The sequence below is a fragment of the Halomonas sp. DP1Y21-3 genome (genome assembly GCF_019801245.1).
Taxonomy (GTDB): Bacteria; Pseudomonadota; Gammaproteobacteria; order Pseudomonadales; family Halomonadaceae; genus Halomonas; species Halomonas litopenaei.
In genome coordinates, this window is the sequence record NZ_JAHVJM010000002.1 from 690,016 (window position 1) to 804,774 (window position 114,759).

At 65.2% G+C, this 114,759-nt stretch carries 103 protein-coding genes and 1 pseudogene (2 of these 104 cut by a window edge); 41 read left to right on the forward strand and 63 right to left on the reverse strand.

The window, feature by feature from the left end; genetic code table 11:
• The 3 genes from pyrH to rpsB all read right to left on the reverse strand — a co-directional run.
• Positions 1–3 carry the start of a UMP kinase gene (gene pyrH, locus KUV74_RS08185; RefSeq protein ID WP_045991184.1) on the reverse strand. Its footprint begins 765 nt before the window's first position, so only the first 3 of its 768 coding nucleotides appear in the window; its start codon is at positions 1–3; its stop codon lies beyond the left edge, outside the window.
• A 143-nt stretch (positions 4–146) separates the two neighbouring features.
• A complete protein-coding gene (gene tsf, locus KUV74_RS08190) occupies positions 147–1,016 on the reverse strand; it encodes a translation elongation factor Ts (protein ID WP_045991185.1) in 870 nt (289 codons plus the stop codon).
• Positions 1,017–1,166: 150 nt separating this feature from the next.
• Positions 1,167–1,913, reverse strand: coding sequence for a 30S ribosomal protein S2 (gene rpsB, locus KUV74_RS08195; RefSeq protein ID WP_045991186.1), 747 nt, complete (start codon positions 1,911–1,913; stop codon positions 1,167–1,169).
• Positions 1,914–2,308: 395 nt separating this feature from the next.
• On the opposite strand from rpsB, the gene map reads away from it, so the two are divergent.
• The 7 genes from map to KUV74_RS08230 all read left to right on the forward strand — a co-directional run bounded on the left by map (position 2,309) and on the right by KUV74_RS08230 (position 10,229).
• Complete coding sequence (map, locus tag KUV74_RS08200) at positions 2,309–3,100, forward strand: type I methionyl aminopeptidase (protein ID WP_045991187.1); 792 nt, start codon at positions 2,309–2,311, stop codon at positions 3,098–3,100.
• 6 nt (positions 3,101–3,106) lie between these two features.
• On the forward strand, positions 3,107–5,782 hold the full coding sequence (locus KUV74_RS08205; protein ID WP_108132282.1) for a [protein-PII] uridylyltransferase: 2,676 nt from the start codon (positions 3,107–3,109) through the stop codon (positions 5,780–5,782).
• A 156-nt stretch (positions 5,783–5,938) separates the two neighbouring features.
• Positions 5,939–7,135: a succinyldiaminopimelate transaminase gene (dapC, locus tag KUV74_RS08210; RefSeq protein WP_124803484.1), complete on the forward strand. Its 1,197-nt coding sequence runs from the start codon at positions 5,939–5,941 to the stop codon at positions 7,133–7,135.
• A gap of 43 nt (positions 7,136–7,178) precedes the next feature.
• On the forward strand, positions 7,179–7,517 hold the full coding sequence (locus KUV74_RS08215) for an arsenate reductase (RefSeq protein WP_108132280.1): 339 nt from the start codon (positions 7,179–7,181) through the stop codon (positions 7,515–7,517).
• 50 nt (positions 7,518–7,567) lie between these two features.
• The gene (dapD, locus tag KUV74_RS08220; protein ID WP_108132279.1) at positions 7,568–8,593 is read left to right on the forward strand and encodes a 2,3,4,5-tetrahydropyridine-2,6-dicarboxylate N-succinyltransferase; all 1,026 of its coding nucleotides are present in this window, start codon (positions 7,568–7,570) and stop codon (positions 8,591–8,593) included.
• Between the two features lie 45 nt (positions 8,594–8,638).
• On the forward strand, positions 8,639–9,835 hold the full coding sequence (gene dapE / locus KUV74_RS08225) for a succinyl-diaminopimelate desuccinylase (RefSeq protein WP_222516074.1): 1,197 nt from the start codon (positions 8,639–8,641) through the stop codon (positions 9,833–9,835).
• Positions 9,836–9,839: 4 nt separating this feature from the next.
• Positions 9,840–10,229: a hypothetical protein gene (locus KUV74_RS08230; protein WP_045991193.1), complete on the forward strand. Its 390-nt coding sequence runs from the start codon at positions 9,840–9,842 to the stop codon at positions 10,227–10,229.
• Positions 10,230–10,353: 124 nt separating this feature from the next.
• Here the strand turns inward: KUV74_RS08230 and KUV74_RS20970 are convergent, their stop codons facing one another.
• On the reverse strand, positions 10,354–10,818 hold the full coding sequence (locus KUV74_RS20970) for a cold-shock protein (protein WP_045991194.1): 465 nt from the start codon (positions 10,816–10,818) through the stop codon (positions 10,354–10,356).
• A 132-nt stretch (positions 10,819–10,950) separates the two neighbouring features.
• Between KUV74_RS20970 and KUV74_RS08240 the strand changes: the two genes are divergently transcribed.
• The gene (locus tag KUV74_RS08240; protein ID WP_181248591.1) at positions 10,951–11,229 is read left to right on the forward strand and encodes a SlyX family protein; all 279 of its coding nucleotides are present in this window, start codon (positions 10,951–10,953) and stop codon (positions 11,227–11,229) included.
• Positions 11,230–11,321: 92 nt separating this feature from the next.
• Here the strand turns inward: KUV74_RS08240 and trxB are convergent, their stop codons facing one another.
• The 3 genes from trxB to KUV74_RS08255 all read right to left on the reverse strand — a co-directional run bounded on the left by trxB (position 11,322) and on the right by KUV74_RS08255 (position 13,613).
• Entirely contained in the window at positions 11,322–12,275 is a 954-nt protein-coding gene (trxB, locus tag KUV74_RS08245; RefSeq protein ID WP_045991195.1) for a thioredoxin-disulfide reductase, read from the reverse strand.
• A 283-nt stretch (positions 12,276–12,558) separates the two neighbouring features.
• On the reverse strand, positions 12,559–13,161 hold the full coding sequence (locus tag KUV74_RS08250) for a peroxiredoxin (RefSeq protein WP_045991196.1): 603 nt from the start codon (positions 13,159–13,161) through the stop codon (positions 12,559–12,561).
• 242 nt (positions 13,162–13,403) lie between these two features.
• A complete protein-coding gene (locus tag KUV74_RS08255) occupies positions 13,404–13,613 on the reverse strand; it encodes a CPXCG motif-containing cysteine-rich protein (RefSeq protein WP_108449737.1) in 210 nt (69 codons plus the stop codon).
• 220 nt (positions 13,614–13,833) lie between these two features.
• Between KUV74_RS08255 and acnA the strand changes: the two genes are divergently transcribed.
• Positions 13,834–16,578: an aconitate hydratase AcnA gene (acnA, locus tag KUV74_RS08260; protein WP_045991198.1), complete on the forward strand. Its 2,745-nt coding sequence runs from the start codon at positions 13,834–13,836 to the stop codon at positions 16,576–16,578.
• Between the two features lie 256 nt (positions 16,579–16,834).
• Here acnA and KUV74_RS08265 read toward each other — a convergent pair whose 3' ends face one another.
• The 16 genes from KUV74_RS08265 to radC all read right to left on the reverse strand — a co-directional run bounded on the left by KUV74_RS08265 (position 16,835) and on the right by radC (position 32,953).
• Positions 16,835–18,514 (reverse strand): NAD-dependent malic enzyme, encoded by a 1,680-nt coding sequence (locus KUV74_RS08265; RefSeq protein ID WP_045991199.1) that lies wholly within the window; start codon positions 18,512–18,514, stop codon positions 16,835–16,837.
• Between the two features lie 270 nt (positions 18,515–18,784).
• Positions 18,785–19,819, reverse strand: coding sequence for a tryptophan--tRNA ligase (gene trpS, locus KUV74_RS08270; protein WP_045991200.1), 1,035 nt, complete (start codon positions 19,817–19,819; stop codon positions 18,785–18,787).
• Between the two features lie 104 nt (positions 19,820–19,923).
• Complete coding sequence (gene ald / locus KUV74_RS08275) at positions 19,924–21,039, reverse strand: alanine dehydrogenase (RefSeq protein WP_222516075.1); 1,116 nt, start codon at positions 21,037–21,039, stop codon at positions 19,924–19,926.
• Between the two features lie 213 nt (positions 21,040–21,252).
• Entirely contained in the window at positions 21,253–21,933 is a 681-nt protein-coding gene (locus KUV74_RS08280; protein ID WP_222516076.1) for a response regulator transcription factor, read from the reverse strand.
• Entirely contained in the window at positions 21,930–23,489 is a 1,560-nt protein-coding gene (locus KUV74_RS08285; protein WP_222516077.1) for a sensor histidine kinase, read from the reverse strand. Before KUV74_RS08285 ends, KUV74_RS08280 begins: the two co-directional genes overlap by 4 nt.
• Positions 23,486–25,096: a hypothetical protein gene (locus KUV74_RS08290; protein ID WP_222516078.1), complete on the reverse strand. Its 1,611-nt coding sequence runs from the start codon at positions 25,094–25,096 to the stop codon at positions 23,486–23,488. Before KUV74_RS08290 ends, KUV74_RS08285 begins: the two co-directional genes overlap by 4 nt.
• On the reverse strand, positions 25,093–26,202 hold the full coding sequence (locus KUV74_RS08295) for a hypothetical protein (RefSeq protein WP_222516079.1): 1,110 nt from the start codon (positions 26,200–26,202) through the stop codon (positions 25,093–25,095). The genes KUV74_RS08290 and KUV74_RS08295 overlap by 4 nt, the downstream gene beginning before the upstream one ends.
• A gap of 278 nt (positions 26,203–26,480) precedes the next feature.
• Entirely contained in the window at positions 26,481–27,041 is a 561-nt protein-coding gene (locus tag KUV74_RS08300) for a carbonate dehydratase (protein ID WP_124803500.1), read from the reverse strand.
• Positions 27,042–27,255: 214 nt separating this feature from the next.
• Entirely contained in the window at positions 27,256–27,678 is a 423-nt protein-coding gene (locus tag KUV74_RS08305) for a TraR/DksA family transcriptional regulator (RefSeq protein WP_222516080.1), read from the reverse strand.
• Positions 27,679–28,096: 418 nt separating this feature from the next.
• Positions 28,097–28,555 carry an acyl-CoA thioesterase gene (locus KUV74_RS08310; RefSeq protein ID WP_222516081.1) on the reverse strand — a complete coding sequence of 153 codons (459 nt, stop codon included), beginning with the start codon at positions 28,553–28,555 and terminating at the stop codon, positions 28,097–28,099.
• Positions 28,545–28,880 carry a DUF2007 domain-containing protein gene (locus KUV74_RS08315; RefSeq protein WP_108132274.1) on the reverse strand — a complete coding sequence of 112 codons (336 nt, stop codon included), beginning with the start codon at positions 28,878–28,880 and terminating at the stop codon, positions 28,545–28,547. Before KUV74_RS08315 ends, KUV74_RS08310 begins: the two co-directional genes overlap by 11 nt.
• A 164-nt stretch (positions 28,881–29,044) precedes the next feature.
• On the reverse strand, positions 29,045–30,235 hold the full coding sequence (locus KUV74_RS08320; protein WP_045991285.1) for a class I SAM-dependent rRNA methyltransferase: 1,191 nt from the start codon (positions 30,233–30,235) through the stop codon (positions 29,045–29,047).
• 64 nt (positions 30,236–30,299) lie between these two features.
• Positions 30,300–31,220 carry a bifunctional DNA-formamidopyrimidine glycosylase/DNA-(apurinic or apyrimidinic site) lyase gene (mutM, locus tag KUV74_RS08325; RefSeq protein WP_222516082.1) on the reverse strand — a complete coding sequence of 307 codons (921 nt, stop codon included), beginning with the start codon at positions 31,218–31,220 and terminating at the stop codon, positions 30,300–30,302.
• Positions 31,221–31,375: 155 nt separating this feature from the next.
• Positions 31,376–31,531: a 50S ribosomal protein L33 gene (rpmG, locus tag KUV74_RS08330; RefSeq protein WP_016856547.1), complete on the reverse strand. Its 156-nt coding sequence runs from the start codon at positions 31,529–31,531 to the stop codon at positions 31,376–31,378.
• 112 nt (positions 31,532–31,643) lie between these two features.
• On the reverse strand, positions 31,644–31,880 hold the full coding sequence (rpmB, locus tag KUV74_RS08335; protein ID WP_045991211.1) for a 50S ribosomal protein L28: 237 nt from the start codon (positions 31,878–31,880) through the stop codon (positions 31,644–31,646).
• Between the two features lie 398 nt (positions 31,881–32,278).
• Positions 32,279–32,953: a RadC family protein gene (gene radC, locus KUV74_RS08340; RefSeq protein WP_124803508.1), complete on the reverse strand. Its 675-nt coding sequence runs from the start codon at positions 32,951–32,953 to the stop codon at positions 32,279–32,281.
• A 280-nt stretch (positions 32,954–33,233) separates the two neighbouring features.
• Here radC and coaBC point away from each other — a divergent pair, with 280 nt between their 5' ends.
• From coaBC to slmA, 5 genes are all read left to right on the forward strand, one after another.
• The gene (coaBC, locus tag KUV74_RS08345) at positions 33,234–34,580 is read left to right on the forward strand and encodes a bifunctional phosphopantothenoylcysteine decarboxylase/phosphopantothenate--cysteine ligase CoaBC (protein WP_108132271.1); all 1,347 of its coding nucleotides are present in this window, start codon (positions 33,234–33,236) and stop codon (positions 34,578–34,580) included.
• Between the two features lie 60 nt (positions 34,581–34,640).
• Positions 34,641–35,108, forward strand: coding sequence for a dUTP diphosphatase (dut, locus tag KUV74_RS08350; protein WP_045991213.1), 468 nt, complete (start codon positions 34,641–34,643; stop codon positions 35,106–35,108).
• 59 nt (positions 35,109–35,167) lie between these two features.
• Positions 35,168–36,550: a phosphomannomutase/phosphoglucomutase gene (locus KUV74_RS08355; RefSeq protein ID WP_222516083.1), complete on the forward strand. Its 1,383-nt coding sequence runs from the start codon at positions 35,168–35,170 to the stop codon at positions 36,548–36,550.
• 21 nt (positions 36,551–36,571) lie between these two features.
• Positions 36,572–37,477, forward strand: coding sequence for an acetylglutamate kinase (argB, locus tag KUV74_RS08360; protein ID WP_045991215.1), 906 nt, complete (start codon positions 36,572–36,574; stop codon positions 37,475–37,477).
• Between the two features lie 147 nt (positions 37,478–37,624).
• On the forward strand, positions 37,625–38,233 hold the full coding sequence (gene slmA, locus KUV74_RS08365; RefSeq protein WP_222516084.1) for a nucleoid occlusion factor SlmA: 609 nt from the start codon (positions 37,625–37,627) through the stop codon (positions 38,231–38,233).
• A 132-nt stretch (positions 38,234–38,365) separates the two neighbouring features.
• On the opposite strand, the gene KUV74_RS08370 is transcribed toward slmA, so the two are convergent.
• Positions 38,366–38,806 carry a VOC family protein gene (locus tag KUV74_RS08370; RefSeq protein WP_124803516.1) on the reverse strand — a complete coding sequence of 147 codons (441 nt, stop codon included), beginning with the start codon at positions 38,804–38,806 and terminating at the stop codon, positions 38,366–38,368.
• Positions 38,807–38,850: 44 nt separating this feature from the next.
• Positions 38,851–39,303 (reverse strand): DUF411 domain-containing protein, encoded by a 453-nt coding sequence (locus KUV74_RS08375; protein WP_222516085.1) that lies wholly within the window; start codon positions 39,301–39,303, stop codon positions 38,851–38,853.
• Between the two features lie 151 nt (positions 39,304–39,454).
• Here KUV74_RS08375 and KUV74_RS08380 point away from each other — a divergent pair, with 151 nt between their 5' ends.
• Together KUV74_RS08380 and KUV74_RS08385 are read left to right on the forward strand one after the other, a co-directional pair.
• Entirely contained in the window at positions 39,455–39,988 is a 534-nt protein-coding gene (locus KUV74_RS08380) for a DNA-3-methyladenine glycosylase I (protein ID WP_222516086.1), read from the forward strand.
• Positions 39,976–41,136: a metal-dependent hydrolase gene (locus tag KUV74_RS08385; protein ID WP_222516087.1), complete on the forward strand. Its 1,161-nt coding sequence runs from the start codon at positions 39,976–39,978 to the stop codon at positions 41,134–41,136. Before KUV74_RS08380 ends, KUV74_RS08385 begins: the two co-directional genes overlap by 13 nt.
• Positions 41,137–41,246: 110 nt before the next feature.
• Here KUV74_RS08385 and KUV74_RS08390 read toward each other — a convergent pair whose 3' ends face one another.
• The 3 genes from KUV74_RS08390 to metE form a co-directional block, all read right to left on the reverse strand.
• Positions 41,247–41,852 (reverse strand): FMN-dependent NADH-azoreductase, encoded by a 606-nt coding sequence (locus tag KUV74_RS08390; protein ID WP_108132267.1) that lies wholly within the window; start codon positions 41,850–41,852, stop codon positions 41,247–41,249.
• Positions 41,853–42,043: 191 nt separating this feature from the next.
• Complete coding sequence (locus tag KUV74_RS08395) at positions 42,044–42,799, reverse strand: COG3650 family protein (protein ID WP_108132266.1); 756 nt, start codon at positions 42,797–42,799, stop codon at positions 42,044–42,046.
• A 208-nt stretch (positions 42,800–43,007) separates the two neighbouring features.
• A complete protein-coding gene (gene metE, locus KUV74_RS08400; RefSeq protein WP_222516088.1) occupies positions 43,008–45,308 on the reverse strand; it encodes a 5-methyltetrahydropteroyltriglutamate--homocysteine S-methyltransferase in 2,301 nt (766 codons plus the stop codon).
• A 104-nt stretch (positions 45,309–45,412) separates the two neighbouring features.
• On the opposite strand from metE, the gene KUV74_RS08405 reads away from it, so the two are divergent.
• Positions 45,413–46,327, forward strand: a complete 915-nt coding sequence (locus tag KUV74_RS08405) for a LysR family transcriptional regulator (RefSeq protein ID WP_045991224.1) — start codon at positions 45,413–45,415, stop codon at positions 46,325–46,327.
• A gap of 176 nt (positions 46,328–46,503) precedes the next feature.
• Here the strand turns inward: KUV74_RS08405 and KUV74_RS08410 are convergent, their stop codons facing one another.
• Together KUV74_RS08410 and KUV74_RS08415 are read right to left on the reverse strand one after the other, a co-directional pair.
• The gene (locus KUV74_RS08410; RefSeq protein ID WP_222516089.1) at positions 46,504–48,108 is read right to left on the reverse strand and encodes an ATP-binding protein; all 1,605 of its coding nucleotides are present in this window, start codon (positions 48,106–48,108) and stop codon (positions 46,504–46,506) included.
• A gap of 4 nt (positions 48,109–48,112) precedes the next feature.
• Entirely contained in the window at positions 48,113–48,826 is a 714-nt protein-coding gene (locus KUV74_RS08415) for a winged helix-turn-helix domain-containing protein (RefSeq protein ID WP_083970186.1), read from the reverse strand.
• A 380-nt stretch (positions 48,827–49,206) separates the two neighbouring features.
• On the opposite strand from KUV74_RS08415, the gene KUV74_RS08420 reads away from it, so the two are divergent.
• The 3 genes from KUV74_RS08420 to KUV74_RS08430 all read left to right on the forward strand — a co-directional run bounded on the left by KUV74_RS08420 (position 49,207) and on the right by KUV74_RS08430 (position 53,896).
• On the forward strand, positions 49,207–52,095 hold the full coding sequence (locus KUV74_RS08420; RefSeq protein WP_108132263.1) for a ribonucleoside-diphosphate reductase subunit alpha: 2,889 nt from the start codon (positions 49,207–49,209) through the stop codon (positions 52,093–52,095).
• Between the two features lie 132 nt (positions 52,096–52,227).
• Entirely contained in the window at positions 52,228–53,472 is a 1,245-nt protein-coding gene (locus tag KUV74_RS08425) for a ribonucleotide-diphosphate reductase subunit beta (protein WP_124803534.1), read from the forward strand.
• Positions 53,473–53,587: 115 nt separating this feature from the next.
• Positions 53,588–53,896 carry a hypothetical protein gene (locus tag KUV74_RS08430; protein ID WP_045991229.1) on the forward strand — a complete coding sequence of 103 codons (309 nt, stop codon included), beginning with the start codon at positions 53,588–53,590 and terminating at the stop codon, positions 53,894–53,896.
• A 96-nt stretch (positions 53,897–53,992) separates the two neighbouring features.
• On the opposite strand, the gene KUV74_RS08435 is transcribed toward KUV74_RS08430, so the two are convergent.
• The 5 genes from KUV74_RS08435 to KUV74_RS08455 form a co-directional block, all read right to left on the reverse strand.
• Complete coding sequence (locus tag KUV74_RS08435) at positions 53,993–54,229, reverse strand: hypothetical protein (RefSeq protein ID WP_045991287.1); 237 nt, start codon at positions 54,227–54,229, stop codon at positions 53,993–53,995.
• A 109-nt stretch (positions 54,230–54,338) separates the two neighbouring features.
• Positions 54,339–55,292, reverse strand: a complete 954-nt coding sequence (locus KUV74_RS08440) for a DMT family transporter (protein ID WP_222516090.1) — start codon at positions 55,290–55,292, stop codon at positions 54,339–54,341.
• 48 nt (positions 55,293–55,340) lie between these two features.
• Complete coding sequence (locus KUV74_RS08445) at positions 55,341–56,126, reverse strand: helix-turn-helix transcriptional regulator (protein ID WP_213228579.1); 786 nt, start codon at positions 56,124–56,126, stop codon at positions 55,341–55,343.
• A gap of 315 nt (positions 56,127–56,441) precedes the next feature.
• Positions 56,442–56,687 carry a hypothetical protein gene (locus tag KUV74_RS08450; RefSeq protein ID WP_261395200.1) on the reverse strand — a complete coding sequence of 82 codons (246 nt, stop codon included), beginning with the start codon at positions 56,685–56,687 and terminating at the stop codon, positions 56,442–56,444.
• Positions 56,688–56,776: 89 nt separating this feature from the next.
• Positions 56,777–59,251 (reverse strand): PQQ-binding-like beta-propeller repeat protein, encoded by a 2,475-nt coding sequence (locus KUV74_RS08455; protein ID WP_222516091.1) that lies wholly within the window; start codon positions 59,249–59,251, stop codon positions 56,777–56,779.
• 270 nt (positions 59,252–59,521) lie between these two features.
• On the opposite strand from KUV74_RS08455, the gene KUV74_RS08460 reads away from it, so the two are divergent.
• Together KUV74_RS08460 and KUV74_RS08465 are read left to right on the forward strand one after the other, a co-directional pair.
• The gene (locus KUV74_RS08460; protein WP_108132258.1) at positions 59,522–60,139 is read left to right on the forward strand and encodes a glutathione S-transferase family protein; all 618 of its coding nucleotides are present in this window, start codon (positions 59,522–59,524) and stop codon (positions 60,137–60,139) included.
• A 242-nt stretch (positions 60,140–60,381) separates the two neighbouring features.
• Complete coding sequence (locus tag KUV74_RS08465) at positions 60,382–62,238, forward strand: monovalent cation:proton antiporter-2 (CPA2) family protein (RefSeq protein WP_222516092.1); 1,857 nt, start codon at positions 60,382–60,384, stop codon at positions 62,236–62,238.
• A gap of 143 nt (positions 62,239–62,381) precedes the next feature.
• On the opposite strand, the gene KUV74_RS08470 is transcribed toward KUV74_RS08465, so the two are convergent.
• Entirely contained in the window at positions 62,382–64,718 is a 2,337-nt protein-coding gene (locus KUV74_RS08470; protein ID WP_222516093.1) for an ATP-dependent DNA helicase, read from the reverse strand.
• Positions 64,711–66,405, reverse strand: coding sequence for a VRR-NUC domain-containing protein (locus KUV74_RS08475; protein ID WP_222516094.1), 1,695 nt, complete (start codon positions 66,403–66,405; stop codon positions 64,711–64,713). Before KUV74_RS08475 ends, KUV74_RS08470 begins: the two co-directional genes overlap by 8 nt.
• Positions 66,406–66,808: 403 nt before the next feature.
• Between KUV74_RS08475 and KUV74_RS08480 the strand changes: the two genes are divergently transcribed.
• The 4 genes from KUV74_RS08480 to KUV74_RS08495 all read left to right on the forward strand — a co-directional run bounded on the left by KUV74_RS08480 (position 66,809) and on the right by KUV74_RS08495 (position 69,827).
• Entirely contained in the window at positions 66,809–67,588 is a 780-nt protein-coding gene (locus KUV74_RS08480; RefSeq protein ID WP_045991236.1) for a 3-hydroxybutyrate dehydrogenase, read from the forward strand.
• Positions 67,589–67,709: 121 nt separating this feature from the next.
• Positions 67,710–68,738: a patatin-like phospholipase family protein gene (locus tag KUV74_RS08485; RefSeq protein ID WP_045991237.1), complete on the forward strand. Its 1,029-nt coding sequence runs from the start codon at positions 67,710–67,712 to the stop codon at positions 68,736–68,738.
• Between the two features lie 258 nt (positions 68,739–68,996).
• The gene (locus tag KUV74_RS08490) at positions 68,997–69,377 is read left to right on the forward strand and encodes a carboxymuconolactone decarboxylase family protein (RefSeq protein ID WP_052704215.1); all 381 of its coding nucleotides are present in this window, start codon (positions 68,997–68,999) and stop codon (positions 69,375–69,377) included.
• 60 nt (positions 69,378–69,437) lie between these two features.
• Positions 69,438–69,827, forward strand: coding sequence for a cupin domain-containing protein (locus KUV74_RS08495; protein WP_052704216.1), 390 nt, complete (start codon positions 69,438–69,440; stop codon positions 69,825–69,827).
• 391 nt (positions 69,828–70,218) lie between these two features.
• On the opposite strand, the gene KUV74_RS08500 is transcribed toward KUV74_RS08495, so the two are convergent.
• Both KUV74_RS08500 and KUV74_RS08505 read right to left on the reverse strand, forming a co-directional pair.
• The gene (locus KUV74_RS08500; protein WP_222516095.1) at positions 70,219–71,256 is read right to left on the reverse strand and encodes an NAD(P)H-dependent flavin oxidoreductase; all 1,038 of its coding nucleotides are present in this window, start codon (positions 71,254–71,256) and stop codon (positions 70,219–70,221) included.
• Positions 71,253–71,813 carry a TIGR02281 family clan AA aspartic protease gene (locus KUV74_RS08505; RefSeq protein ID WP_108132253.1) on the reverse strand — a complete coding sequence of 187 codons (561 nt, stop codon included), beginning with the start codon at positions 71,811–71,813 and terminating at the stop codon, positions 71,253–71,255. The genes KUV74_RS08500 and KUV74_RS08505 overlap by 4 nt, the downstream gene beginning before the upstream one ends.
• A gap of 134 nt (positions 71,814–71,947) precedes the next feature.
• Here KUV74_RS08505 and KUV74_RS20830 point away from each other — a divergent pair, with 134 nt between their 5' ends.
• The 3 genes and pseudogenes from KUV74_RS20830 to KUV74_RS08515 all read left to right on the forward strand — a co-directional run bounded on the left by KUV74_RS20830 (position 71,948) and on the right by KUV74_RS08515 (position 74,039).
• A complete protein-coding gene (locus tag KUV74_RS20830) occupies positions 71,948–72,184 on the forward strand; it encodes a hypothetical protein (RefSeq protein ID WP_261395201.1) in 237 nt (78 codons plus the stop codon).
• A gap of 12 nt (positions 72,185–72,196) precedes the next feature.
• A pseudogene (locus tag KUV74_RS08510) lies at positions 72,197–73,213 on the forward strand (homoserine O-acetyltransferase); the annotation flags it as partial.
• Between the two features lie 187 nt (positions 73,214–73,400).
• Complete coding sequence (locus tag KUV74_RS08515) at positions 73,401–74,039, forward strand: flavin reductase family protein (protein ID WP_108449722.1); 639 nt, start codon at positions 73,401–73,403, stop codon at positions 74,037–74,039.
• An 89-nt stretch (positions 74,040–74,128) separates the two neighbouring features.
• Here the strand turns inward: KUV74_RS08515 and KUV74_RS08520 are convergent, their stop codons facing one another.
• Positions 74,129–74,887 (reverse strand): sulfite exporter TauE/SafE family protein, encoded by a 759-nt coding sequence (locus KUV74_RS08520; protein ID WP_222516096.1) that lies wholly within the window; start codon positions 74,885–74,887, stop codon positions 74,129–74,131.
• 65 nt (positions 74,888–74,952) lie between these two features.
• On the reverse strand, positions 74,953–76,302 hold the full coding sequence (locus KUV74_RS08525) for an MFS transporter (RefSeq protein WP_231498595.1): 1,350 nt from the start codon (positions 76,300–76,302) through the stop codon (positions 74,953–74,955).
• Between the two features lie 164 nt (positions 76,303–76,466).
• Here KUV74_RS08525 and KUV74_RS08530 point away from each other — a divergent pair, with 164 nt between their 5' ends.
• A complete protein-coding gene (locus KUV74_RS08530) occupies positions 76,467–77,291 on the forward strand; it encodes a helix-turn-helix transcriptional regulator (protein ID WP_108132251.1) in 825 nt (274 codons plus the stop codon).
• 9 nt (positions 77,292–77,300) lie between these two features.
• On the opposite strand, the gene KUV74_RS20975 is transcribed toward KUV74_RS08530, so the two are convergent.
• A complete protein-coding gene (locus KUV74_RS20975; protein WP_222516097.1) occupies positions 77,301–79,670 on the reverse strand; it encodes an autotransporter outer membrane beta-barrel domain-containing protein in 2,370 nt (789 codons plus the stop codon).
• 274 nt (positions 79,671–79,944) lie between these two features.
• Here KUV74_RS20975 and KUV74_RS08540 point away from each other — a divergent pair, with 274 nt between their 5' ends.
• The 5 genes from KUV74_RS08540 (at position 79,945) to KUV74_RS08560 (ending at position 84,968) form a co-directional block, all read left to right on the forward strand.
• Positions 79,945–81,408: an aminotransferase gene (locus tag KUV74_RS08540; protein WP_222516098.1), complete on the forward strand. Its 1,464-nt coding sequence runs from the start codon at positions 79,945–79,947 to the stop codon at positions 81,406–81,408.
• Positions 81,409–81,529: 121 nt separating this feature from the next.
• Positions 81,530–82,774 carry a Na+/H+ antiporter NhaC family protein gene (locus tag KUV74_RS08545; RefSeq protein ID WP_261395203.1) on the forward strand — a complete coding sequence of 415 codons (1,245 nt, stop codon included), beginning with the start codon at positions 81,530–81,532 and terminating at the stop codon, positions 82,772–82,774.
• 113 nt (positions 82,775–82,887) lie between these two features.
• Positions 82,888–84,048, forward strand: coding sequence for an agmatine deiminase (aguA, locus tag KUV74_RS08550; RefSeq protein WP_222516099.1), 1,161 nt, complete (start codon positions 82,888–82,890; stop codon positions 84,046–84,048).
• Positions 84,049–84,190: 142 nt separating this feature from the next.
• On the forward strand, positions 84,191–84,439 hold the full coding sequence (locus KUV74_RS08555) for a hypothetical protein (RefSeq protein ID WP_045991247.1): 249 nt from the start codon (positions 84,191–84,193) through the stop codon (positions 84,437–84,439).
• A gap of 286 nt (positions 84,440–84,725) precedes the next feature.
• Positions 84,726–84,968 carry a hypothetical protein gene (locus KUV74_RS08560; RefSeq protein ID WP_045991248.1) on the forward strand — a complete coding sequence of 81 codons (243 nt, stop codon included), beginning with the start codon at positions 84,726–84,728 and terminating at the stop codon, positions 84,966–84,968.
• Positions 84,969–85,031: 63 nt separating this feature from the next.
• Here the strand turns inward: KUV74_RS08560 and KUV74_RS08565 are convergent, their stop codons facing one another.
• From KUV74_RS08565 to KUV74_RS08580, 4 genes are all read right to left on the reverse strand, one after another.
• The gene (locus tag KUV74_RS08565) at positions 85,032–85,709 is read right to left on the reverse strand and encodes an extensin family protein (protein WP_222516100.1); all 678 of its coding nucleotides are present in this window, start codon (positions 85,707–85,709) and stop codon (positions 85,032–85,034) included.
• A gap of 80 nt (positions 85,710–85,789) precedes the next feature.
• The gene (locus KUV74_RS08570) at positions 85,790–85,969 is read right to left on the reverse strand and encodes a hypothetical protein (protein WP_108132245.1); all 180 of its coding nucleotides are present in this window, start codon (positions 85,967–85,969) and stop codon (positions 85,790–85,792) included.
• 147 nt (positions 85,970–86,116) lie between these two features.
• Positions 86,117–87,766, reverse strand: a complete 1,650-nt coding sequence (locus KUV74_RS08575) for a BCCT family transporter (RefSeq protein ID WP_045991251.1) — start codon at positions 87,764–87,766, stop codon at positions 86,117–86,119.
• Positions 87,767–88,063: 297 nt separating this feature from the next.
• On the reverse strand, positions 88,064–89,731 hold the full coding sequence (locus tag KUV74_RS08580) for a BCCT family transporter (RefSeq protein WP_083970190.1): 1,668 nt from the start codon (positions 89,729–89,731) through the stop codon (positions 88,064–88,066).
• Positions 89,732–90,175: 444 nt separating this feature from the next.
• Here KUV74_RS08580 and KUV74_RS08585 point away from each other — a divergent pair, with 444 nt between their 5' ends.
• Positions 90,176–91,171 (forward strand): LLM class flavin-dependent oxidoreductase, encoded by a 996-nt coding sequence (locus KUV74_RS08585; protein ID WP_222516101.1) that lies wholly within the window; start codon positions 90,176–90,178, stop codon positions 91,169–91,171.
• Between the two features lie 31 nt (positions 91,172–91,202).
• On the opposite strand, the gene KUV74_RS08590 is transcribed toward KUV74_RS08585, so the two are convergent.
• The 10 genes from KUV74_RS08590 to KUV74_RS08635 all read right to left on the reverse strand — a co-directional run bounded on the left by KUV74_RS08590 (position 91,203) and on the right by KUV74_RS08635 (position 102,680).
• Positions 91,203–92,774 carry an amidase gene (locus tag KUV74_RS08590; protein ID WP_222516102.1) on the reverse strand — a complete coding sequence of 524 codons (1,572 nt, stop codon included), beginning with the start codon at positions 92,772–92,774 and terminating at the stop codon, positions 91,203–91,205.
• A gap of 125 nt (positions 92,775–92,899) precedes the next feature.
• Positions 92,900–94,372, reverse strand: a complete 1,473-nt coding sequence (xylB, locus tag KUV74_RS08595) for a xylulokinase (RefSeq protein WP_222516103.1) — start codon at positions 94,370–94,372, stop codon at positions 92,900–92,902.
• Positions 94,373–94,433: 61 nt separating this feature from the next.
• A complete protein-coding gene (locus tag KUV74_RS08600) occupies positions 94,434–95,906 on the reverse strand; it encodes a mannitol dehydrogenase family protein (protein WP_222516104.1) in 1,473 nt (490 codons plus the stop codon).
• 60 nt (positions 95,907–95,966) lie between these two features.
• Entirely contained in the window at positions 95,967–96,590 is a 624-nt protein-coding gene (locus tag KUV74_RS08605; protein WP_108132238.1) for a nucleoside triphosphate hydrolase, read from the reverse strand.
• A gap of 25 nt (positions 96,591–96,615) precedes the next feature.
• Positions 96,616–97,419, reverse strand: a complete 804-nt coding sequence (locus tag KUV74_RS08610) for an L-iditol 2-dehydrogenase (protein WP_222516105.1) — start codon at positions 97,417–97,419, stop codon at positions 96,616–96,618.
• The gene (locus tag KUV74_RS08615) at positions 97,416–98,096 is read right to left on the reverse strand and encodes an HAD family hydrolase (RefSeq protein ID WP_222516106.1); all 681 of its coding nucleotides are present in this window, start codon (positions 98,094–98,096) and stop codon (positions 97,416–97,418) included. The genes KUV74_RS08610 and KUV74_RS08615 overlap by 4 nt, the downstream gene beginning before the upstream one ends.
• 9 nt (positions 98,097–98,105) lie before the next feature.
• Positions 98,106–99,248, reverse strand: a complete 1,143-nt coding sequence (locus KUV74_RS08620; RefSeq protein WP_045991259.1) for an ABC transporter ATP-binding protein — start codon at positions 99,246–99,248, stop codon at positions 98,106–98,108.
• A gap of 155 nt (positions 99,249–99,403) precedes the next feature.
• Entirely contained in the window at positions 99,404–100,294 is an 891-nt protein-coding gene (locus KUV74_RS08625) for a carbohydrate ABC transporter permease (protein ID WP_045991260.1), read from the reverse strand.
• 56 nt (positions 100,295–100,350) lie between these two features.
• Positions 100,351–101,241, reverse strand: a complete 891-nt coding sequence (locus KUV74_RS08630) for a carbohydrate ABC transporter permease (protein ID WP_045991261.1) — start codon at positions 101,239–101,241, stop codon at positions 100,351–100,353.
• An 89-nt stretch (positions 101,242–101,330) separates the two neighbouring features.
• Entirely contained in the window at positions 101,331–102,680 is a 1,350-nt protein-coding gene (locus KUV74_RS08635) for an ABC transporter substrate-binding protein (protein ID WP_108450158.1), read from the reverse strand.
• Positions 102,681–103,432: 752 nt separating this feature from the next.
• Here KUV74_RS08635 and KUV74_RS08640 point away from each other — a divergent pair.
• Positions 103,433–103,903 carry an MFS transporter gene (locus KUV74_RS08640; protein WP_222516107.1) on the forward strand — a complete coding sequence of 157 codons (471 nt, stop codon included), beginning with the start codon at positions 103,433–103,435 and terminating at the stop codon, positions 103,901–103,903.
• Positions 103,840–104,739, forward strand: coding sequence for an MFS transporter (locus tag KUV74_RS08645; protein ID WP_222516108.1), 900 nt, complete (start codon positions 103,840–103,842; stop codon positions 104,737–104,739). The genes KUV74_RS08640 and KUV74_RS08645 overlap by 64 nt, the downstream gene beginning before the upstream one ends.
• Before the next feature lie 150 nt (positions 104,740–104,889).
• On the opposite strand, the gene KUV74_RS08650 is transcribed toward KUV74_RS08645, so the two are convergent.
• The 4 genes from KUV74_RS08650 to KUV74_RS08665 form a co-directional block, all read right to left on the reverse strand.
• Entirely contained in the window at positions 104,890–105,849 is a 960-nt protein-coding gene (locus KUV74_RS08650; protein ID WP_222516109.1) for a sugar-binding transcriptional regulator, read from the reverse strand.
• Between the two features lie 68 nt (positions 105,850–105,917).
• A complete protein-coding gene (locus tag KUV74_RS08655) occupies positions 105,918–107,273 on the reverse strand; it encodes a sensor histidine kinase (RefSeq protein ID WP_222516110.1) in 1,356 nt (451 codons plus the stop codon).
• Positions 107,270–107,947 (reverse strand): response regulator transcription factor, encoded by a 678-nt coding sequence (locus KUV74_RS08660; protein WP_222516111.1) that lies wholly within the window; start codon positions 107,945–107,947, stop codon positions 107,270–107,272. The genes KUV74_RS08655 and KUV74_RS08660 overlap by 4 nt, the downstream gene beginning before the upstream one ends.
• Positions 107,948–107,995: 48 nt before the next feature.
• Positions 107,996–108,385: a PepSY domain-containing protein gene (locus KUV74_RS08665; RefSeq protein ID WP_261395205.1), complete on the reverse strand. Its 390-nt coding sequence runs from the start codon at positions 108,383–108,385 to the stop codon at positions 107,996–107,998.
• A 167-nt stretch (positions 108,386–108,552) separates the two neighbouring features.
• On the opposite strand from KUV74_RS08665, the gene KUV74_RS08670 reads away from it, so the two are divergent.
• Together KUV74_RS08670 and KUV74_RS08675 are read left to right on the forward strand one after the other, a co-directional pair.
• Positions 108,553–109,032: a PepSY domain-containing protein gene (locus KUV74_RS08670; protein ID WP_222516112.1), complete on the forward strand. Its 480-nt coding sequence runs from the start codon at positions 108,553–108,555 to the stop codon at positions 109,030–109,032.
• A complete protein-coding gene (locus KUV74_RS08675) occupies positions 109,022–109,375 on the forward strand; it encodes an exosortase/archaeosortase family protein (RefSeq protein ID WP_222516113.1) in 354 nt (117 codons plus the stop codon). The genes KUV74_RS08670 and KUV74_RS08675 overlap by 11 nt, the downstream gene beginning before the upstream one ends.
• A gap of 34 nt (positions 109,376–109,409) precedes the next feature.
• Here the strand turns inward: KUV74_RS08675 and KUV74_RS08680 are convergent, their stop codons facing one another.
• Positions 109,410–110,255, reverse strand: a complete 846-nt coding sequence (locus KUV74_RS08680; protein WP_315900736.1) for an ion transporter — start codon at positions 110,253–110,255, stop codon at positions 109,410–109,412.
• 221 nt (positions 110,256–110,476) lie between these two features.
• Positions 110,477–111,700 carry a 4-hydroxybenzoate 3-monooxygenase gene (gene pobA / locus KUV74_RS08685; RefSeq protein WP_222516115.1) on the reverse strand — a complete coding sequence of 408 codons (1,224 nt, stop codon included), beginning with the start codon at positions 111,698–111,700 and terminating at the stop codon, positions 110,477–110,479.
• Between the two features lie 172 nt (positions 111,701–111,872).
• Here pobA and KUV74_RS08690 point away from each other — a divergent pair, with 172 nt between their 5' ends.
• Positions 111,873–112,805 carry a helix-turn-helix domain-containing protein gene (locus tag KUV74_RS08690; protein ID WP_222516116.1) on the forward strand — a complete coding sequence of 311 codons (933 nt, stop codon included), beginning with the start codon at positions 111,873–111,875 and terminating at the stop codon, positions 112,803–112,805.
• Positions 112,806–112,960: 155 nt separating this feature from the next.
• Here KUV74_RS08690 and KUV74_RS08695 read toward each other — a convergent pair whose 3' ends face one another.
• Positions 112,961–114,759, reverse strand: the 3' portion of a protein-coding gene (locus tag KUV74_RS08695; protein ID WP_222516117.1) for a CocE/NonD family hydrolase. The gene runs 241 nt beyond the window's last position; the window shows 1,799 of its 2,040 coding nt (coding positions 242–2,040); the start codon falls outside the window, past its right edge; it ends in the stop codon at positions 112,961–112,963.

Here is a 114,759-nt window from a genome sequence, read left to right on the forward strand (position 1 = left end):
CATGGCATTTCTCCGCTTTGGGCTTGACTGGGTCGGGTGGCGGTCGGTCAGGCCGCGAGACACCCACCGCTGACGCATACACGAAGGCGTGCGCTTTCGCGCACGCCATCATTACACTGTGCAGGCACAGTTTGGAACCTTGGACCTTAGCTACGCTTGGCCTGTTCCATGACTTCCTTGGCGAAGTCGACCTCTTCCTTCTCGATGCCCTCGCCCACTTCAAAGCGAGTGAAGCCGACCACTTCACCACCGGCGGCCTTGACGAACTCGGCCACGCTCTGGTTCGGGTCCTTGACGAAGGGCTGCTCGGTCAGGCTGTTCTCGGCCAGGTACTTCTTCAGACGGCCCTGGACCATCTTCTCGGCGATCTGCTCAGGCTTGCCGGCCATGTCCGGCTGAGCCAGGATGATGGCCTTTTCCTCGTCGAGGGCAGACTGGGGCATGTCCTCGGGACGGGCCACGGTCGGGTTGATCGCGGCAACGTGCATGGACACGTCCTTGGCGGCTTCCTGGGTGCCGCCCTTGAGCTCGGTCAGCACGCCGATGCGGCCACCGTGCACATAGGCACCCACCAGGTTGCCTTCAGCGGCGTCGACGACGACGGCACGGCGCACGCCGATGTTCTCGCCGATCTTCTGCACCAGCTGCTCGCGGGCGGTTTCCAGCTCGCCTTCGGTCACTGCGGCCACGTCGTCGCTCTTGGCGGCGAAGAAGGCGTCGGCGATCTTGTCGGCGAAGGCCTTGAAGTTGTCGTCACGGGCAACGAAGTCGGTCTCGGAGTTGATCTCGACCATCACACCGTAGGCACCGTCTTCGGCCACACGAGTGACGACGACACCTTCAGCGGCGGTACGACCGGCCTTCTTGGCGGCCTTGAGACCGGAGTTCTTGCGCAGATCCTCGATGGCCTGCTCGATGTCACCGCCGGCTTCGGTGAGTGCCTTCTTGCACTCCATCATGCCGAGCCCGGTACGCTCGCGCAGTTCCTTGACCTGGGAGGCGCTGATAGCTGCCATGGTATTCACCTCTAAATGGTTCGACCTGGGTGTCGGAGAGACCCTCGGTATTACCGCGGGCCTGAAGTAGAGAAAAGGGGGCCACGGCCCCCTTTGCGCCTGTCCGGCGTGGATCGCTTGCGCGATCGGCTGGCCCAGGCGGGCCGAAGCTTACTCGGCAGCGGCAGCGGCGGCGTCGCCTTCGCTGTCGGTCACTTCGACGAACTCATCGGGGCGACCTTCCTTCGCACGGCCACAGGCATCGGCGATGGCCTTGACGTAGATCTGGATGGCGCGGATGGAGTCATCGTTGCCCGGGATCACGTAGTCGACGCCGTCCGGATCGGAGTTGGTGTCGACCACACCGATGACCGGGATGCCCAGCTTGTTCGCCTCGTTGATGGCGATGCGCTCGTGGTCGACGTCGATCACGAACAGTGCGTCCGGCAGGCCGCCCATGTCCTTGATACCGCCGATGGAACGCTCGAGCTTGTCCTGCTCGCGGGTGGCCATCAGGACTTCTTTCTTGGTCAGCTTCTCGAAGGTGCCATCTTCGTGCATGGTTTCGAGTTCGCGCAGACGCTTGATGGACTGACGAATGGTCTTGTAGTTCGTCAGCATGCCGCCGAGCCAGCGGTGGTTGACGAACGGCTGACTCACACGGTTCGCTTCTTCCTTGATGATCTTGCTCGCGCTACGCTTGGTACCGACGAACAGGATCTTGTTGTTGGAAGCGGCCATCTTCTCGACCACATCGATCGCCTCGTTGAGCGCCGGAAGGGTATGCTCGAGGTTGATGATGTGAATCTTGTTACGAGCGCCGAAGATGAACTTGCCCATCTTCGGGTTCCAGTAACGGGTCTGGTGACCGAAGTGTGCGCCTGCCTTGAGCAGGTCACGCATATTGACGTGTGCCATGGATGACTCCTGAAAAATCGGGTTAGGCCTCCACGCACCCCATGGATCCGACCAGAGGTTTCCCTCAGGCACCCGGGACCATGTGTCGGTGCGTGTGTGTTTTCAAGGCGCGAGGCTCCGTCATGGAGACCTCTTCTACTGTTTGTCGCTCGCCAGCGGGCTATCCCGTTGCAGGCAATCGCAAGACCAGGGTCTCGACGAAAACACCAGCAAGGAACGGCGATTGCAGGAAAGCGCGCAGCTTTATACCATGGATGACCTTCGAATTGAAGTCGCCCAACGTCTCGCGCACCTCGACGCGTCCCTCCCCGGAGTCGCCGCGGTCATCGTCGCCGCGAGCCAGCGACTCGGCTCAGCCGCCTGCGCCGGGGCGACACCACCCAGACCGAGATTCCATGAACGTACCCATCAAGACGCCCGAAGAAATCGAGAAGATGCGCGAAGCCGGCCGCCAGGCCGCCAGTGTGCTGGAGATGATCGCCCCCCACGTGGAAGCCGGCGTCAGCACAGGCCACCTGGACAAGCTGTGCCACGACTACATCGTCAACGAGCTCGGTTCCACCCCGGCGCCGCTCAACTATCACGGCTTTCCCAAGTCGATCTGCACCTCGATCAACCACGTGGTCTGCCACGGCATCCCCGACGACAGCAAGAAGCTGAAGAAGGGTGACATCATGAACATGGACATCACCGTAAGGACCGCCGACGGCTACCACGGTGACTCCAGCGTGATGTTCATCATCGGCGAGACCATCCAGGGCGAGCGGCTGTGCCGGGTCACCCAGGAGTGCCTCTACCGCAGCATGGCGCTGGTACGCCCTGGTGCCCGCCTGTCGGAGCTGGCCCGGGCCATCGAGAGCCACGCCAAGGCCAACGGCTATTCGGTGGTGCGTGACTTCTGCGGCCACGGCATCGGCGCCGGCTTCCACGAGGACCCCCAGGTGCTGCACTATGACGGCTACGCCCCCGAGGCGGATATCGAACTGGCCGCCGGCATGTGCTTCACCATCGAACCGATGATCAACGTCGGCGACCATCGCACCAAGGTACTGCGCGATGGCTGGACCGCCGTGACCAAGGACAAGGGGCTGACCGCCCAGTGGGAGCACACCCTGCTGGTGACCGAGACGGGGGTCGAGGTGCTGACCGCCCGTTCCGACGAAGACCTGTCCTTCCTCGAGCGCTGAGAGCCCATGCTGCTGCACCACTATCGCTTCGCACCGGAATTCGAGCTGTTCGACTTCGACGACTTCGCTCGCCAGCTCGAGGGCCAGCGCTCCCCCATCGCGCCCTTCAAGGGCGCGCTCAAGGAGATCCAGTCGCGGCTGGACGAGCGCTTCCTCGGCGGCGCCGACATCCGCGACCTGGTGCGAGGACGGGCCTGGTGCCTGGACCAGCTGCTGGCGCTGGCCTGGGCGCGCCAGCCAGGCCTGGACGATGGTGTAGCGCTACTGGCGGTGGGTGGCTACGGCCGCGGTGAGCTGCACCCTCATTCGGACATCGACCTGATGTTCCTGCTCGAGGACGACGATGACACGCCCTACCGCGAGCCGCTGACCGCCTTCATCACCTTCCTGTGGGACATCGGTCTCGAGATCGGCCACAGCGTGCGCTCGCTCAACGACTGCGAGCGCGAGGCGAAGGCCGACGTCACCGTCATCACCAATCTGCTCGAGTCACGCACCCTGGCCGGCCGCGAGGCCCTGCGCCAGGCCATGCGCGAGCGCCTGTCCGGCGAGCGCATGTGGCCGGCAGACCGCTTCTTCGAGGCCAAGTGGCAGGAACAGATCACCCGCCACTACCGCTTCAACAACTCCGAGTATCACCTCGAGCCGAACATCAAGAGCTCCCCCGGGGGGCTTCGCGATATCCAGATGATCGGCTGGGTGGCCAAGCGCCACTTCGATACCGAGTCCTACGAGGACGTGGTCGCCAAGGGCTTCATGAACGATGCCGAGCACCGCATCCTGAGCCAGGGGCAGGCCTTCCTGTGGCAGGTCCGCTACGCCCTGCACATGCTCACCGGGCGCGCCGAGGATCGGCTGCTGTTCGACCACCAGAACACCATCGCCGAGCTGTTCGGCTACCGCGACAGTCCCGAGCGCCTGGCGGTGGAACAGTTCATGAAGCGCTACTACCGCCATGTCACCGCCCTGGCCGGGCTCAACGACATGCTGCTGCAGCACTTCGACGAACAGATCCTGAGGCCCGACACCCCGATCAGCGTGACCCCGCTGAACGAGCGTTTCGAGATCGCCGGCGGCTACATCCAGGTGCGCTCGCGGACCCTGTTCCGCGACCAGCCGGCGGCGCTGCTCGAGCTGTTCTACCTGATGGCCGAGCACCCCGAGATCGAAGGCGTACGCGCCGACACCATCCGCCTGATCCGCGACCATCGCCACCTGATGGACGACCGCTACCGCAACGACCCGCGTCACCAGGCGCTGTTCATGGCGCTGTTGCGCTCCGGTGGCAATGTCGCCCGCCAGCTGCGCCGGATGAATCGCTACGGGGTGCTGGGCAAGTATCTGCCGGCCTTCGGCCAGGCGGTCGGCCTGATGCAGCACGATCTGTTCCATATCTACACCGTGGACGCCCACACCCTGCGCCTGCTGAAGTGCCTGCACGGCTTCCGCAAGCCCGAGGCGAAGAAGGAGTTCCCGGTGGCGGCGACCCTGATTCACCAGGCGCCGAAGATGGAGATCCTGTGGATCGCCGGGCTGTTCCACGACATCGGCAAGGGCCGCGGCGGCGATCATTCGCTGATCGGCGCCCGCGAGGTCGAGGACTTCGCCGAACGCCACGGGCTCAGCCAGCGTGATACCCGGCTGGTCAGCTGGCTGGTGGAAAACCACCTGCTGATGTCGATGATCGCCCAGAAGCGCGACATCACCGACCCCGAGGTGATTCGCGACTTCGCCGCCAGCGTCGGCGACGAGACCCGCCTGGACTACCTGTACATCCTCACCGTGGCCGACATCACCGCGACCAATCCCACCCTGTGGAATGGCTGGCGCGCCTCGCTGATGCGCCAGCTCCACGCCGAGACCCGGCGGGCACTGCGGCGTGGCCTCGAGAACCCGCTGGAGCGCGCCGACTGGGTCCGCGAGACCCGTGAGGAGGCGCACTCGCTGCTGGCCACGATCGGCGCCGACATGGCGCGGGTCGACGCCCTGTGGGAGTCGCTCGGCGAGGACTTCTTTCTGCAGTACGCCTCCAGCGAGGTGGTGTGGCAGACCCAGGGCATGCTGGCCCACGCCGGCAGCGAGCTGCCGCTGATCCTGATCAACGCGCCCACCGACGACATGGCCGAGGGCGGGACCAAGGTATTTATCCATACCCGTTCGGTGGATGACCTGTTCGCCGCCACCGCCGCCGCCATGGAGCAGCTCGGGCTGTCGATCCACGACGCGCGCATCGCCACCTCGCTCAATGACTGGACGCTGAACACCTTTATCGTGCTCGATGACCACGACAAGCCGATCCGCGACGCCAGCCGCCTCGAGGAGATTCGCCGCCACCTGGTCGAAGAACTCGACGACCCGGACGACTACCCGACCATCGTCACCCGCCACACCCCGCGCCAGCTCAAGCACTTCAAGGTGGCCACCCAGGTGGCCATCGAACAGGACCCGGGTGGCGAGCGCACCCTGCTGGAGCTGACCGCACCGGACCGGCCCGGCCTGCTGGCTCGGGTCGGCAGTATCTTCATGGAGCAGGGCATCACCCTGTCGGCGGCGAAGATCGCGACCCTCGGCGAGCGCGTCGAGGACGTCTTCTACGTCACCGACCGCGAAGGCCGACCGATCACCGACCCCGAGCGCCAGCAGCAGTTGCGCGAACGGCTGATCGACGTCCTCAGTGTCTAGCGGCCCCGCCGAGCTGACCTGAATCACACAGCAGGCAAGGCGCGTCGATTTGAGGCTGGTACGCCCCTTCCCTATAATCGATGCCCGGTCGCGCCCCGCGCCGACGGCACCCACTCCCGTGATGACAACGACGCCCCAAGGGCGCGCCTGGACCCCATGAACCCTGATCTCGACGCCTTGCAACCCTACCCCTTCGAGCGCCTGGCGGCGCTGAAGGCGGACCTGACGCCACCAGCCGACCTCGCCCATCGTCCGCTGACCATCGGCGAGCCACAGCATGCGCCCTACCAGGCGGCACTCGACGCCCTGGTCCGACATCAGCATGACTTCGCCCGCTATCCGGCCATCGCCGGACTGCCCGAGCTGCGTCAGGCCATCGCCGACTGGGCCAGTAGCCGCTTCGGCCTGGACGGGCTCGACGCCGAGCACCAGGTGCTGCCGGTCAACGGTACCCGCGAGGCCATCTTCGCCTTCGTCCAGGCCTGTCTCGATCGCTCACGCCCGGCGCGGGTGGCGGTGCCCAACCCCTTCTACCAGATCTATGAAGGCGCCGCCCTGCTGGCCGGCGGCACCCCGCTGTACCTCGACTGCCGTGCCGACAACGACTTCCGCCCGGATTTCTCGGCCGTCGACGCCGACACCTGGCGCCAGGTGCAGCTGGTGTTCTTGTGTTCGCCGGGCAACCCCACCGGCGCGGTGACCCCGATCGAAGAGTTCCAGCAGTTGATCGCCCTGGCCGACGAGTACGACTTCATCATCGCCTCCGACGAGTGCTACTCGGAGCTGTACCTGGATGAGCAGGCGCCACCACCGGGACTGTTGCAGGCCGCCGCCGCCATGGGGCGCCACGACTATCACCGCTGCCTGGTGTTCCACTCGCTGTCCAAGCGTTCGAACCTGCCGGGGCTACGCTCGGGCTTCGTCGCAGGCGACGCCGAGCTGATCAGCCGCTTTCGTCGCTACCGCACCTACCACGGCTGCGCCATGGCGCTGCCGATCCAGCAGGCCTCGATCGCCGCCTGGTCCGACGAAGCCCACGTGCGCGACAACCGAGACGCCTACCGCGCCAAGTTCGCCGCGGTCACCGAGATCCTCGCACCGGTGATGGACTTTCCCGCCCCCGAGGCTAGCTTTTATCTGTGGCCAGCGGTCCCCGACGGTGACGACGCCGCCTTCACCAGGCGACTCTACGCCGAGGCCCACGTCAGCGTCCTGCCGGGCAGCTACATGGGCAGAACCGGCAGCGACGGCACCAACCCGGGCGCCGGTCGGCTGAGACTGGCACTGGTGGACGAACTGGCCCCCACTCGGGAAGCGGCCGAGCGCATCCGCGACCTGCTCGCACGCGGCTGATCCCGACCGACGCCACGACCAACGAACATTGAGGACGGGCCCCATGCTGACGCTCTACGTGATCAAGAACTGCGATACCTGCCGCAAGGCCCAGAAGGCGCTGGACGGCAGCGGCCACCCCTACCAGGTCCATGACCTGCGCGCCGATGGCGTATCGGCGGCCCTGCTCGAGCACTTCCTCGAGTCGGTGCCGGTGCTGACCCTGCTCAACAAGCGCAGCACCACCTGGCGCCAGCTACCTGACGACGACAAGAACGACGTCGACGCCAACAAGGCCCGCGAATTGATGCTCGCCAACCCGACCCTGATCAAGCGCCCGCTGCTCGACACCGGCGACGACATCCTGGTCGGCTATCGCGACGGCGACTACGACGACCTCTAATTTTTCGCCCCTCTTTGCGAATTCCAGTACCTACGAAAAGGACATACGGCATGCACAGCTTTGCACTCGGCATCGGCACCCAGAACACCCAGGGCGACTGGCTCGAGGTCTACTACCCGGCGCCGCTGCTCGCCCCCGACGCCAGCCTGGTAGAGGCCGCCGCCCGGGTACTCGACGCGCCCCAGGGCACCGCCGCCGTCAGCTTCCTGCCGGAACACTGCCAGGCCCTGGCCGACGCCCTGCGCGACGCCGGCCACCCGGAGCAGGCCGAACTGGCCGCCAGCCTCAGCGCCAGCCAGCGTCCGCTGGTGGCGACCTTCATCAGTGAGGACCTGCCGCCCCAGAGCGCCCCGGAGGTCTACCTCAAGCTGCACCTGCTGTCCCATCGTCTGGTCAAGCCGCACCAGCTCGACCTCACCGGCATGTTCGGTCTGCTGCGCAATATTGCCTGGAGCAGCGAAGGCGCCATCGACATCATCGAGCTGCCGGCACGCCGCCTCAAGGCCCGCCTGGAAGGTCGCACCCTGTCGGTGGACTGTGTCGACAAGTTCCCCAAGATGACCGACTACGTGGTGCCCAATGGCGTGCGCATCGCCGACACCGCACGGGTGCGTCTGGGCGCCTACCTGGGCGAGGGCACCACGGTGATGCACGAGGGCTTCGTCAACTTCAACGCCGGCACCGAAGGCCCGGGCATGATCGAGGGCCGTATCTCGGCCGGCGTGGTGGTCGGCAAGGGCTCCGACCTGGGCGGTGGCTGTTCCACCATGGGTACCCTGTCAGGTGGCGGCAACATCATCATCTCGGTGGGTGAAGGCTGCCTGATCGGCGCCAACGCCGGTATCGGTATCCCGCTGGGCGACCGCTGCACCGTCGAGGCCGGGCTCTACATCACCGCCGGCGCCAAGGTCACCCTGCTCGATGACCAGGGCCAGGAAGTACGCACCCTGGCGGCCCGCGAACTGGCCGGCCAGGACGATCTGCTGCTGCGTCGCAACTCGACCAACGGCCGTATCGAGTGCCTGACCAACAAGAGCGCCATCGCCCTCAACGAAGCGCTGCACGCCCACAATTGATCCCGAGCGCGGCGGCCCTGGCCGCCGCCTTTCTTCGAGACCGCTATGCCGACTACCGACTTGCCTGCACCGACCGACGCCCCCGCGACCACCGAGACACTCTCGCCCACCCTGGAGCTTGCCCTCGAGCTATTGCGGCGTCCTTCGGTAACCCCGGACGACATGGGCTGCCAGGCGCTGATGATCGAACGCCTCGAGCGCCTGGGCTTCAACATCGAGTCGCTGCCCTTCGGCGAAGTGGAAAACTTCTGGGCGGTGCACGGTCACCACGGCCCGGTGCTGGCCTTCGCCGGCCACACCGACGTGGTACCCACCGGACCCGAGCACCAGTGGCAGACCCCGCCCTTTGCCCCGATCATCGATGACGACGGCATGCTGCGCGGTCGCGGCGCCGCCGACATGAAAGGCAGTCTGGCCGCCATGGTCACGGCGGTGGAGCGCTTTGTCAGCGCCCACCCCGATCACCCCGGACGCATCGCCTTTCTGATCACCGCCGACGAGGAAGGCCCGGCGGTGGATGGCACTCGTGCGGTGGTCGAGCACCTGCGCGAGCGCAACGAACGCCTCGACTACTGCATCGTCGGCGAGCCCTCTTCCACCGAGCGCCTGGGCGACGTGATCAAGAACGGCCGGCGCGGCTCGCTGGGCGGCGTGCTCAAGGTCCGCGGCATCCAGGGCCACGTGGCCTATCCTCACCTGGCGCGTAACCCGATTCACCAGATCGCGCCGGCGCTGGACGCCCTCGCCAACGAACACTGGGATGCCGGCAACGACTGCTTTCCTGCCACCAGCTTCCAGATCTCGAACCTGCGCGCCGGCACCGGTGCCACCAATGTGATCCCAGGCGAGGTCGAGGCCACCTTCAACTTCCGTTTCTCCACCGAGACCACTGATGCCGAGTTGCGCGAGCGCACCGAGGCCATCCTGCGTGGCTTCGACCTGGACTTCGAGATCGACTGGACGCTCAACGGCCAGCCCTTCCTGACCCGCGAAGGGGCGCTGGTCGACGCCGCCGTGGCCGGCGTCCGCGACGTCACCGGCACCACCCCGGTGCTGTCCACCTCCGGCGGTACTTCCGACGGTCGCTTCATCGCCACGCTAGGCGCCCAGGTGGTGGAACTTGGCCCGCTCAACGCCACCATCCACAAGGTCGACGAGCGCGTGCGCGCCGTAGACCTGGATGACCTGAGCCGGGTCTACGAAGCCATCCTGACGCGGCTGTTCGCCGACGCAAGGAGCTGAAGTGATGACCGAGCGCTACCCGGATATCGAGATCTATCTTGGCGAGGCCAGCGCCGAGCGCATCGGCGAGTGGCTCGGCGCCACCCTGAATGCCCCGCCGCTGACCCCCTGCGGCAAGCTGAAGTGGCGCACCGAAGGTCACCTCGATGGTGCCGACATTCCCGTGTTGCTGGTCGGCAAGGCCGCCGATGGCTTCGCCAGCCTTTGGCTCGACAGCGGCCAGTCCCCCTGGCCCACCGACGCCGACTTCGCCAGGGCCGCCGCCCTGGCGCTGGACTGCGAGGTGCGCTGCTCGCTGGGCGGCTGGCAGCCCGGCGACGACCCCGACCGCTTCCTGCAGGTGTTACCCGACGGCAGCGAATCGGCCATCGACTGGCCCGACTCGGGACACTGACGAGGCACTCCCAGTTTGGCCCTGAGCCGGGCACTGAAACGGGCGCAGAGGCAGACCCGCGGCGCCACAAACGACAACGCCCCGCACTAGGCGGGGCGTCGTGGCAATGGCGAGAGCATCGCGCTCAGGTGATGACGGTGACGTCGTCGGCCTGCAGGCCGCGCTCGTTCTCGATCACGTAGTAGCGTACTCTCTGGCCTTCGGCCAGGGTGCGATGGCCCCGGCCGCGGATGGCACGGAAGTGAACAAAGACGTCCTCGCCCCCGTCACGGGTGATGAAGCCGTAGCCCTTGTTGACATTGAACCACTTGACCTCGCCGATCTCGCGATCGTCATCCTCGACCTCGGCCAGGTTGACCAGCCTTGGCGTCAGGGCATTGAGGGCCAGGGTGGCTACCAGCAACACGCCAAAGACCGCTCCGGCAGCGGCAAGGTAGCCATGCAGCAGTGCCTCCTCGGCGATGGCGCCGTGCAACTCCTCGACGGACAGCCCGGTCACCAGGCTGACGGCAAGAGCAATCAGCAGCGGTGCAGGCGCGGCCAACAGCAGACTGATCACACAACAACGAACGAATACCCTTTTTTTCATGGACGTGAAAAACTCTCTTCTTATGGTGAAAACAGGTGGAATGACCATGGGATCCGCGGCCATGCACGATACACAGACGAGATCCTTCCGCCACGACTTCTCGAAAAAAGCCCAAGGCAGGCAGTTGACACGATGAACAGTGACACACCGCAACATGAGTCTATCACGGGTATTGACAAGTCGTCCGCCGATCTAGCAAAGCGTGTCGAAGAACTGGAGAGCCGTCTGGCCTACCAGGAACACTGGCTGGACAGCCTGGACGCCACCATCGCCGGCCAGGAGCGCCGAATGATGGAGCTGGAACGCATCAATCGCCTGATGCAGGAAAGGCTACGCGAACTGGCGGCCAGCAACGACCGCGGACTGGGCGATGCCCCCGGCCCCGAGGACGAGTTGCCGCCACACTATTAAGAGCCATCGATAGCCATCGACAAAAAAGCACCGCCAGGCGATCGCCTGGCGGTGTTCTTGTACTTGCCCAATGATCGAGTCTAACTAGCGCCTTAGTCGAGGCTGTCCAGGTAGCGCTCCACGTCCAGCGCCGCCATGCAGCCGCTGCCGGCTGAGGTGATCGCCTGACGATAGACGTGATCCATGACGTCGCCGGCGGCGAACACACCGGGCACGCTGGTGGCGGTGGCGTTGCCCTCGAGGCCTGACTTGACCTTGATATAGCCGCCTGCCATCTCGAGCTGGCCCTCGAAGATGCCGGTGTTGGGGCTATGACCGATGGCGATGAACACGCCGGGTGCGGTGATCTCGCGGGTCGAACCGTCCTCGACCGCCTTGAGCCGCGCACCGGTGACCCCGGTGTTGTCCCCCAGCACCTCGTCCAGAGTGTGGTTCCAGATCAGTTCGACGTTGCCGTTCTCGGCCTTCTCGAACAGCTTGTCCTGCAGAATCTTCTCCGCCCTGAGGCTGTCGCGGCGGTGCACCAGGGTGACCTTGGAGGCGATATTGGACAGGTAAAGCGCCTCTTCCACGGCGGTGTTGCCGCCGCCCACCACGATCACTTCCTGGTTGCGATAGAAGAAGCCGTCGCAGGTGGCGCAGGCCGACACGCCCTGGCCCATGAACTGCTGCTCCGAGGGCAGCCCCAGGTAGCGCGCACTGGCCCCGGTAGCAATGATCAGGGCGTCGCAGGTGTAGGTGCCGTTGTCGCCCTTCAAGGTGAAGGGACGTTCGCGCAGTTCCACCTCGTGGATATGGTCGAACAGCACCTCGGTATCGAATCGCTCGGCGTGACGGCGCATGCGCTCCATCAGCTCCGGCCCCTGGACACCGGCGTCGTCGCCTGGCCAGTTGTCCACGTCGGTGGTGGTGGTCAACTGACCGCCTGTCTGCATGCCGGTGATCAACAGCGGCTTGAGATTGGCCCGCGCAGCGTAGACCGCCGCACTGTAGCCGGCAGGCCCCGAGCCCAGGATGATCAGACGTTCGTGGCGCACTTCGCTCATGGCTACCTCACAAGACTAACTTGACTAAGCCGGGGGCTCCCCTGGGGGGCCGCGACGCTAAAGGAAAATGGATTCGATGATGACGGCGACGCAGCGTCGTCATGAGCCAATCCACCCGGAACTCGGGTCGGCAGGGTGCGGTCTGCCGCGCAAGGGTCTGTCGCGACTGGCCAGCACACCAGCATACCGAGAATATACGCAACGGGGCGGCCAGGCCGCCCCGTCGTGACACTGCTCGGGCTGTCCCGAGTCGGCTCACCTGGCGGTGAGCGCTGGCAGCGTCTTACAGCTCGCTGGAGTGAGTACCCAGGTACTTGGCGACACCTTCAGCGGTATCCTTCATGCCTTCCTGGCCTTCGTCCCAGCCAGCCGGGCAGACTTCGCCGTGCTTCTGGTGGTGCTGCAGGGCCTTGACCATACGCACCATCTCATCGACGTTGCGGCCCAGCGGCAGGTTGTTGACCACCTGATGCTGCACCACGCCATCCTCGTCGATCAGGAAGGAGGCGCGCAGGGCGACACCGGCTTCCGGATGCTCGATGCCGTACGCCTGGGTAATCTCGTGCTTGACGTCGGCCACGATCGGGAAGCCGACCTCACCGATACCACCGGCGTCCGGGCTGGTCTTGCGCCAGGCGTAGTGGGTGAACTGGGAATCGATGGAGACACCGATCACCTCGACACCCAGATCCTTGAACTGCGCCAGACGGTTGTCATGGGCGATGATCTCGGACGGGCACACGAAGGTGAAGTCCAGCGGCCAGAAGAACAGCACGCGCAGCTTGCCGTTGCTGTCGGACAGCTTGAAGTTCTCGACGATTTCGCCGTTGCCGGTGACGGCGGCGGCTTCGAAATCGGGAGCTTGACGTCCTACCAGTACGCTCATGAAAGTCTCCTTGGAGTAGTGAAACGTGAGGGTTCAAGAATCAGGGGCAAATACCGGATGTCACCCTAGGCCAGCGAACCACACCGGGCCAATCGACCTGGGCCATCGACCCGATAGTCGCCGGCTATTGTCACCCGACGGCGATGACGTCGCAATGACGCCGTCATCGACATCCGCCAGGCTCGAATGAGATCGTTACGCGGCCCACAGCGGCGCATGACACTTCCATCACATGAGCCCTGTCACATGACCTCGTCATCGTCGCCGGCGACCACCGAGACGATATCCTCGGTCACCGCATCCACCTCGATACGGTAGTGGATCGGCGCACAGCACTGAGGGCAGTCTTCCCAGGTCTCGTGGCTGCCCTGGGAGGTGTCCACCACCAGCTCGATATGGGCATCGCAGTAGGGGCAATCAAGCCGCCAGCTCGGCAGCGTCTGTTCGTGCACGATGCACCTCCCCTCTGGTCGCGATCGACGTGAACCTTCACCATGGGGGTGACCCGACAGCCTTTCAAGGCGTGATCCGGCATCCGTTTACACGTCAACGGTTGAAGAACACAACTATGATGACCAAGTACCACTACTAGTACCACCAAGGGATCGATATTGGCCCCGCGCCGATCCCAGCGAACCTGGACCGTTCGATTCAATGCCTCAGGAGGACAGCATGAGTAGCGATTCCCTACCGGATACCCGTCGCACGCTAGATGTAGGCGGGACTCAGTACGACTTCTACAGCCTGGCCCAGGCTGCCGAGGACCTTGGCGATATTCAGCGTCTACCGATGACGCTCAAGGTACTGCTGGAAAACCAGCTACGCTTTGCCGACGATGAGAGCGTGTCCAGAGACGACCTTCAGGCGCTGGTGGACTGGCAGAAGGAAGGCCGCTCGGACCGCGAGATCGGCTACCGTCCCGCCCGCGTGCTGATGCAGGACTTCACCGGCGTGCCGGGGGTGGTCGACCTGGCCTCGATGCGTGCCGCGGTGGAGAAACTCGGTGAGCAACCGTCGAAGATCAACCCGCTGTCGCCGGTCGATCTGGTCATCGACCACTCGGTGATGGTCGACAAGTACGGCGACCCGTCCGCCTTCAAGGACAACGTGGCGCTGGAGATGGAGCGCAACCGCGAGCGCTACGAGTTCCTGCGCTGGGGCCAGCAGGCCTTCGACAACTTCCGCGTGGTGCCGCCGGGCACCGGCATCTGCCACCAGGTCAACCTGGAGTACCTGGGCAAGACGGTGTGGACCCGGGAAGAGGACGGCAAGACCCTGGCCTACCCGGATACCCTGGTCGGCACCGACTCCCACACCACCATGATCAACGGCCTCGGCGTACTCGGCTGGGGTGTCGGCGGCATCGAGGCCGAGGCCGCCATGCTCGGCCAGCCGGTGTCGATGCTGATCCCCGAGGTCATCGGCTTCAAGCTGACCGGCAAGCTCAGAGAAGGCATCACCGCCACCGACCTGGTACTCACCGTCACCGAGATGCTGCGCAAGAAAGGCGTGGTCGGGAAGTTCGTCGAGTTCTACGGCGACGGCCTCAAGGACCTGCCCCTGGCCGACCGCGCCACCATCGCCAACATGGCCCCGGAGTACGGCGCCACCTGCGGCTTCTTCCCGGTGGACGACGAGACCTTGAACTACATGCGGCTGTCCGGCCGCGACGACGACCAGATCGCCCTGGTCGAGGCCTACTCCAAGGAGCAGGGCCTGTGGCGCGAACCCGGCCACGAGCCGATCTTCAGCGACACCCTGGGACTCGACATGGGTGACGTCGAGGCCAGCCTCGCCGGTCCCAAGCGGCCCCAGGACCGTGTCGCCCTGAGCCAGCTCGCCACCACCTTCGAAAAACTGATGGAGGACGAGGGCAAGTCGGCCAAGGACAGCCGCGACGACAAGATGGGCTCCGAGGGCGGCCAGACCGCGGTCGGCGTCGAGCGCAGCTATCGTCACGCCGACAGCCAGGACGTCAACTACAAGGGCGAGGACTTCAGCCTGGACCCCGGCGCGGTGGTCATCGCTGCCATCACCTCGTGCACCAACACCTCGAACCCCAGCGTGATGATGGCTGCAGGCCTCTTGGCCCGCAAGGCCAAGGAGAAGGGCCTGGCGACCAAGCCCTGGGTCAAGACCTCGCTGGCTCCCGGCTCCAAGGTGGTCACCGAATACCTGGCCGCCGCCGGCCTGCAGGACGACCTCAACGCCCTGGGCTTCAATCTGGTGGGCTATGGCTGCACCACCTGCATCGGCAACTCGGGCCCGCTGCCCGAGCCGATCGAGGATGCGGTCAAGACCGGCGACCTGACGGTGGCCTCGGTACTGTCCGGCAACCGCAACTTCGAAGGCCGGGTGCACCCGCTGGTGAAGACCAACTGGTTGGCCTCACCGCCCCTGGTGGTGGCCTTCGCCCTGGCCGGCAATGTGCGCTGCGACCTGGACAATGACCCCATCGGTGAAGGTAGCGACGGCGAGCCGGTCTACCTCAAGGACATCTGGCCCACCCAGGCCGAGGTCGCCGAGGCGGTGGAGAAGGTCAACACCGAGATGTTCCGCAAAGAATACGCCGCGGTGTTCGACGGCGACGAGGTGTGGAAGGCCATCAAGGTGCCGGAAAGCGAGGTCTACGAGTGGGACGACAACTCGACCTACATCCAGCACCCGCCCTTCTTCGAGGGCATGGGCAAGGAGCCGTCCAAGGTCGAGGACGTCAAGGACGCCCATGTACTGGCCATGCTCGGCGACAGCGTGACCACCGACCACATCTCGCCGGCCGGCGCGATCAAGCCCGACAGCCCGGCGGGCCGCTACCTGCAGGAGAACGGCGTCAAGCCGGTGGACTTCAACTCCTACGGCTCGCGGCGCGGCAACCACGAGGTGATGATGCGCGGCACCTTCGCCAACGTGCGCATCCAGAACGAGATGCTCGATGGCGTGGTCGGTGGCGAGACTCGCCACGTGCCCAGCGGCGAACAGATGGCGATCTACGACGCCGCCATGAAGTACCAGGAGGAAGGCACCCCCCTGGTGGTGGTGGCCGGCAAGGAGTACGGCACCGGCTCCTCCCGCGACTGGGCAGCCAAGGGCACCCTGCTGCTCGGCGTGCGCGCCGTGCTGGCAGAGTCCTACGAGCGCATCCACCGCTCCAACCTGATCGGCATGGGCGTGGTACCGCTGCAGTTCCCCGAAGGAGAGGATCGCAAGTCACTCGGCATGACCGGCGACGAGACGGTCTCCATCGAGGGCCTCGACAGCCTCGAGCCGGGCGGCAAGGTCAAGGTGACCATCAAGGGCGACAAGGGTGAGAAGACCCTCGACGCCCTGTGTCGCATCGACACCGCCAACGAGCTCGAGTACTACCGCCACGGCGGCATCCTGCACTATGTGCTGCGCAAGATGATCGGCGCCGCCTGATCACCCGGCGGGCCCAGGCCCGCCACACAGACGGCCGGCGCATCGCACTGGCCGTCACACCGAGACCTCGCCCACCGGCGAGGTCTTTTTTTGTGCGAATCTTGTTTTCTACTCCATCTACAGACCCTTCAGCGCAGCGCTTGAGCGACCGCATCTATTGCTACCCGCCTGTGTTGCTACCCGACTGCGCCTCACGCCAGCAAATAAAAACCCCGCCTTGTGGCGGGGTTCCGTGATCGCTTGAGCGCGCAGATGCCTAGAAGGCGCGGCGACGATAGTCGCGATAGTTGGGCATCCAGCAGCTCTTTTCGATGTCGCGGCGCAGCTTGGTACCGTCGCTCTTGAGCGCCACGCCCTCGTGCTGGGCCTGGGCCGCCACGTCGAAGGCGATCGACTTGGAGATATCGCGGATGCGCGACAGCGCCGGCAGCATGGCACCCTCGCCCTCCTTGACGATCGGTGCCTCCCGGGCCAGAGCCCGTGAGGCCGCCATCAGCATCGCATCGGTGACGCGGCGTGCACCGCTTGCCACCACCCCGAGGCCGATCCCCGGGAAGATGTAGGCGTTGTTGCACTGGGCGATGGGAATGCGACGACCATTGATCTCGACCGGCGCGAAGGGACTGCCGGTGGCCACCAGGGCGTCGCCGTTGGTCCACTCGAGCACGTCGGAGGGGATCGCCTCGGCCCGCGAAGTGGGGTTGGACAGCGGCATGATCAGCGGCATCTTGCAGTTGGCGTGCATCGCCTTGACCACCGCCTCGGTGAAGATACCCTTCTGGCCACAGACGCCGAGCAGCACCGTCGGCTGAACCTGCTTGACCACTTCGAGCAGCTCCTGCCCCTCCCAGCCCTCGACCATACCGGCCGGGTGGGCAAGGCGGCGCTGGAAGTCACGCAGCCAGGTCTGGTCGTCCGTCACCAGGCCCTCGCGATCGACCATGTAGACCCGCTCGCGGGCCTGGGACTCGGTCAGGCCTTCGGCCATCATCGCCACCACCACCATCTCGGCGATGCCGCAGCCGGCGGAGCCGGCGCCCACGAACACCACCCGCTGACGGGCCATGCCCTCGCCACGTGCCTGGCAGGCCGCCATCAGGGTGCCGACGCAGACCGCAGCGGTGCCCTGAACGTCATCATTGAAGCAGCATAGCTCGTCGCGATAGCGCTCCAGCAGCGGCATGGCGTTGGCCTGGGCAAAGTCCTCGAACTGCAGCAGTACCTTGGGCCAGCGCCGCTTCACCGCCTGCATGAAGGCATCGATGAACTCGTCGTATTCTTCCTGGCTGATACGCGGGTGGCGCCAGCCCATGTAGCGCGGGTCGTCCAGCAACTGTTGGTTGTTGGTACCGACGTCGAGCATGATCGGCAGAGTATTGGCCGGGCTGATGCCGCCACAGGCGGTGTACAGCGACAGCTTGCCGATGGGGATGCCCATGCCGCCGATGCCCTGGTCACCGAGGCCGAGGATGCGCTCGCCGTCGGTGACCACGATCACCTTGACGTTGTCCTTGGTGGCGCTGCGCAGGATGTCGTCCATGTACTCGCGGTCGGGGTAGGAGATGAACAGCCCCCGGTGGTTGCGATAGATATTGGAGAACTCCTCACAGGCCTTGCCGACCGTGGGGGTGTAGATGATCGGCAGCATCTCCTCGAGATGCTCGGAGACGAGGCGGAAGAACAGCGTCTCGTTGTCGTCCTGGATCGCCCGCAGGTAGATATGGCGGTCCAGGTCATTCTGGCACTGCTGGTACTGGTGGTAGGCACGCTCGACCTGTTCGTCGATGGTCTCGACGTTCTGCGGCAAGAGGCCGATCAGGTTGAACTGCAGGCGCTCCTTCTGGGTGAAGGCGCTGCCCTTGTTGAGCAGCGGCATCTCCAGCAGAGAGGGTCCAGCGTAGGGAATATAGAGGGGACGCTTGGGTTCTGTGCTCATCTCTCGTCTCGTTTGGTGACTCGGTCAAGGGACTCTGGCGAGTCCGGGCACTCTTCTCGGTACCCTTGGGGAAACACTGACGACATCGCCCGTGCGCGATGCACCGGGCTCAGGCGGCGCCTGCCTGACAAGGCGTTATACCATTCTTCCTTTGTGCCCACTCTAGCACGCCGTCGAGAAAGCCCCGCAAAAGCGGGCCCTCAACGCAGGGCCCATGCGCACTTTAGCTCAGACAAGAGCGACTCGACGATGAGACGCGTAGGAAACGGCTCAAACGAAGCGACCAAGCCCCGCGGCGACACGCAGTCGATCCATCAGCGGAGCAGCCTCGGCACGAGCACGCTCGGCCCCTTGAAGCAGCACCGTCTCGATATGGCCCGGATCTTCCATCAGCGCCTGGTAACGCTCACGCGGGGCGCGCAGCTGTTCGTTGAGGTGTTCGAAGACCCGGTTCTTGGCGTCCCCCCAGCCGATGCCCGCGGCGTAGTCATCACGCATGGCCTGGGTTTCCTCGGCGCTGGCGAAGGCCGAATAGATCTGGAACAGGGTGCAGGTGTCGGGATCCTTGGGCTCGCCGGGCTCCAGCGAGTTGGTCTTGATCTTGCGCACCAGCTTGAGCAGCTTCTTTTCCGGCACGAACAGCGGGATGGTGTTGTTGTAGCTCTTGGACATCTTGCGACCGTCGAGGCCACCCAATACCTGGACCCGCTCGTCCACCACCGCCTCGGGCAGGGTGAAGAAGTCACCCTTGTAGAGATGATTGAAGCGCCCGGCCATGTCTCGGGCCATCTCGATATGCTGGATCTGGTCGCGTCCCACCGGCACCTTGTTGGCCTGGAACATCAGGATGTCGGCGGCCATCAGCACCGGATAGCCGAACAGACCCATGGTGACACCCTTGTCCGGATCCTGGTTGCCGGCTTCGTCGTTCTCCGCCACCGCCGCCTTGTAGGCGTGGGCGCGGTTCATCAGGCCCTTGGCACAGACGCAGGACAGCATCCAGGTCAGCTCGGGAATCTCGGGGATATCGGACTGGCGATAGAAGATGGCGTTGTCGGTGTCCAGCCCCAGCGCCATCCAGGTCGCGGCGATCTCGAGGCGCGACTGCTGGACCCGCTGCGGGTCCTGACACTTGATCAGCGCGTGCAGATCGGCGAGGAAGTAGTAGGACTGCACGTTGGGATCGAGGCTGGCCTCGATCGCCGGCTTGATGGCCCCGACGTAGTTGCCCAGATGGGGGGTACCGGTGGTGGTGATACCGGTCAGCACCCGGGTCTTGTCGGAAGCGGTGGTCGTTGCGGACATGGACGGCACTCTAGTATCGGCAAATGCCCGCTATGGTAACGCCAAGGCCTGTGGATGGCGACCGGGGCGACAGCGCCGCCCCGGCCGACCCTTGGCCAATCACATCAGCCGAGCACACTCTCCACGCTGGTCACCGGCAGCGAGAAGGCCTCCCCTACGGCTGCGTAGGTGAGCTGGCCGTCATGGACATTGAGACCGGCGGCGAAGTGACGATCCTCACCGAGCGCCCGACGCCAGCCCTTGTCGGCCAGCGCCACCACGAACGGCTGGGTGGCGTTGGTCAGGGCCTGGGTCGAGGTGCGCGCCACCGCACCCGGCATGTTGGCGACACAATAGTGCACGACGCCGTCCACCACGTAGGTCGGCTCGGCATGGGTGGTGGGCCTGGAGGTCTCGAAGCAGCCGCCCTGATCGATGGCTACGTCCACCAGCACCGCTCCCGGCTTCATTTCCGAGAGCATGGCGCGGTTGATCAGCTTGGGCGCCGCCGCCCCCGGGACCAGCACCGCCCCGATGATCAGGTCCGATTCGCGCACCGCTTCTTCCAGTGCATCGGCGCAGGAAAACACCGTCTTCATGCGCCCCTGGTAGCGATCATCCAGGGTCTCGAGGCGCGGGATCGACTTGTCCAGCACGCTGACATCGGCGCCCAGCCCCAGCGCCATGCGGGCGGCGTTCTCGCCGACCACGCCACCGCCGATCACGGTAACCTTGGCAGGCGGCACCCCAGGCACCCCGGGCAGCAATACACCCGCACCGCCCTGGGCCTTTTCGAGACTGTGGGCACCGGCCTGCACGGCCATGCGTCCGGCCACGGTGCTCATCGGCGCCAACAGGGGTAGTCCACCCTGAGGCGCGGTGATGGTCTCGTAGGCGATGCAGGTCGCGCCGCTGTCCAGAAGCCCCTTGGTCAGGGTTTCTTCGGCGGCCAGATGCAGGTAGGTGAACAGGGTGTGCTGGGGGCGCAGCCGGGCCACCTCTTCGGGCTGGGGCTCCTTGACCTTGAGGATCAACTCGGCGCCATCGAACAGCGCGTCCACGTCGGCCTCGATGGTGGCACCGGCAGCTTGATAGGCCTCGTCGGCAAAACCGGCGCCCTCACCCGCACCGGCCTGCACGACCACCGCGTGGCCACGCTCGGTCAGCTCCCGCGCACCACTAGGGGTCAGGGCGACGCGGTACTCATGGTTCTTGATTTCCTTGGGGACGGCGATCTGCATGGCGACTCTCCCATCGATTCGTACAACAGATTTTTTATCGTCACCCACAGTGAAGCACAGGAATTTTTTGCCAATAAACCCCCGACGAAAAAACGGAAAGATCAGAAAACTTCACCCTCAAAGACCTTTGAACTTTCTTCCCAGGCCCCTAAAAACAGCAAGACACACCAGGGCGTGAAGTTCTGCCCCGGAGGCACCCGATGGCAAAGAGCCTCACACGTCTTGAGCGTCGTAGCGGTATCCGGCGCCGCGGACCGTAGTGATGCGCGAGGCGTGGTCGCCGAGCTTGCGCCGAACCCGCCCCACGTAGACATCGACGGTATTGGTCATGGGGTCCTCGTTGAGCCCCCAGACCGCGTTGAGGATACGTTCACGGCTCATCACCCGCCCGGCATTGCCGAGCAATAGCGCCAGCAGATCGCGCTCCTTGGTCGATAACTCGACGACCTCACCCTCGACCTTCAGGCACAGCGCCTCGCGATCGAACTGCACCGGATCCTCCGCCTGAGCGCCCGGTGTCGCTCCTGCCCGTGCCCGGGCGCGTCGATGCAACGCCTCCATGCGCGCGATCAGCTCGTCGAAAGAAAAGGGCTTGCTCAGATAATCGTCGGCTCCCTTGCGAAGCCCCACGATCTTCTCATCGGTGGCATCCAGGGCCGTCAGCATCAGAATCGGGACCTCGTCGCCCCGTGCCCTGACTCGCGTGCACACCTCATGCCCGGACAGCCCCGGCAGCATGATGTCGAGCAGCACCACATCAAAACCGCCCTCCTTCAAAAGCGACAAGGCGGTTTCGCCATCACCGGCACGGGTGGCGGTCCACCCCTCGCCCTTGAGCCCGCGACACAGAAAGTCCGCGACCCTATCTTCGTCTTCCACTACCAGCACGTTCACGTCGTCGTGGACTCCTCGGCCATCCCTGGCACATCGATGTAGACGATCAGCCCGCCTCCCGGTCGGTCCTCCAGACCGGCATCCCCTCCGTGGGCACGGGCGATGGCACGCACAATGGGCAGTCCCAGACCACTGCCCTCAGTGTAGTTGGTGGAGGCATTGGCACCGCGATAAAAGCGTTCGAACACCACCGCCTTGTCGACCGCCGATACCCCCCTGCCATCGTCCTCCACCGCGATTCGCCAGCCACCACCATGACGCCACAGGCGCACCACCACCCGGGGGCCCCCGTGGACCCGGGCATTCTGAAGAAGCGCCAGCACCGACTGGCGCAGCCGCAGGCGATCCACCTCCACGGGGGCAACGGTCACCTCGGTCTCAAGAGACACCAGCACCGATGACAGACTGATGACATCCTTGAGAAACTCGACCAGTTCGGTGGGTTGCGGTTGCAGGCGCAATTCGCCGCTCTCCTGGCGTGCGATGGTCAGCAGGTCGTCGATCAGAGCAGCAGTATGGCCGGCCGCCTCACGGGCACGACGCAACGCCTCGCGGTAGTCGTCCTCGTCGGGTTGGCGCGCGCGCAGTACCACGTCGCATTCGCCCTGGATGATGGTCAACGGTGTGCGCAGCTCGTGGCTGACATCGGCCAGCAGTCGACGCCGATGCCGTTCGGCCCGACGCGCTTCCTCCAGCAACCTTTCGAGTTCTCCGGTGCGATCCGCCACCGCCTCCTCCAGCGCGCTGTTCTGGCGCTCGAGCGCGCGCCGCTGGGAGTGCACGTCTGCACCCATCTGATTGAGCAGACGGCTGATGCGGCCTAATTCGTCACCGCCGGAGACCTTGATGGCATGACCGAAGGCACCCCCGTGCATACGCTCGACGCCCGCCATCAGCCTCTGAAAGCGCCGCGATACCCGCCAACGGTAGAACACCATGACCGCCACCGTCAGCACCACCGCCAGCAGCGCAAAACCGAGCGCCAGCCAGCGTGTCTGGCGGGCGCCCCGGGCCAGTTCCTCACGGGCTTCGCGCACCTCCTCGATCTCGCCCTCCAGGGCCACGTCCATCAGCTTGCGGAAGCGTTCATCAATGGCTTCATCGAGCAGCGCATAGAAACTCAACCAGCGGCTGACCGGATCGAGCTCCCGCTCCGAGTCGAGCAGCTCAGCGTAGCCGCGGATCACCTCGTCCAGCTGGTCCTCGAGCCTGGCCAGCAGTTCCAGCTCCTCGACTTCCTCGTCGCCTACCAGCTCGATCTCGGCGCCGATGATATCGCGGATCTCGCTGATATCCTGGCGCACCAGCTCCTGTAACCGGCGCTCCCCCTCACCACCGTCCTGATCACCGATCAGCAAGGCATCTGCGTACTGCTTGAACAGCCGATAGCTGTGGGTCGACAGATTCAGGTGTGCTTCGTAGGAGTGATGCGCCAGGTTCATGCGATCGCTCAACCAGGTACTGCGCTCGACGCTCCAGTAGGCCAACACCGCTCCGGTGCAGGCCATCGTCAGCAAGACCAGGGTATAGGCGGTTACCACACTGATGATTTTCATGACCCCAGTTTACTGTTCCCGCAGACGGAAGGCGTTTTCGGATGATCCATGTTCTCCGACAGGCGCAACAACATGCCGGCACCGCCGGTGACCGAATCAGGTAGATTGTGCACCAGGGTCGCCGGGCAGCGTGCGTCAAGCAGCGTGAACAGCTCGACGGCGTCCTTTAGCAGCGGCCACAGGTAACTGTCGACCACCACCAGATCAGGGCGCGACAGCAGCGCCTGGACCAGGGCTAACCGCAGGGACTCACCAGGGGTCAGGTTGTGCCCTGCTTCCTCGATCCGCCCATCCAGACCTCCCAGGCGAGCGATCGCAGGGCCCAGACCACACTCTCGCGCCACCCGGCCGATGTCGTCATCGTCGGGGCGCGCGGCGGCCCCCATGGTCAGCGCGCGGCGCAGGCTGCCCCTGAGCAAGGCGGGGCGATCACCGATACAGGCGATGGCCGGCTCGGTCGGCAAGCCGTCAAACCGCAGTCGCCCCGCCTCGGGTGCACGCCGCCGTGCCAGCACCGCCAGCACCCGCGACGCCAGGTCGGGATCATCGGTGGCGAGACACACCCGCTGGCCCGCGCGAATACGCAGATGCAGGGTGCAGCCACCCACCCGCAGGTGCTCCAGATCCAGCGGCACCGGCCGTCCACGTCGACGCACTCGCGGCAAGGCCTCGGTCCGCGCGAGCAGTGCCCGACACTTGTCGCGGGCGACACACCAGGCGCTGTAGCGATCCCATACGCCGATACATTCGCGCACAGGTACCACCAGGATCGCCAGCACCGACAGTGCCGCGGCGGCGTCCGCCGCCGCCAGACCAAAGCGCGCCGTAGCCCACAGCACCGCCGCTCCACCAAGCCCCAGAGAAGCGTTGGGCAGCGCACGCAGCAGCGATACCCGACGTACGCGACGCACGGCGTCCTCGGCACTGCGACGTCCCTTGCGCTCCAGGCTGGCGATTTCACGGGGCAGGCGATTCATCAACGCCAGCTCGCGGGCGATGGGAATCCGCTCCATCGCGGCAATGGCCACCCCGGCACGCCGCCTTCGCAGATCCCGATGCAGGCGGCCCAGCGCCAGACCCAGCCCGGCGGCCAGCGCCACGGCGACGAAGATGGGTAGCATGCCGGCCAGCGCCAGGACGGGATCGATCAGCCACAGGCACAGCGCCGCCATGGGAAAGACCACCGCCGCAGACACCAGCCGAGTGATGCCCATGCCGACCCAACCCCGGGCCGCCGTCAGGTCACCGACAAAGCGCAGCGACAGCCCTCCGAGGCGACGACCGGCAGGCTCGGCACCGAGGGCAGCGATGGCGCGGAAGACGACGCTGCGAAGCTCCACCGCGTAGCTCTGGCCGATGGCCTCGCCCCGGACCCTGGCCAGTGCCTGGCAGGCAGCGATCACCAGCGCTGCCGCTGCCAGTATCAGCAGCGAGGTCAGCGGCAGCTGGGAGGAGGTCGAGCCGGACGTCGAACGCAGTGCGACGAAGACATCGCGGGTGGCGAAGGCCGTGGCCATCATCAGCCCAGCCTGGATGATCCCCAAGCCCACCACCAGCGCGATATGCCTGCCTCTGCCATGCCCCGAGAGTTCGGGAAGCTCGCTCATGCGGCGGCACCCGTGGCAAGCCGGTTATCCTCTGTCAGGTCCTTGAGCATGGTCTGACCGAGACGCCTTCTGATGATTGGCGCCACCAGCCTCGATACGGCCTCGGGGTCGCACAGCGCCTCACGCTTGACCACCGGCAGCCCGGTTTCGCCGCTGGCTTCACGGCTACCGAGCGCCGACAGACTGACCATCCCCGCCAGGGCAAAGGGCGTTTGACCATGACGTTTGAGCACCGACACACCCCCGACCGCACCCAGCGCATCCGGAGCCGCGAACAGGATACCGTCCAGGCGCTCGATGATGGTGGAATCCGCCAGGATGGCAGCGGTCTCGTCCTGGAACACCCCGTCAGCGATTTCCACCACCACCACCTCGGCACCGCGCGCCGCCGCGCCACCGACCAGCGCCTCGAAGCCACGTTCGATGCGCTCGAGCGGACAGCGGAAGGTCGACGCCATGCCGGCATCGGTAAAGTCACTGACGGCCACCGAGGCGTCGGCGAAGGCGTTGAAGTCACCAAAGGCGCCGGTGCCGGTGGCCTTGACCCCCTCCACCGCAAAGCCCGCACGTTGGAGGCCGTGGGCCAGGCTCACCGCCGCCGTAGTCTTGCCGGCATTCATCGAAGCGCCGAACACCCCAAGCACCACTATGTCATCGGGGATACGCGAATCTGCGATGGCATAGCGGTCAATATTGATCACCTCGCCATGAAGGTCGGCGAGAAAACCCAGCGGACGCAACTGAGTGGGGCGAGCCATCCTGGCATGTGCCGCCTCGACCTTGCCGGCGATGCCGCCACCGGCCAGCAGATCCATACGCACATCCACCTCAGCGCGGCCCATGAATTGATCCGGTGCGTAGCGATCGCCCACACACAGCACCAGCAGATCACCGGGATAGCTCTCGCTGGGACGGCCGCAGGCCAATTGGACCCGCTTGTGCTGCCCGACCTGGAGGACTTCACACAGGATCAGGTCACCGGCGCGCACTGGATGGTCGAGACTGACCAGGGAACGGACGTCATCGCGCCTGGCGCGGCGGGTGGTAAAGGCCCACTTGGCGGTGGCGGGGACGGCGAAGGGAGTCACGGCAGCGGCACAGGTCATGGCGGTAATCCTCTGGGATGAAGGCACATCCCGAGGCTACCGTGGGCCGCTCGTTGCATCCTGTCAGGCGAGTGAGCGCGGCATTAAGCCCACATGAACACAAGCTGACAAGGCGTGAAAAAACGCGTAGCGGATTGGCGACAGCGAACAACCGTCGCCTACAAAGGGTGATAACCCCCTCCTTCGCCTTGCATCAGGCGCACAAGCGCTTGCGGTTGCCAAACCTCCCGTCTCGCCGCCCGGAGGCCATCCGCCTATCCTCGAACCAGGGCGCCGGGCTAGAAAGAGTTCTGGATCTGCCTATACCCTTCCACCAGGCTATTGTTGGTGCGGGCCACGTCTTCGGAAAACGCTGAATCCTGGACCGTTACTCGGGACAGGGTGTCCAGATCGGTCCCGGGGCCAATGCGCTCGGTGGACGGCACATAGAAGTCGTCGGGAAGGTCGCAACCATCTACCACGGCGTTATGGCGCACCACCGCGCCCTTGCCGATAGTGCAGTTGAACAGCACGCTGTTGAAACCGATAAAGGCGCTCTCTCCGACCACGCAGGGACCGTGCACGATGGCGCGATGCGCAATCGACGTGCGTGCACCAATGATCACCGCCGCGCCGGACTTGGAGTGGATGACGACGCCGTCCTGGATATTGGAGTGGGCGCCGATGATCATCGGCTCCATCTTGCCATCGGCATCGACCTCATCGGCACGAATGACCGCGTAGGGGCCGATGAAGACGTTCTCCTCGACGATCACCCGCCCACAGAGAATGGCCGTGGGATCGACAAAGGCGCTGGGGTGGACAACCGGCAAATCACCGTAGGGATTCTTGCGAATCATTCATGCTTCCTTGGTTGTGATTCCTGCGAATCAGATAGTAATCGTCGCCCGGCGTAGTCGGCATGGGCGAATCTTGATGCGACATACGCCACCGCCTTCGCTGAGCCGGTTGGATCATCCGTGGACAAGCCCACCGAGCAGGCACTCGTCCGGACTCAGCATCGCCCTTGGGGCGGCCATCACGGTCACAAGCGGTGGATGCTTACCGGCGCCGCTACTTCCGCGTCCTGGCGAAGTGATGTTCTCTCTGTTCCTGGCGCTGCTTGGCTTCGAGGCACAAGCGCGCCGTGGGCCGGTGCAACAGCCGGGGAAGTCCGATGGGAACGCCGGTCTCCTCGCAGTAGCCGTACTCACCCGTCTCGACGCGCTTCAAGGCGCTGGCAATATTGGCCAGCAAGCGGGTTTCCCTGTCGGCCTGGCGAAGCTGCAGCTGAAGCTCTTCCTCCTGGGCTGCCTGGTCCAGATCGTCGCTCGACCTTTCTCGAGCCGACATGCGCAGGCGAACCTCCTGCAGTCGCTCCTCGACCAGCGCCCGTTCCTGCAGCAATCGGCATCGAAAGAACGCCAGTTGCTCACCGTTGATGTAGTCGTCGTCCGGCATCTCGAGAAGATGCGCTGCGTCATCCATCGTTGGCATCTCACCGCTCCTCCCGCCGCGCCGATTGCACAAGGCGTCTGAGACCATCACACTCGCACAAAATGTTATGTTATAACATATCTGTTAAGTGGCACAACACACCCGCAAATCCTGACTCCCAGGGCCACCTCGCTGAGGCGGTCGTTGACCACGTCGCCGTCCACGGCCACCAGGCTGACCCTCCCGCCTCTACCTCGTGGTCCAAAGTGCTGCAGTTCTTCCATGAACCCAGGGAGTCTTTAGACGCATTCAGGAACAAAGTGCGACCTATCACACCCAGGGTCAGGACAAAAAAGCTGCCAGTATTGAGATTCGCCAACTCGACACCCAGGGTGCCAGAAAATTGCCGGAAGGGGCGGAGGCCAGCTGTGTACGCTCAGGTCTGTGTGGTCAGGTCCCTGTCGTCAGGACGTTATCGTCAGCTTTCCGCGACCAGGGCGCCGCCGTAGGCGCTGACGAATTCGGGAGGAAGACGGCGGGGACGGCCGCTTGAGAGAGCGATGCAGGCGTAGCGGGTACGTGCACGCAGCAGGGTGACACCATCCTGCGGGCGTATCAGTTGAAAGCGGCGGGTCAGGGTCAGGCGCGAGTCGCAGGCGACGATCCAGGTGGCCATGGCCAGGCGTTCGCCCTCGAAACCCGGCGCCAGATAGTCGAGTTCGTGACGGTGCACCGCCATGGCGCGATCCAGCGCCCGGTAGTGTTCCAGGGTCAGACCCAGCTGGCCGGAGTGCTCCCAGCTGGCCTGTTCCACCCAGCGCAGGTACTGGGCGTTGTTGACGTGGCCGTAGTGGTCGATGGCCTCGGGCGCCACCAGGATGTCGATCACGAAGGGCCGGGGCAGATCCCAGTCGAAGGCACCCTGTTCAGCGGTCATGATCGTCCTCCTTGCGGCCACCGCAGTTCCAGCAGGTATCGAAGGCCCCTTCGAGCTCCTCGCCGCAGGCCCGGCAGCGCCAGGCGCTGTCCGGCGCTGGCTCCTCGAGCGCCTGTTTCACCAGCGCTTCGGCTCGCTCACGGTTGTGCTCGGCGACCCACACCTGGGGCTCGCACTCCAGCGGCGGCAGCTCCCCGGCGCCACCGCCGAGGGTCATGTTGCGCAGTTCGCAGGGGATCCCGGCGGCGTCGAGCAGGTTGCGCACGTGGCCCACCAGCAGGGCGTTGCCGTGGGCAAAGATCAGGGTCCAGGGAACCTCGGTCATGGTGTCTTCCTTGGCGCGGGCTTGCCCAGGCACGATGTGACACTTCCATCGCCCGAGGCAAGCCCCTGCGCCTTTTTCGGCCCAGCGTGTTCGGCCCAGCGTGTTCAGCCACGGCGAGTCACGTCGCGCCTATCTAGCTCATGCCTTGTTCAATCGCGCCTTGCTCAGTCGCGAAAGACGCGCACACCGAGCGCCTTGAGGTAGGCGGTTTCGGGAATCGCCGGGTGCACCGGGTGATCAGGTCCCTGGTGGCCCTGGAAAAGGATCTGTCCCTGTCGATCCTGGTGACGTACCGCACCGCGCACCACGTCGACCAGGCGATCCTGTGCCAGGTGCATGGAGCAGGAGGCGGACAGCAGCAGGCCGTCGCGGCCCAGCAGGCGCATGGCGTCGCGATTGAGTCGGGCGTAGGCACGCTCGCCGTTGGCGATATCCTTGCGCCTCTTGATGAAGGCCGGCGGATCGAGCACGATCACGTCGAACTTCTCGCCGTCGGCCTTGAGCGCCGCCAGCGCCTCGAAGGCGTCGCCGTGACCCACAGCGACCCGCTCGTGCTGGCCGTTGAGCGCGGCGTTCTCGGCGACGCGATCCAGCGCCGACTCGCTGGCATCCACGCACAGCACTTCGCTGGCGCCATGGGCCGCCGCCTGCACGCCCCAGCCACCGACGTAGCTGAACAGGTCCAGCACCCGCTTGCCGGCCACCCGCTGATTGAGCCAGGCGCGATTGATGCGGTGGTCGTAGAACCAGCCGGTCTTCTGGCCGTCGAGCACGGGGGCGGCGAACTGCACGCCGTTCTCTTCCAGCAGCACCTGCTCCGGCAGCTCGCCCTTGACCACCTCTACCACCTCGCTGAGGCCTTCCTGACGACGACCACTGGTGTCGTTGCGCAGCACCACACAGGCAGGGGACAGCACCTTGTCGAGTGCGTCGAGCAGCTCGTCCTTCACCGCTTCCATGCCGGCGGTGTTGAGCTGGACTACCAGCACCTCGGCGTAGCGGTCGATGACTAGCCCCGGCAGCAGATCGGCCTCGCCATGGACCAGGCGGTAGAAGGGCTTGTCGAACAGGCTCTGGCGCAGCGCCAGGGCCTGATTCAGGCGATGTACCAGCAGCGAGCGATCCAGCCGCATGCTCGGGTCACGCGAGACGATGCGGGCGCAGATCAGCGAGTTGGGATTGACGTAGGCCAGACCCATGGGCTTGCCATTGGCGGCCTCGACGATGACCTGCTCACCGACTTCGAGCCCCTTGAGCGGCGTCTCGGCGATGTCGATCTCGTTGGAATACAGCCACAGGTGGCCGGACTTGAGGCGACGATCGGCGTTCTTTTTCAGGCGCAGCGGACGAGTCACGGTGATCACTCTCTCTACGGAAACTACATGAATAATTGGGCGAGCCCTTCAAGCATCGACAGGACTAACGTTGGCAACGAGGGCAAAAGACACTGGCACGCTGCCCCAGGGTCACGTGCTTCAGCTCACCGCCACATCGGCGGCAGGGTGCGCCGGCACGCCCATAGACGTTGAGGCGCTGGGCGAAGTAGCCGGGTTCGCCGGTGCCGCTGACGAAGTCGCGCAGGGTGGTGCCGCCCTGGGTGATGGCCGCGGCCAGCACCTCCTTGGCGGCGGCGGCCAGGCGATCGTAGCGCTCGCGTCCGATGCGACCGGCCGCGCGGCGCGGATCGATACCGGCCAGAAACAGCGCTTCGCTGGCGTAGATATTACCCACCCCGACGACCACGGCATTGTCCATCAAGAACGGCTTCACCGCCGCCTGGCGCCCCCGCGACAGGGCGTACAGCCGGGCGCCGTCGAAGGCCTGCGACAACGGCTCGGGGCCTAGCCGCGACAAGCGGGTATCGTGGGCCTCGTCGTCCCGGAGCCAATCGACGAAGCCGAAACGACGCGGGTCGTGATAGCGCAGGATGACGCCGTCCTCGAGCACCAGGTCCACATGGTCGTGCTTCCTGGGCAGCTCACCGAGGCGGGCAATACGCAGGCTACCGGACATGCCCAGGTGCCACAGCAGGGTGCCCTTTTCGCGCACTCCGCCGCCGTCGTCCGACCGGGACGCGGCCGTACAGGTACCCTCGGTGCTGGCGACCGTCTCGCCGTTCTCGACGCTTTCACCGCCCTCGCCCGACAGCACCGGCAGCAGCAGGTACTTGGCGCGACGGCGAATCTCGCCGAGGCGGGCGCCGATCAGACGATCGGCGAGATCCTCAGGCACCGGCACCCGCAGGCGCGACTGGCGCACCAGCACCTCACGGATCTCGCGCCCTTGTACATGGGGGGCGATGCCGCGCCGGGTGGTCTCGACTTCGGGAAGCTCGGGCATGGCACACCTGGGGCCTGAGGTTAGAGCGGCGAGCAGCGAGCGACATCACGCCATCGCCCGGGGCCGCTGACAGGGACATACGCAAGAACCCGACCTCGGGGCCGGGTTCTCGGTGACAGGCGACAACTCGCCTGCGGTGGAAGCGAGATCAAGCCTTACTTGATCTTGGCTTCCTTGTACATCACGTGCTTGCGAACCACCGGATCGAACTTCTTCATTTCCATCTTGTCCGGAGTGTTACGCTTGTTCTTGTCGGTGGTGTAGAAGTGGCCGGTACCGGCGCTGGACACCAGACGAATCTTGTCACGCATGAGACTTCTCCCAGTTTGCCGCCTGGTACGCGTCGTGCACACCAGGCCAGTCATTCAAGTCGGCGGAGGCCGTTCGCTCAGGCGAACCAGTGGGCTCCCGAGGACGTCATCCTTAGATGGCGTCGCCGCGCTTACGGATATCGCTGAGCACCTCTTCGATGCCCTTCTTGTCGATGATGCGCATGCCCTTGGAGGAAACACGCAGGGTCACGAAACGCTTTTCGGACTCGACCCAGAAGCGATGGCTGTGAAGGTTCGGCAAGAAACGACGACGGGTCTTGCGCTGGGAGTGTGAAACGTTGTTACCAGTCACCGGGCGCTTGCCGGTAACCTGACATACTTTGGACATGAGAGCCTCCAACCGCGTGGCGAGTTGTTCAAAACCTGTCGGGCAAACCGGGAAGGGCGAGAACCGAAGGGATGTGTCGCAGACTGGCCGCGCGGTGCCGGCGAAAGTCCGCATTCATCATGCCCTCAGCAACCTCGAGCCCTGTCATGAGCCCCGTGCTTTTGACCCAAGGGAATTCAAAGGGTGCACTTTATACCAGACCCTGCCTCCATGGGCAAGGGATACACCAACGTTCGCCAGGTCGCTCGCTCACGGCCCGTGTCGAGGTGCTCGAAACGGCTCCGCTGCGTCGACGGCGATGACGTGACGTGTTCGGGTAGAGAGTCGCCCGGCCAGGACGCGATAGGATCGAGACGATCCTCGCCCCGCCTGGGCCAGCTCTCTTTGCGCGCGGCGCATTATACCCAACCTCGCTCGGCAAATGACACCACTTCTGCGTCTCCCACCACAAAATGATCCAGTACACGGATATCGAACAGGCCCAGCGCCTCTTTCAGGCGATCGGTGATACGCCGGTCGGCATCACTGGGCTCGGCCACCCCGGAGGGATGGTTGTGGCACAGGATCAAGGCGCCCGCCCCCAGCGCCAGGGCACGTTTGGCCACCTCACGTGGGTACACCGAGGCGCTGTCCAGGGTGCCGCGAAACAGCACCTCGAAGCGGATCACCCGATGCTGGGCGTCGAGAAACAGTGCGGCGAAGGCCTCGTGGTCCAGATGACGAAGCTGAGCGGAAAGAAAGGTCCTGACCCGCGCGGGAGAATTCAGCGCCTGACCCCGCTCCAGATAGCTCGCCAGATGACGGCGCGACATCTCCTGGGCGGCCTGCAGCTGAACGAAGGTGGCAAGCCCCAGGCCACGCTGGGCACAGACCTCCTGCTGATGCGCCTCGAGCAGGGCACGCAGTCCGCCGAAGGCACCCAGTACGTCCCGTGCCAGGTCCACCGCGGAGCGTCCTGCCACCCCGACCCGCAGCACAATCGCCAGCAGCTCGGCGTCGGATAGCGCGGTGGGCCCCAGCGTCAGCAGCTTCTCGCGAGGGCGCTCGCCCTCTGGCCAGTCTCGTATCGACATCCCTGTCTCCTGCTCCGTTGCTCTCGTCACACCCTGTCGTCACATCCTCTCGACACGCTCTGTCATCACACCCTCTTCTCACACGCAGCCGCCACATCCTGTCGTCACACCCTCTTCTCACACACTCTTGTCACATCCTCCCCTCACGCCCTGTCGGCGAGCGCCGACATACCCGTTGAGTCTAGTGCGGTCTGCCTGATCTGGAGCCAGGGTGCGCGGCTACGCATGATCCGGTACCGGTGGTAAGGTAGAGGGCTGACTCTGGCTGCGGACTTTTTTCATGTTGCACGCTCCCTCCTCTTCCGGTTGCGGCCTGACCGGCTCAGGCCCCGGCGGCCTGCGCCCCGGGCAGCGGGTTGTGCTGGGCATCAGCGCCGGTATTGCCGCCTACAAGAGCGCCTCTCTGGCCCGACTGCTGGTGCAGGCGGGCTGCGAGGTGCAGGTAGTGATGACAGAGGGAGCCCAGGCCTTCATCACGCCGCTGACGCTGCAGGCGCTGACCGGACGCGCGGTACGCACCTCGCTGCTGGACCCCGACGCCGAGCTCGGCATGGGGCATATCGAACTCGCCCGCTGGGCCGACCTTATTCTGATCGCCCCCGCCACCGCCGACCTGATGGCGCGCCTGGCCCAGGGCATGGCCGACGATCTGTTGACCACCGCTTGCCTGGCCAGCGACGCCCGGCGGATGCTGGCCCCGGCGATGAACCAGGCCATGTGGCGCCATCCGGCGACCCAGCGCAACGCCGCCCGGCTGGTCGAGGATGGCTGGGCCCTGCTGGGCCCCGACCAGGGCGACCAGGCCTGTGGCGACGTCGGCCCGGGACGCATGATGGAACCGGAGGCCATTCTCGGCGCCCTGCTGGATGCCGGCTCTCCCTCCACGCCCCGGACAGCGACAGGCGTCGTGGGAGAGAAAGGCGAAGCAGTGCCCCCGGACGCAGACCTTCATGTGGTGATCACCGCCGGCCCCACCCGGGAGCCGCTGGATCCGGTGCGCTACCTGTCCAATCACAGCTCCGGCAAGATGGGTTTCGCCCTGGCGGAAGCGGCCCGGGACAGTGGCGCCCGTGTCACCCTGATCGCCGGCCCCGTCAGTCTGCCGACGCCCCCGGGCGTTGCCCGCCACGACATAGAAACCGCGGAAGAACTGCTCGCCGCAGCCGAAGGGCTGATGGATGGCTGCGACATCTTCATCGGCTGCGCGGCGGTGGCGGACTATCGCGCCGAGGCTCCGGCCGAACACAAGATAAAGAAGCGCGATGACGACGACGGTCTTACCCTGAAGCTGGTCAAGAACCCCGACATCATCGCCACCCTGGCTGCCCGCGATCCGCGTCCGCTGATGGTCGGCTTCGCCGCCGAGACCCGCGACGTGGTGCGCTACGCCGAGGGCAAGCTCGCGCGCAAGGGGCTCGACATGATCGTCGCCAACGACGTCTCCCGGGAGGGACTCGGCTTCGGCTCGGACCGCAATGCCGCAACCCTGGTGTGGCGCGACGGCGAGTCTCTCGCCCGCCGCGAAGAGACCGACCAGGACAAGGCCAGCCTGGCCCAGGCCATCATCGCCCAGGCCCGAGCCTGCCTCGAGGCGCGACGTCAGACGGTGCGGCCGAACCCGCGCTGAGCCACGACACCACTTATTTATCAGGAAGCCTGTCTGGCTGCCCAAGACCAAGGACCTTTCATGCACGACACTGCCTCGCGCCCTCGCCTCGCCGTCAAGATCCTCGATGAACGGATCAAGGAGCGCATGCCCCGCTACGCCACCGACGGCTCGGCCGGGATGGACCTTCACGCCCTGCTCGACGCGCCGCTGACGCTGGCCCCCGGGGATTGCGAACTGGTCCGCACCGGGCTCTCGATCCATATCGCCGATCCGGGCCTGGCCGGCATGATCCTGCCCCGCTCGGGGCTTGGCCACAAACACGGCATCGTGCTCGGCAACCTGGTCGGCCTGATCGACTCCGACTACCAGGGCGAACTGATGGTGTCGGTGTGGAACCGATCGACCACCGCCTTCACCCTCGAGCCCTTCGAACGTCTGGCCCAGTACGTGCTGGTGCCGGTGGTCCAGGCCGAGCTGGAAGTGGTCGAGGACTTTTCCGAGAGCCTTCGCGGCGGCGGCGGTTTCGGCAGCTCCGGCCGCCACTGACGCCCCAGGTTCGACTACCCGTTCATTCAAGCGCCACGTCAAAAGGACAGGACCCTCACATGACTCAAGTCCCCTCCACGATCTTTCGTGCCTACGATATTCGAGGCGTCGTCGACGAGACCCTGACCGAAGCCGGGGTCGAGGCGATCGGCCAGGCCATCGGCAGCGAAGCCCAGGCCCGCGGCGAATCCCGTGTGGTGGTGGCCCGCGACGGGCGACTCTCCGGCCCGCGCCTGATCAAGGCCCTGACCCGCGGCCTCACCGCCAGCGGCTGTGACGTGGTCGACATCGGCATGGTGCCGACGCCGGTGCTGTACTTTGCCACCCACACCCTGGAAGGCACCCGCTCCGGGGTCATGCTGACCGGCAGCCACAACCCGCCGGACTACAACGGCCTGAAGATGGTGCTGGGGGGCGAGACGCTCTCTGGCGAGGCGATCACCGCGCTCTACACTCGCCTTCAGAACGGCGATCTGCGCGAAGGCCAGGGCCAGGTGTCCGAGCACGATGTGCGTGACGCCTACCTGAAGCGCATCCTCGACGACGTCTCGCTGTCGGGCTCGATCAAGGCGGTGGTGGACTGCGGCAACGGTGTGGCCGGTGAACTGGGCCCGCGCCTGGTCGAACAGCTCGGTGCCGACACCGTGCCGCTGTTCGAGGACATCGACGGCAACTTCCCCAACCACCACCCGGACCCCGGCAAGCCGGAGAACCTCAAGGACCTGATCCACGCGGTGGCCGAGCACGGCGCCGACATCGGTCTGGCCTTCGACGGTGACGGCGACCGCCTCGGCGTGATCACCCCCAAGGGGCGCCTGATCTACCCCGACCACCTGCTGATGGCGTTCGCCGAGGACATGCTCAGTCGCAATCCGGACGCCCGGGTGATCTTCGACGTCAAGTGCACCGGCAAGCTGATCGAGGTGATCGAGAAGGCCGGCGGCACGCCGGAGATGTGGCGCACCGGCCACTCCCTGATCAAGGCACGGATGAAGGAAACCGGCGCCCTGCTGGCCGGCGAGATGAGCGGCCACATCTTCTTCAAGGAACGCTGGTACGGCTTCGACGACGGCCTTTATGGTGCCGCCCGCCTGCTCGAGATCCTGTCGCGCTTCGACGGCGACGCCGACACCTTCTTCGATCGCTATCCGCAGAACCTGAGCACCCCGGAGATCAACATCGAGGTCACCGACGAGACCAAGTTCGACCTGGTCGCGCGCCTGGCCCGGGAAGGTGACTTCGGTGACGAGGGTGTCAAGACCACCCTGGACGGCATCCGCGTGGACTACCCGGATGGCTGGGGTCTGTGCCGCGCGTCCAATACCACGCCGATGCTGGTGCTGCGCTTCGAGGGTAACGACGCCGCCGCGCTGGAGCGCATTCGCACGCGCTTTGCCGAGGCGCTGGCCGACGTGGACGCCTCGCTCACCCTACCCAACTGACGTGCAGGAGACATGACGCCCATGAGCGAACAGGCACGCGATCCGCGCCTGGTGGTGGAGGTCCTCTCCGAGGCCCTCCCCTATATCCAGAAATTTTCCGGCAAGACCGTGGTGGTCAAGTATGGCGGCAACGCCATGACCGAGGACGCCCTGATCGACTCCTTCGCCCGGGACATGGTGCTGATGAAGGAAGTCGGCATCAATCCGGTGGTGGTCCACGGCGGCGGCCCGCAGATCGGTGATCTGCTGGCCAAGCTCAACATCGAGTCGCGCTTTGTCGGTGGCATGCGTGTCACCGACGCCGAGACCATGGACGTGGTCGAGATGGTGCTCGGCGGACTGGTCAACAAGGATATCGTCAACCAGATCAATCAGTGCGGCGGCAAGGCCATCGGCCTGACCGGCAAGGATGGCGCCCAGATCCGCGCGCGCCAGCTCAAGGTCGAGCACCAGAGCCCGGAAATGACGGCGCCCGAGATCATCGACATCGGCCATGTGGGCGAAGTGGAACACGTCTCCACCGACCTGATCGAGATGCTCGCCGCCCGGGATTTCATTCCCGTGATCGCCCCTATCGGGGTCGACGGCGAGGGTCGCAGCTACAATATCAATGCGGATCTGGTGGCCGGCAAGGTGGCCGAGGCACTCGGCGCCGAGAAGCTGATGCTGCTGACCAACGTGGCCGGGTTGATGAACCGCGACGGTGAGGTGATGACGGGACTTTCCACCGCTCAGGTCGACGAATTGATCGCCGACGGCACCATTCACGGTGGTATGCTGCCGAAGATCCGCTGTGCCCTCGACGCGGTCAAGGACGGGGTCGTCAGCGCCCATATCGTCGATGGCCGGGTGCCCCATGCCACCCTGCTGGAGATCTTTACCAACGCGGGTGTCGGTACCCTGATCACCAACGAATCGCCCAACTGAAGCACCCGTACCAGGGCGATACGAAAGCGACACGATAACGACACGATAGCGACGCAAGGAAGTGCGAACCGGGCACAAGCTCCGGACGCAAGGGAACTCGCCCGCCGGCGCCCCGGCGGGCCATCAACGACAAAAGAATTCGATATCATGACGCAGGAAAAGACCCCAAGTCGGCGGGACCAGATACTGCAGGCGCTGGCCATGATGCTGGAAGAAGACAGCGGCAAGCGCATCACCATCGCCGCCCTGGCGCGCCAGGTCGGCGTCTCGGAGGCAGCGCTCTACCGCCACTTCCCGAGCAAGGCCAGGATGTACGAGGGCCTGATCAGCTTTATCGAGGAGACCCTGTTCGAGCGCATCACGCGCATCCTCGACGAGCAGCAGGAGGCGCTGCCGCGCTGCCATCAGATCATGACCCTGGTGCTGGCCTTCACCGAAAAGAACCCGGGCCTGTCGCGGCTGTTGGGCGGCGACGTACTGACCGGCGAGACGGCGCGACTGAGGCAGCGTATCCACCAGTTGTTCGAGCGGCTGGATACCCAGTTCAAGCAGGTACTACGCGAGGCGGAGCTGCGCGAGGGTCGCCGGCTGGCGATGCCGGCCAGCGCCGGCGCCAACCTGCTGACCGCCCAGATCGAGGGACGCATCGCCCAGTACGTGCGCAGCGACTACCGCCACCGCCCCACCGAGCACTGGGAAGACCAGTGGCCGGCACTGTCGTCACACCTGCTGAGAGACAGCGCCATCCCCGCCTGAGCAAACGACGCCCGCGCGGCGGGTCACGTGGCAAGCTGCAAGACAAGGCGTCGATGGGGGAGTCGGCTCCCCCATCCCTTCGCGCCCCTTCGGCGCCGCTCGCTGGCACGATCGACAGCGGCCCTTCGCTCGCTACCAGCTGCCGGTGTTCTCCATCGAGGCCCAGGGCTCGGCGGGTTCCAGGGCGTCGCCCTTCTGCAGCAATTCCACTGAAATGCCGTCCGGACTCCTGACGAAGGCCATATGGCCGTCGCGGGGGGGCCGGTTGATGGTCACACCGTTGTCCATGAGCTTCTGACACAGGGCGTAGATGTCATCGACGCGATAGGCCAGGTGGCCAAAGTTGCGTCCGCCCTGGTACTCCTCCGGGTCCCAGTTCCAGGTCAGCTCGAGCTCCGGCGCGTTGAGCTGGCTTGAGCGCTCCTCGTCCTCTGGCGCCACCAGGAACACCAGGGTAAAGCGTCCCTTGTCGTTGTCCTTGCGACGCACCTCCTTGAGGCCCAGCAGGTCGCAATAGAAGTGCAGAGAGGCGTCGAGGTCGCTGACACGCACCATGGTGTGTAGAAATTGCATTCGGGTCTCCTCGGGGTTCAGGGGGCCGCGTCTGCTGCGCGGGCTCAGGGGTAACGGGCCACTACCATGGCGCGCGCATCGTCGACTGTAAAGCCAAGCACCGCGTAGTCATCGAGGCGACCGGTCTCCATCCCGGGCGAGCCATGGGGCATGCCCGGCACCGCCAGACCATCGATGTCCGGGGACGTCTCCAGCAACCAGGCCACCTGTTCGGCGGGGACATGGCCCTCGATCAGGTAGCGCCTGCCGTCTTCATTGGTCAGGGTAGCGGTATGACAGGACGCCAACGCCTGGGGAACTCCCAGGCGCTGCTTGACCGCCGCCATGTCGGGGCTATCGTGAAGACGCACCTCGAAGCCGGCCTCACGCATATGCTCGGCCCAGGCGCTGCAGCAGCCGCAGTGGGGATCCTTGTGCATGTCCAGGCCGGCGGCCAGTGCAAGCGGGCTGAAGACACCCATGAGAACGGCACCCAGGGCGCGAGAAAGACGTGTCATCGCGTATGATCTCCTGACGGGAAAAAGAGAAGGACAGGCCTCAGGATCGCAGAATCGCGCCATCAAGGGTATGCCGAGTCGGTACCCTTTTTGTCCCAGCGCAGGTCGGTCCCAGGGGAATCGAGACATCCTACCAACAAGAGCAAGCCGCATGAGCGAGTACTGCGACCTGGCCCCGGGGCATCCGCTGCACGGGCCCTACCATGACAGCGAATACGGGTTCCCGATCCGAGGCGAGTCCGACCTGTTCGAGCGCCTGGCACTCGAGATCAATCAGGCCGGTCTGTCGTGGCTTACGGTGCTGAAGAAGCGCGAGGGCTTCAAGCGCGCCTTCGACGGCTTCGACGTCGATCGGGTCGCCGCCTACGACGACGACGATCGGGCACGTCTGCTGGCCGACGCCGACATCATTCGTCACCGCCTGAAGATCGAGGCGGTGATCCACAACGCCCGGGTGATCCAGGCCATGCGGGAGTCCCACGGCGGCTTTCAGGCCTGGCTCGATGCCCACCACCCCCGTGAGCACGTTGACTGGGTGAAGCTGTTCAAGCGTCACTTTCGCTTTACCGGCCCGGAGATCGTCAAGGAGTTCCTGATGAGCGCGGGCTACCTGGCCGGCGCCCACCGCGACGACTGCCCGGTGCAGGCCCGAGTACTGGCGGCGGCGCCACCATGGACTCGCTGACCCAGGCCGCCCTCGGCGCGGCCCTGGGAGGCGCGGTACTGGGCCGTCACCTGGGCCGCAAGTCATTGCTCGCCGGCGCGGTGGTCGGCAGCCTGCCGGACCTGGACGTGCTGATCGACTACGGCGACGCCGTGGCCAACGTCACCTACCACCGTGGCTTCAGTCATTCGCTCTTCGTATTGACGGGGCTCTCGCTGGTGCTGGCCGGGCTAGCTCAGCGACTGGCCGAGCGACTGGCCGAGCGCCGGGCCAGACGCCCTGCAGAGGGACTGGGCTTGAGCTTAAGCCCGGCACAGGGCCTGGACTTGCAGCGCCTTGGCTTGTTGCGCTGGTGGCTGTTCTTCTGGCTGTGCCTGGTGACCCATCCGCTGCTGGACTCGCTGACCACCTACGGCACCCAGCTGTGGTGGCCACTCGAGGTCACCGCGCCCAGCGCTACCCCGCTGGTGTTCATCATCGACCCGGCCTACACCCTGGCCTTGCTGGTCGCGCTGGTGATCGCACTGTGGCGTGGCCATCGGCCAGCGACCTTGCAACGCGCCGCCAGCTGGGGCCTGGTGATCTCGACGCTGTACCTGCTGCTGGCGCTGGGCGCGCGCGGCTGGGTCGATGCCAGGGCCGACGAGGCGCTCGACCGAGTGGACATGGCCGAGGCACCGCGCCTGATCCAGCCGGCGCCCTTCTCGATCCTGCTGTGGCGGGTCACCGCCGTGGACGGCGATCGCCACGCCGAGACGCTGATCGGCCTGCTCGACGGAGATACCCGCCCGGTCGTCGAACTGTTTCGACGCGGTACCGAACTCGAGGCTGCCGCCCTGGAGCTCGACAGCGGTCGCCGCCTGGCCTGGTTCGCTGGCCCCTTTGTGCGCTACGAGGTGGAGCGCAAGGGAGACGCCGAACGTCTGCTGGCCACCGACCTGCGCCTGGGCTTTCCCGGCTTCCATCCGTTTCGCTTCGCCCTGGCACAGCGCCAGGATGGCAACTGGCGCGCCCTGGAACCGACCCTGCAACTACCGATGAGCGCAAGCCAGCGCCCCATGGGGCAATTGTTCGAGCGCATGCTGTCACCACAGCCCGCGCTGTGTGTCGCTGACTTCGTCGATTCCCGCTGGCAGCTGGGCGCAGGCGACGACTGCGACGCTCGCTGACACCCGGCCGGGTGTCGGCCTCTTCCCTGAGCAACGATCACCATACGCAAGCCGCCGTGGCCAGGGCCACGGCGGCTTGCGAATCAGTGTCTTCAGACGTCGGGCGCGGCTTACAGCCTGGCGATCAGCGCCTCGATCTCGGCGTGGGCAGTGGTGAGGGCCGCTTCCTTGTGCTCATCTCCCATGCTGAGCCCTTCGGCAAACACCGTCTCGACCTCATTGATGCCGATCAGGCCCAGCATATGGCGCAGGTGCGGTGTCTGGGTATCCAGAGCACTACCGGCGTACTGACCGCCGCGAGCGCCCAGCACGATGGCACGCTTGCCCTCGAGCAGCCCCACCGGGCCATTCTCGGTGTAGCGGAAGCTCTTGCCCGCGCGCAGGATACGGTCGAACCAGGCCTTGAGCTGGGAGGGAATGCCCAGGTTATAAAGCGGCACGGCGAGCACCAGCACGTCGTGGGCCTCGAGCTCGGCGAGACGCTCATCGGAGCGCGTCGCCAGCTCGCGCTGTGCCTCGCTCCGCTCTGCGTCCGCCACCTGCCAGCTGGACAGCTCGTCGAGGCCCAGGTGTGGCAGGTCGTCGGCGACCACGTCGCGATGGGTGATCTCGATATCGTCACGCTGGCGCGCCAGGCGCTCGAAGTGGCGTGCCAGCTGGGTGGACTGGCCTTGGTCGGCGAGGATGGATGAGGTGACAAGCAGTACGCGGGTCATGGCGAGCTCCTGTGGAAGATGATGTCTGCGCACAGTTTACCGCCAATAAAATTGTCGAAAAGCGAATAAATCTCGGAATATCTTTCGATAAAAACGAATAAAGCGCCGCTCGGCGCTTTATTCGCGTGTGCTGGCTACACAAGCCAAGGACGCTTTCGTCGGCTTGCCAAGCGCGTCCACGTCGCCCCCCGTCAGGGCGCGATGCCCTGCCCACACCCCTGCAGCTGACGTCCGTTGACGTTCAAGGTGACCTGGGCCGGCCAGGGCGTGCCCGCCATATCATCGAAGCAGGCACCGGCCTCGATGCGCAGCTCGAAGGGCGCATCGGCGCGGCCGCTTTCCAGGATCACTCGACCGGCACCGTTGTCCAGGGTGGTGACGCGATAGGGCAGGCTCACTTCACGCTCGCCGTAGTCCAGACTCATGTCGATGCGCGGCACGTCATTGGCCAGTTCGAGGTGCCAGCCTGGCTCGTTGCCCCGGGCCAGGAACATCACCCCGGGCTTGTCGCTGCGCCGTAGGGAGTCGCGGCGGGTACGGGCCTCGCACTCGAGCCGACCGCGGGAGCTCTTGATCACCGCCCGATCACCAATGATATGGGCGCTGAGTTCCCCTCGCTGGTAACGCTCGCCCTGGTCCACCACCGCCTGGGGCAACTGCTCGGCACCGTGGGTGGTCCACAACCTGAGCGAATCCTCCTGGGTCGCCGAGACCATGTCCTGACTCGGCGAACAGCGCCAGCCAACGAAGGTAGCGCCATCACCGACAAAGTAGGCAGAGGGCAGCAGCGGCGCCTTCTGCTCCACCGGCGCATCGGTAAAGGAACCGCGCCGCTCCGCGCGATCGGTCTGCTCGCTGGCAGGACCGGGAGCGCTGGTAGTGGCGCACCCCACCAGTCCACTCAGCATCACGACAAGGAGGGGTGAGACGACAGCGGGACGACACATGACAGGCTCCTTCGATCACGACATCAGTACGATTCCGTGGCCCCGCCAGGTGCCGTCTGGCGTGTCCCTGTCGGGGCCTACTGGCGAAGCTTACCAGCCACATCGTCAAAAGGCGCGGCTCTGCCACCATGGGATCGCCCCCTCGCACAATCGACGAACGTTCAACCGCGCTTCCCGGCGTCGTGGGCCCTCTAGTGCTGCGCGGTCGTCAGGCGTGGCGTCGACGCAGCTCCTTGGCGGCCTGGACCATATTGGCCAGCGCCGGCGTCACCTCATCCCACTGACGGGTCTTGAGGCCGCAGTCCGGGTTGACCCACAGCCGCTCCAGCGAGATGCGCTCGGCGGCCTTTTCCATCAGCGCCACCATCCAGTCCACCTCGGGCAGGTTCGGTGAATGGATGTCGTAGACCCCCGGTCCGATCTCGTTGGGATAGTCGAAGTCACGGAAGGCGTCGAGCAACTCCATGTCGGAGCGCGAGGTCTCGATGGTGATGACGTCGGCGTCCAGCTCGGCGATGGAGGCGATGATGTCGTTGAACTCGGAGTAGCACATGTGGGTGTGGATCTGGGTCGCATCCGCTACGCCGCTGGCCGACAGGCGGAACGCCTCCACCGCCCAGTCCAGATACTCCTGCCACTCGGCCTTGCGCAGCGGCAGCCCTTCCCGCAGCGCCGGCTCGTCGATCTGGATGGCGCGAATGCCTGCCGCCTCCAGGTCACACACCTCGTCACGCAGTGCCAGGGCGATCTGGCGGCAGGTGGTCGCGCGAGGCTGGTCATCGCGCACGAAGGCCCACTGCAGCATGGTCACCGGGCCGGTCAGCATGCCCTTCATCGGCGCCCCGGTCAGCGACTGGGCGTAGCGGCTCCACTCCACCGTCATCGGTGCTGGACGGCTCACGTCGCCGAACAGGATCGGTGGCTTGACGCAGCGTGACCCATAGCTCTGGACCCAGCCGAAGCGGGTGAAGGCGTAACCGTCGAGCTGCTCACCGAAGTACTCGACCATGTCGTTACGCTCGGCCTCGCCGTGGACCAGCATGTCCAGGCCCAGCTCTTCCTGCAGCCGCACCGCCTGGGCGATCTCCTCGCGCATCCTGGCGTGGTAGTCGTCAGCGGACAGGCGTCCTGCCTTGTGGTCACGACGGGCAGCGCGAATCTCGGCGGTCTGGGGGAAGGAGCCGATGGTGGTGGTCGGAAACAGCGGCAGTCCAAGGGCGCGACGCTGCTGCTCGGCACGCTGCAGATAGGGGCTCGGGCGCTGGCTGTCGGCCTCGCCAAGCGCCGCCAGGCGTGCCCCGACCTCGGGACGATGAATCCGTGGCGACTCACGCCGCGAGGCAATCGCCTGCACGCAAGCCGCCAGCAGCGCCTCGTCTTCGGGTCGCACCCGGCCAGCGAGCAGTCTTGCCAGGGTCACGGTCTCGCCGAGCTTCTGGCGAGCGAAGGCCAGCCAGCTTCTGAACTCGGCGTCGAGCTCGGTCTCGCGCTCCAGGTCCACCGGCACATGCAGCAGCGAGCAGCTGGGGGCGATCCACAGACGCTCGCCCAGACGGCTGGCGGCGTTGGTCCACTGATCGCGCAGGGCAGCCAGGTCGGCGCGCCAGATGTTGCGTCCGTCGATGACGCCCAGCGACAGCACCTTGTGAGGCAGCAGACGGTCGACCACCGTCTCGACCTCCTGTGGGGCACGCACGGCGTCCAGGTGCAGCCCCGCCACCGGCAGATTGACCGCCAGGGTCAGGTTGTCGCCGAGGCCGCCGAAGTAGTTGGCCACCAGCAGCTTGACCCCCGACCCCTGCAGATGATGGTAGGCACGTTCGAAGGCTACCTTCCAGTCGCCGGGCAGGTCCTGGGCCAGGGCCGGCTCGTCGAGCTGCACCCACTCCACACCCAGCTTGGCGAGTCTGGCGAACACCTCGGCGTAGACCGCCAGCACACCATCGAGCAGCGCCAGACGATCGAAGGACGACTCGCCCCGCTCCTTGCCGAGCCACAGCCAGGTCAGCGGCCCGACCAGCGCCACTTTGACCGCGTGCCCCTGCTGCTGCGCCTCGACGACCTCGTCGAACAGCCGCGTGCTGGCCAGGCGGAAGTCCTGCCCCTGGTGCAGTTCCGGTACCAGATAGTGATAGTTGGTATCGAAGTACTTGGTCATCTCGCAGGCGGCGGCGGGCTCGCCGCTGGGCGCGCGGCCCCGGGCCATGCGAAAGGCGGTGTCCAGATCGACTTCACCACGCTCGAGCTCGGCCTTGGCAGCAAAACGCGCCGGCACCGCACCCAGCAGCAGCGACACGTTGAGCACCTGGTCATAGAAGGCGAAGTCGCCCACCGTCACCAGGTCCAGTCCCGCCTCGCGCTGATCCTGCCAGTGACGCTTGCGCAACTCGCGACCGGTCGCCTCCAGGCTGGCCCGATCGGCGTCGCCCTTCCAGTAGGCTTCGGTGGCGCGCTTGAGCTCGCGGTCGGCACCGATGCGGGGATACCCCAGAATATGAGAAAAAGTCATGGTGATTCACCTTGATCATGAATGATACGACGAAGTGTCGCTGGCATCCGAAGGGTGAATCAAACTAAACTTCTTAATCTTTACTATGAAAGAAGCTCACGATAATGCTCGAACTCCGTCATCTGCGCACTCTGATAGCGCTGCGCGACGCCGGCTCCCTGGTGGAGGCCGCCGAACGGGTCCACCTGACCCAGTCGGCGCTGTCCCACCAGCTCAAGGATCTGGAGGAGCGTCTGGGCGGGCCACTGTTCCTGCGCAAGACCCGGCCGGTGGAGTTCACCCGAGCCGGGCTGCGCCTCTTGAACCTGGCCGAACAGATCCTGCCCCAGGTGCGCATGGCCGAGCGTGACCTGGCGCGCCTGGCCGGCAACGAGCAGGGCCGCCTGCACATGGCGATCGAGTGTCATAGCTGCTTTCAGTGGCTGATGCCCACCGTGGATCACTTCCGCGACCATTGGCCGGAGGTCGAGATCGACATCCCCGGCGGCCACCACTTCGATCCGCTGCCGGCGCTGGCCCGCGAGCAGCTCGATCTGGTGATCACCGCCGACCCCCAACCCCTGCCCGGCGTTCACTACGAGCCGCTGTTTCGCTACGAAGGCCTGCTCGCCGTGGCGCGTCAGCATGCCCTGGCCGGGCGCTCCCACGTCTCGCCGCAGGATCTGGCCGACCTGACCCTGATCACCTACCCGGTGGAACGTTCGCGTCTGGATGTGTTCACCCAGTTCCTCGACCCGGCCGGCGTCACCCCCAGGGAGGTGCGCACCGCCGAACTGACGATCATGATGATGCAACTGGTGGCCAGCGGTCGCGGAGTCTGTGCGCTGCCCAACTGGGCACTGACCGAGTACCTGGAGCGGGACTACGTCAAGGCCGTCGCGCTGGGCGAGGATGGTGTCTGGAGCACGCTCTTCGCCGCCATCCGCGAAGACACCCGGGAAGCCCCCTGGATGGTCGACTTTCTGCGCACCGCGCGGGAGACGTCCTTTGCGGTACTGGAAGGGATCAAGCCTGCCTGAAAGACGGGAGCACACTCTCTATTCCAGCAGCGATCCGCGAAGACACCCGGGAAGCCCCGTGGATGGTCGACTTTCTGCGCACCGCGCGGGAGACGTCCTTTGCGGTGCTGGAAGGGATCAAGCCGGCCTGAGGCGAGATCAGCGAGGGCGTGACGCAGTAAGTTCAGGTGGTGGTCTCAGACCCGGCGGGGGATGATCAGCGAGAATCGCGCGCCCTTCAGGCCGGGACTCTCGTCCACGCTGACGGTGCCGCCGTGCCAGGCCATCACCTTCTGCACGATGGACAGCCCCAGCCCGTAGCCGCCGGAGCGGCGGGTTCGGCTGTCGTCCAGGCGGGCGAAGGGCTTGAAGATATCCTGGCGCGCCTCCGGCGGGACCCCTTCCCCATCGTCCTCCACGTCGACCCTCACCTGGTTGGGTTCGTCGAGCAGACTGACCTTGACCCGAGTGCGGGCGTGGCGGCAGGCGTTGGCCACCAGGTTCTGGGTGGCCCGCTGCAGATAGCGGGAATCGGCGTGGACCTCGATCTCCGGCCCCGCAGACAGACGCACGTCAAGATTGCCGTGCAACGGCATCAGGGAGTCGATCACCCGCTCGCAGATGTCACGCAGCTCCACCGGTTCGGGGGAAGCTTCGACACCGTGGATTGTCTCGCTGTCGAGGCGCGCATAGGTGAGGATTTCGTCGATCAGATCGTCGAGTTCATCGATGTCGCTGTCGACCCCCTGCAACTGGCGCCTGACCAGGGCGTCCTCGGACATGTCCTCGACCATCTGCACCGCAAAGCGAATCCTCGCCACCGGCGTCCTGAGTTCGTGGGACACTGCCCGGATCATGTCCTGCTGGGCCCGCAACAGCGACTGCACCTGGGAGGCCATGCCGTTGAAGGCCATGCCGACACGCCCGAGAAAGTCGCCGCTCTCGACCTTGACCCGGGTGTCGAGGCGACCGCTGGCAAGCCGGGTGGCGGCCATCTCGAGTCGCGCCATGCGCGCCTCGATACCCCGCACAATCAGGTAGATGACGATCGCCAGTGCGCCCATCAGCAGCACCAGCATCGACGCCAACAGCGCCGGCGGAAGCGCCTCGTAGCTGGCCATCGGCCCTACCGTGAGCCAGAAGGGGGCTTCGCCAGGCGGCGTCACCTGCATGAACAGCACCACTGACCAGTGCTCGGGCAGTAGCTGCATCATCACCTCGCCACCGGCCAGGCGGTTGCGCTGACGTGGCTCGAGGATATCCGGAGGGGACTGGCTGATCGATACCGGCAGGTCGCCGCGGGTCATGCTGTCGATGCTCGCCTGGCGCGCCCCCGCCGGCAGGCTGGCGAGCCATTCCCCGCTGAGCTGGGTCAGGCCCCGCAACTGGCGCTCCGACATGCCGGACAGCGACACCTGCAGGACCGCGCCACCGGCGGGCATCAGCCGCCAGAAGCGCCACTCATGGGGACTGTCACGCCCGACCAGCACGCCGCCGCGCTGCAGTCGAAGACGGGTGAAGTAGCTCGGCGACAGCGACGACAGGGGCACGATCGACATCGACATGTCCAGCGCCTCGGACTTCTCGGCCATCCACTCACGCCGCTCGCCCCGCGGCATGCTGTCGATCATCGTCGCCAACAGGTGCATGGGCGCCTCGGCCAGCTGTTCGCGATAGTGCTCGATGCGCACCTTGTCGATCAGCGTCATGCCCACCATCGCCACGCCGAGCGCCAGCACCAGGGTCGCCGCCAGCATGACGTAGACCCGCAGGAAGGTACTGTCGGCCAGGGCGCGACGCATGGGTTCAGCTGTCCTTCACGAACAGATAGCCCTTGCTCCTGACCGTCTTGATGCGGTGCGGATGATGGGGGTCATCGCCTATCTTGGGCCGAATCCGCGACACCCGCACGTCGATGGAGCGGTCCTGGCCGTCGTAGCGGATGCCACGCAACTGGGAAAAGATTTCTTCGCGGGTCAGCACCCGACCGGCATGGCTGGCCAGCAGCCACAAAAGGTCGAACTCGGCGCTGGTCAGATCGATACGCTCGCCCTTGAGCCAGGCCTCGCGGGTGGCGTTGTCGATTTCCAGGTCCTGGAACGTCAAGCGGCTTTCGCCACTGACCTCGGCTCCGTCGAGACGACGCAGCAGGGCACGCATGCGTGCCAGCAGTACCCTCGGCTGCACCGGCTTCGGCACATAATCGTCGGCGCCCATCTCGAGCCCCAGGACCTGATCCATGTCGTCAGTCCGCGCGGTCAGCATCAGGATCGGACCACCGTAGTCGCTGCGAACACGACGACAGATCGACAGGCCATCCTCGCCCGGCAGCATCAGATCCAGAATCACCAGATCCGGCTGCAGCGACAGAATACGATCGACGCCGCGACCGCCGTCATCCTCCAGGCTCACCCGGAAGCCGTTGGCTTCGAGGTAGTCCCGCGTCAGACCAGCGAGACGCTCATCATCTTCGATGATAAGTACGTGATCCTGTTCTCGTTGCTCTGAACGTTCTTCCATAGGGGGTCTCATTCCTTTTGGCGAATGCCGGGCATTATCCAACCTGGCCGAATGACTGGTGCTGAGCAATGTCACACGCGATAACACAAGGATACCCGAATTTTGCGCTGTCGCCTGCCCTCGCCCTGATGCGCATCAAGGCCGCCACCACGGCGCCCACGCCGGTTGTGCCCAGTTGCCCCCTTGATGACCACACCTCATCCACAGACTTATCCACTTGATGACGGGCAAGAAGCACACTATCTTGTGTCCGAATATCCAGAGAGACACCACATCATGTGTCTCTAGCAATATCACAGAAGCCTGTCAACTGCCTCTTTCTCGCAGTTGGTCACGCCTGTTTTCACGACTTTTTTTACCTCATAGGGAGCCTCGGCGCCATGGATACCCTCGCTAGCCCGGACCGACCGTCCGTCTCCGTCACCGCCCCCGACACGCTGCGCGTGATCAAGCGCACCGGGGACGTGGTGCCCTTCGACGCCGGCAAGATCGCCGTGGCCATCAGCAAGGCATTCATCGCCGTCGAGGGGGACAATGCCGCCACCTCCAGCCGGGTCCGTGACTTCGTCAAGGAATCCGCCGAGGCCATCGAGCAGACCTTTGCCCGTCGCCTGGCCGACGGCGGCACCGTGCACATCGAGGATATTCAGGACCAGGTCGAGCTGGCGCTGATGCGCAGCGGCGAGCAGAAGGTCGCCCGTGCCTACGTGCTGTACCGCGAGGAACACGCCCGCGCCCGCGAGGAAAGCGGCATCGAGAAGCCGCACCCGACCCTCAACGTCACCGCCGCCGACGGCAGCCGTCGTCCGCTGGACCTGGGGCGTATCGAGACCCTGGTGTTCGACGCCTGCGAAGGCCTCGAGAACGTCGACCCCAACAAGATCGTCCAGGACTCGCTGAAGAACCTGTACGACGGCGTGACCATCGACGGCGTGTCCCAGGCGCTGATGATGACCGCCCGCACCCTGGTCGAGAAGGACCCGAACTACACCTACGTCACCGCTCGTCTGCTGCAGGACAACCTGCGCCGCGAGGCGCTGTCGTTCCTCGACGTGGCCGAGGACGCCACCTACGGCGACATGGCCGAGCTCTACAAGCCGGCCTTCGTGCGCTACGTCGAGCGCGGCATCGAGTTCGAACAGCTCGACCCCGAGCTTGCCAACTTCGACCTGGAACGTCTGGGCGAGGCGCTCGACCACAGCCGCGACAACCAGTTCACCTACCTGGGCCTGCAGACCCTGTACGACCGCTACTTCATCCACCGCGATGACGTGCGCTACGAGCTGCCCCAGGTGATGTTCATGCGCGTGGCCATGGGCCTTGCGCTGAACGAGGACGACCGCGAGACGCGGGCCATCGAGTTCTACGAGCTGCTCTCCAGCTTCGACTACATGGCCTCCACCCCGACCCTGTTCAACGCGGGCACCGTGCGCAGCCAGCTCTCCAGCTGCTACCTGACCACCGTGCCGGATGACCTCGAGAGCATCTACGGCGCGATCCGCGACAACGCCATGCTGTCCAAGTGGGCCGGCGGCCTCGGCAACGACTGGACCCCGGTGCGTGCGCTCGGCTCCTACATCAAGGGCACCAACGGCAAGTCCCAGGGTGTGGTCCCCTTCCTCAAGGTGGTCAACGACACCGCCGTCGCGGTCAACCAGGGCGGCAAGCGCAAGGGTGCCGTCTGCGCCTACCTCGAGACCTGGCACCTGGATGTCGAGGAATTCCTCGAGCTGCGCAAGAACACCGGCGATGACCGTCGTCGTACCCATGACATGAACACCGCCAACTGGGTGCCGGACCTGTTCATGAAGCGGGTGTTCAATGACGAGGAGTGGACCCTGTTCTCGCCGTCCACCTGCCCGGACCTGCATGACCTGTACGGCGTGGCCTTCGAGAAGCGCTATGCCGAGTACGAGGAGATGACCCGCAACGGTCAGCTCAAGCTGTTCAAGCGGGTCAAGGCCAAGGACCTGTGGCGCAAGATGCTGTCGATGCTGTTCGAGACCGGCCATCCCTGGATCACCTTCAAGGATGCCTGCAACATTCGCAGCCCCCAGAGCCATGCCGGCGTGGTCCACAGCTCCAACCTGTGCACCGAGATCACCCTCAACACCTCGCCCGACGAGATCGCGGTGTGCAACCTGGGCTCGATCAACCTGGCGCAGCACGTGGTCGACGGCGAGCTCGACAACGACAAGCTCAAGAAGACCGTGCGCACCGCGGTGCGGATGCTCGACAACGTCATCGACATCAACTATTACGCGGTGCCCCAGGCGCGCAACTCCAACTTCAAGCACCGCCCGGTGGGCCTTGGCCTGATGGGCTTCCAGGACGCGCTGTACGCCCAGGGCATCGCCTACGCCAGCGGCGAGGCGGTGGCCTTTGCCGACCGCTCCATGGAGCTGATCAGCTACCACGCCATCGAGGCCTCCAGCGACCTGGCCGCCGAGCGCGGACGCTACGAGAGCTTCGAGGGCTCGCTGTGGAGCCAGGGCGTGCTGCCGATCGACTCCGTCGACAAGCTCAAGGCCGAGCGTGGCGAGCAGTACATCGAGGTCGACACCAGCCAGACCCAGGACTGGGATCGCATCCGTGACAAGGTGCGCAGCCAGGGCATGCGCAACTCCAACGTGATGGCCATCGCCCCCACCGCGACCATCTCGAACATCTGCGGCGTGACCCAGTCGATCGAGCCGACCTATCAGAACCTGTTCGTGAAATCGAACCTGTCCGGCGAGTTCACCGTGGTCAACTCCTGGATGGTCAACGACCTCAAGGAACGCGGCCTGTGGGACGAGGTCATGATCAACGACCTCAAGTACTACGACGGCAGCGTCCAGCCCATCGACCGCATCCCGGACGACCTCAAGGCCAAGTACGCCACCGCCTTCGAGGTCGAGCCCAAGTGGCTGGTCGAAGCCGCCGCACGGCGCCAGAAGTGGATCGACCAGGCCCAGTCGCTGAACCTCTACATTCAGGGCGTGTCCGGCAAGAAGCTCGACGTGACCTACCGCATGGCATGGTTCCGTGGCCTCAAGACCACCTACTACCTGCGCGCCCTCGGCGCCACCTCGGTGGAGAAGTCCACGGTGGACCGCGGCAAGCTCAACGCCGTCTCCAACGGTACCGCACCCCAGGCGTCTGCACCGGCGGCGGCACCCGCAGCCGAGGAGCCCCGCGGCATCGACGACTTCCTCAAGGGCAAGGGTGGCCAGCGTCCGCCGTCCGCCGGGGAAATCGACGAGCTGGGCTGTGAGGCCTGCCAGTAACACCGGCGACAACGCCATGACGGACGTGCAGGCCAGGCCCGCACACCTCGCCCCGGCACCGCCGGGGCCACCAGACAACCCCACGCCGACGCCAGGCGCGTCGGCCGATCAGATGATCGGGAGAGCGCAACAATGCTGAACTGGGACGAGTTCCACGAGGACGACACCGCCACCGCAGAAGTACCTGAGCCGAAGAAGGCCCCCGAGCCGACCCCGGCCCCGGCTGCCGAGGCAACGGATGAGGTGCGCGAAAGCGCCGGCAACTACCAGGCTGCCGACCAGGACCGCATGGCCCGGGCACGCAAGTCGCTGGAAGAACTCGACGTGGCCGCCGGCCTCGAGGAACTCGAGATGGGCGCCGCCCGGATCGAGGTCGACGACAAGAAGATGATCAACGCCCGTGCGGACCTGAACCAGCTGGTGCCGTTCAAGTACGAGTGGGCCTGGCAGAAGTACCTGGACGGCAGTGCCAACCACTGGATGCCCCAGGAAGTGAACATGAACGCGGACATCGCGCTGTGGAAGAGCAACGACGGCCTGACCGCCGACGAGCGCCGCATCGTCGAACGTTCACTGGGCTACTTCTCCACCGCCGACTCGCTGGTCGCCAACAACCTGGTGCTGGCGCTGTATCGCCTGATCACCAACCCGGAGTGCCGCCAGTACCTGCTGCGCCAGGCCTTCGAGGAAGCGATCCACACCCACGCCTACCAGTACTGCGTGGAGTCGCTGGGCATGGATGAGGGCGAAGTCTTCAACATGTACCGCGAGGTCCCGTCGGTCGCCGCCAAGTCCGCCTGGAGCCTCAAGCACACCCAGTCGCTGGCCCGTCCTGACTTCCAGACCGGCACCGTCGAGACCGACCAGGAGCTGCTGCGTAACCTGATCGCCTTCTACTGTGTCACCGAAGGCATCTTCTTCTACTGCGGTTTCAGCCAGATCCTGTCCATGGGCCGGCGCAACAAGATGACCGGCGTGGCCGAGCAGTTCCAGTACATCCTGCGCGACGAGTCGATGCACCTGAACTTCGGTGTCGACATGATCAACCAGATCAAGATCGAGAACCCGAACCTGTGGACGCCGGAGTTCCAGGACGAGGTCACCCAGATGATCCTCGAGGGTACCGAGCTCGAGATCAGCTACGCCCGCGACACCATGCCCCGCGGCGTGCTGGGCATGAACGCGGCGATCATGGAGGAGTACCTGCACTTCATCTGCAACCGTCGCCTGGCCCAGATCGGCCTGAAGGAGCAGTTCCCGGGTGCCCAGAACCCCTTCCCGTGGATGAGTGAAATCATCGATCTGCGCAAGGAGAAGAACTTCTTCGAGACCCGCGTCACCGAGTATCAGGTCGGCGGCGCGCTGAGCTGGGATTGATCGAGACGACGCCCGGGCCTGACGGCTCGGGCGTCTTTCCTTCACTCCACCGACAACCCCACCAGGGAATGGCGACACCACCAATGTTCTGACGTGATTTCAGGAGGGCAACAGCATGGCTGTTTCCAATGGAAGACCCCAGCAGCATGACACCCGCGCCTGGCAGTCCGCCCTGGACCGGGCTCTGGCCGCCCACGGCGGCGAACGCGCCCTGGCCCGCTACGACCACCTGGCCCACGCCTTTCCTTCCCCCGAGTACGATCCCCGCGACGAGCACCACCCGCACCTCAACCTGGACGCCTTGAAGCGCTGGGCGCTCTATCGCGGCTGGCGGGCGCAGCCCGATACCGACCGCATGAGCACGGCCAGTACCCCACCGATCTGCTTTACCCGCTTGTCGCGCCATCGCGTCAGGAGTCATTGACGACGGCCTCACTGGCATAAAAATGCGCAAGGCCCGTCACCGGGCCTTGCGTGTATCGAGCGCTCTGCCGGCGTCATCGGCGTCTTCAGGCAAACCCTAGCGGCTGACCAGCAACCTCGCCTTGGGCTCCACCCTGATCACATCCTGCAGCGCACTGCGCATGGCCTCGCCGGAGCAGGCCGCCGCGCGGCAGAACTGCAGCGCGATTTCATCATCGTGGGCCCTGCCGACCAGGGCGTCGCGGCAGCCGTCGTCACACAGCCGCTCGGCGAGATCCTCGGGGTTCACCCCTCGGGGCAGTCGAAAACGTAGTTCGAAATCGTGTTCTTTCATGACTGGCGTCCTCCTTGAAGACCGACGTTATTGTCGAACGCCGAGGCCAGTTTGAAAGACGCGCCTGAGGCTCCCTATTGTCCCAAGGATACAGTCGCCCGGCTGGGTATCAGTCCGACGCCCGGGACGACCTTCTACGCCCAATCCAGCCGCTGCCGATCAGCATCCCAAGGGTGATCAGCACCGCCGCCCCGGCAAGCCACAGGGTAGGCGCGGCGAAGCCGGTCACCACCAGCACCAGGGTCGACAGCAGCGGCGTGAAGTAGGCCAGCAGACCCAGCAGCCGCAGGTCCCCCTGCTTGACCCCGATATCCCAGGTAAAGAAGGCGCTGCCCACCGGTCCCAGGCCAAGAGCGATGACACCGAACCAGTCGCTGCCCTGGGGCCAGCGACCGGGTTCGAAGGCCAGATGACACGCTGCCGCCAGTATCGCGGTGACCAGACAGAAGCCCCCTACCGCGGCGGTGGGTACCGTGCGGGTGGCCCGGGACAGCACCGAATAGCCACTCCAGACGAAGGCACAGGCGAAGGCGGCGGCGTAGCCCAGGAGGCTACCGCCGGCGTCGACGTCTCCGCCGATCAACAGCACCGCCCCGCCGAAACCGAGCAGGCTACCGACCACGTGAAACCCGCGCAGGCGCTCACCGGGTAGCAGAGCGACAAACAGCACGATCAACAGCGGCCAGAGATAGCTGATCAGGCCGGCGTTGGCCGGCGGCGCGTTCTGCTGGGCGATAAAGTAGAGGGCGTGGTAGCCGAACAGCCCGCCGACGCCCAGCGCCCAGACCAGTGGCGGCTGGCGCATCGGCGCCAGCACCGCCTCGCCGCGCAGGCACTGATAGACCACAAAGCACACAAAGGCCACGCCGAACGCCAGAGCGGTGAGCAGAAACGGTGGCACGGGCCCCGACAACTGGGTAAAGAGGGCCAGCATGGCCCAATTGAGCACCGTGGTGGCACCGATCCAGGTGGCGCGCCTACGCGAGATGTCGACCGCATCGGAGGATGCCCCCGCCTGGGCAGAGGAAGAAGATGAAGAAGAGGAAGATGAGGAAGAGCGCATAAAGACCTCCAGAGCACCGAGGTCTCGAGTGTGGGCCAGCCGCCCACACTAGGTCTTGTACGATTCTGACCTGTAGTGCGTGGCGGTTGCGGCTTGACGCCGCCAGGCGCCGGGAGAAACGTCATGGGCCTCGCGGAAGACGCGGGAAAAGTGGGCGGCGTCGTGGAACCCGCAGACCAGCGCGACCTCGCTGAGGGCCATGGCCGAGCCGGAACGAGTCCGGGCGACCAGCAACTGTCGCGCCAGGGCCAGCCGCTCACGACGCAGCCAGATCGCTGGCGGCACCCCGAGCAGCTCACGAAACTGACGGGCGAAGACCGCCTCGGACAGGTGGCACAGCGCCGCCATCTCCTTGACGCGCCAGGGGTGGGCCAGCTCGCCGCGTAGCCTTGGCAGCAGCTGGAGCAGACGCAGACGCGGCGCCGGGAGCGGCCTGCCGCGCCCTTCATCCAGCGCGTGCTGCAGGCGGGAAAGCCACCGGGCCAGCGCCTCGACGCCGGCGCCCGGGGCAGGCGCGGCCTCGACCAGGCTCGCCGGCGCGCGATAGCCCCTCGCTCGCTCGTTTTCGAAGATCCCCTCCACCCCCAGGGCCTGGCACCAGGCCACCGGCAGGTCAAGCACCAGAATGTCGTTGGCCCCCGGCGCGAGATAGTGGTGAGTCTCGCCGCTGGGGACCGGGGCCAGTACGCCCGGCCCTACGCGCAGACCACGTCCGCCAACGTCCAGTTCCACCATGCCGCCGCGGCCCAGCAACAGCTGCTGAAAGTCGTGGCGGTCACTCAACACTCGGTCTGGATAGTGTCGATGTTCGATCAGGGGGGCGTGGGTGCTCATCGGTCTAGCCCCGCACTCGCTGCGCAGGCAATGGTCGCTTCCCTTGATGCAGGTCAAATGTGATTTGATGACAAAAGATATATGCTCTCATTTACAACCTCATCAGGCTCTGGTAGTGATGAGGACTATCGGAGGTCCTCTCCATGGAACATGCAGGAGGTCCGTCATGGCGACATCCAAGAGTGTCATCAAGCGAGTCTACGTTCCCACCCACGTCAAGACGCTGCCCAATGGCGAGCGCGTCAAGATCCCCGGCCACTATAAACAAAAGGCGCCCGGCGACTGAACAGAGCGCCAGCCTCTGTCCTGCACCAGTCAGATCGAGGACGGCTCCCCGCACACCCGCCACCAGCCAAGCCCCACGGGTACCCCGTAAAGCAGCGCATGGACCAGCAACTCTTCGCCCAGGGCGTAGCCGTGCGACAGCCCGACGCTCAGGTTCCAGGCGCATATCGCCAGCCAGGCGAGGCTGAATATCCACATGGCGGTGTGCTGTCGCGGCTTGGGACAGCGCCACAGCAACACCAGGACCACGACCACCCCGACGACGACAATCAACATGGTTCTCATAGGTGCCCCCTGCGTAACCTGCAATGTTGTTTTTCAGCATAGCCATGGCCGGGCGCGGCGGGACCGACGCCCGCCCTCGCTCACTTCGCGCCAGCCCCTTGGGGCAAAGCCTCGGGCGCTGCGTACACCACCAGTTCGGCGGCATGGTCTGAAGACGCTGCATCTCGCGGCAGGACAAGCGCCACCACGTTCGCCTCGCTCCTGCCCTGGTGAGTGAGTTGGCTTGCACCCCGCGCCCCCTCGACCATTCGCTGGCGCCACAATGCCCGACCATCATCCTGAGCGAAGGCGTAGAGCGCGACTGACCTTGTCTGGGCCGCGACGACCACCGCTGCGTCGCCGGAACTACCCGCGAGCATCATCGGCGTGGACAGGTTCGCCGTTCCGACAGGCAAAGAAAGCTCGAACGGCAAGCGCAACTCCTGGGGCAGTTCGACGTCGAGGTCACCGACGGTGCGACGCCAGACGATCGCCGAGCTATCGCTACCATCACTACCATCACTGCCGTGCAGAGCGTAAAGCGTGGACAGCTCGACCTTGACCAGCTCCCCCCAGGGAGGCGTACGGCAGGATAGCCAGGGATGACGAGGGTCGGCACCACGGGAGCCGACGCTGGCGTAGAGCGCTTGCCCATCCGGGCCGAGCCTCATTGCCACACGGGGTGACGCCAAGGGTAGCGTCGGTCGGATCAGCCGCTCCAGCGACGCCGGCAAGGTGACTGGCCCAGCGCTGTCCCTGGCCCGCAGACGAATACGGCAAAGCAGTTGATCCATCGGCGAAAGTCCCCACATGTCGCGTTCGCGCAGTGCCTTCGGGTCAGAGGGCGGGGTTCGCCAGGTCTCTGCCGACAGTGGCGGTGGTGGCCTCAGGTCGAGCGACGCCAGGGTCTCCCCGCTGGGCATGTCCAGCATCAACAGCCGGCCCTCGCTCGTCGCCACCACCGCGGCCTGGGGTCTATCGTCCAGGCTGACCATGACAACGTCCTTTGCTGCCGTCGACGCTGTAATCGCCGCATCGACAGGCATCGCCCCCTCGCCGGGCGTGGGGGCAAGATCCAGCGCTCGCGTCCATAGCGGTTCGCCGGTGGTCACCTCCAGCGCCGTCACCCGGCCTCCCGGGCCCTGCTCACTCTCATCTCGGACGTTGTCCGGGCGGCGCTCGGTCCCAGAGGCAGCAGGGGCAGCCGGGGCAGCAGGGACAGCAGGGACAGCAGGGGCAGCCACCATCAGCAGGCCCTGGGTCTCATCGACGGCGACGATCCGAAGGTTGTCGGTGCCTGGCGTCTCGGGCCGCCAGCGCCAGATGCGATCGCCGGTGGCGATGTCCAGCGCCACCACCTCGGGGCCGAACCCCGTCAGCAGTACCAGTCGCGAGGTGACCTGGATGCCGGCGGCTCCCTTCAGCACCTCGGCGGATGTGTCGGCACTCATGCCAGCCACTTCGGCCACGTCAGCCACTTCAGCCAGGTCGACCTGGCCGTCGGTGCCGAAACTCTCGCAGTGTCTGCCGGTGTCGGCATCCAGCGCCAGCAAGCGCCGATCTCGGGTGACAACGAACAGCCGCTGCGGACAGACCAGATCGCTTTCCGCGACCCCCTCTTCCCCGGCACCTTCATGGGTCGTCGACATTTCCAGGGGATCCGGCTCGCCCTCCCCGGGGGTCGGCGCAAAGACGCCCTCGACCATATCCTGCGTTCGCTCAGCGGCATCGTGATAGGCAAGCGTGCGACAGGGCCCCAGCGGCTCGATATTGTCCTCGTTGCCCTTTCCATCGCTGTTCGGGTGCCCGTCGCTGTTCGAGTGCGACCAAAGACGCTCGCCGGTAGCGACCATGCGGGCTTCGATACCGCTCGAGGTGCAGACAATCAATCGGTCGTCGATGATGACCAGAGGGAAGGCGGTGGCCAAGTGGCTCTCTGTCTCTCCCTCTGCCTCTGCCTCTGCCTCTGCCTCCGCCCTATCCTGCTCCAGCTCGAGACGCCATAGCGCATCAAGGCCAGTGGCGGACTCACCCTGGGGGTTTGCCGGGGCCTTGGGCACCGAGGAGCCAGAACTCTCGGGACGCGAAGACAAGGACGGTTCGACAGCAGGGAGAAAGGCCAGTAACAGCAGCAAGGACAAGCAAGAGAGCGTCATCAATCCCAGCGCCTGCCTGCAGCAGGCGTAGGCACCGCGGGCGAACCAGGGCAACAGCAGCACCAGCCCCAGCAATGCCGGCAGGCCCAGACGCGGCAGCAGGCGCCAGGCGTCCAGCCCCACTTCCCACAGTGCCCAGCCAAGGGTTGCTCCAAGCAGTAAAGCGTATAGCCCCGGGGCGAGGCGCCATCGTGCCATCAGGCCGCATCCCGTCAGCGCCAGCCCCCCCGCTGCCAGCACGTAGTACGCCGAGCCCCCCAGCGCCAGCAGGTAGCCCCCGGCGGCCAGTGCAACCAACGCTGTCGCCAGCACCAACAGGCCAAGCAGTCGTGCTGGCCACCTTGCGGCACGCCTGTCATCCATCGCCTTACCTCCGGCATCCTTGACTTCGAGTCGGGCCAGCTCGACGCTCTTGCCCATCCTGCCGCTCTTGCCCTTTTGGCCGCTCTCGACACTATTGCCGCTCTTGCCGCGCTAGCCCTTGTCGCTACTGGGGCGCAGCTCCATGCTACAAGGGGTAGACTACCCTTCGGTACGGGTCGGCCCTGACCGCCTGGAACAGGATAGAAGCTGCCAGATGCCACTGCGACTCCCGCAGCGTCGCTCAGTGCCGAATCGCGCTGTCGACCTTCCCGCCTCCCGCAATAGTGACACCATAGACTCATCATCCATGCACCAGGGGACACCTCCATGAATCTCTACGGCGATACACGCTCGGGAAACTGCTACAAGATCAAGCTGCTGGCATCGCTGCTGGACATTCGCATGGTGTGGATAGGCATCGACATCCTGGCCGGGGACACCCGCGAAGAAGACTTCCTGGGCCGCAACCCCAACGGCAAGATCCCCCTGCTCGAGCTGGATGATGGACGCTTTCTGGCAGAATCCAACGCTATCCTCCACTACCTGGCCAGCGGCAGTGAGTGGCTGCCCGAGGATCGTTACCGCCATGCCAAGGTGCTGCAGTGGCAATACTTCGAACAGTACAGTCATGAGCCCTACATCGCAGTGGCGCGCTTCATCTCGCTTTACCTCGGATTGCCGGAGGACCGGCGGGCCGAATTCGACGCCAAGCAGCAAGGCGGCTACAAGGCGCTCGGCGTCATGGAGCGTCAGCTGGAGGCTACGCCCTTTCTGGTGGGCGAGCACCCCACCATCGCCGACATCTCGCTCTACGCCTACACCCATGTGGCCCACGAAGGCGGCTTCGATCTCGGCGCCTTTCCCGGCATTCGTGCCTGGATCCAGCGTATCCAGGCACTGCCAGGCTATGTCGCCCTCGGTGAGGACAGCCTCTCGTCCGAATGAACAAAAACCCCCGCTGCGGCCCACGGCGCTAAAGGTGCCGTGACGCCGGGGGCTGTCCAGCACCGCGAACCAGCCCCCGGCACCAGCACACCGCAGCAAAGCTCCGCCTCAGAGCCCTGCATCAGAGCCCTGTAACAGAGCCCTCCTGCAACAGAGCCCACGCTGCCATCGGCATAACATGCATGCCGGTGACATCAGGTATGCTATGGGGCCCACCCACGAGCCGCCCTGGAGACCCGACCTTGGCCACCGCGCTGCTTCTCAACGTCTTGATCTTTCTCACTGCGGCGGTGCTGGTGGTCCCGATCATCAAACGCCTTGGCCTGGGGGAAGTGCTCGGCTACCTGATCGCCGGCGTGCTGATCGGTCCCTCGGCCCTCGGCCTGGTACCGGACGCCGAAGGGGTACTGCAGTTTTCGCAGGTCGGTATCGTCTTTCTGCTGTTCGTCATCGGCCTGGAGCTGAAACCGGCGCGGCTCAAGCTGATGCGCAAGGCGGTGTTCGGCTTTGGCAGCCTGCAGGTGGCCATCACAACCCTGGTGCTGGGGCTGACCGCCCTGGCACTGGGCCTTCCGCCGGTGGCGGCGGCGGTGGTGGGCTTCAGTCTGGGGCTTTGCTCTACGCCGCTGGTACTGCACCTGCTGGGCGAGCGCCAGGAACTCAACAGCCGCCACGGACGCCATGCCTTTGCGCTGCTGCTGTTCCAGGACATGGCGGCCATTCCGGTACTGGCGGTGATTCCGATCCTTGCCGCCGACTCGCTGGTCAGCGGCGGCATGACTGCGGTGCTCAAGGAAGTCGCCATCGCCGTCGTCGCGTTCACCGGTCTGATCTTTGGCGGGCGCAAGCTGCTGCCGCCGCTGTTCCGCCTGGCCGCGGCCACCGACAGCCGCGAAGTGTTCGCCGGCATGTCGTTGCTGGTACTGATCGGTGCCGCCCTGCTGATGGAGCTTGCCGGACTGTCCATGGCACTTGGCGCCTTTATCGCCGGTATCCTGCTGGCCGATTCCGAGTATCGCCACAGCATCGAGGCCGACATCGAACCGTTTCGCGGTCTGCTGCTGGGGCTATTCTTCATGGCGGTGGGCATGACCGCCAAGGTCGGCCTGCTGGCACAGTCCCCTGGGCTGGTGCTGGGGCTGACCGCACTGCTGCTGCTGGCCAAGGGCGCCAGCCTGATGATCGCCGCTCGGGTCTACCGCTGCGGCTGGCGCGAGACCACCACCCTCGGCGTGCTGTTGTCACAGGGCGGAGAATTCGCCTTCGTGCTGTTGACCGCCGCGGGTTCAGCCGCCTTGCTGGCGCAGGACCTCGTGCACGTTCTGGTGCTGGTAGTGTCGCTGTCCATGGCCGCCACACCGATCCTGTTTCTGGGCCACGAACGACTGGTTCGGCCATTGTTCAAGAAGCCTCGGCCCAAGCGCGACTTCGATGCCATGAACGATGATTCGCCACGCATCATTCTGGTCGGCTTCGGTCGCTTCGGTCAGATCATGGGGCGTGCGCTTCAAGGGCTCGAGATCCCCTACACCGTCCTCGACATCAATGCCGACCACGTCGACTTCGTGCGTCGCTACGGCAACAAGGTGTACTACGGCGACGCTACCCGACTGGACCTGCTGGATGCCGCCGGCGCGCGTCATGCCCAGGTGCTGGTGGTCGCGGTCGGCGATCCGGATATCTCGATGCGTATCATCCATCGCGCCAGCAAGCGCTTTCCCCACCTCAAGATCTATGCACGTGCCCGAGATCGTCACCATGCCCAGTTGCTGATGCGTGCCAAGGTTGGCTTTATCCTTCGTGAGCTGCTGCCGGCGAGCCTGGAAATGACCCGTGAGGTGCTGATCGGGCTCGGTGTGCCCCGCGACCAGGCCCAGCACACCATCGACACCTTCCGCCCCCACGACGAGGAGACCCTGCGGCGTCAGCTCGAGGTCTTCGGCAACGAGAAGAAGCAGATGCAGACCGTGCGGCAGGCGGCCAAGGAGCTCGAGACCCTGTTCGAGGCCGACGAGGACATCCTGACCCGGGTCGAGGAAATCCCCCGGCGCCAAGCCTCGGATGGCGACGACACCAAGCGCTCGGCCAACGAGTCCTGACCTCCGGCGCTTGTGTCAGAACCTCCAGCCCTTGTGCCAGAAATCGCTTGCCCAGCCATTCGCCGGCCACGTCGACGGCCAGTCTGCCCTGGCAAGGACAGAGAACGGACAAGGGCAGCGACAGGTCAGACACAGGGACGACGTCAGCGCCGGGCCGTTTCCCACCAGCGGGGCAGCCTCGCCTGCACCTCAGGCCTGGCGAAGCGATCGTCCAGCAATACCAGGGTGCCGGTATCCTGGGGCCCGCGAATGACCCGCCCGGCCGCCTGGACCACCTTGATCAGCCCGGGAATACGATAGGCGTAGTCGTCACCGCGACCGAAGCGTTGCTCGAGGCGTGTCTTCAGCGCCTCCTGGCGGGCATCGCTGGGGGGTAGCCCCAGGGTGGCGACAAAGGCACCGATCAAGCGCTCGCCGGGCAGGTCGACGCCTTCGGCGAAGGCACCTCCGAGTACCGCGAAGGCGATCCCCTCGCCCCCTGGCACAAAATCCTCCAGAAAGGCCTCCCGCTCCGCCTCGCTCATGGCGCGTCGCTGGGCGCGCTGAGGAATGTCGGGATGGGCCTCGGCCAGGGCTTCTCGCACCTGCTCCAGGTAGGCGAAGCTCGAGAAGAACGCCAGATAGTGGCCGGGACGTCGACGGTACTGCGCGCTCATGACGTCGAGTATTCCCGGCAGGGATCGCTTCCGATCGCGGTAGCGGGTAGACAGCTGCGCGCACACCCGCACCTCGAGCTGCTCGGCGACAAAAGGCGACGCGACCTCGGACCATACCGTGTCCTCGGCTAGCCCCAGCAGGTCGATCTGATAGCGTGGTGGCGCCAGGGTCGCGGAAAACAGCACGCTTGCGTGAGCCGCGGCGAAACGGGGCCGCAGGAAGTCGGCGGGCACCTGGTTGACGATGGCCAGTCGTGCCCGCCCGCGCCCGTGACGGGTGAGCTCGCACAGCGAATGATCACCGAAACGCTCCGCCAGCCGAACGAAGGCCAACGCCTCGAACAGGCAGTCGGTCAGCGCCGGATGGGTGTCCTCCGGATGCTCGCCCAGGTGATCGCCGATGGCACCACAGAATCCCTGAAGGGAGCCGATCAACTCCGCCGGCAACGCGTCGAGGGCAAACCAGCGTGGCGCTTCGCGACTGCCCGGGTCCTCTCCGCCGTGCTGACGCACCAGTGCCTGCCACTGCTTGATCACCCTGGCCAGAGGCTGGCGCAGCGCCCCCGGCGCCTCCTTTTGCAAACGAGCAAGACGGCGCTGGTCGAGGCTCGCCGAGTACATGCCACGGGCACGCTCGATCAGGTTGTGGGCTTCGTCCACCAGCACACCCAGGCGCCACTGTCGCGCCTGGGCCAAGCCGTGCAACAGCGCGCTCGAGTCGAAATAGTGATTGACGTCGCCGACCACCAGATCGCACCAGCGAGCCATCTCCTGGCCCAGGTAGTAGGGGCAGACGCGATGCTCAAGCGCCACCTGCCTGAGTCCGTCACGATCTAGCCAGCCCTGCTCCACTGCCGCCTGCCTCGCCTCGGGCAGTCGGTCGTAGAAGCCCTCAGCCAGAGGACAGCTATCTCCGTGGCAGGCCAGTTGGGGATGCTCGCAGGCCTTGTCCCGAGCGATCAGCTCCAGCGTGCGCAGCTTGCGCTGTGGGCCAGGGTCGAGCTGCGCCAGTGCCGCCAGCGCCAGCTGTCGGCCGGTGGTCTTCATGGTCAGAAAGGCGGTGCGGTCCAGCGCCTGGCGGGGCATCGCCTTGAGCAGCGGGAACAGGCTCCCCAGCGTCTTGCCGATGCCAGTCGGCGCCTCTATCAGCAGATCCCGGCCAGTGGCGACGGCCTTGTAGGTGGTCTCGGCCATCTCGCGCTGCCCAGGCCTGAACGCAGGGTAGGGAAACGTCAGACGGTCCAGCGCTTCATCTCTCCGCCGGCGATGTGAGGCTTCGGCCAGCGCCCAGGCTCGATAGGCGCGACAGGCCGACTCAAGCTCCTGCCACAGCGTGGCGGCCTCGGCCTCGACGCTCAGGCAAGTCTCGCGACCGCTGACCAGATCCAGATAGACCAGCGCCAGGGTAATCCGCTCGCGCCCCTGCTGGCGGCACCAAAGTGCGCCGTAGGCCCGCACCTGGGCCCAGTGCAACGCGCGCTGATTGTCGGCCATGCGCTCCAGGCGTCCCCGGTGGGTCTTGATCTCTTCGAGTCGCCCACCGTTCTCGGCCACACCGTCGATGCGCCCCTGGACCTTGAGACCCTCGAGGGTGGCGACCACCATCACCTCACTGCGGTAGCCTTCGCCACGTCGGGCCACGACGCGGGCATGCCCCTCTATCCCTTCCCGAGAGCTGGGGGCCGGGGTGAAGCGGTGATCCAGATCACCGCGTCTACCGGTGAACTCGCACAGTTCCCGCACGCCGACGCTGAGAGAGACCGACTCGGCCGTGTCCGAGGTGGCTGTCTCGGCATCGTCAGACGATGAAGATCCCTCAGCCATCGGACCACCTCACGTGGCACACCGACACCGGAATGCCGTGGCACTGGAAGTGCTCAAGCCAACGTCGCTGGTTGTCCTGCAGCCGGTCTCCTGGCGCCTTGACCTCGATCAGACGATAGCGGGGCTGGCCCTTGCCAGCATCGGGAAAGAACTGGATCAGGTCCGGCCAGCCCGATCGGTTGGCCTTGAGATCCTCGAGAAGGCGCTCGAACAGCACCGCCAGGTGTTCAGGCGCAATACAGTGAAGCGCCAGTTCCAGCAAGGCTTCGTCGAGCACTTCCCAGTAGACGAAGGGGTTGGCCAGCCCCTGCTTGTCGCGCCAGCGGGCCCTGATACGCTCGCGGTAGTCGCCGCTCGCCAGCGCCTCCAGGCAGGCATCGAAGCGATCACGCCGCCGCGATACGAAGTCTGGCCGATACAGATCCGCCGGCCCGCGATGGAAGGGATGAAAGAAGGCTCCCGGCAAGGGGGCGAAGATGACGTCCCAGCAGAGCAGCCCGAAGAGCCCGGCGAAGAGGTGATTCTCGACGTAGAAGGCTGGGGCCTCATCCCGGGCCAGGTGATCACGCAGCGCCAGCTCCACCGAGCCACTGGCCGCCAGCGATAGTGGCGGCAAGCTCAGGCTCCAGCTCTGCGGCGGCGCCTGTGCTGCCGGCTTGAGCACCGGCAGACCCAGGCGGCGCTGCAATCGCGGCACCAGCCGGGCAAGCGCCTGGCGCTCGGCGTCGTCCAGCGGTGCCTCGAGCGCCTGGGTCGCCAGCGTCAACGCCTGGTGATGCTCTCCCTCTCGCTCCAGCAGGCGCAGTCGACGCACCCGCGCTTCGCCCGGGCCAGCAAAGGAGAAGATCTCCAGCGCCAGCGCCACCTGCCCCTCTCGCTGGGCCTGCTGGCCCAGACGCAGCAGCAGGCGAGACCGCCGTGCCGCGAGCCAGGGGTTGTCGTCGGGCAGCCTTGGTACTGCCGACCAGATATCAGCCACGGCTTCGCCGTCGTCGAATCGCTCTCGCAGCCGATGCAGGCAGAGATAGGCATCCACCTCCTGACGCTGCTGAAACCCCCGCGACGCGGGATCGAAACTCACCCGTTCATAGCGCATATGGCCAAGCTCGGCCATCACGAAATCGGACCAGCTCTGGCGCAGATTGCCGAAGAACATCAGGCGCAGTCGATCACACACCGACATTACCGAGACCCGCACCAGGGTCTCGTCGGACTCAGGCCACCAGGCGCTCCAGCGCCGCGGCGTGAACTGGCCGTCCAGCGCCTCGCACAGACGTGACTTGGAGACCGAGGTGGGCAGACCGCAAGCGGACACAGTTTCGGCGAAGACCCGTCGAGCCTCGGGCAGGCGCAACTGTGCAAGCAGGTCATCGAGACTCAGCACGGGATCAAGCTCCACCAGCTGCGCCGCCGCCAGTCGGCTCAGCGCCTGCTCGAGATCATCGACCTCGGTGTAGACCAGGCGACTTGTGCGAAACAGCTCACCCTTGCGCGAGACCATGCGGACCAGCAACGCCTGGGCTGCCTCCGGCAGCTCGCCGAAGGCCATGATAAAGCGCTGTTCTGGCTCTGCCAGCAGGTCGGCGTGGCGTGCCATCACCCAGTCGAGCACAAACTGAAAGTGACGCAGATAGTAGAGAGGATCGTCGCGCAGGTCGGCGGGTAGCGTGGGCGACTTGGGATTCATGCAGGCATTTTACCAGTGGTTCGCTGCGCTCCCAAGGAAGTTACCGACGCGCGCCCGGGTATTCGTCAGGCGGCAAACGGCTTTGCTGCTAAGCATTGATGAGCATTATGTGGATAAAGCCATTTCAGCAAAAGCCGAATCTTGCATGCCAGTCTATGCTGGTGACACTGTCGAACAAGGCCATGACCAACGAGCCTGCTGCCGGCCTGCCGCCTGATCGGACTCGGTGAAACACGTCGAGCTCTGTGGAGCTGGTCGATGTCGATGACGGCATCGACAAAGCTCGCCGATACAGCCCGACGATGAAGCGAGGCCAGTGAAGCGACCTATCGGTCAAGCCATGAACACGCTGCAAGTTCCTGCCGGCCAGCGCCGGCGATCTCGTCTCTAGAGGAAGTGATCCATGCCCCAGCAGAAGACCGCCATCATCACCGGCTCCACCAGCGGTATCGGTCTCGGTATCGCCGAAGGCTTCGCCAAGGCGGGCATCAACCTGGTCATCAACGGTATCGAGGCCGCCGCGGACGTGGAGGCCACTCGCGCCAGTCTCGAAAAGCACGGCGTCAAGGTCGTCTATGACAACGCCAACATGATGGACCCCGGCGAGATCAGCGCCATGCACAAGCGGGCCGAGGCAGAATTCGGCAGCGTGGACATCATCGTCAACAACGCCGGTATTCAGCACGTGGCACCGGTGGACGAGTTCCCCGAGGACAAGTGGAACGCGATCATCGCCATCAACATGAATTCCGCTTTTCACCTGACCAAGGCCGCCTTGCCTGGCATGAAGGCACGTGGCTGGGGGCGAGTGATCAACATCGCGTCCGCCCATGCTCTGGTGGCATCGCCTTTCAAGTCGGCCTATGTGGCCGCAAAGCACGGCGTTCTGGGACTGACCAAGACCGTGGCGCTGGAAGTCGCCGAACACGGCATCACCGTCAATGCCATCTGCCCGGGATACGTGCTGACGCCTCTGGTCGAGAAGCAGATTCCCGACACCGCCAAGGCACGCGGTATCTCCGAGGACTCGGTCATTCGCGACGTCTTGCTCGCCAACCAGCCGACCCGCCAATTTGTCACCACCGAACAACTGGCGGCCACGGCGCTGTTCCTGTGTTCGGACGGCGCCGCCTCCATGACGGGAATCGCCCTGCCGGTCGATGGCGGCTGGACAGCACACTGAAGCACCGTTCGACAGGGTAGAGCATGCGGCGAACCTGCCGCCGACGCCGCTGCTGCCGCACTTTTCCCGGCAAGGAAAGACGGCCTCACGGACGACCGCACCAAGATGACAGGAGAGCTTGATGGCCAAGCCACCCAAGAAAATAAGTCTGGCACTTCAGGGTGGAGGCGCTCACGGCGCCTTTACCTGGGGGGTCCTCGACGCCCTGCTCGACGACCCATGCATCGAGATCGAGGCCATTTCCGGCACCTCCGCTGGCGCCATGAACGCTGTCGTTCTGGCCGATGGTCTGGTCCAGGGCGGGCGAGAGGCTGGGCGCGAAAAACTGGAAACGTTCTGGCGTGCCGTGTCCCAGTCGGCGCGCTTCAGCATTCTGCAGCGCACCCCCTGGGATCGTCTTAGCGGAAACTGGAGCCTCGACTACTCGCCGGGCCACGTCTACTTCGACCTGATGACGCGATTCTTCTCGCCGAGCCAGTTCAACCCCATGAAGTACAACCCCCTGCGGGACATCATCGTCGAGCAGGTCGACTTCGACAATGTGTGTGGCTGCGACCAGATGAAGGTCTTCGTGGCCGCGACCAACGCCGAGACCGGGCGCGTCAAGATCTTCGATCGCGCCGAACTCACCCCCGACATGGTGATGGCGTCGGCCTGCCTGCCCTTCCTGTTCGAAGCGGTCGAAGTCGACGGGGTGCCCTACTGGGACGGCGGCTATTCCGGCAATCCTCCGCTGTTTCCCTTCTATCACACCACCGAGTCCCGAGACATCCTGATCGTCCAGGTCAATCCGGTGGAGCGTGAGGGGTCGCCGACCAGCGCCCAGGAGATCCTCAATCGCACCAACGAGATCACCTTCAATGCCAGTCTGCTCAAGGAGTTGAGGGCCCTCGCCTTCGTCAAGCGACTGATCCACGAAGGCCACCTCGACCCCAAGAACTATCGCGACATGCTGGTCCATATCATCGATAGCCAGGACCTGCTGAAACCCCTCGGGGCCTCATCGAAGCTCAACGCCGAGTGGGACTTCCTGTGCCATCTGCGAGATCTCGGCCGAAAACGCGCCCAGGACTGGATCGAGCAACACTACGACGACATCGGCAAGCAGGACAGTGTTGACCTGAGAGCCATGTTCGAGGGCACCCACTGATCGGCAACGGGCCCCGATAGGCGTTATGGCATAGCGGTGCCGGTAAGGTTGCAGGCCCGGCACCGACCAAGCTGAGCAAACGGATCAGTCCGACGCGAAGTGATGACTCAGCAAGATAAAACAGTCGTATGTTTCAAACGACATAGAGATTGGTAGCGGCAAAAAAATGGCTTGTCTTCCTGCTGCCGCCGATTACGGAAAGGCCGACACGGAATGCGATTACCCCGACCACTATCGTCGCCATGAGGATGCTGGAAAATGAGTTCCACCGCCGTTTCACCCAACATGGAGAAGGGACTCGCCTTCTTCCGTAAGCACAATCCCGCCGCCGCACAAGCGTTGGAGGAAAAGCTCGGTGACTTCGCCCCCGACCTGATGCGCCTGGTCGCCGAATTCCCCTTTGGCGAAATGTACGGTCGTGATGGCCTGGACCCCAAGCTACGCCAGAGCGCCACGCTCTCGGCACTGGCCTGTGGAGGCCACGAGAATCAGCTACGCATCCATATCGGCATCGCACGCTCACTGGGCTTCACCCGTGACGAGCTGGTCGAACTGTTCATGCAGCTGGCGCCCTATGCCGGCTTCCCGGTCACCATCAATGCGGTGCTGGCCGTCAAAGACATCTACCCCGATACCTGAAGATCACCACGGTGATACACGCCCCACCAAACCCAACGCTGCGCAAGAAGGAATTACGCCATGTTTGAACATCAGAAAAATCCGCCGATGGAACCCGTTGACGAGGTCGATACCACACTGGCCTACATCGACCTTGCGGACGTCAAGCTGCCGGCAGGCGCTGCACCGCTAGAGCAACGTCACCTGCGCTTCCGCCGCGTCGACGTGGCACCAGGTGGCATCGTGCCCTACCACTCCCACGAGAACCGCCCGGCTATCCTGTTCGTGTTCCAGGGCGAGATCGTCGAGTACAACTCCAAGCATGAGCAGCCGCGCGTTCACAAGGCGCCGTCGATCATCGCCGAGTTCAACGAGATCTGGCACTGGTGGAAGAATGAGACAGACGGTGACGTCATCATCTACGCCGCGGACCTGGCCGAGACCGAGAAGTGCGCCGAAGGCGAGTGCTGATCGACAGACCGAAAGCATGCTCGGCGATGTCGTTCGCCCCGCCACAAGGCGGTAATACATCGGTAAAGCAATAATCAACCGATATCAGCAGAAGCCGCGGCCACTCATCGCCGAGTGCCGCGGCTTTTTTATGCCAGAGCGAAGCTGGATGTTATGTCAGAGCGTAGCTGGATGTTATGCCAGAGCGCCGAGGCCTTGCGTGCCAGAGCGAAGCCGCAGGCTATGCAAAAGCGCCGAGGCCTTGTGTGCCAGAGCGAAGCCGCAGGTTATGCAAACGCGCCGCGTGATTTCCGAAGCGTTAGCGCTGCCTCGCGACCCTGACCTGCCCCAGGAACCGCAATCTACGCTTGTCGCCAGGTTGGCGTTGCGAGCGCACAGGAAGACGTGCTCCTCATTGCTCCTCGAGTTCTCCCGCCAGCCACTGGAGTTGCTCGGCCACCGGTACCTCACGACAGTGGCGTCGATTCTGGCCCGCCCACAGCGGAGAAAAGTCACCGCTGCAACGGGACTCGTGGGCCGCGCGCAGCTCGCACAGGGCGCTGGCAGCCAGCGGAAAGTCGGGTACCTCATCCGACAGCGGACCCAGCTCGCGCATGGCACGATTGACGATCCCGCGGGCGGGCCGACCGGAGAAGACATTGGTGATGTCGGTGGAGGCTTCATCATCCAGCAGCGCCCTGCGGTGGACGGCCCTCACCGAGGCCTCGGGGCAGCACAGCAGTGCGGTACCGATCTGGACCGCCTGGGCGCCCAGATTCAGTGCCTGCCGGACCCCCTGGGGGTCGCCGATCCCTCCGGTCGCCACCACCGGCAACGAGATAGCCTCGACCACCCGGGGCAGCAATGACGCCAGCGGCAACTGAAGACTCAGGTCGTCACTCAAGAAATGTCCCCGGTGACCGCCTGCTTCAAGACCCTGGGCGATCACCACGTCGGCGCCATGGGCTTCCAGCCACCGGGCCTCATCCACCGTGGTGGCGGTAGACAGCACCAGCGCACCGCAGGCCTTCACCCGCTCGACCAGTTGTGCCTCAGGTAGACCGAAATGAAAGCTCACCACGGCGGGACGGTGGCGCTCGACGATGGCACAGGCATCGCTGTCGAACGGCCGTCTGGTAGGCGTGTCACTTGGAGGTGGCGGCGCGATTCCCAACTCTTCATGGTAAGGGGCCAGCAACGCTCGCCACTTCTCCAGTCGACTCGGTTGAGGCTCGGGCGACACATGGCTGAAGAAGTTGACGTTGACCGGGCCTTGTCCTTCTACCGCTGCAAGGGCCTGATCCAGCGCCTCGAGGGCCAGCATGCCGGCAGGCAGGCCTCCCAGACCTCCGGCTGCGGTGACCGCAAGCGCCAGTGTCTCGTCCTGGGCGCCGGCCATGGGAGCCTGGAGGATGGGCCACTTCAGCCGCAATCGAGAGAGCGCGGTCATGGTTGAATCTCCTTGTGTGGAGCGGCGTCGGCTCTCGGTGACGAGGAGCCGCGCGCCTGCAATTCCAGGATATCGCCACGGATGGCAATGTCGAAGCGTCCGAGAAAGCTCATGCCCAGCAGCGCCGTCTCACCTTCCATGCCCGGGCTGATGGAGCCATCGACCCGAGTCGCCGACAGGCCGCCCAGGGTAACGCTGTCCAGGCGTGTCAGGGTGCCTTGTGCACGACCATTGGCGGTATGAAACCAGGCGCTGCCGAGGTCCGGCAACGACAGTCTTGCCGCCAGATCTCCCGGCAGAGCGACACGGGTAGCACCGGTGTCGACAAGGAAGGTCACCGGCGTGCCATTGATGCTGCCGGGCGCGACGAAGTGTCCGCCAGGCCCGCGCTTGAGCCTCAACGGCTCGCCCTCGGCCACCTGATTCAGGTTGGCATTGGGGTTCAGGCGCTGCTCCAGCCAGGACGTCGCCCACCAGCCACCGAGCCCCATGAACAGCACCCAGAACAACAGCATCATGGCGAGCCCGGGGCCACGTGTCCCCTGTCGCTGGGTCATCGGTTTCTCCTCACGGGCGGTTTCGTCCTCCTCGCGCCGGGACGACGAAGGCAGCATGGCGAAGGCGCCAGGTGAACGCTGTACTGGTGTCTGTACGCGGCATCGTCCGCGCCGACCACCACCAGGGAAGGTTCATGATGACAGTTTATGCCTCCGCTCTCCATGACCGGCGCCAGCCTGGCGCCGCCGTCGCCCTTGGCCTCCTCGTCGCTTCGGTCTGGCTTATCGCCTCGCCGGCACTGGCCAGCGCCGACAACGATGACGAGGCGGCCTCCACCGGCCTGGACAATGTCACCAAACAGGTCTTCGAGATGCCAAGCTACACCACCGTCGGCGGTGACACCATCGCCCCGATCAGAGTCGGCTGGTAGGCCTATGGCGAGCTCAACGAGGCAGGCGATAACGCCATCCTGATCACCCACTTCTTCTCCGGCACCAGTCACGCCGCCGGCCGCTATGACGGTGAAGAGCCCCCCGGCTACTGGGATGCCATCATCGGCCCCGGCAAGCCGCTCGACACCGACCGCCATTACGTCGTGTCGTCGGACACCCTGGTCAACCTCAACGCCGGCGACCCCAGAGTCACCACCACCGGTCCTGCCAGTCACAACCCCGACACCGGCGAGCCCTGGGGCACCGACTTCCCGTTGGTGACGATTCGCGACTTCGTCAATGTGCAGAAGGCCTTGCTGGATGATCTCGGTATCCAGCGCTTGCACGCGGTGATGGGTGCCTCCATGGGAGCGCTGCAGGCCTACGAGTGGGCCAGCGCCTATCCCGAGCGGGTCGAACGCCTGATTCCGGTGATCGGTGCCGGGGTGGCCGACCCCTGGTTGATCGCTAGCCTGGACGCCTGGGCCGCTCCCATCACGCTGGACCCCAACTGGCGCGGCGGTGACTACTACGGGCAGACGCCGCCGCTCGACGGTCTACGCGAGTCGTTGAAGCTGATCACCCTGCAGGCCAACCACTGGCGCTGGGCGGACGCCACCTTCGACCGCGACTGGGCCGACGCCGACACCTCGCCAATGAGTTCACTGGATGCTCAGTACGAGGTCGAGGCGACGCTGGACAGCGTCGCCGAACAGCGGGCTGCCACCGCCGACGCCAACCATCTGCTGTACCTGGTCAAGGCCAACCAGGCCTTCATGACCGGCCACGGCGACAGCCTGGAGGCGGGTCTTGCCGCCATCGAGGCCCCGACCCTGATGCTCTACAGCGAAGACGACCTGGTGTTCTCGCCCCAGAAGGTTCGCGAGACCGCCGCACTGATCGAGGCCGACGGCACTCCGGTGACCCTCGAGGCCCTGGAGGGTGACCGAGGCCACATCGACGGCGTGGTGAACATCCAGCAGGCCGAAAAACCGTTGCGTGACTTCCTCGAGGCACCGATTCCCTGAACGCTCGCCGTCGCCGACCAGGCACCGGGGCCTGATTGGCGGCCCCGGCGCCTTTCCAGCACCGGCGCGATGGCCTCGATCACGCATCTTCGCCAAGGCTGGACCTGTCGGGCTCGGCGTGCTGGGATAGCGCCTGGACCGCCCCACGCCAACTGGCACCATCACAACGGGTGCTGTTGCAACGACAATGAACACAAGGAGTTCGACAGTGAGCGACGACGCCACCCTCAAGGTCAGCGAGCTGGACGCCGGCCTGATCTATCGACTGTTCTCCGGAGCCATCGCTCCGCGTCCCATCGCCTGGGTGTCGACCCTGAGCGAGAGCGGTCACGCCAATCTGGCGCCCTTCTCGTTTTTCAATGTGGCCAGCGTCGATCCCCCCGTGCTGGCATTTTCTCCATTGCTCAACGGCGAAGGCGCCACCAAGGACACCATCGCCAACCTCAAGCAGGTCGGCGAGTGCATCGTGCATATCGGTGGTGAGGCGCTGGCCGAGGCGCTCAACGCCACCAGCGCAAGCCTGCCGCCCGAGGGAGACGAGTTCGACCATGCCGGGTTGACCAAGGCCAGCCTGGGAGACCTGCGGGTACCGCGTATTCAGGAGGCACCGGTTGCCTTCGGCTGTCGCCTTCACGATATCCTGCACTTCGGCGACCGTCCGCTGTCAGGCAACCTGGTACTGGCCGAGGTGACCGTCATCCACGCCGATCCCCGGGTGTGGAACGGTCGACACGTCAGCTGCGACGCCCTGGCCCCGATCGGGCGCATGGCCGGCAGCGACTACGCACGCTGCACCGACCTGTTCTCCCTGGAACGTCCGAAGTAACGAACCCTGGGGCGCCCCGGCAACCCCTGACGCCGCCTGCAACGGTCCAATGCAGCTCTCGATGAAGCTCGGGTCGCCCGGGTCGTTGCTCAAGCCGCAAGCAGCGAACGCGTCACCAGGTAGCCGCCCATGGCCAGCAGGCCAAGCAGAAACACCTGGCGAAAGCGCGCCTCGGATAGCCGGCGTCTGAGCCAGGCGCCCCACCACATGCCGAGACTCGCCGGCAGCAGCGCCAGGCTCGACGCCAGCAGCAGGTCGGTGGAGAGCAAGTCCCTCTCGCCGAGTGCCAGCGCCAGGCTCAGGGTCGACAGGCTGAACAACAGCCCCATGGCCTGAACCAGGGCATCCCGTGGCAGACCGATGGCCTGCAGAAAGGGCACCCCGGGGAAGACGCTGGAGCCCGTCAGCCCGGTCAGGACGCCATTCATCGCGCCGACGGCGCCGGCCTGGACCGGGCTTCCCGAGAAGCGCAGCCGTCGCCCGCTCAGATTCATCAGTGCGTAGAGCATCAGCAACAGCCCCAGCAGCAACGACAGCCAGTGAGCCTCGACGCTGGCCAGCACCCATACCCCCGGCCAGACCGCCAGCACCGCCGCCAACAGAAACAACCAGAGCCGACGGCATAGCGTCAGCAGATGCCCTCCCACCAGGGCCTGCCAGACGTTGGTGACCACCGTGGGCACCAGCATCAGCGCCATGGCCAGATGCAGCCCCAGGGTCGCGGTCAACAGCGCCAGCAGTACCGTGGGCATGCCCATGCCGAGCACTCCCTTGACCAGTCCTGCCAGGACGAAGATGGCCGACAGCAGAATCAGGGTATCGGGTGCGAACAGCGCGTCCGGCAGCATTCAAACGTCCTCGGTGCGGGTCTCTGGGCCAAGGTCCTCAATAGCGTTCCCTCGGCCCAGTTGGTTCAGTGCGTATCGTCCAGCCTGGCTTCCCACTCCCCAGCCACCCGCTGGCCGCGGCGCTGATTGACGCCAGCGCAGATCACGATGGCGATGATGAAGAAGGCGGCGCACAACAGGATCGAGGCCTTGAGCCCCACCGCCGCCTGCAGCAGTCCCAGGCCGACGATACCGATGACCCCCGCCAGCTTGTTGGCCAACCCCCAGAACCCGAAGAACTCGGCCGCCTTCTGGCGGGGCGAGAACAGGCCTACCAGGACCCGGCTGGCCGACTGGCTGGAGCCGAGGCTAAGGCCCGCCAGGCAGCCGACCACCAGAAACAGTTGCTCGGCCTGCCAGTCGAGTCCCCAGGTAGCGTTTAGCCAGGCGGTGACCTCGGGGGTGGCCCAGATGGCCAGGATCGCCAGCACCCACAGCACCAGAGTCATCAGATAGGTCACCAGGGTACCGATGCGGTCCTGGATAAAGCCAAATCCGAGTGCCCCTGCCGCGGCGGTGATCTGGACGATGATGAACATCAGGTTACGGGTGCTTTCCTGCCAGCCGATGACCTGGGCGCCATAGATGAAGGCGAAGGCGATGATGATGTAGACACCAGCCATGGAGAACAGCACCGAGGTCAGAAAAAGACCCAGGTCACGGAACCGACGCAGCTCGTGCAAGGTGGTCGATACCCGCTGCCAGGCGATGCGGGCGAAGGGCTGGCGATGGGGCTGTGGTTCGGCGCGCTCCTTGAGCCAGACGAAGGTTGGTATCGCCGCCAACAGGAAGAAGCCCGCGGCAAAGGGCCCGACCCAACGGATCCGCTCGAAGTTATCCGCGGTGGCCTCGCCCAGTATGGCCAGGGTGAAGCCCGCCGCCACCAGTCCGCCGACATAGCCCAGCGCCCAGCCGAAACCGGAGATGGCGCCGAGCTTCTCTGGCGGCCCAAGCCCCGGAAGAAAGGCCGCGATAAAGGACTCGCCCATGGAGTAGGCGTAGTTGGACAGGATGATCAACACAAAGCCCAGCGCCACGTAGCCCGGCTCGACAAAGTACAGCATGGCGGTGGTGGCGATGGTGGCCAGATAGCTGGCAAACAGGAAGCGCTTCTTTTCGGCGCGGTAGTCCATCACCGCACCACACAGCGGGCCGGTCACCACCACCAGCAGAAAGCTCAGCGCCAGCGCCAGGCTCCACAGCAGGTTGGCCAGGCGAAAGTCGTCGCCTCGGTCGCCGACGATCACCGTGGTGAAGAGTTCACCGAACACCACGGTGATGATCAGCAGGGTGTAGGCCTGATTGGCGAAGTCGAACATCGCCCAGCCGAAGATCTCGCGACGGCTCGCCCTGTCGCCGCCCCTTGGAGTCGTCATGCTCACGCTCATGCTGCCGTCCCGTTGGCAAAGGAGTCCAAGATAGCAGCCCGACTCGCCCCAGCGCCACGTCACGCCGAGCCCGGCAGACCCTCGGGACGACCACTGACACCAATAACGAAGTGATACAGTGTGGGCTTCAGACTTTCGACCCAGCGAGCCTCATGACTCCCATCGACTACCTGGCATCCAGCGCGGCCCAGGCCTGGCACCAACGACTGGCTGGCCTGATTCAGGGTGCCGATCGCAGCGACCTTCCGCGACAGCTGGAGCAGGCACTCGCCGAGCTGGTGCCCATGGACACCCTGATCCTGCATGCCTACCAGGGCCGAGGCCGTCCGCGAGTGGTCCATGACAACTATCCCCCCGAACGCCGCCAGCGCGACATCGACCCTTATCTGAGTCGCGTCTACCTGCTCGACCCGATGTTCCAGGCCATCGAGTCTGGTCAGGATAACGGTACCCATCGACTGCGCGATCTGGCGCCGGACCGTTTCGAGAGCAGCGAGTACTACCACCACTACTATCGCGGCCTGGGACTCAAGGATGAGATCGGACTCTTCGCACGGGTCAGCGACGACACCGTGATGGTGCTGTCTCTCGGCTTCCGTACCCAGTCGCCACCGCTGACTCGGCGCACCGTACAGGCGCTACGCCACCTGACGCCCATCGTCGAAGCCCTGCTTCAGCGGTTCTGGAGCTGGCAACGCAGTGCCTTCGAACCGCAACACCAGGAGGTCGAGCCCGTCGACGCCGCCTTCTCGAGTTTTGGCCAGGGTGTGCTCACCCGCCGCGAGCAGGATATCGTGCGCCTGCTGCTGGCGGGCCACTCGGCCAAGTCGGCGGCGCGAGAGCTCGGCATCAGCGACGGCACCGTCAAGGTCCACCGCAAGCACGTCTATCAGCGCCTGCAGGTCACGAGTCAGGCCGAGCTGTTTCGCGCCTTTCTCGATCACGTAGCGCTGATCTCCCGCCAGCAGCGTGACTGACGCACCCGCTCAGAAGCGGTAGGAGAGATACAACCGCCCCTCCCAGATATCCAGGTCATCATGGCCGATGCTGAGATAGCCGGCGCTGGCCTCGAGCAGGGTGGCCTCGCCGACAAACCAGCGGGCGCCAGTGCGCAGGGTACCCGTCAGGTCAGAAGGGTCCTCCCACTCCAGATCCTCGTTGAGGTAGCGCCCGTCGTTCGGCTGCTCGAAGGCCCAGTCCACCCCCAGTTCGGCGTAGGGCATGATCAGACCCGCGTGGTCAGTGTGGTAGATACGGCTAACCTCACCACTGACCGACGCGACGCCAATGCTGTAGGAATCGCCGGGCACTTCCACCTCCACCGGTATCCCCAGGATCTTGCCGTCCAGGTCATAGTCGTCGCTGCGCTCACGGGAGTAGAACAGCGAGACGGTGGGACGCAGCAGGGCCTCCCCCCAGCGGTACTGACCGTGGGCATTGAGCGCGCCGCCGAAGCTACGGGTGTCGAAGCTGCCATCCAGGGTCGCCAGTTCGGTGTCATTGTCACCCCAGCGCCAGATCAGCGATGCGTCCAACGCCCAGCGCTCGGACAGTCGATAGGCGACATAGGGCGAGATGCTGAAGCCATCGCTGTCGCTGTCCCAGGCGCCGCCAAAGTTGTCAGAGCGGCTCGAGTCGACGCTGAAACTGACACCCGCCACCGCCTGCTCCGACACCCAGCGGTCGACCCCCACCGCCACTACCTGGGCCTCGCCATCCAGATCCTGGCCATCACGGTCATCGGAAATATCGGTATAACGAGCATCCACCCAGGTGTTCCAGGGAGAGACCGGCTCTCCCTGACGCCCTTCGGTGATCGGCACCTGTTCCATCAAGGTGGCCTCCAGCGCGTTCCGGGTTCTTGCCTGGGCGTGCTGGCGCAGCAGGTTCTCGGGGCAGGTCACCACCGGCAGGGTGCCGTCGGCCAGCGGCGCGCCCCCGAGTCTGGGGTCGTGACGAGGGTCGATGCAGCGGTTAGCCGGCAGCGGCACCCGCCCGGCATACCACTCGGCCGCATCGACACGGCCAACGATCTGGCCCTGGGGCATCGATGGCACAGAAGGTGTCAGACCCGACGGCGGACGCTGTTCAGGCGGTACGACGCCGATGGGAGGTGTCACCCCGGAAGGTGGCCTGACATCCGGAGGCACGACACCGATGGGGGGCGCTACCTCGCCCGGCCGCGCAACGTTCGGAGGAAGGCTCCATTGCCCCAGGGTGGGCCGTCCCGGCGTCACCCCCACCGGCGGACGCTCGGGGGCGGGCACCGTACCTATCGGCGGCGTTACCCCGGTCGGCGGCCGGAAGCCCGGAGGCACCGTGCCTACCGGCGGCGTCACCCCGGTCGGCGGTCTGAAGTCCGGTGGCACCGTGCCTATCGGTGGCGTCACTCCGGTCGGTGGCCTGAAGCCCGGAGGCACCGTACCTATCGGCGGCGTTACCCCGGTCGGCGGCCGGAAGCCCGGAGGCACCGTACCTATCGGCGGCGTCACCCCGGTGGGTGGTCTGAAGTCCGGTGGCACCGTCCCTATCGGAGGCGTCACTCCGGTGGGCGGCCTGAAGTCCGGCGGCACCGTGCCTATCGGCGGCGTCACCCCGGTGGGTGGCCTGAAGTCCGGAGGCACCGTGCCTACCGGCGGCGTCACCCCGGTCGGCGGTCGGAAGCCTGGAGGCACCGTGCCTATCGGCGGCGTCACCCCGGTGGGTGGCCTGAAGTCCGGAGGCACCGTGCCTATCGGCGGCGTCACCCCGGTGGGGGGCCGGAAGCCTGGAGGCACCGTACCTACCGGCGGCGTCACCCCGGTGGGGGGCCGGAAGCCTGGAGGCACCGTACCTATCGGCGGCGTCACCCCGCCAGGGCGGGAAAAATCAGGAAAGATCTTGCCGATGGGAGGGGTAATGCCCGGACGCTCCGGCATCGGGATCTGCCCGGCCGGCGGCAATGTGAAGCCACCCTTCTGGTTCTGGGTATCCAGCAGACAATCCTTGTTGCCCCCCAGATCCAGAAGCTTGTGCACACCACCGTTGCCGTTGGATACCACTGGCGACAGGGTCAGGTGCAGGCCGCCGGCATTGCGCGTCCACTCATCGACGCTCTGCTTTCCCTGCGCCGCCTCCAACCCGAAGTCACCCGGCGAGGTCCCCGACAACCACACCGAGCGCGAACCATCGTTGGTGACACCGACAAAAGCCAGCCCTCCCGAGGCACCACAGTTGGCGGCGATAGCGGGTAACGGGGCCGACATCAGAAAGGCGACAAGGGTGCCCAGGGCACGACGAGTAAAGGGTGGTGCTGGCAACATGGCAAAGTATCCGGACTGACCATTCAGCATCCGCCGCGCCAGAATCTGGGCCACCTCTTCCGGCACCTGCGGATCATTACGGCACAGCCTACACCAACGTCGGAGGATCGCTACGTCTGCCTCAAGTCTCGGTAGTGCCGTTTCGCGCACCCCTCTCTCAATCATGAGGTAGATCAAGGTCATGGCAACCAGAGTCGATCATAGGCTACCCCATCGGTAATACCGGCACTGCCGCCGCCTGGCGGCCCGAGGAGACCTACCCTCATAAGGATATGTCATCGACAGGGGCAGTCTGGCGAGACTGGAGACCTTCCCAAGGAGGTTTCCAATGACAACACCCGACACTCGCCTCTCGTCCCGCCCCTCGACTCCCGTCGCCGACACGGCTCCGGTTCCGGCCCCAGTCCCAACAACAGTGGATGCCGAGACCCTGTGGCGCCAGGATCGGGACCACTTCGTCCATCCCTTCACCGACTTCAGCGTCTTCCACGACAAGGGCTGCGAGCTGATCACCGATGCCGAGGGCATCCACGTTCAGGACATTCACGGCAACCGCTTTATCGACGGCATCGCCGGGCTGTGGTGCGTCAACGTTGGCCACGGTCGTGCCGAGATCGGCCAGGCCATGGCCGAACAGGCCACCCGCATGGCCTACTTCTCGACCTTCAACAATCTGTCCAACGCACCGGCTACGCGGCTGGCCGCCAAGCTCGCCGAACTGGCCCCGGCCCACCTCAACCATGTCTTCTACAGCTGCGGAGGCTCCACCGCCAACGACGCCACCATCCGCCTGGTGCACTACTACTTCAACCGCCTGGGCAAGCCGAACAAGAAGCGTATCCTGTCGCGCCGCAACGCCTACCACGGCACCACCTACCTGGCCGCGAGCCTGACCGGCATCGAGAGCAACAACTGGGAATTCGACACCCTCGATGGTCTGGTCACCCATCTAAGCGAGGCCAACCTCTATCGTCGCCCCGAAGGCATGGATGAAGCACAGTACTGTGATCATCTGATCGCGGAACTCGAGACCACCATCGCCGAGATCGGCGCCGACAATATCGCCGCCTTCATCGCCGAGCCGATCATGGGAGCCGGCGGCGTACTGGTGGCCCCCCGGGGCTATCACGCCCGCATGCAGGAGGTGCTGCGCGCCCACGACATCCTGTATATCGCCGACGAGGTGGTCACCGGCTTCGGTCGCCTCGGCCACATCTTCGCCTCGGAAGCGGTATTCGACACCCAGCCCGACGTCATCAACCTGGCCAAGGGCCTGTCCTCGGGCTATGCCCCGCTCGGCGCGACCCTGATCTCCGACCGCCTCTACGAGGTGCTGGGCACGCCCCAGGGCAAGGGCGGAGTACTCAGCACCGGCTTCACCTACTCCGGACATCCGGTCAGTTGCGCCGCGGCGCTCAAGAATATCGAGATCCTCGAGCGAGAAGAGCTTTGCGCCAACGTCCGCGAGGTCGGCCCCTATCTGGAGCAGGCACTGGCGACGCTGTCACGACATCCCACCGTCGGCGACGTGCGCGGCAGCCACTTCATGATGTGCATCGAGAACGTGGCCGACAAGGACACCAAGGCCCTGTTCCCGGTGGACGCGCGTGTCGGCGATCGGGTGGCCTTCGAGGCCCAGCAGCGCGGACTGATCATTCGTCCGGTGGGGCATCTCAACGTGATCTCGCCGCCCCTGATCTGGACCCGCGACACCGTCGACGAGGCCGTCGCCATCCTCGACGAGGCGCTTGCCGCCACCGCCGAGTCCCTGCGTCGCGACGGCTATCTCTAGCCACGAATGCCCCTGCAACACGAGGCCGCGCTTTTCGCCGCGCGGCCAGCGCCGGGCTCGCCCCTGCGCGATAGCTTCCGTCCAATAACAACCGTCGCCGCAGGCGACACAAGGAGCTTGCATGGAAACCTACGGCGTCTGGAGCCTGGTTCCCACCCTGGTGGTGCTGGTCACCGCCATCATCACTCGTCGCACCATCGAATCACTGCTTGCCGGCTGCCTGGTCGGGCTCTTGATGATCGCCCCCAGCGAGGTCGTCACCCGCGGGTCGGACATCCTGCTCACGGTCCTCGGCAATGACACCGTCACCTGGATCATCCTGGTCTGCGGCCTGTTCGGCAGCCTGATCGCCCTGCTGGTCAAGACCGGCGGCGTGCTGAGCTTCGGTGACGCCATGACCAAACGACTGCACAGTCGTCGCCAGAGCCTGCTGACCACCTGGGTGCTGGGGCTGGTGATCTTCGTCGACGACTACCTCAACGCCCTGACCATCAGCGCCTCGATGAAGAAGATCACCGATCGCTTCGGCGTCTCCCGCGAAAAGCTGGCCTATCTGGTGGATTCCACCGCCGCCCCGGTGTGCATCCTGGTGCCCTTCTCGACCTGGGCGGTGTTCTTCGCCGGCCTGCTCGAGGACAACAACGTCGCCGACAACGGCATGTCGCTGTACATCTCGGCGATCCCGTACATGGCCTACGCCTGGGTGGCGGCGGCCCTGGTGCCCCTGGTCGCGCTGGGCTGGCTGCCTGACATCGGCCCGATGAAGACCGCTGAGGCCCGTGCCAAGGCCGGCCAGCCGGTGCCCGATGGCGGCGAGGAGCACGCGCTGCAGATCGACACCAACTACGATGGCCAGAGCCCGCATCTGCTCAACTTCCTGCTGCCCATCGCCAGCCTGATCGTCGCCACCTGGTACTTCGATATCGACATCCTGCGCGGGGTCATCGTAGCCCTGGCCGTCACCCTGGTGCTGATCGCCGTCCAGCGTCTGCTGAGCTTCAATGACACCTTCGATACCGCCCTGGAAGGCTTCAAGGCGATGATCATGCCGCTGGGCACCCTGGTCGCCGGCTTCTCGCTCAAGGAGGTCAACGACGTCCTGGGCCTCACCGAGGTGGTGATCCAGGCGGTACAGCCGCTGATGACCGCCGGCCTGCTGCCCGCCGTGGTATTCGTCACCATGGCCTTCCTGGCCTTTGCCACCGGCTCCTTCTGGGGGCTGTTCGCGGTGGCCATGCCTATTGTGCTGCCGTTGGCGATCAGCATGGACGCCAATATGCCGCTGGTGGTCGGCGCCTTGATCTCGGCCAGCGCCTTCGGTAGCCACGCCTGCTTCTACGGGGACTCCACGGTGCTGTCGGCCTAGGGCAGCGGTTGCAGCCCCATGGCCCACGCCCTGACCCAGATCCCCTACGTGTTGATCGCCGCGGCCCTGGCCACCGGCGTGTTCCTGCTGATCGGATTCTTGTGAGAGCCTCCATGAACCAGACACACCATTCGTCTTCACCGACCCCGGCCCCTGCCGCGTCGAGTTCCGCCGGCAGCGACGCGCACAGTCCCGCCCGACTTGGCTGGTCCATGCCGGCGGAATTCGCCCCTCACGACGCCTGCTGGATGCTGTGGCCCCAGCGCCCGGATACCTGGCGCCTGGGAGCCAAGCCCGCCCAACAGGCCTTCGTCGCGGTGGCCAGCGCCATCGCCGAGAGCGAGACCGTCTACGTGGGCGTTAACGACGATCAGTACGAAAACGCCCGTTATCAGCTTCCGGAATCGATTCGCGTGGTCGAACTATCCAGTAACGACGCCTGGATGCGTGACGTGGGCCCGACCTTTCTGACCCACCCCGAACATGGCCTGGCGGTGGTGGACTGGGAATTCAACGCCTGGGGCGGACTCAAGGGCGGGCTTTATTTTCCCTGGGACAAGGACCGCCGGATCCGCCCCAAGATCGCCGAAATGCTGGGCATCCCCCGCTTCGATGCCGGTATCGTGCTGGAAGGCGGTGCCATTCACGTCGACGGCGAGGGCACCCTGATCACCACCGAGGAGTGCCTGCTCAACCCCAACCGCAACCCGGGTCTGGATCGCGCCGCCATGGAGGCGCGCCTGGGTGAGCAGCTGGGCATCAGCAAGGTCATCTGGCTTCCCCGGGGCTGCTACCTCGATGAAACCGACGGCCACGTCGACAATCTCTGCTGCTTTGTGGGCCCCGCCGAAGTTGCCTTGACCTGGTGCGACGACGCCGCGGACCCGGAGTACCAGATCTGTCGCGACGCCCTGGCGGTGCTGGAAGCCAGTACCGATGCCTGCGGTCGACCGTTTACCGTGCACCGCCTGCCCCAGCCCGGCCCGCTGTTTATCGGCGAAGACGAGGCCAGCGGCATCGACCGGCTCTCGAGCTCGCACCCACGCCAGCCCGGGGACCGCATGGCGGCCTCCTACGTCAACTTCTACATCGGCAATCGAGTGGTGGTAATGCCCCTGCTGGATGAACGCCGCGACAATGAGGCTCGCGACATTCTGGCGAGGCTTTTTCCCGAGCGTCGGGTGATCGGCGTGCCCGCCCGAGAGATCCTGCTCGGCGGCGGCAACGTCCACTGCATTACCCAACAACAGCCGAGGGATCCAAGACGTACCTGACAGGCGGGAGTCGTCGCCGGTGACGACACGGCACCAGAAAATGTCTGCTGAAAGCGACACCACATCGGAGAATCAAGGGGTTGTGCTCGGCTCTCTTGGCCAATAGGCTCGATATGGCACATAACAGCATAGGAGAAACATCATGAGGAAGGGTTCCATCAAGACACTCTCCAGCCTGCTGCTGGCCACTTTCATGACCCTGGGCCTCGCCGCCTGCGGCACCGGCACCGGTGAACGCGCCGCCAGTGGCGCTGGCGTGGGTGCCGCCGTAGGTGCCGGCGCCGCCGCCGCCACCGGTGGTGACGTCGCCGAAGGCGCCGTGATCGGCGGTGGCGTAGGCGCGGCCACCGGCGCCGCCACCGATGAGGACGACGTCGACCTGGACAACTAAGGTCCTGGGCCTGGGGCGAGGCGAGGCTGCCTCGTTCCAAACCTGCTCGACGCACAAGAACACCGCCGGCTTGCCGGCGGTGTTCTTGTATCTGGCCGGTCGGGTATCTCGCCCGGGTCTGGCCGGCCGGGTATCTGACCTGTCGTGTGTCTGACCTGGTTCGGCCAAGCGAGCACGGCTCCCACAATTGGCGCCAATTGGCGACAATTGCTGCATATTTGCTTCACTTGCTCCTTTCTGTGCCGTTGTTACTGTTAGGGTCATCCCCCAGCATGAGGACGACGACATGAAACTTCTGAAGATGACCGGGCTGAGCGCTACTGCCCTGACCATGGCCCTGGCACTGTCGGCCTGCGGTACCGGTACCGGAGAACGGGCGCTGAGTGGCGCGGGGGTCGGTGCAGCGGTAGGTGCCGGCGCGGCGGCCATCACCGGCGGCGACGTGGGCAAGGGCGCGGTCATCGGCGGCGGCGTAGGTGCGGCGACCGGTGCTGCCACCGATTCCCGGGACATCGACCTCAGTCGCTAAGTCCAGGCCCGAGGCGTCCAGGCAGCTTTCGACCCCGCCCCGATCCGAGCCAAGATGCCGCCCTCAGCGGCAGACCCGGCCGCCCACGCCGAGATGAAAGTGATCGGCGTGGGCGGCATTGTAGTCAGGCCCCAGCACGGTGCCGAAGACCTTGCAGGCGCGCTGCCCCACTTCCTTCAGGAAACGTCCTTCGGCTCCCTTGCCCCAGTGGCCCGACAAGCTGACGCGACGACCGTCCTCGAGTTCGAAGGCGGCCACATCCAGGGCCTCGGCGCTGGCATGCTGGCTGCGACGTCCCTCGGCTCGACCATAGATGTTGCGGCAGGCGAAGCTGCCGAAGTGTTCGATCTGGGCCACGTCCACGCCAAGGTGAGCACGCGCAGCGGCGCTGAGCTCATGACGCTCGAACACCGCCCAGGCCACCGCCAGCGGGCAGCGTGTCATCACGCTCGGCTGCAAGCGCGACTGGCCTCCGGCGTAGCGCACAAGATTGGAAAGCTCGCACTGGCCCCGGGTGACGTCATCCAGTGGGGTATATCGCTGGGGCGGGTCCGCCGCCAGCACCGCACGGCAGGCCTCGGGGTCATCCGCCAGCCGCGCCAGCTTCCAGCCGAGGAAAGGACCAGGCGGCGTCTCGATCGATATCGGTGTCCAGGGCAACCAGCGATCCGGTATTGCGATCATCCCCTTGTCCAGGGCAACGCCCAACACCAGCAGCATGATCAACAGCCACTGCCCCATATAGTTCCTTCCTGTGCCCGACCCTTCCTGCGCCCGCCCCTTGGCCACGGTTCATCCCACGACCGAGGCGTCGAGTACGATCAGGGGTCCACCAACATGGATAGCGCCAGAGCGACGATACCGACCGTCACGGCGGTTACCACCGCCAGGATGACGATACGGTCCAGCCAGCGATCGAAGGTGACCCAGTTGAATGTCAGCCGCCTGCGACGAGACGGAGGCCCGCGGCGGGTCGCGCCGCGGGCAGGGGGTGAAGACATGGCCGAGATCCTTCCGACGATACCCTGAGCTTACGTCCTGGCACTCTTCCTGACTACCAATGCATCGTAGATACTGCATTTTGCGCCAAGTTTCGTTTGACGGTGCTCGCCCGGGGTCACAGATCGCCGGTGCCGGTCGACGTCACCTCAGTGGTTGATGCGCCGGTTGACCACGTTGGGGGCCCGCCGCAGACGCTCCTCCTCGGCCAGGTTGCCGGCCTCGAACGGATCCGCGCCCACCGGGGTCTCGCCATGCTGACGGTACAGCTGTGACAGCATGTTGCGGCGATCCGCCTGCAGCTCCTTGACCAGCACGAACATCATCCCGAACAGGATGAACGAGAACGGCAGGGCCGCCAGCACGGCGGCGGACTGCAGTCCCTTGAGCCCACCTGCAACGATCAGCGTCAGACAGATGGCGGCAATCAACAGCCCCCAGCAGATCCGCTTGTACAGCGGCGGAGCGATGGAGCCATGGTCGGTCATCTGGGCGACGATAAAGGAGGCGGAGTCTGCCGAGGTGACCAGAAAGATGAAGATCAGGATCATGGCGAGCACCGACAGCACCGTGGAAAACGGCATCAGGTCGAACATCTCGAACAGTGCCACGGTGATATTGTCCTGGGTGGCGGCGGCCAGGCCGGCATCACCGCCCAGCTCCATATGCAGGGCCGCCCCGCCGAACACCCCGATCCACAGACACGCCAGCAGCGGCGGCACCACCAGCACACCGAGTACGTACTCGCGAATGGTCCGTCCCCGCGAGACCCGAGCCACGAAGGTGCCGACAAAGGGCGACCAGGCGATCACCCACGCCCAGTAGAAGATGGTCCAGCTGGAAGCCCAGGGGTCATCGTTGTAGGGCGACATCTTGAGGCTCATGCCAATGAAGTTCTGCAGGTAGTCGCCGATGCCCAGGGTGATGGTCTCGAGGATCTTGACCGTGGGGCCGGTGAACAGCACGTACAGCATCATCGCGATGCACAGCGCCATATTGAGGTTGGACAATCGCTTGATGCCCTTGTCGAGCCCCGACCAGGTCGAGGCCATGTACGCCACGAACATCACCCCGAGGATACCCGCCTGCCAAAGGCCGCTTTCCGGCAGCCCGAAGACCGCATTGAGGCCACCATTGACCTGCAGTACCCCGAGTCCCAGCGAGGTCGCCACCCCCATCACCGTGGCGACCACGGCGAAGATGTCGAGCCAGTCGGTGTAGGGGCGCAGCGCCGGGCGCTTGGCGGTCATCGACGACAGCACCGAGGAGACCAGCCCGGCCTGGTCCTTGCGGAACTGGAAGTAGGCGATGATCAGCCCGACCAGCGAGAATGCCGCCCACTGGTGCACCCCCCAGTTGAAGTAGCTCATCTGGATGGCGTAGCGCGCCGCTTCCACGCTTTCGGCGGGGACCGCGCCATAGGGAGGCTCGGCGAAGTGGGTCATGGGCTCGGCCATGCCGTAGAACACCAGACCGACGCCGAAGCCGGCCGCCAGTAACATGCTGATCCAGGAAAAGGTGCCGTAGGTGGGGGTGCTATCCTGGGGCCCCAGGCGCACCTTGCCGTACTTGCTCATCGCCAGCGCCACCAGAAAGATGACGAAGGCGAACACCGCCATCAGGTAGAACCAGCCAAAGTAGTGGGTCACCTGGCTCAGCGCGGTGTTGGCGGCGTCACCGAAGGCGTCGGGGAAACTGGCGCCCACGGCGACCAGGGCGATGATGATAAGGGCAGATAGACGAAAGACGCGATCCTTGCCAGACAGCGGCAGGCGCTCCTGCAGCGCTCGACCGTTCATGGACACTCCTTGCCAGACGGCGGTCATGATGTGAGGGGCGTAGCACCCTAACAAAAGTCGGACTCTCCATCACGGTAGGCGAATATTCGATTCGGCACAAAAAATTGCCGGCACCCTGGGGTACCGGCAATAGTGCCGGAAATAGTGCCTCCAATAGCGCCGTCAGTTAACGACATAGCAGAAGGCCCGCCATGGGGCGGGCCTTCTGGTTTCCTGCGGTCAGGTCTGGCTCCGCCTGTCCCTTACCAGCCGGGGCTATCACAGACGGGTGATCGAGGCCCGGCCGCCGCCACGTGGTTACTGCGGTTTCGGTGTGGCCATCGCCTCGCTGGAGCCACCCTCCTCACTGTCATCCATTTTCAGCGCTTCCTCGGGGGGCTCCATGCCTTCGGTCTTGGCCTGGTCACGCGCCTCGAAGGCGTCTGCACCGACCGGCATCTCGCGGTAGTGCTGATAGAGACCGTCGAGCATCAGCTTGCGATCCTTGCGCAGCTCTCTCACCAGTACGATCACCATCATGTAGAGGATGAAGGTGAACGGCAGCGCCGACAGTACCGATGCCGACTGCAGTCCCTTGAGGCCGCCAGCGGCGATCAGCGTCAGGCAGATGGCGGCGATCAGCACACCCCACAGCACCCGCTTGTAGAGGGGAGGATTGATCGAGCCGTTGTCGGTCATCTGGGCAACGATATAGGACGCCGAGTCTGCCGAGGTCACCAGGAAGATGAAGATCAGCATCATCGCCATCACCGACAAGAGTCCCGAGAAGGGCATCAGATCGAACATCTCGAACAGCGCCACGGTGATGTTGTCCTGGGTCGCTTGGGCCAGGCCGAGGCCCTCGTTGGCCAGTTCCATATGGATGGCGGTGCCACCGAACACGCCCAGCCACAGGCAGGCCAGCAGTGGCGGCACGAACAGCACGCCGAACACGTACTCCTTGATGGTGCGCCCCTTGGAGATGCGCGCCACGAAGGTACCGACAAAGGGCGACCAGGCGATGACCCAGGCCCAGTAGAAGATGGTCCAGTTCTGGGCCCAGGGATTATCGTTGTAGGGCGACATGCGCAGGCTCATCACGAAGAAGTTCTGCAGGTAGTCGCCCAGTCCCAGGGTGATGGTCTCCAGCAGCTTGATGGTGGGGCCGGTCGCCAGCACGTAGACCATCATGGCGATACACATGATCATGTTGAGGTTGGACAGTCGCTTGATCCCCTTGTCCAGGCCCGACCAGGTGGATGCCATGTAGGCCAGGAACATGCAGAACAGGATGATGAACTGCCACAGGCCGTTCTCCGGGATGCCGAACACCGCGTGCAGGCCGCCGTTGGTCTGCAGCACGCCCAGCCCCAGCGAGGTCGCCACCCCCATCACCGTAGCCACCACGGCAAAGACGTCCAGGGCGCCGTTGAACTTGCGCAGCCCCGGTCGCTTGGCGGTCAGCGGACGCAGCACCACCGACACCAGGCCCGCCTGCTCCTTGCGAAACTGGTAGTAGGCGATGATCAAGCCCACCAGGGCGAAGGCCGCCCACTGATGAATCCCCCAGTTGAAGAAGCTGTACTGAATCGCGTAGCGGGCCGACTCCGCGCTTTCCGGCGTCATGTCGGCGTAGGGTGGTGCAATATAGTGGGTCATGGGCTCGGCCATGCCGTAGAACACCAGGCCAACCCCGAAGCCGGCCGCCAGCAGCATGCTGACCCAGGAAAAGAAGCCGTATTCTGGCTTGCCGTCCTGCGGCCCCAGGCGCACCTTGCCGTACTTGCTCACGGCAAGGCCGAGCAGAAATACCACGATGCCGGTGACCGACAGCAGATAGAACCAGCCAAAATAGTGGGATACGCCTCCCAGGGCGCGACTGGCGACTTCGCCGAAACCTTCAGGGAACATGGCCCCCAGGGCCACCAGGATCAGGATGATGATCGCGGAGACGTAAAAGACCCGCTGTCCTTCATTGCGTTGCATATCGCCTTCCTTTTGTTCGACTGCTTGTTGGAAGGCCTGTGCAGCGCCGCTCCGGCGAAGACCACGCTCGGACGCTCCTTATCGAACGCTTCTGCCCGGGCATTCGCCGAGCAGCCTTTGCAGACCCGTACTTTGATAACCGTTAGGTTGTTATCTATCATCCCCGGGCAGCCCACCGATCCGGCTTGGCACTAAGCTGACACTGGACTGCCACTGGAGAGTCGAAGCACCGATGAGGCACCTCGGTGACATCATAGTGAACTTCGCCACCAAGACAGCGGAATCCACCACCCGCCAGTCGGCGCAGCAAAACATCCGCCAAATTCGTCGTCTCAGGTACGAATTTTCCCGGCCAAAAGCCCGGCTACAGGCACGGCCAGAAACCCGGCCAGAAACCTGACCAAGAACCCGGCCAGAAACTCGGCCCAAGAAAAGGAGAGCCCCATGGCCCGTCTCGACACTACGCCCCTTTCGGTCCTGGACCTGGCGCCGATCCGGGATGGAGGCACCGTCGCCGACAGCTTCCACGACAGCGTTGCCCTCGCCCGCCTGAGCGAATCGCTTGGCTTCACCCGCTACTGGCTGGCCGAACATCATGGGCTGGAGGGGATCGCCAGCGCGGCGACCTCGGTACTGATCGGACACCTGGCGGAGAAGACCTCACACATCCGCGTGGGCAGCGGCGGCATCATGCTGCCGAACCATCCACCGCTGGTGATCGCCGAACAGTTCGGCACCCTGGAGACGCTCTATCCGGGCCGCATCGATCTGGGGCTGGGCCGGGCGCCGGGCTCGGACGCGGCCACCATGGCGGCGATGCGCCGCGATCCACACGCTGGCGTCGAGGACTTCCCCCAGCGTCTGGCCGAACTGGAAGGCTTTCTTGGCGATGCCCGACCGGAGCAGCGGGTCCGGGCGGTGCCCGGCCAGGGCACCCGAGTACCGATCTGGCTGTTGGGCTCGAGCCTGTACAGCGCCCAGCTGGCCGCCCACAAGGGGCTGCCCTTTGCCTTCGCCGCCCAGTTCGCCCCGGCCCAGCTCGACGAAGCGCTGGCCATCTATCGCCGCGACTTCCGCCCCTCCGAGGTGCTCGCGGCGCCCTACGCCATGGTCGGTCTGCCGGTGCTGGCCGCCGCCACGGACGAGCGCGCCGACTACCTCGCCAGCACCGCAAGGCAGAAGTTTCTGGGCCTGATTCGCGGCCAGCGCGGACGCGCCCGGCCACCGGTGGCGACGCTGGACTGGAACCCCATGGAGCGCGCCCAGGTGGAAGGGTTTCTTGGCGCCGCGGTGATCGGCAGCCCGGCGACGGTGCGCGACGGTCTGGAGCGCCTGCTAGAACGCACCCAGGCGGATGAACTGATGATCAACACCGACACCTATGCCCTGGAGGATCGCCTCGAGAGCTACCGCCTGGTCGCTGAGGTATGGCAGGGCTGAGCCCCGCCAGGCAACGTGGCGCGACGGGGACTCAACGCGGCGGGTGAGCCCCGGGCGTACGCCATTCGGGCTCGCGCTCGAGCCAGTCGGGAGCGGCCTGCTCGAAGGCATGAGCCCAGCGCAGCAGGTCGCGATCACGACGATGGGGAGCGATGAGCTGGACGCCCATGGCCTGGCCGCGCGGGTTGAAGCCTGCGGGCAGATTGATCACCGGGCACCCCGACAGGGAGCCGGCGATCACCACCTCCATCCAGCGATGGTAGCTGTCCATCGTTCGCCCGGCGATCTGCCCGGGCCAGGGTGTGTCGACGTCGAAGGCAAATACCTGGGCGCTGGGCAGGGCCAGCGCATCGAAGCGCTCGAACAGTCCGAGCAGGCAGGCGTACCAGGCACTGCGCTCGACGTTGGCACGGTGCACATCCAGCGCCGTTCGGCCCATGCCCTGCTCGACCTCCCAGCAGGCCTCGGGCTTGAGCTGGCAACGACGGCTATCGTCGGCCCAGACCTCTGACAGACTGCCCGCCACCGCCCACTGGCGCAGCACCAGCCAGCTTTGCCACAGCCGCTCGGGTGCCATCTCCGGCACCACCGGCTCGACCCGAGCACCGAGGCGCTCGAACACCGACAGCGCTCCCTGACAGACGTCCAGCACACCCTCTTCCATCGCCAGGTAGCCCTGCCAGTCGCCGAGCCAGCCGATACGCAGGCCCGACGCCGCGTCAGCGTCATCGAACGGATCGGCGAGACGCTCGGGATCATCGGCGAGTGACAGGGGAGCGCGGGGGTGGGCCCCGGCCTGGGTCGCCAGCAGCCTGGCAAGGTCGCCGACGCTGCGCGCCATGGGCCCTTCGGTGGCCAGCTGATGGCCGAAGATATCAGGGCCTGGACCATGGGGAACGCGACCGAAGGAAGGCCTCAACCCGAACAGGTTGTGGTAGGCGGCAGGGTTTCGCAAAGACCCCATCATGTCGCTGCCATCGGCCACCGGCAGCATGCGCATGGCCAGGGCGGCAGCGGCCCCGCCGCTGGAGCCACCGGCGCACAGGGCGGGATCGAAGGCGTTGCGGGTCGCGCCGAAGACGCGGTTGTAGGTCTGGGAACCGAGGCCAAACTCCGGCGTGTTGGTCTTGCCGACAAAGATGGCGCCGGCCTCGCGCATCCGCCTGACCATGATGCCGTCCTGCGGCGGCACCTGACCCTTGAACAAGGGCGAGCCCATCGAGGTCGGCAGGTCACGCGTGGCCGAAAGGTCCTTGATCGCCTGGGGAATGCCGTGGAGCCAGCCGCGAGAGCGCCCCGCCGCCAGTTCGCGGTCGCGCTCCCCGGCCTCGTCCATCAGCACCTCGTGGTCTCGGCGAGAGACGATGGCGTTGACCACCGGGTTGGCCGCGTCGATCTGTGCCAGGTAGGCGTCCATCACCTCGCGGCAACTAAGCTCTCGTGCATGGATCGCCCGGGACAAGGCGAGCGCCCCCAGGGCCAGGATCTCGCGCTGGGCAGGGCTGGTGGCGCCCTCGCCCACGGACGGAGCAGAGGATGAAGCGCCGGGCGGTGAGGTGGGCGAATCAGACGGTAAAGGTGACGATGGCGGTGGAATAGGCATGGCGTCCTCGCTGCACGGCATTGAGACGAGCGGGCTGGCCCGACTTGCTCCAACGCTAGCCGGCAGAGCCTCAGCTGTCATCTATGCAAGAGCCTCAGCGGTCATCCATGCAAGAGCCTCAGCTTTCATCCATGCAGACGATCGAGGGCGACCAGCCAGCCCAGGTAGACCTCGCCATAGCGCTTGACTCGGCCTGCGTCGGGCTCGGCCCGGGAGCCTTCATCCAGCTGGACCAGCGCCTGGCACAGCTCGTCCAGCTCGCCCTCCCTGGCACACCAGGCCGCCTGGATGGCGCCGCCAAGAGCGGCGGCGTCGGTCACCCGGGGGCACACCACCTCGGTGGCGGTGATGTCCGCCACCATCTGGCGCCAGGCGGCGCTGTGGGCGCCGCCGCCGATCAGCCGAATCTGGCGTGCCTGGTCGGCCAGCGGCCCCATCAGGTCAAGGCCGTAGCGCAGACAGAAGGTAGCGCCCTCCACCACCGCGCGACACAGATGGGCGGGGCTGGTGTTGCGGCTGGTCAGGCCGAGAAAGGAGGCGCTGGCCTCGGGCAGGCTCGGTACCCGTTCGCCGTTGAAGAACGGCAAGACCGTCACGCCATCGGCGCCCACAGGCGCCTGGGCCAGGGCCTGGTTGAACCCCGCCAGGTCGAGACCGAACAGCTCACGCACGCGATTGGTGGCCGAGGTGGTGTTCATGGTGCAGACCAGCGGCAGCCAGCCCGCGTGGCTGGCGCAGAAGTTGGCGACCATGGCCGAATCGGCCAGCACCGGGTGATCGGAGTGGGCGCAGACGGTGCCCGAGGTGCCAAGGCTCATGGTCACCTTGCCCGGCATGATGTTGCCGGTGCCGATGGCGCCGAGCATATTGTCTCCGCCGCCGCTGGCGACCGCGACGCCTGGGGAAAGCCCCAGCTCCCGGGCCAGCACCGGCCGGACCTGCCCTGCCGTGTCGCGGGAATCGATCAGTCTTGGCAGCGCCCGGGCCGGGTCTAGCTCCGGGGCGATCAGCTTCCACACCTCATCACTCCAGCACCGTGAGCGGCTATCGAAATAACCGGTACCCGAGGCGTCGCCCGCCTCGCTGACACGCTCGCCGGTCAACCACAGATTGAGGTAGTCGTGGGGCAACAGCACGCCATCCACGCGATCATAGATGTCGCGATGGTGCTCGCGAAGCCAGGCCACCTTGGAGGCGGTGTAGCCGGTCTGAGGCACCAGGCCGAGCCGCGCCAGGCAGCCCTCTTCCCCGCCCATAGCGCCGATCAGGGCCTGGTTGTGGGCATGGGTCTCGGTATCGCACCACAGCTTGGCCGGGTACAGCACCTGGTCCCTGGCATCCAGCGCCACCATGCCATGCTGCTGGCCGGAGACACCGATGCCGCGGATATCGCCGGCGCTGACACCGGCGGACTCGATCGCCGCGTGGAAGGCGCCGATAAAGGCCTCGATCCACTGTGCCGGGTCCTGCTCGCGCCGTCCTCTGGCGCCCTCGATCATGCGGTGGGGTCGACTGGCCTCGCCGATGGTGGCGCCACGCGCCAAATCCACCACCACCACCTTGGTGCTCTGGGTGCCACAATCCACACCGAGATACATGAAAAGATTCCTCGTTGGCGCATCGACACGGTGCGTCGAAGCCGACGCGCTCACCGGTGGGTCAGGACGCCAGCGCCTCCAGGGTCGCCCTGGCGCCCTTGTCCTGCAACAGCTTCAGCGCCTCGACGTAGGCCACCACGAAGCGCGGCGAGTCGGCGAGATCCCCGAACAGCTCACGATTCTCGATAAAGGCGGTGGGGTGCTCGCGCTGGGAACCGGCGAGCTCGGTCAGCCGATCCTTCCAGCGATCGACGATCGCGATGGGCTGGCCCTGCTCGTCCACGCCTTCGGCGTAGCGCGCCCAGCTTGCCACCACCGCGGCAGAACGCTTGAGTTCGCCGCCGTGTTCGAGCTGGTGACGAATGACCGGCAACAGCCACTTCGGGATTCGGTCCGAGCTTTCAGCACAAAGCCGCGATAGCGTGTCCCGCACCTCGGGATTGGCGAAGCGCTCGATCAGGGTGTGCCGGTACTGATCGAGATCGACGCCAGGGACCGGAGGCAGTGTCGGGCTGCCCTCCTCGGCCATGTAGCCAAGCAGGAAGTCGATGAACAGCGGGTCCTGACAGACCTCATGGGCGTAACGATAGCCGGCCAGATAGCCGACATAGCAAAGCGCCTGGTGGCCTGCGTTGAGCAACCTGAGCTTCATCAGCTCGTAGGGCTCGACGTCCTCGACCAGCTGCACGCCGACCTCATCAAACGCCGGTCGGTCACTGGCAAAATGATCCTCCAGCACCCATTGGGTGAAGGGTTCGCAGATCACCGGCCAGGCGTCTTCCAGTCCGAAGCGCTCGGAAAGCTCCTCGATGTCGCCCGGCGTGGTCATCGGCGTGATGCGATCGACCATTGAACTGGGGAAAGGCACTTCCGCCTCGACGTACTGCCCGAGCGCGCGATCACGAGCGTAGGCAAAGGCCGTGAACATGCGCCTCGCCACCTCGCCGTTGCCCGGGATGTTGTCGCAGGACATCACCGTGAAGGGCGGGATGCCGCGCTCGCGCCGGCGCTCGATCGCCGCCACGATCAGGCCAAAACTGGTACGCGGACGCTCGGGATTGCACAGGTCATACACCACCTCGGCGGCATCGAGATCGAACTCGCCGGTGACCGGGTGGACGTTGTAGCCGCCCTCGGTCACCGTCAACGAGACGATCCGGATGGTCGGGTCCGACAGTGTCTCTATCACCGCCTCGGGGTCGTCCGGCGCGAACCGGTAATCGATGATCGAACCGATGACGCGGGGTTCCAGCGCGCCATCGGGATGCTTGACCACCAGGGTATAGAGGTGGTCCTGGCTGGCCAGCGCCTCCTGCATGCGCTTGTCGCCTGGCATCACGCCGATGCCGACGATACCCCAGTCATGGGCCTGCCCGGCTTCCATCAGACGATCCAGGTACATGGCCTGATGGGCCCGATGAAAACCGCCGACGCCGAAATGGGCGATGCCCGGTGTCAGCGCCCGACGATCGTAGCTGGGCACCGAGATATGCGGAGCGAGGCCAGCCAGTTCCGCGTTGCAAAGTCGTGTCATGAAGGCTCTCCGCCAGATGAACAATGAGAAAGCAGAGCCGCTTTCCAAAAATGGGATTGGCTAGTGCCAGTGGAGATCGGCGGTGATCGAGCGGGTCTTGATCAGGCGCGCGTTGAGCATGTCCTTGTCCCGGGTCTTGGCGATGGCCCCGGCCTGGTCCTGGCCCATGCCGAGCCAGCGCTCGATCAATCGCTGCTCGAGCACCGTATCGGCGACCTCGAGAAACAGGCTGAAGTCGAAGTAGTCCGCCAGCGCCGGCCAGGGCCCGTGATCCAGCAGCAGGTAGTTGCCCTCGACGATCAGCACCCGATGACCGGGCGTGATCACCCGAGCACCGGCACGCGCCAGGTCCAGCGGTCGGTCGAATACCGGTACGGCCACGTCCCGGTCGGCTCGCTTCAGCCGCGCCAGGTCATGGCGCAGGCCATCCACATCGAAGGTTTCCGGCGCGCCCTTGATGGGCAGCAGCCCCTGCGATTCCAGCACGCCGTTGTCGAAGTGATAGCCATCCATGGGCACCACCTCGGCGACGCCGGGTTGCCGCTCGTTGAGCTGACGCGCCAGCCAGGCGGAGCGAAAGGACTTGCCGGCCCCCGGCGGGCCGGCCAGAGCAACGATATAGCGCGCCCTGCCCTCGCTGCGCGTCAGCAGTTCGTCAGCGATCGCTTCCATGGTGGGGGTCATCTGTCACCTCGCTCGTGCCCGTGGCTCAACTCATCCAATTGCCGCCATCGACGTTCAGGGTCTGGGCGATGACATAGTCGCTGTCGGCGCTGGCCAGAAACACCGCAGCGCCGGCGTAATCGTCCGGTCGCCCCATGCGGCCACAGGGTACCGCCTCGCCGACCAGTCGCTTCTTCTCGCCGAGGGGGCGTCCCTCGTAGCGGGCGAACAGGGCGTCGACCTCGTCCCACATGGGGGTATCGACCACCCCCGGGGCGATAGCGTTGACACGGATACCGTGGCGAATCAGGTCCAGCGCGCAGGACTGGGTCAGACTGATCACCGCTGCCTTGGTGGCGCAGTAGGTGCTGACCAGAGGCTCGCCACGCCGCCCGGCCTGGGAGGCCATATTGATGACGACACCGCCACGTTTCGCCTCGACCATGGCCCTGGCCACCGCCTGCAGGGTGAAGAACAGTCCCTTGACGTTGACCGCGAACTGGCGCTCGAAGTCGGCCTCATCCACCTCGAGCACCGGCGCCATGCCAAATACCGCCGCATTATTGACCAGCACGTCGATAGCGCCAAAACGTTTCTCTACCTTTCGAACCATAGCAGTGATGGCGGCGTTGTCGCGGACATCCAGCGCAGTACCCATCGCGCGCTCGCGGTCGAAGCCTTCCAGCGCCTCGTCGATGGCCTCGCTGTCGAGATCGGCGATCACCACGCGCGCGCCCTCCTCGGCGTAACGCCGGGCGATGGCGAGCCCGATCCCGCGTGCACCACCGGTGATCACGGCGGTCTTGTCCTGGAGCTTGCCCGCCACCGGGCCAACAGAGGCGTCTTTCATGCGCTGGCCTGCTGACGCTGCTGCCAGTTGGACACCAGGGCGGGCAGTTGCGCCATATGGGTCATCACCTGCCACACACCGAGTTGGCTCAGCCGTTCGGCGTGATCGGTTGGCAGATGGCTTGCCCCGACGAAGCCGATGACCGTCATGCCGGCGGCCAGGGCGGCGCTGGCACCGGCGATGGAGTCCTCGACCACCAGGCAGGCACCAGGGCTGACCCCCAGGGTCTCGGCGGCCAGCAGGTAGACGCCGGGATCGGGCTTGGGCTTGTCGACCTGCTCGGCACAGAAGATCGGCGCCGTGTCCAGTACCTGATCCAGACCGGTACGCGACAACGAGGCGACGACCCGCTGACGACGACTGTTGGAGACCACCGCCTTGGCACCGGGAATCGCCGACAGCGCCTGCGCCACGCCATCGATGGCGGTGAGTTCGCGAGCGAGGCGGGCTTCGATCTCGTCGTCGAGCAGGGCCAGCGCGTCCTTGGGCAGCGCGTGGGCGCTCTGGCCGTCGAGAAGTTCGAGAATCGCCGCGGTGGTGCGGCCCAGGGCTTCATTCAGGGCCGCCTCTACGTCGAGGTCGGGTAGCCACTCGGCCAGCCGCTCGGCCAGGGTCGCCTCGGCGATCACCTCACTGTCCACCAGCACGCCATCGCAGTCGAAGATCAGGGTCGTCATGGTCGCTCCTCAGGCTTCCGCGGTACTGGCGGCACGATTGTCCTGGCGGGTCAGAGATGCCAGCGGGTGACGCTCCAGACTTGCCAGCGCCAGACCCTGCTCACCGAACAGATGTGCCCGGCCCGGCTCGAAGCCGAAGCGGATCTCGTCTCCCACCCGGTGGGTCACGTCGCCATCCACCATCAGCGTCAGCAAGTCGCCGTCCATCTCCACGTACAGCGAGGTCTGTCCGCCCAGCCGCTCGATCACGCTGACGCTGGCCTTCAGCGGTCCCTGGTCGTCGAGCATCAGATGCTCGGGACGGATGCCGAGCTCCAGCGCCTGGCCCTGGGCCACCTCGTCGCCTTCCACCGGCACCTTGACGGTATCGCCGCCCGGCACACGCACCTCGACCCCCTGGGCGTCGCCGGCAACGGCCTCGACCTTCAGGAAGTTCATCTTGGGCGAGCCGATGAACCCCGCCACGAAACGATTGCGCGGATGGTGATACAGCTCCATCGGCGAGCCGACCTGTTCCACCACGCCGCCCTGGAGCACCACGATCTTGTCGGCCATGGTCATGGCCTCGATCTGATCGTGGGTCACATAGATCATGGTCGCCTTGAGCTCTTCGTGCAGACGCGCCAGTTCGATGCGCATCTGTACTCGAAGCGCCGCGTCCAGGTTGGACAATGGCTCGTCGAACAGGAAGATGCTGGGGTTGCGCACGATGGCGCGGCCGATCGCCACACGCTGGCGCTGACCGCCGGAAAGCGCCTTGGGCTTGCGCTCGAGCAGGGGCTCCAGCTGCAGGATCTTCGCCGCGTCCAGCACTTTCTGGCGGCGTTCCTGCTGGGACACCCCCGCCAGCTTGAGGCTGAAGCCCATGTTGTCCTCCACCGTCATGTGGGGGTACAGCGCATAGCTCTGGAACACCATGGCCAGCCCCCGCTCCGCCGGCCCCAGGTCGTTGACCCGCTGGCCGTCGATGACGATATCGCCGTCACTGGTGCTTTCGAGTCCCGCGATCATCCGCAAAAGGGTCGACTTGCCGCAGCCGGATGGGCCGACGAAGACCACGAATTCCTGGTCCTTGACCTCCAGATCGACGCCCTTGATGACGTGGGTGTCGCCGAAGCTCTTGACCACCTGGTTGAGTGTCAGTGTTGCCATCTTGTTGTCCTCGAAGTTCTGTCAGGGGCGCCTCGGCGCCGCCTGGAATATCTGTCTGGTGGTGCGTCGTTCACCGCGCCGAAGGTCAGACCACGGACCATTTGTTTCTGGGCTTGTGAAGAGCGCCAGCCGAAGCTTCTCGTCGATCAGTTCGCTCACTTCACCGCGCCGAAGGTCAGACCACGGACCATTTGCTTTTGCGTGAGCCATCCAAAAATCAGGATCGGCGCGATGGCCATGGTCGAGGCCGCCGACAGCTTGGCCCAGAACAGTCCCTCGGGGCTGGAGAAGGAAGCGATGTAGGCGGTCAACGGCGCCGCCTGAGAGGTGGTCAGGTTCAGGCTCCAGAAGGCCTCGTTCCAGCTCAGGATCACCGACAGCAATCCGGTGGAAGCGATCCCCGGCAGGGTCAGCGGCAGCAGCAGGTACCACACCTCCTGGAAGGTGCTGGCACCGTCCATGCGGCCCGCTTCCAGAATCTCCCTGGGCAGGTCCTTGAAGAAGGTGTAAAGCATCCACACCACGATCGGCAGGTTCATCAAGGTGTAGACGATGGTCAGGCCGATGCGGGTATCGAGCAGGCCGAAGTCGCGAAACAGCAGATAGATCGGTACCAGCACGCCCACCGAGGGCAGCATCTTGGTGGACAGCATCCACAGCAGGGTGCCCTTGGTGCGCTTGGTCGGCAAAAAGGCCATGGCATAGGCCGAGGGCACCGCGATCAACAGCGCCAGCAGGGTCGAACCAAAGGAAACGACAACACTGTTCCAGGCGAACTTGAGATAGTCGGCCCGCTCCTGTACCTCGACATAGCTTTCCAGCGTCGGGGTGAAGATCAGACTGGGATCGGCGATGGCCTCGGCTTCGGTCTTGAAGCCGGTGACGATCATCCAGAAGATCGGAAAGAATATGATCAGGGCCACGCCCCAGCCCAGCAGGGTGATGCCGAACTTGCGCCTGCGCTGGGCGCGCAGGGCCGAGGCACCTCGCCCGGCGTCGGCGACCGGCGCCTTGACGCTGTCGCCGGTGGTAGTGGTGGTGGTCATGTGGTGCACCTCGTCAGCTTGTTGTTGGTCGATGGGTCGTCAGCGGCCGCAAGGCGCTACTGCTCGAGGTTCTTGGCCACCATGCGCACCAGGAAGATGGCGACGATGTTGGCCAGGATGATGGCGATGACGCCGCCGGCGGAGGCGGTGCCCACGTCGAAGTCGAGCAGCGCGCGGATGTAGATCAGGTAGGCCAGGTTGGTGGTGGCCAGCCCCGGTCCACCCGAGGTGGTGACGAAGATTTCGGCAAAGATCGTCAGCAGGAAGATCATCTCGATCATCACCACCACGCTGATGGCACGCTTCAGGTGCGGCAGGGTGATGTAGAAGAAGATCGCCACCGGGCCCGCACCATCCATGCGTGCTGCCTCGACCTGATCGTCATCCAGCGACTGCATCGCGGTCAGCAGGATCAGCAGCGCAAAGGGCAGCCACTGCCAGGACACGATGATGATGATCGAGGTCAGCGGCAGGCTCGAGAACCAGTCCACCGCCGGCAGCCCCAGGCTCTCGGCGAGCCAGGCGAATACGCCGTTGGCCGGGTGCATCATCATGTTCTTCCACACCAGGGCGCTGACCGTGGGCATCACGAAGAACGGCGAGATCGCCAGCACTCGGGCGACGCCGCGCCCCATGAAGTCCTGCTGGAACAGCACCGCCAGCAGGGTGCCACCGACCACGGTGATGGCCAGTACCCAGCCCACCAGCAGCAGGGTGGTGCCCATCGCCGACCACAGCGCCGGGTCGGTCAGCAGGTATTCGTAGTTCTCGAAACCGGCAAAGCCGGTCATGCTCGGCATCAACAGGTTGTAGCGCTGAAACGAGAACCAGACGGTCATCGCCAGCGGCACGATCATCCACAGCAGCAGCAGAGTAACGGCCGGCGCCTGCAGCGAGAGGGTGCGAAGCCCTCCGACGGTGCGCCCGGAAGTACGGTTCTTGTTCATGGGAGATCACGCTTGGTCAGGCCTGCGGGGTAAGTCCGCAGGCGATCGGAGCCAGGGGCCGACCGTGGAGGCCGGCCCACGAACGAGCTTCAGTCGGTATAGCCGGCGCGCTTCATGGTGCGCTCGGTGGCCCGCTGGGCGGCGGACAACGCCTGCTCGACGCTGGTCTCGCCGGTCAGGGCCGAGGCCACCATCTGGCCGACCTGGGTGCCGATGGCCTGGAACTCGGGGATGCCGACGAACTGGACGCCCACGTAGGGGTTCGGCTCGAGGCTCGAGTCGAGCGGGTCGGCCTTGCTGATGGCGTCGACCACGAAGCTGGCGAAGGGCGCGGCCTCGATGTACTCGGCGTTGTCGTAGGTGGACTGGCGGGTGCCGGGGGGCACGCTGGTCCAGCCTTCACGCTCGCCGACCAAGGCCACGTACTCAGGCGAGGTGGCCCAGGTCACGAACTGACGAGCCGCATCCTTGGCATCCGAAGAAGCGGGGATGGCCAGCGCCCAGGCCCACAGCCAGTGAGAGCCCTTGGGGGTCTCGGCCACCGGCGCCGGGGCGAAGCCAAGCTGGTCGGCGACCTGGGACTCATCGGCATCGAACAGCTTGCCCGCCGCCGAGGTGGCGTCCACCCACATGGCGCAGTTGCCGCGCGAGAACAGCGCCAGGTTTTCGTTGAAGCCGTTGGAGCTGGCACCGGCCGGACCGTAGTTGTCGAGCAGGTCGACGTAGAAGGCGACCGCCTCCTGCCAGGCCGGGCTGTCGATCTGGGCGTTCCAGTCCATGTCGAACCAGCGGCCGCCGAAGGTGTTGGTCAGGGTGGAAACGAAGGCCATGTTCTCGCCCCAGCCCGGCTTGCCACGCAGACAGATGCCGGCCACTTCGCCGTCGTCGTCGTGCAGGGCTTCTGCCCAGTCACGCACCTGGCTCCAGGTGGGCTGCTCGGGCATCTCGATACCGGCCTCGGCGAACAGATCCTTGCGGTAGTAGAGCATCGAGCTTTCGGCGTAGAACGGCAGCGCGTAGAGGCTACCTTCGTGACTCAGGCCATCGCGCACGGGTCCCAGCAGGTCATCGACCTGATAGCTCTCGGGCAGATCATCCAGCGGCTCGAGCCAGCCCCGCTCGGCCCAGATCGGGGCCTCGTAACTGCCGATGGTCATGACGTCGAACTGGCCACCCTGGGTGGCGATATCCGTGGTCATGCGCTGACGCAGCACGTTCTCTTCCAGTACCACCCAGTCGAGGGTGATGTCCGGATGCGCCTTCTCGAACGCTTCGGTCAGGCTCTGCATGATCACCATGTCGTTGTTGTTGACGGTAGCCACGGTGATGGTCTCGGCCTGGGCGGCTGACGCGCCCAGCGACAGCACCAGCGCACTTGCCGGCACCAGCGGCCTGGACAGCGCCGCGCAAAGAGGACGGAGGGTGTAAGACGGCTTCATGGCGCACTCCTGATCGTTACCCGCTTGGCGGGGATATTGTTGTACCGCCGACGCGAATCCTCGGACTCGTCGTGGTGGTCGGGCATTGCGTGCATCCGAGCAAGCCAACGCTGCGGATACCTCACCCAGAAAATGATCAATCAAATCACTTGATGATCAAATGATCGAACACAGCCACACAAAACGCAAAGCCGATAGCTTTAGACTTTAGCGGTACACGGACGCCTTTCAGCCCCTGCCCCGGCAACCACTCATCGACGTAAATCAGCCAAACGTCTGGCCTTCACCGAGCTCGCACAAAACAGCAAATATTAGATATTCAGCCCCTTCATTACCTTGTTGTTTAAAGGCTTTTCATCTTCCCATGGTATTTTCCCGCCCTTGGCTTCAGCCTGGCCCCTTACCTCGAAAAGCCGTTGTAACAGTCAGCACTTTCTTTAAAATCAATCGACTAACCCAATCCTCCCCTTATTTTCCATATATAGAAATCTTATTCCCTATATGGAATAAAATTGACGCTCTCAGACCCGCCTCCTAGGCTTCGATCGATCGCTGATCCGGCAGTTCGATGCGTCCTTTGCGGCACTTCTGCAGATCCACCGCGCGACCTGTCATTTATTTCCCTGCCTTCTCGTCCGGTGCCCCGGGGCCCTTGCGTGAAGCGCCGGCCAGGGCCTCGCCGAGCATGCCTGCAGGCCCCACGCCACCACGCATGCCACGCCAATCGATCCTGGATCGAGGGAGCCACAACAATGACAGACCACGCTGCTCTGCCTCCGGCCATCGCCAACAAGTCCAATCGCAAGCGCTACTTCCAGTTCAGTCTGATGCTGCTGGCGGCAGGGTCCATCTATCCCCTGCTCTACCTGCGCCAGAATTTCGAAACACCGATCCTCGAGGTCTTCAACATCACCTCGAGTGAACTCGGTAACTTCTATTCCATGCTGGGTGTCGTATTCTTCCTGTGCTACCTGCCCAGCGGCTGGCTCGCCGACAAGTTCTCGCCCCGCCTGCTGGTGACGGTCTCCATGGCCGGCACCGGGCTGCTCGGATTACTGTTCGCGACCATCCCTTCCGGCGTCATGCTGACGATGGTCTTTCTCGGCTGGGGACTGACCTCGGGGCTGACCTTCTGGTCGGCGATGCTGAAGGGGGGAAGATGCTGGCCAAGAAAGACGAGCAGGGCCGCTTCTTCGGTATCCTCGATGGCGGGCGCGGACTGATCGAGGCGATCCTGGCAACCATTGCGATCAGCCTGTTCGCCTACTACCTCAACGACCAGCAGGACAACACCACCGAGGCGCTCAAGGTGGTGGTCTACATGTATTCGTTCACCTGTCTGGTGATCGCCGCCTTGACCTTCATCTTCTTCACTCGCCATGACGGCTCCGAGATACGCGCCAAGAAGATCAAGACCAGCGGCAATGTACTCGCCGACCTCAAGCATCTGGCGTCGATTCCGGCGCTGTGGCTGGTTGCGCTTATCATCCTGTGCGGCTACCAGCTGTTCTGGGCGACCTATTCCTTCTCGGCCTATGTCCAGGAGGGATATGGCGTCACCGCCGTCGCCGCCGGCGCCATCACCGTGGCCAAGCTGTGGATGCGCCCTATCGGCGGCATCACCGCCGGCTTTCTCGGTGACCGCTTCGGCAAGACCAATGTGCTGGCACTGCTGTTTCTAGGCGCCACCGCCTTTCTGGCCACCTTGATCCTGATGCCGACCTCGGTAGGCACGGTGGCCTTGCTGGCGGTGGTGCTGATGATCGGTGTGCTCACCTATGCGTTGCGCGGACTGTACTGGGCGATACTCGACGACTGCGATATTTCCATGGAGGTGGCGGGACTGGCCATCGGCGTAATCTCGCTGCTCGCCTACACCCCGGACATCTTCCTGCCGCAGATCTACGGCTTCCTGTCGGCACGCTTCGAGGCGGTCACCGCCTACCAGCTGTACTTCGGCTACATCGCCTGCATGGGCATCGTCGGGATGCTGGCATCGCTCAAGCTCAAGGCGATCACCGCACGCAAGGAGCAGCAGTTGCAGCACCAGCAGGCGTGAAGGCATGAAGGCCAGATCCACACGAAGTGACGAAGCAGCGCGTCAGACAACACCCTCGCGCCCCGGCAAGCCGCCGGGGCGCGAGGGTGTCAGGAAGGGGCCAGGAAGGGGGCCAGGCAAAGGCGCTCGACGATACAGCAGCCGTGCTGCCTAGATGTGCGAGGAAAGGCGCTCGACGATATAGCGCGCCGCTTGATCGTCGGTGATCAGACTGGTCAGCCAGCCGCCGCGCAGCGCGGCCAGGATGGCCGGCCCCTTGTCGCGGCCACCGGCCACCGCCACCATCGCCTGACGCTTCAGCGTGGTCAGCGGCAGGCTGGTCACTCGCTGACTGGTGGAGCAGTCGATCAACCGGCCATCGGCATCCATCGGCCAGCCCACCAGCTCTCCCACGGCGTCCAGCGCCAGCAGCTCGTCGAGTTCCGACTCGCTGATGAAATGATCCTGAAACAGCGTCGCCTGGCGATCGATCCGCCCTACCCCGACGAAGGCCGCGCTGGCCTGCTCGGCCACCTCGCCGATGGCGCGGAACAGCGGCTGTGCCGCCAGCGCCCGCTTCTCCTCGACCGAACTGGCGACCACCGGCGTCGGCAGCAGGTAGCGCTCGCCACCGGTCTTGTCCGCCGCCACCATAACCCCGTCGTAGCGGTTGGACGAGCCGTCCCTGGCCACGTTACCGACCAGCGAGACGAAGCGATGACGTGGACGGTCGATCCGGCTCAGGGCCTCCACGGTCGCACGAATCGAGCGGCCGGAGCCCAGCGACAGGGTCTGCGGCTCGCTGCGCTCGATGATGCGTGACAGACGCTCGGCGCCGGCCACCGCCAGGTAGGGGGTACTGTCCTCGGCGGTGGCGGACGCAGGCACCACGTCGCAGTAGTCCAGTTCGAAGCGTTCACGGATGGCCTGGGACAGTGCGGTGCAGTGGGCCACGGGGTGGTCGATATGGACCTTGACCAGGCCTTCCTGCCTGGCCAGCGCCAGCAGTCGCTGCACGCCCGGCCGGGAGACCCCAAGCTGTGCGGCGATCTCATCCTGCGTCTGTCCACCCACATAGGAAAGCCAGGCGGCTCGTGCGGCCTGGTCCAGCTTGACCTCGAACTTGTCCACGCATCGTCTCTCTGGCTGATCGTACAGCCTGCATCATCGCAAGCCAGGGACACCGGCACAACGCGGGCTTACTCGGCCGGCGTCTTTTCCAGCAAGCCGCCGGGCAGCGTGACGCTTACCCTCAGTCCACCGAGCGCCGCGCGATCCAGGGTCATCGTACCGCCGTACAGTGACACCAGTTCCTCGACGATGGAAAGCCCCAGCCCACTGCCGGGGCGGCGCTCATCCAGACGCACGCCGCGCTTGAGTACCGCCTCACGCTCTTGCGCGCTCATGCCCGGACCGTCATCTTCCAGACGCAGGCGCACGCTGTCCCCTTCGAGCCAGAGATCGAGCTCGACCCGGGTGCGCGCCCAGTCGATGGCGTTCTCCAGCAGGTTGCCGGTCAGCTCCTGCAGATCGTTGGGATCGATGCGCAGCGCCAGCCCATCCGCCACGCGGGTCTCGAGACGGATACCGCGACGCGTGGCCAGCCGAGACAGGCCGTCCAGCACCGGCGCCAGCACCCTGGCCAGACGTACCCTGGCGGCCAGGGCGGCGCTGCCGACGGCGCTGGCACGGGCCAGGTGGTGGCGCACGGCAGCATCGATACGTCCTAGCTCCTGGCGCATCCTGGCTCGCTCGGTCTCGGGAAGGCGTTCCGCCTGGGTCATCAATACGCTGACCGGCGTCTTGAGCGCGTGGGCCAGATTGCCGGCGGTGGCGCGACCTCGCTCGATCAGCCGCCGGTCATGGTCGAGCACCTCGTTCATGGTCACCGCCAGTTCCGCGAGTTCGGTCGGCAGCCGGGTATCGAGGCGCTCCCGCTGGCCGCCCTTGACCGCCGCCAGATCCGCGTGAAGCGACCTCAAGGGCGCCAGCCCCCAGCGGATCTGCAGCGCCAGACCGGTCAGCAACAGCACGCCGAGTCCAAGCAGCGACAGCCATAGCAGCCATTCGAAGCGTGCCACTTCAGCATCGAGCTCCTGACGGCTGACCGCCAGGCTGACGTGAACGGGGTGGGGATGCCCCGACAGCCTGAGGGAACGCTCGACCAGCCTCAGCCGCTGCCCACGAGGCCCTTCGATGGTGCGCCAGACGGTGTCTGGGGAGGCGGTGATCGGCAGGCGCTGATCCCACAGCGAACGCGAGCCCCGGGAAAGGCGCTCGCCGTCGCTGATCTGCCAGTACCAACCGGAGAACACCTGATCGAAGCGCGCATCGCCGAGACTGTCGTTGACCACCAGGGCACCGCTCTGGGGGTCTCGATCCAGGGCCGCCAGCAGCACCCGGTGCATCGACGACAGGCGTTCGTCGAACGAGGCCGAGGCGGATTCGCGAAAGCTGTAGGACAGCCCACCGCCGACCAGCGGCAGGATCACCAGCACCAGCACCAGCGACGCCAGCAGCAGCCGCCGGGTCAGCGAACCGCGCGGCGGCGTCACGGCGCATCCTCTCCCGCCGGGGTCACCAGGCGATAGCCCTCGCAGCGCCGTGTCTCGATCCGCTCGCTGCCGAGCTTGCGCCGCAGGCGACTTATCTGGACGTCGATCACGTTGGAATCGGGTTCATGGTCACGGTCGTAGACGTGCTCGGCCAGCTCGGCGCGACTGACCACCCGCTCGCGGGCATGCATCAGGTAGGACAACAACCGTGACTCCTGAGCCGTCACCGCCACCGGCCTGCCGGCCAGCGTCACGGCCCCCGTGTGGGTGTCGAAGCTGAGCGCCCCGGCGCTGAGCACCGGGTGGGCGTGGCCGTGGCTGCGGCGCACCAGGGCCCGCAGCCGAAACATGACTTCGGCGGTCTCGAAGGGTTTGGTGACGTAGTCGTCGGCCCCGGCAGAAAAGCCCGCAGCCTTGTCGGACCAGCGCTCTCGCGCGGTCAGCACCAGCACCGGCAGGTCGATGTCGTCGTCGCGCCACTGGGCCAGCCAGCGCGTGCCATCGCCATCCGGCAGTCCCAGGTCGAGCACGACTGCGTCGTAGCGCTCGGTGCGCAGCAGAAAATCCGCCTCGCCTCCGGTCGCCGCGACCTCCACCAGCAGCCCGCCTTCCTCGAGGGAGGCGGCGAGCGCTTCGCTCAGCGCCTGGTCATCCTCGACCAGCAGAATCTTCATGCCACGCCTCCTCCGGCGTCATCCCTGTATTGCGGTGATCCCCGCGGGCTAGTCGGCATCGCGCGGCGAGGGGCGCTGCATGGCATCGATGCCAACCCCTTCGATGCTCAACAGCTCACCACTGCCTGCGTCGAACTCGAACTCCACGACCTGTCCCTGGGCGCCGACCAGTTCGATCTCGTAGAGGATTCTGCCGTCGTCACGTTCGAGCTCCACTTCGAGCACCTGCCCGTCGTAGCGCTCATCGAGCCAGTCCAGCAGCGTCGGCAACGCCACCAGCCGGCCTTCACGCACCTCCTGGTGCAAGTCACGCCAGTCGTCATCCGCGCGGGCGAAACCGATTCCCAGCGACTCGCTCGCCAGCGCCGCGAGGCTGACGTCGTCGCTCGGGCGCGGGGCCTGGGCCAGGCTCGCGGCCATCACGGACGTGCATAGCAAGAAAAGTGTCTTGGAGGTCATGAGGCGAAGTCTGACCCACTGCAGATGAATGAAAGATGAACGATCCCGTCAGGCTGGCGACAGGTCCCCCCTGTCAGGATGGTCCCACTCGCCGAGATCACCAAGCACACGGTGAGCTTACCTCAACAGCGAATGGAGTCCCCAGCATGAACAAGACTGTCACCCTGAGCCTGGCCGCCCTGACCTTGAGCGGCACCCTCGCCACCACCGCCATGGCCGACGATGAAGCCGTCAACCGGGAGGAGATCGACCGCCTGCTGGCCAGCACCGGGGAGCACGGCTTTACCCACTACGATGAGCTGGGTATCGACGACGGCGATCGTTTCGAGGCGGAAGGCTGGCGCGACGACGGCTGGCGCCTGGACGTTGACATGGACCTCAGCGACGGCAGCCTGCTGGGCGAACAGCGGCGCCAGAGCGAGATCCCGACCTGGAGCCTCAGCGGCGACGATATCGGCAAGGCGCTGGACGCCGCCCAGTCGGCCGGCCTGGAACTGTTCAGCTCGCTGGATGTCGACCGTACAGGTGATATCGAGATCGAAGGCTACGACGCCCAGCACCAGGAGCTCGAGGTCCGCCTCGATCGCCATACCCTTGACGTGACCGGAGTCCAGCATGACGACTGATCATTCCTTCAGCACCGACGACTACCAGCACAACGCCGCCTGGAGGGCGGCGTCCCGTTGGCAGCAACGCGCTCGCCAGGCACGCCCCACCCGCCGGATGGGTGGCTTCAAGCTGGCTCTCGCCACCCTGGTCGGCGCCGTCACCCTGGTGCTGGCCACCATGATGGCCCTGGTGCTGAGCCTGGTGGGACTGGCGCTGATGCCGCTGGTGCGTCACCGCATGAAGAAGCGCATGAAGGCCTACCGCGCCGATCATGCCGACGACATCACGCCTGGGGCGACCACCCGAGCCCCCGGCCAGGACGATGCCCGCGTGTGGGAAGGCCAGTATGAGGTCAAGTGAAGCACCCGGCGGGCGATGCAGCGACGAGTGCGCGTCACTCGCGCGGATCGCCTCCCGGCAGCCGTTCGGGACCGGGGTCGGGCACCTGATCAGACCCGCCTGCCCGGTCTTCGCGGTCGACCTGCCCGCTTGACGGGGCGTCGCTGCTGCCATCGAGTGCCCCCCTCAGGGCCACCACCTCGGCCTTGAGTTCTCGCACCTCACGGTGCAACTCTCGCAGCATGTCTCGATTGACCCGATGCAGCCGCTCGGACTCGTCCTCCTGATCATCGATGAACAGTGAACCGACGTAGGCCGCGAAGCTACCGAACAGACCCACACCGGCCACCATCAACAGCGCCGCCACCACCCGTCCCAGCGACGTCACCGGATAGTAATCGCCGTACCCCACCGTGGTGACGGTGACGAAGGCCCACCACAAAGCCTCCTCGGCGGTATCGATGGCGCTTTCCGGGTTAGGGCCTTCCACCACCAGGATCACCACCGAGCCGAAGATCAACAGCAGTACCGTGGCCGAGGCCACCGAGGCGAAGATGCCCTTGGCCTTGTTGCGAAACAGCAGGTTCCAGATCAGGTGTACCGACTTGATCGCGCGCAGCATGCGGATGATCTGCACTACGCGCACCAGACGGCCAGCCATCAAGAAGCTCACCGGGATACTCGCCAGCAGATCGATCCAGCCCCAGCGCATAAAGCGCCACTTGCTTTCCGCACGGTGAAAACGGATGCAGAAGTCGGCAAAGAAGAAGCCGCAGACCACCAGGTCCAGCTTGAAAATCAGGTCATCGACCTCCGGCGGCAGGTCATTCAGCTCCTGCACCGCCATGGCACCAAGCACGTAAAAGGAGAGGATCAGAATCAGGATCTGAAATGGGGTCAAGCTCTCTTGTTTCATGGGGTTCGACATCGACCGGGAAGCAGAATCACGACCTTACGCGATGCACCGGAAGCTGCCTAGCGGCAGGACACGCCCCGAGCCCTCACCAGGTCAACGTCGACCCCATTGCACCTTTCCCTGTCGATGCCCCGATGTCGGTATTGCCCCTGACCGAGAGCCGCTTTTCCCTCGCAGGTCCCTCGCCGGCAGATACCTCTATGACGCTACTCCAGGGGTTCGTAGGGCAGCCCCACGTAGTTTTCGGCGATGGTGGTCAGGCCCGCTGTCGAGCCGGTCAGATAATCGAGCTCCGCCAATTGCATGCGCGCCTCGAAGTCTTCCTCGTCGCTGAAACGATGCAGCATCGACGTCATCCACCAGGAGAAGCGCTCGGCCTTCCAGATACGCTTGAGGCACACCTCGGAGTAGCGCGGGATCAGATCGCTGCGCCCTTCGTTAAACACCTTCACCAGCAGGCGATACAGGGTGTTGACGTCACTCGCCGCCAGGTTCAGCCCCTTGGCACCGGTGGGCGGCACGATATGGGCGGCGTCCCCCACCAGAAACAGGCGACCGTACTGCATCGACTCGACCACGAAGCTGCGCAGTGGTGCGATGCTCTTTTCGATCGAAGGTCCCGTCACCAGAGTCTCGGCCACGTCTTCCGGCAGGCGCCGTTTCAGTTCGTCCCAAAAACGCTCATCGGACCAGTCCTCGACCTTCTCATCGAGGCCCACCTGCACGTAGTAGCGGCTGCGATTCTCCGACCGCATGCTGCACAGGGCGAAGCCCCGCTCGTGGCGTGCGTAGATCAGCTCATCGGTCACCGGTGGCGTATCGGACAACAGCCCCAACCAGCCAAACGGATAGACCCGCTCGAAGGTCTTCAGACGCTCCTGCGGGATCGATTGGCGTGACACGCCGTGGTATCCATCGCACCCCGCCACATAGGCACAGCGCAGACGGTACCCCTTGCCTTCATGCTGAAAGGTGAGGGAGGGCGACTCGCTCTCCAGATCATGGGGGGTGACGTCGCTGGCCTCGTAGTAGCTGATACCGCCTTCTCGCTCGCGTGCTTCCATCAGGTCCCGGGTGACTTCGGTCTGGCCGTACACCATCACCTGCTTGCCATCGGTGTGCCCCGCAAGGTCGACGCGTACCCGGCGGTTGTCGAAGGCAAGCTCAAAGCCGTCGTGGGGCAGGCCCTCGGCATCCATGCGTTCGCTGACGCCGGCTTCACGCAGCAGGTCGACCATGCCCTGCTCGAGCACCCCGGCACGAATACGTCCCAGCACATAGTCGCCGCTCTTGCGTTCGACGATCACATTGTCGATCCCGGCCCGGCTGAGCAGTTGCCCCAGCAGCAGTCCGGAGGGCCCGGCCCCGATGATGGCGACCTGGGTCGTGAGTTCACTATCGATACGCTCGGGGGAAGATGTTGTCGTCATGGTGGCTACCTCGTCAGCGGAACGTTATGGTTATGCCTTGTATTTTTCGCTGAAACACCACCCCAGATAAGGCATATTCCTCGCCACAAACTGGACTTTTCGCGGAATCTACCCTGACATTTGTCGTAGTCACGCTCAATCACCTCCCCGGCAACCGCCAGGAGCGCAGACCATGAACCCCGAGACCCCGTCCACCACGATATCGTCAGCGGTTCCCACCTTTACCCTTTACGGGGAAACCGGTAGCTGGCCGACCCCCGACCTGCTGCACTGCGAGTCCATCGCCGAACGCAGTCGGCTTCACGATTGGCGCATCCATCCCCACCGCCACGTCGACCTGACTCACCTGCTGCTGCTGTACGCGGGCGAGGTCGAACTGCAACTGGAAGACAGCCGACAACGGCGGGCCGCCCCGCTGCTGATCCTGGTGCCTGCGCTCACCATTCACGGGTTTGCCTTCGCTCCGAACATCCAGGGCCACATCCTGACCCTGGCGGCACCGCTGGTCAGCCACCTCGAGCAGGTACTGCCGGACGCCAGCAGGGTCTGGCGCAGCGCGGGAGTCACTGCACTAGCCGACGCCAGACACCGACTGCAGGCATTGGTGGAACATATCGACGGGGAATACCGACGGCCGGCGCGGGACCGCGACGTGCTGCTCGACGCCTTGATCCAGGCGCTGACGGTGGAAGCGGCTCGCCTGGCGACGCATCCGGCCACCCGGGCCAGGTCTGCCGTGAGCACCGATCCCGGCCACGGCCACCTGGCCCGCTACCAGGCACTGATCGAGCGGCGCTTTCGCCAGCAGCCGAGCATCGAGGAAATGGCGCGCGAGCTGGACATCAGCGCGGCCCACCTCAACGCCCTGTGCCGGCGCCTGGCGGACCAAAGCGCCCTGTCGGTGCTGCACCAGCGTCTGCTGCTCGAAGCCAAGCGCGAGTTGACCTATACCAACCTGACCATCGCCCAGATCGCCGATGGCCTGGGCTTTTCCGAGCCCGCCTACTTCACCCGCTTCTTCAAGCGGCTCAGCGGAGTGGCTCCCCGCGACTTCCGCCGCCGCCAGTTCCATCATCAAGGCGACGGATCACCAAGCTCGCCCTAGGCGCTGTCCGAAAAGTCGACGAGCGAAGGTTAGACAAGGCAAAAATCGGTGAGAAAGCGCAGTTTATGGGGTGTAAATGAGCATTTTGACCGGGCTGGCGCACCAGCCGATTTTTAACGCCGTATTACCGAGCGCAGGCACTTTTCAGACAAGCCCTAGACCAGATCCCGGGGGAAGACCTCATCCCAGCTTCGCGAGAAGATTCGAGTATCGCCCTGCCAGGCGTCCAGGGTGGCACGCACCCGAAAGCTGTCGGCGTCGCTGGTCAGCCGAGTGCGGGTCAGGGTGTGGATCTCCCAGTCCCCCCGGCGGAAGGTACGTTGCCACTCGGTCCAGCCGGTAACACTGTCGTAGTTGCCGTAGGAGTAGCTGTAGCGCTCGGTCACCGAGCCGGAGATGTCCAGCGCGATATCGTCCAGCCGGTAGCTGCCCTCGTCGTGGAACACCTCCAGTGTGGTCTGGTCATTGGCCAGATCTCGGATCACCTTCCAGCTTTCCTGGGAAGGCTGCAGCAGCGTCTTGGCCAGCGGTGGCGCCCCTTCCGGCTCCTCGAAGGGGCGCAGAGCCGCTTCTTCCGCCGGCCTGGGGACCCTGGTCGGCAGCACCAGGCGACAGGCACCAGGCCACAGTGTCAGGCGTACCGGCCTTGGCGCAGGCCATACCAGCGGCCAGTAGCTGGTCGAGATCGCCAGCCGGATGGCGTGCCCCGCCGGAAACTGCTGGGCAATATGCTTGAGACATACCGTCACGCGGTAGCGGCGCCCCGGCACCAGAGGCTCCGGGTGTTCGTCGCTGTCACGATGGGTCAGGTTGAGCACCCCATAGGACACCCGTGTCGCCTTGTCGTCCTCGGCGATATCGACAAGACGCAGCGCCACCATCGCCACCGGCTGGTCGGCGGACAGTTCCAGCTGCACCGATGGGGCACCACAGATTTCCAGATCCTGCTCGAGCCGGGGCGTCTGGAAAATCAGGGCGCCACCGTCCTCGTCACGCTGGTCGTGAGGCAAATCCGGCGGTGCGTTGTAGGAACACCACTTGCCGGCATACAGGCCCACCGACAGCGGCGAGCGGATATCCAGGCTCTCGTCGTCATCGCCGTCCTTCGCGTCGATGCCGTCCTCGCCACGCAGGTCATGCCCGCTGGTCAGCCGCCAGCTCCGGGACATGATGTGGGGAGAGGGCCAGCTCGGCTCGGCGACCCAGCGACCGGGACGAGCGCTGTAGCGCGCCGATGGCGGCATCGATTGCTGCATCCAGACCCTCAGCATCGGCTCGTCCATGATCCCGGTATCCTGGTCCTTCAGCCATTGGTCCCACCACCGTAGTCCCTCCTGCAGGAAGCCGATGGCCGGTCCCGGCACCCCGAGGTGGGGGTACTTGTGAGCCCAGGGGCCCACCAGCCCCTTGCGTGGCGAGGTCAAACCGGCCAGCAGCCGGAAGACAGCGTTGCAGTAACCATCCGCCCAGCCGCTGATGGCGTACACCGGCACCTGGATACGGCTGTAGTCCTCGCACACCGAACCATGTTTCCAGTAGTCGTCACGTCGCTGGTGCTGAAGCCAGCGCGAAAGCCAGAGGCCGCTGCCGTCCAGGCGATCGAGCCACATCCTGAACCAGTCGCCACCCACCAGCGCCGGGTCGGGCGGGATGGCATTGCCATCGAACATGGTCGACGCCCAGGAAAGATTGTCGGCCAGCAGGCAGCCGCCCATATGGTGGATATCATCGGCGTAGCGGTCATCGGTAAAACAGATGGTGATGACCGCCTTGAGCTGCGGTGGGCGCATGGCGGCGATCTGCAGGCCGTTGAAGCCCCCCCAGGAAATACCGACCATGCCGACACTTCCCGTACACCAGGGCTGGCGTTCCAGCCACTCGAGTACCGCCACCCCATCGTCCAGTTCCTGCTGCAGGTACTCGTCGGTGAGTACGCCATCGGATTCGCCGGTGC

Bases quoted from the DNA above. Each gene is read 5' to 3' on its own strand.
- acnA (WP_045991198.1), top strand. From the start codon at position 13,834: ATGAGTAGCGATTCCCTACCGGATACCCGTCGCACGCTAGATGTAGGC.
- KUV74_RS08440 (WP_222516090.1), bottom strand. From the start codon at position 55,292: ATGCGCTCTTCCTCATCTTCCTCTTCTTCATCTTCTTCCTCTGCCCAG.
- KUV74_RS08560 (WP_045991248.1), top strand. From the start codon at position 84,726: ATGAAACTTCTGAAGATGACCGGGCTGAGCGCTACTGCCCTGACCATG.
- KUV74_RS08500 (WP_222516095.1), bottom strand. From the start codon at position 71,256: ATGACCGCGCTCTCTCGATTGCGGCTGAAGTGGCCCATCCTCCAGGCT.
- KUV74_RS08555 (WP_045991247.1), top strand. From the start codon at position 84,191: ATGAGGAAGGGTTCCATCAAGACACTCTCCAGCCTGCTGCTGGCCACT.
- KUV74_RS08295 (WP_222516079.1), bottom strand. From the start codon at position 26,202: ATGACCTGTGCCGCTGCCGTGACTCCCTTCGCCGTCCCCGCCACCGCC.
- KUV74_RS08515 (WP_108449722.1), top strand. From the start codon at position 73,401: ATGAACACAAGGAGTTCGACAGTGAGCGACGACGCCACCCTCAAGGTC.
- KUV74_RS08635 (WP_108450158.1), bottom strand. From the start codon at position 102,680: ATGAAGCCGTCTTACACCCTCCGTCCTCTTTGCGCGGCGCTGTCCAGG.
- trxB (WP_045991195.1), bottom strand. From the start codon at position 12,275: ATGAGCGAAGTGCGCCACGAACGTCTGATCATCCTGGGCTCGGGGCCT.
- KUV74_RS08610 (WP_222516105.1), bottom strand. From the start codon at position 97,419: ATGAAAGACGCCTCTGTTGGCCCGGTGGCGGGCAAGCTCCAGGACAAG.
- KUV74_RS08485 (WP_045991237.1), top strand. From the start codon at position 67,710: ATGGCCAAGCCACCCAAGAAAATAAGTCTGGCACTTCAGGGTGGAGGC.
- KUV74_RS08565 (WP_222516100.1), bottom strand. From the start codon at position 85,709: ATGGGGCAGTGGCTGTTGATCATGCTGCTGGTGTTGGGCGTTGCCCTG.
- dapD (WP_108132279.1), top strand. From the start codon at position 7,568: ATGCACAGCTTTGCACTCGGCATCGGCACCCAGAACACCCAGGGCGAC.
- tsf (WP_045991185.1), bottom strand. From the start codon at position 1,016: ATGGCAGCTATCAGCGCCTCCCAGGTCAAGGAACTGCGCGAGCGTACC.
- KUV74_RS08205 (WP_108132282.1), top strand. From the start codon at position 3,107: ATGCTGCTGCACCACTATCGCTTCGCACCGGAATTCGAGCTGTTCGAC.
- dapE (WP_222516074.1), top strand. From the start codon at position 8,639: ATGCCGACTACCGACTTGCCTGCACCGACCGACGCCCCCGCGACCACC.
- KUV74_RS08505 (WP_108132253.1), bottom strand. From the start codon at position 71,813: ATGACCCAGCGACAGGGGACACGTGGCCCCGGGCTCGCCATGATGCTG.
- KUV74_RS08570 (WP_108132245.1), bottom strand. From the start codon at position 85,969: ATGTCTTCACCCCCTGCCCGCGGCGCGACCCGCCGCGGGCCTCCGTCT.
- KUV74_RS08525 (WP_231498595.1), bottom strand. From the start codon at position 76,302: ATGACGACTCCAAGGGGCGGCGACAGGGCGAGCCGTCGCGAGATCTTC.
- trpS (WP_045991200.1), bottom strand. From the start codon at position 19,819: ATGTCCGCAACGACCACCGCTTCCGACAAGACCCGGGTGCTGACCGGT.
- rpmB (WP_045991211.1), bottom strand. From the start codon at position 31,880: ATGTCCAAAGTATGTCAGGTTACCGGCAAGCGCCCGGTGACTGGTAAC.
- KUV74_RS08675 (WP_222516113.1), top strand. From the start codon at position 109,022: ATGACGACTGATCATTCCTTCAGCACCGACGACTACCAGCACAACGCC.
- KUV74_RS08380 (WP_222516086.1), top strand. From the start codon at position 39,455: ATGAGCGAGTACTGCGACCTGGCCCCGGGGCATCCGCTGCACGGGCCC.
- KUV74_RS08540 (WP_222516098.1), top strand. From the start codon at position 79,945: ATGACAACACCCGACACTCGCCTCTCGTCCCGCCCCTCGACTCCCGTC.
- pobA (WP_222516115.1), bottom strand. From the start codon at position 111,700: ATGACGACAACATCTTCCCCCGAGCGTATCGATAGTGAACTCACGACC.
- KUV74_RS08455 (WP_222516091.1), bottom strand. From the start codon at position 59,251: ATGGGCAAGAGCGTCGAGCTGGCCCGACTCGAAGTCAAGGATGCCGGA.
- KUV74_RS08310 (WP_222516081.1), bottom strand. From the start codon at position 28,555: ATGACCGCTGAACAGGGTGCCTTCGACTGGGATCTGCCCCGGCCCTTC.
- KUV74_RS08480 (WP_045991236.1), top strand. From the start codon at position 66,809: ATGCCCCAGCAGAAGACCGCCATCATCACCGGCTCCACCAGCGGTATC.
- radC (WP_124803508.1), bottom strand. From the start codon at position 32,953: ATGTCGATACGAGACTGGCCAGAGGGCGAGCGCCCTCGCGAGAAGCTG.
- KUV74_RS08300 (WP_124803500.1), bottom strand. From the start codon at position 27,041: ATGATTCGCAAGAATCCCTACGGTGATTTGCCGGTTGTCCACCCCAGC.
- KUV74_RS08470 (WP_222516093.1), bottom strand. From the start codon at position 64,718: ATGGCTGAGGGATCTTCATCGTCTGACGATGCCGAGACAGCCACCTCG.
- KUV74_RS08645 (WP_222516108.1), top strand. From the start codon at position 103,840: ATGCTGGCCAAGAAAGACGAGCAGGGCCGCTTCTTCGGTATCCTCGAT.
- KUV74_RS08315 (WP_108132274.1), bottom strand. From the start codon at position 28,880: ATGACCGAGGTTCCCTGGACCCTGATCTTTGCCCACGGCAACGCCCTG.
- KUV74_RS20970 (WP_045991194.1), bottom strand. From the start codon at position 10,818: ATGAAAAAAAGGGTATTCGTTCGTTGTTGTGTGATCAGTCTGCTGTTG.
- KUV74_RS08390 (WP_108132267.1), bottom strand. From the start codon at position 41,852: ATGACCCGCGTACTGCTTGTCACCTCATCCATCCTCGCCGACCAAGGC.
- ald (WP_222516075.1), bottom strand. From the start codon at position 21,039: ATGCAGATCGCCGTCCCCAAGGAAATCAAGAACCATGAGTACCGCGTC.
- KUV74_RS08660 (WP_222516111.1), bottom strand. From the start codon at position 107,947: ATGAAGATTCTGCTGGTCGAGGATGACCAGGCGCTGAGCGAAGCGCTC.
- KUV74_RS08415 (WP_083970186.1), bottom strand. From the start codon at position 48,826: ATGGAAGAACGTTCAGAGCAACGAGAACAGGATCACGTACTTATCATC.
- KUV74_RS08285 (WP_222516077.1), bottom strand. From the start codon at position 23,489: ATGAAAATCATCAGTGTGGTAACCGCCTATACCCTGGTCTTGCTGACG.
- KUV74_RS08605 (WP_108132238.1), bottom strand. From the start codon at position 96,590: ATGACCCCCACCATGGAAGCGATCGCTGACGAACTGCTGACGCGCAGC.
- map (WP_045991187.1), top strand. From the start codon at position 2,309: ATGAACGTACCCATCAAGACGCCCGAAGAAATCGAGAAGATGCGCGAA.
- KUV74_RS08450 (WP_261395200.1), bottom strand. From the start codon at position 56,687: ATGTTGATTGTCGTCGTCGGGGTGGTCGTGGTCCTGGTGTTGCTGTGG.
- KUV74_RS08460 (WP_108132258.1), top strand. From the start codon at position 59,522: ATGAATCTCTACGGCGATACACGCTCGGGAAACTGCTACAAGATCAAG.
- rpsB (WP_045991186.1), bottom strand. From the start codon at position 1,913: ATGGCACACGTCAATATGCGTGACCTGCTCAAGGCAGGCGCACACTTC.
- KUV74_RS08395 (WP_108132266.1), bottom strand. From the start codon at position 42,799: ATGTGTCGTCCCGCTGTCGTCTCACCCCTCCTTGTCGTGATGCTGAGT.
- xylB (WP_222516103.1), bottom strand. From the start codon at position 94,372: ATGTATCTCGGTGTGGATTGTGGCACCCAGAGCACCAAGGTGGTGGTG.
- KUV74_RS08530 (WP_108132251.1), top strand. From the start codon at position 76,467: ATGACTCCCATCGACTACCTGGCATCCAGCGCGGCCCAGGCCTGGCAC.
- KUV74_RS08410 (WP_222516089.1), bottom strand. From the start codon at position 48,108: ATGCGTCGCGCCCTGGCCGACAGTACCTTCCTGCGGGTCTACGTCATG.
- KUV74_RS08305 (WP_222516080.1), bottom strand. From the start codon at position 27,678: ATGCCAACGATGGATGACGCAGCGCATCTTCTCGAGATGCCGGACGAC.
- argB (WP_045991215.1), top strand. From the start codon at position 36,572: ATGAGCGAACAGGCACGCGATCCGCGCCTGGTGGTGGAGGTCCTCTCC.
- KUV74_RS08625 (WP_045991260.1), bottom strand. From the start codon at position 100,294: ATGACCACCACCACTACCACCGGCGACAGCGTCAAGGCGCCGGTCGCC.
- KUV74_RS08375 (WP_222516085.1), bottom strand. From the start codon at position 39,303: ATGACACGTCTTTCTCGCGCCCTGGGTGCCGTTCTCATGGGTGTCTTC.
- KUV74_RS08230 (WP_045991193.1), top strand. From the start codon at position 9,840: ATGACCGAGCGCTACCCGGATATCGAGATCTATCTTGGCGAGGCCAGC.
- KUV74_RS20830 (WP_261395201.1), top strand. From the start codon at position 71,948: ATGATGACAGTTTATGCCTCCGCTCTCCATGACCGGCGCCAGCCTGGC.
- aguA (WP_222516099.1), top strand. From the start codon at position 82,888: ATGAACCAGACACACCATTCGTCTTCACCGACCCCGGCCCCTGCCGCG.
- KUV74_RS08620 (WP_045991259.1), bottom strand. From the start codon at position 99,248: ATGGCAACACTGACACTCAACCAGGTGGTCAAGAGCTTCGGCGACACC.
- KUV74_RS08475 (WP_222516094.1), bottom strand. From the start codon at position 66,405: ATGAATCCCAAGTCGCCCACGCTACCCGCCGACCTGCGCGACGATCCT.
- KUV74_RS08240 (WP_181248591.1), top strand. From the start codon at position 10,951: ATGAACAGTGACACACCGCAACATGAGTCTATCACGGGTATTGACAAG.
- KUV74_RS08495 (WP_052704216.1), top strand. From the start codon at position 69,438: ATGTTTGAACATCAGAAAAATCCGCCGATGGAACCCGTTGACGAGGTC.
- KUV74_RS08670 (WP_222516112.1), top strand. From the start codon at position 108,553: ATGAACAAGACTGTCACCCTGAGCCTGGCCGCCCTGACCTTGAGCGGC.
- KUV74_RS08640 (WP_222516107.1), top strand. From the start codon at position 103,433: ATGACAGACCACGCTGCTCTGCCTCCGGCCATCGCCAACAAGTCCAAT.
- KUV74_RS08250 (WP_045991196.1), bottom strand. From the start codon at position 13,161: ATGAGCGTACTGGTAGGACGTCAAGCTCCCGATTTCGAAGCCGCCGCC.
- KUV74_RS08580 (WP_083970190.1), bottom strand. From the start codon at position 89,731: ATGCAACGCAATGAAGGACAGCGGGTCTTTTACGTCTCCGCGATCATC.
- KUV74_RS08370 (WP_124803516.1), bottom strand. From the start codon at position 38,806: ATGCAATTTCTACACACCATGGTGCGTGTCAGCGACCTCGACGCCTCT.
- KUV74_RS08290 (WP_222516078.1), bottom strand. From the start codon at position 25,096: ATGAGCGAGCTTCCCGAACTCTCGGGGCATGGCAGAGGCAGGCATATC.
- KUV74_RS08545 (WP_261395203.1), top strand. From the start codon at position 81,530: ATGGAAACCTACGGCGTCTGGAGCCTGGTTCCCACCCTGGTGGTGCTG.
- KUV74_RS08435 (WP_045991287.1), bottom strand. From the start codon at position 54,229: ATGAAAGAACACGATTTCGAACTACGTTTTCGACTGCCCCGAGGGGTG.
- rpmG (WP_016856547.1), bottom strand. From the start codon at position 31,531: ATGCGTGACAAGATTCGTCTGGTGTCCAGCGCCGGTACCGGCCACTTC.
- KUV74_RS08430 (WP_045991229.1), top strand. From the start codon at position 53,588: ATGGCTGTTTCCAATGGAAGACCCCAGCAGCATGACACCCGCGCCTGG.
- KUV74_RS08585 (WP_222516101.1), top strand. From the start codon at position 90,176: ATGGCCCGTCTCGACACTACGCCCCTTTCGGTCCTGGACCTGGCGCCG.
- KUV74_RS08575 (WP_045991251.1), bottom strand. From the start codon at position 87,766: ATGAACGGTCGAGCGCTGCAGGAGCGCCTGCCGCTGTCTGGCAAGGAT.
- KUV74_RS08420 (WP_108132263.1), top strand. From the start codon at position 49,207: ATGGATACCCTCGCTAGCCCGGACCGACCGTCCGTCTCCGTCACCGCC.
- KUV74_RS08265 (WP_045991199.1), bottom strand. From the start codon at position 18,514: ATGAGCACAGAACCCAAGCGTCCCCTCTATATTCCCTACGCTGGACCC.
- dapC (WP_124803484.1), top strand. From the start codon at position 5,939: ATGAACCCTGATCTCGACGCCTTGCAACCCTACCCCTTCGAGCGCCTG.
- KUV74_RS08520 (WP_222516096.1), bottom strand. From the start codon at position 74,887: ATGCTGCCGGACGCGCTGTTCGCACCCGATACCCTGATTCTGCTGTCG.
- KUV74_RS08690 (WP_222516116.1), top strand. From the start codon at position 111,873: ATGAACCCCGAGACCCCGTCCACCACGATATCGTCAGCGGTTCCCACC.
- KUV74_RS08215 (WP_108132280.1), top strand. From the start codon at position 7,179: ATGCTGACGCTCTACGTGATCAAGAACTGCGATACCTGCCGCAAGGCC.
- KUV74_RS08630 (WP_045991261.1), bottom strand. From the start codon at position 101,241: ATGAACAAGAACCGTACTTCCGGGCGCACCGTCGGAGGGCTTCGCACC.
- metE (WP_222516088.1), bottom strand. From the start codon at position 45,308: ATGACTTTTTCTCATATTCTGGGGTATCCCCGCATCGGTGCCGACCGC.
- KUV74_RS08445 (WP_213228579.1), bottom strand. From the start codon at position 56,126: ATGAGCACCCACGCCCCCCTGATCGAACATCGACACTATCCAGACCGA.
- KUV74_RS08355 (WP_222516083.1), top strand. From the start codon at position 35,168: ATGACTCAAGTCCCCTCCACGATCTTTCGTGCCTACGATATTCGAGGC.
- slmA (WP_222516084.1), top strand. From the start codon at position 37,625: ATGACGCAGGAAAAGACCCCAAGTCGGCGGGACCAGATACTGCAGGCG.
- KUV74_RS08490 (WP_052704215.1), top strand. From the start codon at position 68,997: ATGAGTTCCACCGCCGTTTCACCCAACATGGAGAAGGGACTCGCCTTC.
- KUV74_RS08590 (WP_222516102.1), bottom strand. From the start codon at position 92,774: ATGCCTATTCCACCGCCATCGTCACCTTTACCGTCTGATTCGCCCACC.
- KUV74_RS08385 (WP_222516087.1), top strand. From the start codon at position 39,976: ATGGACTCGCTGACCCAGGCCGCCCTCGGCGCGGCCCTGGGAGGCGCG.
- dut (WP_045991213.1), top strand. From the start codon at position 34,641: ATGCACGACACTGCCTCGCGCCCTCGCCTCGCCGTCAAGATCCTCGAT.
- KUV74_RS08600 (WP_222516104.1), bottom strand. From the start codon at position 95,906: ATGACACGACTTTGCAACGCGGAACTGGCTGGCCTCGCTCCGCATATC.
- mutM (WP_222516082.1), bottom strand. From the start codon at position 31,220: ATGCCCGAGCTTCCCGAAGTCGAGACCACCCGGCGCGGCATCGCCCCC.
- coaBC (WP_108132271.1), top strand. From the start codon at position 33,234: ATGTTGCACGCTCCCTCCTCTTCCGGTTGCGGCCTGACCGGCTCAGGC.
- KUV74_RS08425 (WP_124803534.1), top strand. From the start codon at position 52,228: ATGCTGAACTGGGACGAGTTCCACGAGGACGACACCGCCACCGCAGAA.
- KUV74_RS08615 (WP_222516106.1), bottom strand. From the start codon at position 98,096: ATGACGACCCTGATCTTCGACTGCGATGGCGTGCTGGTGGACAGTGAG.
- KUV74_RS08405 (WP_045991224.1), top strand. From the start codon at position 45,413: ATGCTCGAACTCCGTCATCTGCGCACTCTGATAGCGCTGCGCGACGCC.